Consider the following 115,343-nt stretch of genomic DNA (forward strand, 5'->3'; position numbering starts at 1 on the left):
CCAAATAAGGGCTGACTACCGTTTCCATCAGCCATGAGACCGCCTGGTCCGGGTGGCGCAATTCAGAAATGTCACGAAGCAAATCTCTATTTGGGAACAATTCGGACGGATACAGCCCTGAATGCAGAATGTCCTCTTGAATGCGGGAAAAAAGTTGAACCAGCGCAGGGTGGACGTGCATATCTTTGACCGCTTTTTCCGTCAGTTCATTAATAAATAAGCTGATCAGCGTTGCTGCCTCCTCTTTTCTCTCGAGCCGGATTGCCTGCAGAATCTGTTTTTCAAGCTCAAAAGGATAATACGGCGCCGGGTGTTGTGCCAGCTGATTCTCGTCATGTAAATCAATGATCTGATGTCGATTAGCGAAATGCCTGTGTGATTTGCCGATTTTCACATCCTTATACAAAGCGGGAATATCCTTCACATACCCTGCCTTCCTGGATATCGTCCCGGTTACCTTTAATCCTGCCGCCCTATTGATAGCTTTTGTCAGGTCGCCAGCAAACGGCCTGATATCATCCCGGACAGAAGACCCGTGTTCCCGCACGAGAAGAACGGTTAATGAAAGACGTCCGATATCAATTAATGAAAAATGGGGAAATCGTGAGGCTGCCAGCTCTTCCGTTATGTTGGCCAGCATAAAGGCGGCCAAATGTTCATCTTCAGCGGAAAATTCGCTTTCCTGACTCCCCAGCCCCGTCATCTGAATATCCAGCACGTGAAACAATTTATCTCTAATATCCCACCCGGCGTCTTCCATCCGTGACCTGAGGCTTTCTTCTGTGTGATAGTAAAAATCGCCTTGGATGAGCTGCTGTAAAAAGCTTTTTTTCATTTGAGGCGTTTGTAAAGAGATACGTTGCTGAAGCGTCCGGCTTTCAGAAGACAAATCATTCCACCTTTTTTCGAGCCATTTGAACTCATCCTGCTCAGCCGCTTTCCACGCTTTTTTCTCTTCTCCTGTAAATAGGCTGAGCAGATGCTGAACGGGGTGATAAATTTTTTTAGAGGCGTACCACGTCATAAACAGAGCCAAGCCAAGGCATATGACGATCATTGCGATAATCAATTTTGATAAAAAAACCATCGGAGCTGTAACAGAGGATAATGGAGCGGCTGATGCGTATGTCCACTCCTGATGCATTCGCTTTATGTGTCCATAGGAGACGGAGTAAACTGTGCCGCCCCATTTCATTTGAAAATTTCCGTCCGCCTTTTGCTGATTTTTCACCTCATGTATTAAAGCGTTTTTAAAATCAGCCGCTCCCTTTTTCCCTGCTTGGAATAAGACGTCATTTTTTTGATTCAAGAGGAGCGCCCGCCCGTCGGGATAAGGAGACAGACTTTGCAGCATAGCCTTCATCTCTTTTGGATTCACTGTCAGCATCACAGCGCCAAACGGCTTTTCGGCTGACCCCGGAATGAGCTGGACAAGCATCGCTTTTGAAGATGAACCAAAATTGCCGTCTGTGTCCTTCCAATAAATATTGCTGTCTGAGGCTAACACTGATCGATACTCACGAAGCGCCTCCGCTTCTGTGATCCGGCTGTATTCGGGGTTCAGCAAAAGGGGCCGGGGGCTGTTCAAAAAGACAGAAGCCTGTTCGATCAAGGGCTGCTGATCACGCAGGAGAAACAGTCTTTTCGTTAGTTGATAGGAGAGCTTGAAATCTTTCTCGACATCTTTTTCGGTTAATCCGTTCATAAGCGCTGAATCAAAAGCAAGCTGGGTGAGCGTCAGTTCCAGCCCCTCCAGCTTCTCGTCAATCCGGTTCACTTCACGCACCACCTGCGCTTCATGTGAACGCTGCAGCTCATCTTCCACCTTGGCGATAGATAAAAAGTAAATGGCCCCGCCTGTCAGCAATCCGGGAATACATGCAATCAGCAAAATTAAAACAAAGTTTCTCTTAAAATATGATCCCTTCCAGCGTGAAACCCGTTCTTTGTTTTGAGGCTGCTTTTTCATCTCTGTCCCCCCGCTGCCGTCTTTTACTGATAAGCGTGCTTTTTCGTTTTGAGAACATCAGCGAGAAACGTCAGCGCAAGGCCCTGCCCCCACCCTTGAATTCTCTTATATGGCACCTGTTTGTACCCGCCGGCATCCTTCATGACAGCCGTTCCGGCGGATACTCTGCCGACCCTGCCGTCCTCTTCCACTGCATCAAGAATGGCCGCAAGCGACTTTTGAATGTATTTCGTATATAACTTTCCGCTTGATAACAATGCGGAGGCAATACCTGCGGAAGCCGATACCTCCAAATAAGAATCCGGATCATTTACGATCGTATGCCATAATCCTGAATCATCCTGAAGCCTGACAAGCGCGCTCAGCTGGTCCCTCAGCGATCCGTCAATGATCATAAATGATGGATGTGTCACTTCGATAAGCGACAGCGCTTTTGCCATCGTCAGCGCAGCCCAGCCGTTCGCCCTGCCCCAAAAAATTCCGGACAGATGGTTTTTCGCCTTATTGTCCCAAGCATGATAGTAAAGATTTGTCAGCGGGTCCTGCAACACGTCTTCATGCCCGTGAAATTGGCGCAAGCCGTCTTCAAAATAATCCTCCCTCTCCATCACCCGGCCGATTCTCAGCATAAACAGCCCCGCCATCATCAGCGTATCCGCCCACGCCTGCTCAGGAAACACATAATCCGCCGAGTTGACCGTATGCTGAAGGATGCCTTCGCCAAAGCGCGGCGCTTTATGGAGAACATATTCAGCCATCTCACCCGCCGTTTCGAGATACACATTATCCCCTGTCACCTGATGCAGAAACAGCAGCGTGTGGCCGATGGACACCCCGTTGATCGAAAGCGGCGGCAGCCCATCCTCAAGCTGTTCATCCACCCACGTTTTTAAGAGATGAATATATTCCTCATTTTCAGTGGCTTCATAAGCTTCCGCCACTCCATAAAAAGCTACGCCTCCGGGCCAATCCCAGCCGAAATCCATCTGAAACGTCCGCTTGACAATCCGGTCGATGACAGATGTTACCCTTTCTTCATCAAACATAAGCTGTGCCATGAATTCCACTCCCTTTTATTTTAATCCGCTTGTGCTGATGCCTTGGACGATATATTTTTGAAACAAAAAGAATACGAGTATGACGGGCAATAACGAGACGGCGGACATCGCAAACATCGCCCCCCAGTTTGAAGCCGTTTCAGTATCTAAGAAGAGTTTCAAAGCGAGAGAAACGGGATACAGCTCCGGTTTATTCAAATAAAGCAGGGGCTGGATCAGTTCCTCCCATTTCCAATAGAAAGAAAAAATCGCTGACGTTGCAAGCGCCGGGGCAATGAGCGGCAGAATGATCCTCCAAAAACAAGCGAACCGCCCGCACCCGTCAATACGGGCGGCTTCATCAAGCTCCTTCGGAATCGTCCTGATAAATTGAATCATTAAAAAGATAAAAAACGCATGCCCGAAAAATTGGGGAACGACAATCGGTTTAAACGAATTCAGCCAATCAAGCTTCGCGAACATAATATATTGCGGAATCATCAGCACTTCATGGGGCAGCATTAACGTGCCCATCATGCACGCAAACCAAAAAGCTTTTCCTTTAAACGGAATCCGCGCAAATCCGTACGCAATGACAGCGGATGACAAGACGGCGCCGATCGTTGACAGCCCGACAAGAATGGCCGAGTTTTTAATAAAAGTCAGAAACGGCTGGCCGGCGATTCCCTTCCACCCCTCTGCATAATTTCTGAGAATAAAAGGATCGGGAATGAGAGAATGAGAAGTTGCAAAGATACTGGAGCTTTCCTTAAATGAGCTGACAAACAGCCAAATGACGGGATACAGCAATACAACCGCCAATGATGCGGTGAAAACATGGAACAGTATGCGTTTGGGCCTGATGCCACCGGATTTTTTTCTTTTATACAACGCCGGGGCTTTCTTGACAGGCTGGTTGACCGGCTCCATCCGTTATTCCTCCTTCGATTCGTAATGCACCCAATATGAAGAGGTCTTGAACAAAATGAGCGTAATCAGCCCGACAATGAGAAGCATGACCCATGCCATGGCAGAAGCGTAGCCCATTTGAAAATAGTTAAACGCCCGCTGGAACAAATACAGGGAATACAGCAGCGTCCCGTCAAGCGGCCCGCCCTCGCCCTTTGAAATAATATAGGCTGGCGTAAAGGTCATAAACGCAGAAATCGTCTGCATCACCAGGTTAAAGAAAATAATCGGCGTCAGCATGGGAAGCGTGATTTTCACAAAACGCTGCACCCGATTGGCCCCGTCGACACTCGCCGCCTCCAAGTAGGAAGGCGGAATGTTCTTCAGCCCGGCTAAGAAGATCAGCATGGAGGAACCGAACTGCCAGACGGACAGCAGAATCAACGTCCATAAGGCGCTCGCCGGATCTTGATACCAGAGAATTTTCTGATCAATGCCGACAAAAAACAGCAGCGCATTGATGACCCCGTCATTTCCGAAAATATTGCGCCACATAATTGCAACAGCAACACTTCCGCCGATGATCGAAGGCAGATAAAAGAGCGTCCTGTACACCGCCGTCCCTTTCGCTGCATTGTTTAAAATCACGGCGATAAAGAGGGCGAAGCCGAGGCGGAGCGGAACCCCGGCGAGTACGTACGTAAAGGTGACCTTCAGCGATTGCCAGTACTTTTCATCTCCTGTGAACATTTCTTTATAATTGGAAAGCCCAATCCACTTCGGCGTTGTAAACAAGTCATAGCTTGTAAACGACAGAAACAAAGACGCGCCCATCGGAATCACCGTAAAACATAAGAACCCAATAATAAACGGAGAAATAAACGCGTATCCCGCCAGATTGTCTTTTCTGATACTCCGGCTTTTCGTCATGGCCGTCATCCCCATTCCCCGTTAATTATTTCTCTTTAAAATGTCGTTTGCTTGCTTTCTGAATGTCTTCGCCGCTTTTTCAGGCGTCACTTTTTGGTAGAGAATCTGATCTGACGTATCCTTTAACAGCTTAATGACCTCAGCGCTTCCCACAGGCTCCGGCGGGTCCGCCTTGCTGATGTTTTTCGAAGCGGCTTCGACATACTCCACGATTTTTGTCTCCTCTTCATTCAGCTTCGGTTTAATCGCTTCTGCCACCTTGTCGGACACCGGAACGCCCCGCTCCCCTTTGATCAGAAGGTTTGCTTCTTCACTATTAATAAAGAAATCAATGAATTTCGCAGCCTCTTTTTTATGCTCTGAGCTTTTCGGTACTGAAAACAGCATACTCGGCTTCAGCGTCAGCGCCTTTTCCTTCATTTGCTCAGGCGGCAGATAGAGTGAAAGCGGGGCGTCGGTCAACTGGGCAAATGCCGCATATTGATTGGAATAATTCCATGTTGCCGCCGACTTGCTTTTCACAATAAAATCATCTTCCATCCCTTTAATCTGCGCGCTTTCATCCGGTGTCGGAGAGGTTTTCTGATTGACAAGCCTCACCTGCCGTTCAAAATAATCAACAAATAGCTGATCATCCTGATAGGCGAGGCCCGTGCCGTCCTCTTTATAAAAACGCTCGCCCTTTGTTCGTAAATAATAAGGGAAGAAAATATCCGGCGGATGCATGCCGTTTGACCCGTACACGCCTGTTTTTTCCTGCACCTGATAAGCCAGTTTTTCATAATCGCTCCATGTCCAGTTTTCACTGTCAATCGCAACGCCCGTTTTCTTCAAAAGTTCGTCATTGGCGATGACCGATAGGACGTTAACCCCAAGCGTAAACCCGTACAGCTTTCCGTCTAACATACCGCCCGACATCTTATTTTGTTTGATCGAACTGACATCAATTGTTCCGTCCTTCGTATATGGCGTCAAATCCTCAAGCTGCCCCTTTTTTCCGTACTGGGACAGATAAGCCGTATCCATTTGAATCACGTCAGGAAGCTGGCCGGCTGCGGACATTGGCGCAAGCTTTTTCCAATAATCATCCCAGTTGGCAAACTCCGCTTCAATATGGATATGCGGATTCTTTTTTTCATACAATTCAATGACCTTCGTTGTATAATCATGACGCGGCTGGCCGCCCCACCAAGCGATCCTGAGTGTAATGTCTTCTTTTTTTCCTGAAGCCTCTTCACCTGCTGAACTGCATCCGCTGAAAACAAAGGCGCACACAACTGTAAGAAAAACGATAGCAACCTTTTTCAAACCCCATCCCCCCTTTTATGTAAGTGCTTACATTTTATTTTAAAGCGTCTCGGTCAAGCGAAACACTCAAAAAACAGTGAGAAAAGTTAAAAAAACAGAGATGGCTATCTGACAGAAGCGCCTCTCTGTTTTTTACGATATTCTGACGGCGTCAAGCCGGTATATTTTTTAAACACAAGGCTGAAATACTTCGGATTATCCCCAAAGCCAATCTCTTCCGCTATATCAGAGACACTCACATCTTTGCGGCTTTTCATCCGCTTCATCGCATGTTCAACCCGGGTTCTGGTGACGTAAGCGGAAAATTTCTCGCCCGTTTCCTGCTTAAATAGTTTCCCGAGATAATCGGGATTCATATAAAGCATCTCCTTCGCCGCCCATTTGAGAGAAAGATGCGGATTGCCCAATTCACCGCGCACAAGCTTAACCATTTTAGATATCAAGGCAGAATGCTTCGACTCGCTGTAAGCGTCCGTTATTTCCTCAAACAGGTCCTTTGCATGACGGAGCTCACCCGCGCGGCTGATAGTCAGCTGACAGCCCTCAAAACACACCGCCAGCTTTTTTTCCAAAACCTCTTCGTTTCTTTGTGCCTCTACAGCCAAAATCGCATAATCCCCGAGATGGCAAAAAGCCGTCAGATCAGAACCGAACGCCTCTTTAGCCGTTTGATAACTTTGTGTGGCTGCGTCTGTTTTTACGAGAATCAGATTGATTGTCTTATCCTGCACCGCAAGCGGAGGCGCTTGATTCTTCACACCTGTTAAAAGGCCCTCCAAATACTGATTGGCTGCGTATGACCGAATATGTTCAAGCTCGTCCTTCAAACATTCGGCCGCCTTCTCCCGCCGCTCTTTCTGTTTGAATTCGGCAATGATCTCCTTCAGCGAACTGATAATTTGCTGTTCATTACAAGGCTTCACTAAATAGTGCTTGACGCCGTACTTCATGGCTTGCTTCGCATATTCAAATTCGCCGAAACCCGACAGCAATATAAATTGAACAGACGGACATTCGGATGAAACTTTTTCGATCAATTCAAGCCCGTTCATGCCGGGCATTTTAATATCACTGATGACGATATTAGGCTTATACTGCATAATAAATTCATAGGCGTCCAGACCGTTTTGCGCTTTGCCGATTAAAGAGGTTCCGATGGAATCCCATTCGATAATGCCGGCGATTCCGTCAAGAATGATTCTTTCATCATCTGCCAGCAGAACCTTATACATCACGCCATCCCCCTTTGACATGGTATTTTTATAAGGATTGTTGTGCCCTTTCCTTCCCCGCTTTGTATGGTCAGCCCATATTGGCCGCCAAATGTCAGCCTGATCCGGTCATGAATATTTTGAAGCCCGATTCCCCGTCCGCCCGTTTTTTCAAGAATGCGGTTATCCATTCCCGGGCCGTTGTCTTCTACAGTCAAAACCACATGCCCCGCCTCCAGTTTTGCACGAAGCCGGATGGCGCACGGACGGGTAAAGGGCTCAAGCGCATACTGAATCGCATTTTCCATAAGAGGCTGGAGGGAGAGTTTGGGGATCAAGCAATGCTTTACCTCCTCATCAATATCCAGTGTAAAGTTCAAACGCTCTTCAAACCGAAACCGCTGAATGGTCATATAATGCAGAACAATCTCTGCCTCCTCCTCAATCGTGACCGTATCTTTTTTCATATTAATGCTGTTCCTTAGCAAATAACCGAGCGATTCCACCATTTTTGATATTTGCTTCTGCTGGTTAGCCTTTGCCAGCCAGTTGATCGACTCAAGCGTGTTGTATAAAAAGTGGGGATTGATTTGAGCTTGAAGCGCTTTGCATTCCGTTTCTTTAATAATCAATTGTTTCTCGACATTTTCTTCGATTAACTCATTAATCCGCTTCATCATCATCGTAAAATGACGATTCAGCATGCCCGCCTCATCCTGGGTATCCTCAGGCAGCGCCAAAGATGCTCCCGCCTCAAGACCGCCGGATTGCACCGCCTTCATAGCCGAGACAAGCTGTTCAATCGGCCCTGTGATGCTGTTGGCGATTCTTCTGCCAAGAAGCAGTACTATACTGAAAAACAACAGAAAGAAAATCCCAAGCACCGTTTTCATAAAAGTGATTTTCGCGAACATATCGTCAAATGGGAGGACATTGTAATAGCTCCAGTTTTGGTAGGATGATGGAAGGGATGAGATAAAATAGCGCTTGCCATTCTCTTTCTTGATTTCATAACCCGGAAGCGCGGGAATATGGTTTTTGATATCTTTCATAAGGGCGGAGGAATTTTCTGAATAAACGATGCTTTGCTGATCCGCAATGGCGATATCTCCGACCGAGTCGCCCCAATCCTTCGGCAGGTCATGGATGATCTGTTTCAAATTCACCTGGATCACGATCATGCCTAAATTCTCCAAGCTTAACTGGTGATAAGATCTAATTTGCCTGGCTGATATCAAAAGAGGCTGTGAATCGCCAAGTGCCAGCCACAGATTAGCTCCTTTCTTCGCTTTTGCTTTTTCAAAGACGGCGTTTTTTTGCTTCTCCCCAAGATCGGCTGAACTGCTGCCGGCCGCATACTCAGTACCGTTCTTATCGTACAAATGGATCGACTCGATGTATGCTTCTTCTCCCGCGTATTCCCCAAGCTTATCCCACAAGTCTCTTTTCATTTTGTATTGAGTATAAGCACTATCATGATCCTGTACATGTTGAAGATGCGCCTGAATCTGTTCATCCGCCATGATCTCATACGACATTTCTTCAATCTTCTTCAACTCGTCTTCAATGCTTTTAGAAGACATCCGCAGCACATCAGAAGACTTGCGGTAAATCTGTTCATCATACACATGAAAGGCATACTGCACTCCGCTGTATACAAACAGAAATGACACCGCCATAATCAATAAAATAAAAACAAACAGCTTATCTTTGATTTTCAGCCGCCTGTAAAAACCAATGAGTTTTCCCATCACGCCGCCTTTTCTTTTGCATGGCGATCAACTGCTGAAAACGCCTTAAAAGCGAGCTTTGTTAAGATAAAGCTGAGCACGCTGCCGCTAAAAAACAGCAGAAACGTCATATGGAAAAACACAAGAAACAGCACACCGACAGCGCTTACCGCCATTCCAAGCGTTACCGCAGGCCTGCTGAAGGCAATCAGAAAACTGAAGCTCAGCACCTCTTTGATTTTCACATCATAGTGAACATACACCGGAAACACGTATAAAAGAATCAACGCGTATATCAAGCCGATGCTCATAAATACATTCACAAGGAGAGGCTGGTTCATCCCCGCCGCAATCTGTATATCCGCATAAAGAAACACACCCGTCAGGCCGAGTATCAGTCCAATCGCATTCGACCGCCCCCACTCTTTTTTATACGCACGCAGAAATACAGAAAACACGGACGCATCAGGATTGCCCTTCACCCACTCCCTCGTCACGGTAAACATCGCCGCCGTTGCAGGCATCAATCCGGCAACCCCAAGCCCCGCAAGTGTAAACAAAAGCCAAAGCAGATTCAGATAAGCCAGACGCATCACCCAAACACAAAAACCATGCAGACCATTCGTTAAGCTGTGTACCATGTCATCACCTTTCTTTATATAGAAAACGCTTACAATGTTGTGTTAGTATATTTCTGCTTCCGAAAAAAAAGTCCTGCTGTTCCCACCCAACAAATAAAAGGCTCGCTCATCTCAGGATGCGAACCTTTTCTCATCTGAAAGCCTATTTCCGGCAGCTTTTCATCAGCCGCAAGACCCGCTCAGCCGCGTATCCGGCAACCGTTCCAAAGAAAACAAAAATCGCGATAAGCCCGAGCCCCATGCCTTCCCAGCCGCCAACAACAAAAATACTGTACAAGACTGTAAGGAAGCTGAGCGCAAACAGGCAGATTAACATCCATTCCGGCCACATCTTCTGAGGATATTTTTTTCGAAACCATACTGATAAAAGAGCAACAATAAAAAAGGTAACGATCCCAATACAATAAAAAAATACCATGAATCTGAGAACCTCTCTTTCTTCTACCTTCATTTGTGAATATTATACAATTTCTATATATATGAACGAAAAACAAAAAAGCACCCACAGGATGCTTCAGCTTGTCGAGATCACTTTTTCATATGTACAAAAACCGCTTGAATGTCGTCTCTCTATCAATTGATACCCCATCCGGCGATAGAACGCATTGAGCGCACCATTCTCAGACACACAGTCGAGACGAATCCGGCTTTTCCCCGGGTAGAAAACGCCCGTCTCGGCCCATGATAAAATCGTTTCTCCCAGCTTCCGGCCGGAAAAATGACGGTCTACGGCCAAGCGGTGCAGATAGATGGATTCCTCATGCCCCTGATCACCCCAAAGCTCTCTGTCCCACTCACTGGGCTGCGGCAGCAGCATCACCACTCCGGCCAATGCCTCCGCCTCCTTAAAGAGAAAAACATGTCCGTCGGCAATGGAACCAAGCATATTATGAGTGTCCTTCCCCTCCAATAATCCGCTCCATTGGCTTGATCCCTGTTCACGAAGCCATTCAGCAGTGCGAACAAGCAGCGCCTCCACCTCTTTCGCATCCTCACGCTTCGCTTCACAAATATGGAATCTGTCTACATCCGTTTCAGTGATTTTAAAAGATGTCATAAAGGCCTCCTTCATCCTATATCCAAGCACGCCTTTATTATAAATGAAAGTACGGCAGGCATAAAAGACATAGAGAGCGCAAACCAGAGGCCGTCCCACTAAAAAAACGCACTGGTACCTAGCCCCAGCACTTAAAAAAGTTTCTGCCTGTCACGTTCTTCCTTGAGCATCTCAACTGCTTCTCTGAACCGCATAGAGTGTACGATTTCACGTTCACGCAAAAAACGGAGGGAATCGTTCAAGTCAGGATCATCAGAAATATCAATCAGCCATTGGTAGGTCGCCCGCGCTTTTTCCTCCGCTGCGATATCCTCGTATAAATCCGCGATCGGATCGCCTTTTGCCTGAATGTAACTGGCGGTAAACGGAACCCCGGCGGCATTGTGATAAAAAAGCGCGCTGTCATGATTGACGTAATGGTCGCCAAGCCCGGCCTCACGCAATTGCTCAGGGGTCGCATCCTTTGTCAGCTTATACACCATCGTCGCAATCATCTCCAAATGGGCGAACTCCTCGGTCCCTATATCAGTCAGCAGCCCGATCACTTTGTCAGGTATGGTGTAGCGCTGGTTTAAGTAACGAAGAGCCGCCGCCAATTCGCCGTCCGCGCCGCCATATTGCTCGATTAAGTATTTGGCCAGCGTCGGATTGCACGTGCTGACCTTTACAGGATATTGTAGCTTTTTTTCATACACCCACATTGATGATTCCTCCTTATACTTGCCACGGCCATGGCCCCTGATTCCAATCCCACTCGTCGCCGGCCGGGCTGTTTCCATACTGCAAGAGCGGTCCGTATAATGCTTCAAATTTTCTCTTTAAATGCCTTGAGTAACCGGAATATTGGTTGAATTGCTGCAAAGCCTGATGATCATCAGAATGTGTATCAAGATAAAGGCTCAGCTCAACAAGCACAAAATCCGCCGCCTGAATCTGTTCCAGCAACCGGTAGTACTCCTCGTCAATCTTTTTTGCCATGTTTGTCTCCCCCTCGATAAGGATTTTCATAATAATCATAGAGATCCTTCCAAAGGGTGCCTTTCCTTAATGCTTCCATCGGTGAAAACTGCTCCAAATGAACAGGCTGGTAATTCGTATAGAGATTAGGCGGTGTTCTGTAATATTTCTTCCCTATGGGCGGACAGGGATCAAAGCGGCTGTGAAAGGGTTTGTAGGATTTGATGGGTGTAAACGATTGATCGTCTTTCATACTGTCTCCTCCTTTCTCAAAAAACAATGACTTTAACATGTATGAGCCAAATGCCGGATTTATGACTTATTCAATTTAGCTGCTCTGCAAAAAAAAGACTAAACGGCCAAAAGATATTAGACCGTTTAGTCCGAAAAAGATAAAAAATTCATTGCAATGTTCGGGACTGCCCCCCAAAGATGAGACAAATAAAAAACACCTTCAAGTTTGAAAACAGATAGTTGTTATCTGAAATAAGACTTGGAGGTGTTTTTTTATAGGGACAAGAGTGAGTTATCCGGTTGAGGTCAAACAGAAGGCTGTAGAAATGAGATTGGCAGGGTGCCTGTAAAAGAGATCAGGCAGGAGTTGAATATCAAGAATAAGACTCTGTATATGCATCTTACGAGTATCAGAAAGCTGTTAAAACAAAAGGCATTACCATGAGTATGTCCCGCAAAGGGACGCCCGCTGATAATGCCTCCATCGAATCGTTTCATTCCTCACTAAAGTCTGAAACGTTCTATCTTAACAGCATTGATCGAATGACAACCGCCATCTCCGAACGCACTGTCAAAGAATACATCCATGATGATAACAAATTCGTATTCAAACGAAACTAAACAGCCAATCACCGATAAACGATCGGCAATTGGCTGTATAAAGGTGTGTTGATCCCTGTTTCAAAAATGGCGTCAGTCCCGATCAGGTCTGCCTTTCTTATTATTCACCAAGGTCTACGTTATGGTACACCTGCTGAACATCCTCTAAATCTTCTAACACATCAATTAATTTCTCGAATTGGGCTTGTGCGTCTTCCGGCAATGTAATGTCATTTTGTGCAAGCATGGTCAGCTCCGCCACGGTGAAGTCAGTAACGCCCGCATTCTTAAACGCTTCCTGCACAGCATGGAATTGGTCAGGCTCCGCATACACAATCACCGCTTCTTCTTCTTCCAAAATGTCACGGACATCAACATCCGCTTCCATCAGGATTTCAAGCGCTTCATCAGCCGTTTTGCCTTCCACGCCGATAACAGCCGTCGCATCAAACATATAAGCGACAGAACCGCTCACGCCCATGTTCCCGCCGTTTTTACCAAATGCCGCACGCACCTCAGGCGCCGTCCGGTTCACATTATTCGTCAGCGCGTCAACAATCACCATTGACCCGTTCGGCCCGAAGCCTTCATAACGAAGCTCGTCATAATTCTCCTCCGAACCGCCCTTCGCTTTTTCAATCGCACGGTCAATAATCGTTTTCGGCACACTGTATGTTTTCGCACGCTCAAGCACAACTTTTAACGCCTGGTTCGATTCCGGATCCGGCTCCCCCTGCTTGGCGGCTACATAAATCTCCCGACCAAACTTCGCATAAACCCGACTCGTATTCGCGTCCTTAGACGCCTTCTTTTCTTTAATATTGTTCCACTTACGGCCCATTATGTTCCACTCTCTTTCATATATATCAATCTGGATGATAGTTATTCACTTTATCCATTATACCTCAAACGGTTTGGTTGTTTCGAGTGTAAGAGGTTAGAAATAGAAGGAATCCGATTATCCGCACTGATTATTATTTCAAACATAATTCCTATCCGCCTATAGAATACAAACACACAGCAGAAAGGTAACAAAAAAATCCCCTTTTAAGGGGAAATTAAAATTGAATTCGTGTCTGAACGTAAACCGTTTTTCTTTATGTTTGATTTCGGTCCGAATCATTATGAATAGAGCTCTGTTCTGCCGTATTCATTGAACTAAAACCAATTCCCACACTCAACATAACAGCGGCAATAACAAGTGCAACACTCTTTTTAAATTTCATAAAGACATTCTCCCCTTTGAATTTGATTTTGAGTTTCTATCATTTTTTGATAATAAAAATGAGACTGTTCAAATTCGTTTGCCTTTGCAAAAACGGTCGCTGTATCTAGAGCAATATCCTCTACATAAGAATAATTTTTTCGCTTTTCAAGATATTGAATTGTGTTTTTAACGCCAGACTGATCAATCGCATCAATATAAAGCGCTTTTAAATACTGTTGTAATGATACAAACAGTCCGTCGCCTTGCTGCAAAGCAATTGCTAATCCTTTGTTACTTACCTCTGCTGCGCATTTGCTTTTTCCCTGTTTAAATAAATATTTGGCCAGTGTGAACATAGAATGCGGGAGATTATTTAATTTAGCTTGATCTGAAATTCGCACAGATTTTTCTATATATTTCTCTGCCTTCTCAAAGTTCTCCATCTCACCATAGCACTTTCCTATGTTATACAAAGCGGAACTAATCAATCTAGCATTTTGCAACTCATTAGAGAGCTCTAAAGCTTTTTCCAGATGGGGCAAGCATTTGTCATAACATTTAAAGTCCTCATAGTTTCCCGCTATAACAAATAAACACTGAACTTTGCGGACTTTGTAAAGCTCATATTGATTATAAATCTCTAAAGCCTTTGACACATGATGCATCGAGACATGGGACTGCTTCATCCCGTAATACGCTTCTGCCAATTTGAAATGAAATTCGGCTTGTTCAATATCATCGGTAATATGGAACAGCTGCTGTTCCGCTTCCCGATAGAATCCTATTGCTTTCAAATATTCTTTTTTACTGAATTCATACATGCCGCGAAAAAGGAAGGAATAATAGTGGAGCATCCCGGATAGTTTTTTCTGTGAGGTTTCGATTTTCTTTAACAGCTCTGTCGTTGTAGGCCGGTGTAAATACTTATCAACTGGTTCCAAATAGTCTAACATCATTTGATGCCGAAAACACATAAGAGAATAATAGATCAGCAAATCCTGGTCCTCTTCCATCTGCTGAATTTCCTGCTCGACTTCCGCTTTCAAAATCTCAGCATCCGGAATACTGAATTGACGAATCATCTTGTACCATTCATTAATCTTAACACCAACATGTGAAGATGGTATGGTTTGATTCACCCGCTTCCCTCCCTGCTTGTCTTTATATGTCATATTTTATCAATTCCAAATTTTGAAAACAAGGAGAAGGGAAGAAATTGTTTTTTCATCTTGTCAAAAGCTTCAAAAACAGATTTTCACAGCTTCTGAAAGCAAGCCATTAAAACAGCGTTTTATACTCTAACCATTCATCCAAATCCACACTGCCTTGAACAGATAATAGACGATATAAATAACGATACGGAAGCCGAACGAATGTTAAATCGGGAAGCGGCATAACTTTCTCATATCCTATTGAAAACTCAGCCGCTGACGCTTCATCAAGAATGTACTCCAGACCGATAAAATCAAATGCTCTAGGTGCTATTACATAAGCTTCGGTATCCACTAACCCTGTGATGGTACGGCCGTCAGAAAGAAATTGTGAAGGATCTATGTCGATTAATACAAAAGACGAAGAATCAGGAGCAGGCAGCTCTTTTAACCCGCCAATGATATCAGGCAGTATCGCTGCGATTTGATGATGATCAGCATAAAATGAGGACACGATTTGCTTCATACCGGTGATCACATGCTGATGGAAATCGGAAAGCTCCACTCGAAATGTTCCCGATGGATTGCCGGCATACCTTTTTTGGTTCACATGAATTCTTGCCAATCCCTCTCCAAGACTTTGCAGCACAGAAGGCGGCTGACCGATAAAGGATGAAACCGTCCGGCCTTCCAGCTTTTCCACAACCACAAATTGTCTCCTTAAAAAGAAATTTTTATTTACTCTCATAAAAAATGAAGCCCTTCTTTTATTTTTATAATATATCGCAGCAAACAATGGAGAACCTCTCCTCACAACATCAACCCGGGAATGTTCCAAAAGCATTTTCTTTCTTAACCAGCTCGACATTTAAGGCAGCTCTTACTAATAATTAACCTATCGCAACCGAAATGACCCCCAGCACCATAAAGGTTGCAGCTATCACTCTTAACTTCCCAAACCCCTCAGAAAGAAGGACAGATCCCATAATTGTTCCGATTAAAATACTTATTTCTCGAATTGGGGCCACATGACTGACGGGAGCAAAAACCATGACACTCAACGCTAAAATATATGCCAAGGAGTTAAATACCCCTACTCCCGCAGCTTCCCGGCGATGATGTTTCCATTCAAATGTAACCTCCCCCCAATTTTTAACAGCAAAAGGCGTTAATATGATTAAACGGCCAACTGTATTACAAAAATCTAATAATAAAGGCGGGATAAGAAAATTACTGACCGCTCCTTTATCCAAAAGGGTATAGCCTGCAATAATGACTCCGACAGCTAAGCTGTAAAGTATTGGTGCAAGAGAGTTCGTTTGCTTAAGCTTATCTATTCCTCCGGTGAAAAACAGAATACTGATCAAGATTAAAAATGTCCCTATAAAGGTAAATACCGTAGGCTTCTCGTTAAAAATAACAACAGCTAATATGCACGTAATGAGAGGCCCTGTACCTCTTGCAATAGGATAAACAAAGGAAAGGTCCCCTATCTTGTATCCTTTTTGAAGAACAAGGAAAAAACCTAAGTGAGCGATAATGCTCGCAATAATAAAAACAATTTGGATCAAGCCGATATGCGGCCTTTGATATAAAATAATTCCTATCGCTAAAGGTGTATAAAAAACAGTTGCAATCGCAGTAAACAGCCATATGAACGGAACTCCTCCATTAGCTTTTTTGGATAAATAGTTCCATGTCGCATGAATAAATGCAGATAATAACAAAATGCAAAGTCCCATGGTTGTCATGAACTTACCTCCCAACTAAAGGAAAACTTATAGAATATTATGTATAGCGCGTCCAAACCACTCTAAGCTATTAATCTCAAAACCAAAAAAGAAGCCCCTAAAGGACTTCCGCCACATTAACCTCCAACAGGCAGTTCTGCCGCTTTAAAATCTGCAGACACCATATTGTGGCTTTGAGAATAAGCAGCACCGCCTAAGACCATAGCTGTTAAAGATAAGCAAAGAATGACTTTTTTCATTACATCTCACTCCCCAATGATCTCATTTTGTTTTCGGCTATCATTGCCATTTTAGCAAACTCTAGCGCTTCCTTGTAGTCTCCCTTATACTCATAATGGCTGGATATCAGCAAAGAAAGGTCATGAACGCCGTCAAGGTCATTCAGTTTATTTAAAGAATGGATATCATTTTTGCATGCTGGAAAGCTTTCTGAGGTGTCACGACAGTATAGGTTATATATCATATTTATTTTCTTTTCATATATCTTATTACCGTTCTTATCCAGTTCTTCTTGTCCTTTTTTATAATAGAATAGGGCTTTATTTTTCTCCCCGATTTTGAAAAATTCTCTCGTCAGCATATAAAGAGAATTTATATAATAGCTTGACTCACACCATTCGTCATGACTCAATGCCTGCTGAACTGCTTGTATACAATCAATAGACCTGCCAGAGTTTGAATAAAGAATACTGATATTATGGTGAAGCATAGCCTCTAGAAATAAATCCTCAATCTCTTTTGAGATCTCAATTGACTGTGTGAAATACTCTTCTGCCTCTTGAAACCGGTTCATGTGCATATAATTTGTAGCCATCACAACGAGGGAAACCGCCAGCTTCTTTTTGTACCCTCATGCACCTTATAAATATTCATGGCATCTTTCGCATAATTGAGGGACACCACACTTTGCCGCAGAGACATATACAGCCAAGACACTTTGAAATAAAACTCTGCCGCTTCAATCTTGTCAGGAATCTTGACTATTTTTTTCTCTGCAACTTTATAAAGACTGATTGCCCGCTCAAAGTTTTTATTATAGGCTTCATGCATCGCCTCAAAAAAATAAAAATAGTAATCAATCATATCATCTGTTTGTTCAATACATTTGGATTGTGAATCATCAAAATAAGATCTGTCCGGCAGCCGCTTCCCCCTCGCATCAAAAAGCATCATCCGATACCTTTCCTCAAGCAATGAGAAGTAGATCAGCACATCCTGATTCTCTTCCATCTCATCGAAGGTAGCTTTCGCTTGCTCAAAGAGACTTTCCGCTTTTTCAATGTCATGCTTTTTTATGGCTAAATGAAGTTCATTTAAAACACCGCCGACAACCTCAGAAGCGACCTTGCTCATACCCAAGCCCTCTTTTCTTTTGAGAATTCTAAATAATCTGTATAATCATCATATCACAGTTTGTAAATTTATGTAATAACATGCAGTCAATAAGAAAGAAACTTCTCAATTGAAGTTCCTCATCTGATATATTTATTATTAAAAAATCCTTTTTCTAATCTAGCTTTTCCCCTTTTTAATTGATATATCAAAAAACATATTGAAAGGAATCCACACATAAAGTCACGGTTCTAAAGTCTTATTTTTCCGATAAAACCCTTTCTCACAGCGACTTCCCTCCCGACGCGTGGTAAAATTTAGATATTGAATGCAAAAAGAAGGGAAATGGTCATGAAAGTCTTAGATGCCAAAACACTCATGTCAGAAGCCGAAGACCGCGCAAAAGAATACAAACAATTAAGAACCCAAATGGTGAACTTGAGAAAAGCGTTAAAAGGCGTAGCCGATCTTGACGACAGCGCGTTCTCAGGAAAAGGCGCCACCAACATCAAAGCATTTTACCACGACCACGTTGGCGTCACCGACCAATGGATCGACTACATCGACATGAAAATCGCTTTTTTCAACAGCGCCGCCGGAAAAGCCGAAGATAAAGACCTGTCAGACGCTTACATAGAAGGATCCTTTTTAGAACACGAGCTGGCAAACGCCTATACAAAGTCAAGATCCATCATGTCCGAACAGAAAAAAGCCATGAAAGACATTCTGAATGATATCGACGACATCCTCCCGCTCGATCTGTTTTCAACAGAAACCTTCAAAGACGAGTTGGGCGATGCCAATGACAAACGCAAAAAAACACTCGAAAAGCTAGACGCTCTGGACGATGACCTGCTGACAGAATACGCCCTGTCAGAACCAAATGAGCAATTCATCAAAGCAGACTTTCAAAAGCTGCAGGAATCAACGGGCAAAGGCAAAAACGCCACACCGATTCATTACAATGCCAAGGCGTATCGCGAGAGTGACATACATAAGAAAAAAGGCGATATTGAAAAGCGGACCGAAGCTTACTTGAAGATTAAGAAAGAGGAAGCGAAGGAACGCGAGATTGAAAAACTGAAAAAAAGACTGAAAAACTACGATTATGCAGATGCCGATGAATTCTACTCGATGGCAAAAACAATCGGCTATGAAAACCTGACAGCAGAACAGCAAAGATACTTCACCCAAATTGAAAACACGCGTGAGCTTGAAGCAGGCTTCAAAGGGGTTGCCGTCGGTCTTTATGATTCAGGAAAAGACGCGGTTACAGGTCTGTGGGATATGGTCACAGATCCGGGAGGAACCGTTGAAGCCATTACAGGAGCTGTGGCTCACCCGATCAAAACGTATGAAGCCATTTCAGCGGCAATCGAAGAATCATACCAAAAAGACATGGTGAATGGTGACACCTACTCAAGAGCAAGATGGGTGTCATATGCGGTTGGCACTGTTGTCACATCAGTTGTCGGCACAAAAGGCGTAGGCGCCGTCTCAAAAACAGGCACAGCCGCCAAAGTAACGACCAAAGTCAAAACTGCAGCAAGCAAATCAGCAAAAGCTCAAAAAGCCATAACAGTCTCAAAACAAACCATTGATCATATCAAACAAAAAGCAAACACAGGCATCGAAGTATCAAAAAAACATGTCAAAACCAAGTTAAATCAAATCGGAGATCTCACACTTGCGGATATTCTCCCCTATCATCCCCGTCACGACTTAGTGCCGGCAGGCGTTCCTTACAACGCAGTCAACGGGGTCACGCTTAAAGAGGGACTGCAGAAATTCGCCAAGGTCATCCTTCCGAAACCGTACGGAACTTCTGCAAGCGGAAGACGAACACCAGCACCAGTTGTGCCGCCGGTTACTGTCAAATATGGCGAGCATTACGCGAAATGGAGCAGAAAGAAAGTATTGAAGCCGAATGTCGAATATAAAACAAAAGAGGGCTACACGTATACCACAGACAACTATGGTAGAATTACAAGTGTCAAAGCAGACTTGCAGTTAGGAGAAGCAAAACGTAACCAATATGCACAGTCTAAAGCAGGTAAACCAGACCGGCTGACAGATGACGACGGAGGCCATTTAATCGCCACTCAATTCAAAGGCTCAGGCCAGTTCGACAATATTGTGCCGATGAATTCTCAGATTAATAGGAGCGGCGGGAAATGGTATAAGTTAGAACAGGCATGGTCGCAGGCGCTTAAAGAAGAGCCTCCAAAAAAGGTTAGGGTCACAATTGAAAATGTTTATGAGAGCGATTCGTTAAGACCCACTTTATTTGATATAACATATAAAATTGGAGAAGAAAGAACAAAGAGTATAACAATTAGAAACCAAATTGGAGGCTGATGAAAGTGGAAACTACAAAAATGGAACAACTTTATCAAAAGATTGCTGAAAAAATAAATGATATGATTCCAACCGAATGGATGAGGGTTACTCTATATGCCGAAATTTTGGATGACTCAAGAGAAGTTTATTTTTTCTTCAATACACAAGAAGATGAAGAATATATTTATTCACACGATATTCCAGAACATTTTCAAGTAAGTAATCGAATTTACAAAAATATGCTACTAGACCTGCAAGATTTATTTGATGAATTAAGAGATGAATTTAAAAAGCAATCCTCAGATATTTGGACTAACCTCACACTAAATTTAGAAAGAAATGGGGAGTTCTCAATTGATTATGATTATGAAGATGTACTCGCTTCAAAATATACTGATACTGAGCGACAAGTAATTTGGGAATATAAGCACTTGGGAATTACGCCAATAAGCGAGAGCAGCAGAAAGTTCCTTGAACAATATCTAAATGAACAATCAGATAATTAAATGAAACAATGTAGTTTTTTACGTACAGATGTTAAAGATTATCTAAATATTAAATAATGCCATCATCGAATCGAAGTTAGGGGTTAATCTAATTGGAAACTCAGAAAATGGGGGAATTATATCAAAAGATTGCTGAAACTGTATCTATTGAAGCTAAAAGGTTAAGATTACATTATTTAAAACGAAAAAGATTCTAAAAAACATTTCGAGTTTTTTAGAATCTTTTTTACAAGTAATAATGGTTTCCCTGGAATAAATTATAAAAAACTTCCTATTTCTAAGCATGAACAATATTATATTCCAAAAGCATTCTCTTTAATAACCCGCTAGGCTTACTAACACTATCCGATAAACAATTGATATCTCCCATGATTATAAAGCTATCCTTTGCGCGCGATACAGCAACATTTAAAAGGCTTTTATTAGCATCTATAAAGAAACACCCATCATTTTTCCCATAAACTGTGGACATGATGATGATTTTTCTTTCTCCGCCTTGAAATGTATGAACTGTTCCTACATCAACATATTTTTTTACCGCAGGAGATAATGCTTGTTTAATAATCCCAACTTGCATTTTAAACGGGGTAATAATTCCAATTAGACTTTTCTGATTTTCTCCTTTATAGGCGTTACAGATATCATTAAAATTCCGGTTAATCCACCCTGCAATTGCCTCGGCCTCTACTTTATTATAACGGCTCCCTGCTTTCTTGCTAGAATGGTTAGAATCAACTTGTATGTGACCAAAAGGCGGGATTAATAAGCGATTAATTCGGTTTTTCTCATCATTACTTGCCTTACCTCTCATTGGTTCAAGGTTCCCTTTGTATACTAGCTTGTTGCAATAATCAATGATTTCGTCGTAACAGCGTCTATGTTCACTTAAAAACAGACCACGTTCTTTATATTTTTCATATTTACTGCTTTTACATGCTACTCTCATAACGCTTGATTCTGATGTATTTAGCCCAAGCTCGCGAAGCCTATCAAACTCCTCGATTGTTTCTATAACACAATTTGATAGAGCTAATGATACGTCTAACGACTGATTGATATTCCATACGGGTTCGATTTGATGAACATCACCAACGACGACCGCCCGTTTCGCAAGCGAAAAAGAGCATGCTGCAATCTCAGGAGTAACTTGTCCAGCTTCGTCAACGATTAATAAATCGATGTCATTATACATAAAGTGTTCTTTTCCATTATCATAGGCAAGAGAAAATTTAGGTAGCTGATAGAACGTCATGACAAAACAGGGCGCCAGCATCCTCATATTTAAATGGAACTGCTTCAGAACATTTTTGAAATTTTTCCCTTTCTGCTTCTCAGTCAGTCTTTTCTCCCTTAGCCACCTGCATTCAAAATAATGAATCGCCAGCCAAAATGAAGCATATTTAATGCTTATATCTAATCTTTCGTTCATATTATCTAAAGAGTGTACTGTTTTATGCTCATGTACAGAAATTTGCATTTTGTCTAGACTGTTTATCATGTTATTATATCTTTGATTTAATTTACTGATGGATTGATAAACGTTATCTATTTGTTGCATCTTTTCTCTTGTCTCTTGGGCTTTAAGGTTATAAATAGAGACAATATCGTCAACGCTCATTGATTCATTTAGAAAACTTTCATTTTGCCCTATAAAATAACGAACATGACTTTGGATTTTCCTTTTAATGAAAGGCAGAAAGGAAAAACATCGAACAACAAGAGGTATTTTAGAAAAATGAACAGTCCACTCTTCGATTCTAGCTTGTATTGTTTGAAATGATTCTTCAGCTTTTCTTTTTTCATCTAATAAATAATTATGGTATGTATCGATAGATCCTTTTTGAGGCGCAATACGTTCATATTCTTGGAATATTGATAATAACTTTTGTCTAACCTTTTCTATCGTTGATAATCGATTCCAAATTGATCGCTCGCACTGTCCTATGTTTGTATGATGTGTTCCAAAATAACGGTTACATTCATCTATCATCTTTTTTGTTGAACGCTCTACATTCTCTTCACTTTCTACCTCGTCAAAAAAGTTCTCTCCTTTTGAATTTGTATATTGAAACCCTTTTTCCTTTGCCTCTTTCTCTTTCGTTACTGATGGAAAATAAACGGCAAAACTGCTTACTCCTTCAATCCATCTGCATTCTAAATTAGTAGTTTGCCATATGGGTTTAATTTGACTAAATGATTCAATGATATTTGTCACAGCCTGATTATTTGTTGATGAGGCGACAATGAGAGGCGGTTCTGTCTTCTTTAACGCCTTTTGTACATATAAATTTGCTACTAATGATTGGAGTAATGTGGTTTTCCCTGTACCCGGAGGGCCATTAACAGCAAGAATATCCCCCTCTTCCATGTGATTAAAATGGTTTAGACATTCCCTTTGAGACGGAGATAAAGGGTACTCTCCACCCATCTGCCCAACGTGCATTTTCATTTCCGAAAGCCCATTTGGGATAAGAGGAGTTATAGTTTCAGCTTGTTGTTTGATAAAACGATTGTAAAGAGGAAGGTGATTCGTCTGGTTTGCTAAAAGATGATCATACAATTTTAAAATATGTCCCGTAGCATTTATCACATTATCCTTGATAACATAAACGTTTTGTTCCAGTTCAATACCTTTTACTGAGAGAGAGGTAAATTCAGTATCTGTTACAGTCTCATACATATCTTTTGCAAAACCAACATAATCATTCCAATTCAGATTTCTTTTCAATCTTTGAAAATGATTGCTCATAAATTCATCGAACTCATCTAAGTGACCAACAGCCAAGTCTTGATCAATAATAGGATAAAGATGTTCTCTCGGAATCCATGGATATTTATCTTCAGATGGATAAAGCACACCACTAGAAGATAAAATCGCTGGAATATATAGAATCCCGCTCATTTCCTCTTGATTCACATCAACCTTTTGCTGGCCATTAAAAATTGTTTTAATCGTCTTTGCAATAATGATAATATTTAATTTATCTCCCTGACGATTTGATAGGGTTTGAAAATCCTCTTTCTTAAGTTTGCCTTTATAAATACTATTTAAATCAGTTATCGTGAAAAGTATGTTTTTGAAGTTGATTTTCAGATCCGCAGCTACGCTATCTCTGAAGTACTTTGTTATATGATGGGCTGTCATTCTGTTCCTCCCGATGCATATGCATTCTTTGGTAATAATATATATTTAAAACAATTATATCCTATATATATATAGGAATAAAGAACTTGATTAAACTAAAAAGAGGTTCTAGTAAGGTAATGAAGGTTGAAAATAAGATATCATTTCTAAAGGCTAATAAAATGTTAATATAAATAACTGTAGAACTAATTTTATTTCACGACCAGCTAGAACTCTTTATCTGGTTAATCAAAACAGGAGCACCCTATCTTAAGGATGAGTTGCTAATCAAATCCAAATAACCATGAAATGATTAAAAAATAATTAACAGAATCATAGACCCTATTAAAAAGATACGAAGACGCGAAAGACTTTATCCAACATTCATCCGAGGCACAATTCGAAGAAGGCTTTTCTAAAATAAACAACAAATTAGAACTTTGACAAAAGCATCTCTAGAATCAGCTAACGACTACATGAAATCCTATGCTCATGGAAATGCATAAAACAGAAAAGCTGTTAAAATAGCATGATGAAACTGGTAAGTCGTAATAACCGCAATCCCAAATTCAAAAATTGAGATTGGCTAACCTCCACAAAAACAAATATAACGCGAAACACCCAAACTCCCTTTTGCGGACTGCACCGAAAAATTTTTTTGCGGTCTCTCAACCCCTTCCTATTAAATTTCAGTATTGATAAAATTTACATAATTAGTTGTTCTGTATTTGGGGATAATTTTTAATAGATGGAATCAGGACAATGAAGGTCAAGGGTTTAAATACCTTTTGTCCTCTTTTTTTGTGCCTAAAATGGTATTGAAAAATCGGCATAAAAGGGAATCGCTGCTTTTGCTATTTTAATTGAATGGTATAATGAGTAAAAAGGGGGCATAATATTTGGATATTTTACTTGCTATATTTCAATTAGCTTTGTTGTTCGCTGGCTGGTTTCTATATACATATGTGAAGAAGTTACCAGACCAAGTACATGCTAAGAATCTAAAGGCTTTTGAACTCGATCTAAATAAACAGTTAGAAGAGTTTAGGAATCAATTAACAACAGATTTAGAGTTAATGAAGATAAACGAATCTCAGCTACATATTCATAAAACACAAGAATTTTCTAAGTTAGTCGAAGTTCTGTTAATCAGCTTAACGGACAAGGACTATGTAAGAAAATTAGGTTCAGACAAGAGAATACAAAAAGAACATAACAAAAAAATGTTAGACTTAGGAACAAAATTATTCTTTTTCGCCTCAGACGAAACTGTAAAGAAATTCGTGGAATGGCGCAAGTATTCTTTAACCGTTGACACTCCTCAATATGAAGCAAAACAGGTAATAATTATTCTAGCTGAACTAATAGTTTTAATAAGAAAAGATTTAGGATATAGCCAAACTGAGTGTACTAAAGATGACTTTTTACACATTATGCTTACAGATTGGGATAGATATAAAACTCTAGAAGGATAACTAATTGTTGTCCTTTTTTTGTGTATGAAAAAGCTATAGAAAATTGCCGAAAAATTTTTGAAGCTACTTTACTTTATATAGATCACTATTTCCTTAACCACAACTTTCCATAAACTTCCATCAAATGTTTTCACAACGGTGTGTATATTATCCATATACCAGACGACCCCCGACAGACCCCCTGCCTCTCCCTATATACCCCCTTGTGCCCTTATAGATTGCCATTGATCTATAGTAACTGATCTTTCTATAGTGTGGTTAGTCCCTGTTCTTCTTTCGTTCTGTTGTCTTGTCCTTGCCTCGTGTCCTGTCCTTGTCCTTTCCTTGCCATGTGTGCTGTGGCTGTGCCTGTGTGCCTTCCTATGTGTCTCTATATGCCCCCCTTGCTGTTACCTACTATCTATAGTGGCTGTGTGTGCCTTATAGAGGTAGTGCTATATAGGTGCTGTGCTAATAGTGAGGTGTGTTTCTATTAGGCTGTTTTTAGGGACCCCTATAGGGTAATTTTTAGACCCCCTACCCCCCTTTTATTTTGAATGATTGAAAACCAGCCTTGTTATTCTGTATGAACCCCCCCTCAAACAAATGTGGTGAGTTTTGATTTTTGTAATAAAAAAACGACCCCAATATATGAGATCGATAATTTATAGTCACGAGAAATCTTGAACATCCTGTTCTAACAATTTTATTGGTTTATAAACCTTTGCATAATAGAATCGTTCTATTTGATCATCAGTTTTAAGAGATCTTTCTTTTACATTAAACGTATCTATCAATAAGAATCTTTTTTCATCAATTGAAAGGATATCAGGGCGATGGATATATTTAGTCCTTGATCTATTGTAAATGATTTCATAATAGGTCTTTACGAAATTTTTTATCTCTAACCCCTTAAAATTCTGTTTAAGTTTAAAGTCGTCGATCATTTTTTTCACAAACCAATCAAAGTGATAAAAAACATTTATATCGTCTATTTGGGAATAGAAGAAAACCCAACCATACTTTTTTTCTTTCTCGGAAGTTCCATTTACTTTATTACTAATTGAACCAGTTATCTTGTTGTTCAAATAAAAAATAAACTCTCTCGGTGAAATATTATTTGAATGACTGTATCGAGAAAACATGTCAACAATAGATTTTTCAAACTTTAATTTTGTAGACTTCTTTATAGTTAAACCAATATCTCCTGTTGACTTTAACTTTTCAATTCTATAACCTAAAAAATCATAGCCAACAAGGTCTAATCTTCCCTCACTACATTTCCCTTTATTCAATTTCAATTTATGTTCTTCTTCAATTTCCTTAAAGATATCATTTTTGATATTAGGTATATCTTTTACATTACATAAAATCAGGATATCATCAACATATCTGTAATATCGTAATCTTTTTTTCATTTTGTATTTTTTGTCCATATCTTGAAAATATACTTCTGCTAAAACATTTGAAATAGACAATCCTTGCGGGACACCTACACAGTTTGAATATAAGCTGTCCTCTTTTGAATGATTTTTGGATACTGTTGGCGTTCTAATTGCATTTAAAATTAAATTCTATACGAGAGGTGTTCTAATCTTTTTAGATAATTTCTTGTCTAAATTACTATGATTTATATTATCGTAAAAGTTCTTTATGTCGATTTTAATAAACGAGTCAAAGTTCTTTAACTCGTTTTTCATGTCTCCAATTACTGTTTGAACCAATGGTTGTTCAATTGAAAACGATTCTTGAATTATTTTGTGTAGTCCTTTAAGAACTATTTTATCTCTAATAGTCGGAATAGATATTACTCTAGGAAAGCTACTTTTAGATTTGATAAATAACTTTTCCCTATATGCTGTATATTTGTATGTACCATTAAAGACTTTTCTGTTAATTATACCTAAATGTAAATCCACTTTTTTGTCGAATACTCTCTTTACCATTCTATCTATTCCAGAGACAGTATTATAATGTATTGTTTTCTCATACAGGTCTTTTAAATTTTCTGTTTTATATAGTACTTTAAAATGTTTATAAGCTGGTAATGACATTTACATTTCACTTCCATACAAACAATATTATTAGTGCAACAATCGGAATAATGAATAATGAAAATTTTATAATACCTTTAACAAATTTATACTTATAATAGGCTATTTGATCATCAAGTGAGTTTAACTTTTTGTTGTTTCTTAAATAAACTAATCGGTCTGCAAAGCTATGATTATCAGTTTTTTCTAAGATATGATTGTACTCTTTTTTAATTTCGTTAAACTTAGTTAGTCTATTTTCATAACCTAAATCCTGGAGTATAAGATCCTGACATTGACTTTCAATTCTTGTTAAATCTAAGTAACATTGCTTATAGGAAATTGCCTTTTCTTTATAACCGTATAAGGAAACAAAAAGTGATATTCCAAATAAAGCTACTGAGGAAATCACTGTTAGAACTGATATCCTATCAATTATTCCTTGATCAGTAATTACAAGCCCTAAAATGGATAAGGACAATACAATTAAGGTATAAAAATTAACAACGAATAGTGAAAAAATGTTGTTATTATTCATGCGTGCCTCTGATTCCATCCTAGTTTTCTTTGTAACCCATACTCTATGATCTTTAAAATATGTTATTTCAGCTAAGAGACCTTTTTCCTTATCTGAACTTTCCTCAGTGGTTAATTCAATCAATAACTCTTTAATTTCATTTAAAACTTTGGAATCTTGATTTTCCGAATTACTTTTATTTTGAAATAACCTTCTGACCTCACTTAAAAGAACACTATCTATGCTTCCAGTGCTTTTTTCTTCTTCGGTATTCTTTTCAATATCAGGCTGGGTAGTTTCATCAAAAACCATTTTTGGTTCTTCACCTATTCCAGCATCACTTGTTTCACTGTTTTTTTCCCTTGTTTCAGTTGCTTGTACCAATGTATTCACCTCTTAAATAGAGTGAGTAAGGTCTCCGATGGTTTGGATGGAATATTCCCGTAGGAATCACTATAGATACATAGATATGTACCATTGATTAGAACACCTCATGAGGTCACTAGGTTGGAAACCTTACTCTCTTTAAATATCTCATACCCTGCACATTTTTACAATATTATCAAGATATTAGATGGGAACATTGCCGTAGTAATACAGAAAAGAGACATTCAAAGGGTATACCTCTAAATGCCTCTTATTAAGATATTTATTAAATTAAATCTGAAACCAACGTCCACCTGTCATAGAATTTAGAGACGTTATACTCTAGATCACGAACCTCTACATACCTGCCATTTCTATACTGAAAGTAAAAATGGTATAGGTCTGAGTTATCGCTGCGTTTGCCCCTGATAAAGTCTATTAACTCGTCTGATGTAAAAAAGAAGGTGTAAAACTCTAAAAGGGGCTCTGACGTTTTTTATATCGATGGACAAAGTTTATGATTATCACTGCCACTACGAATTAAACAGAATAAAAGATTTAAAAAACAAGATGGGTGGAAGCAATGTATAACCAATTAAGAGAAATTGTAAACCTCTTAGAAAAAATAAATAACAATGGTCAAACAAATATACTGCCTGTTGAAGAATTCAAAGAACAACAAGACAATCTAAATGATTTATCTGTATTATTAACCGATATGGACAAACTTCTAAAGAAGAGTAAACACATTGATCTTAACAATGTTCAAGATGTTGATAAACTTCTGTTCGAAATCCACAAAATGATGACCTCACTTGAATGGCATATATCAGAAATTAGTGATTTAAATATAAAATTGCTAAAGAAAAACATGGAAACTTAAGCCTTTTCTTTAACAATTAAAAAAAGCAACCCCCACAAAGAGGTTAGTTGCCTTTTCTAAGTTCCAGCACAGCCACACACTCCACATGATTCGTATGCGGAAACATATCCACAGGCTGCACTTCATGCGTCGCATACCCGCCATCCTCAAGCACCCGCAAATCCCTCGCCAGCGTGCCAGGATTACAGGACACATACACCACCCGCTTCGGTTTCATCTCCACAATCGTGCGCAGGAGGGCTTCGTCGCAGCCTTTTCTCGGCGGGTCGACGACTAGCGTATCGGCCGTAATTCCTTCTTCATACCACTTTGGAATCACAGTCTCCGCTTCTCCAACCGCGAACTCTGCGTTTGTGATGCCGTTCAGCTCAGCGTTTCTTTTCGCATCCTCAATTGCTTCCGGCACAATCTCTACGCCGTACACTTTTTTCGCCTGCTTCGCCAAAAACAATGAAATCGTGCCGATGCCGCAATAGGCGTCAATCACCGTTTCTTCGCCTTTCAGCTGAGCATACTCTAGCGCTTTGTCGTACAGCACTTTTGTCTGCTCCGGGTTGACCTGGTAGAACGATCTGGCGGAGATGGCGAATTTGATGTCTCCGATGAGGTCATAGATGTATTCTTCTCCCCAGATGACGTTTGTTTCGTTGCCGAAGATGACGTTTGTTTTGTTTGGATTGATGTTTTGCACGATTGATTTGACGTGCGGGAACGCTGCTGTGATGTCTTCGATGATTTTCGCTTTGTGCGGGAAGTCGTTTGTTCTTGTGATGAAGACGATCATCATTTCACCTGTAACGACACCGTATCTGACCATGATATGGCGTAGCCAGCCTTTGTGGCGTTCTTCGTTGTAGGATTTGACACCGTATGTTGCGCAAATGTTTTTGACGGCTTGGACGGCTTCGTCGTTTTTGGATTGCTGGATCAGGCAGGCGCTCATGTCGATGATATCATGGCTGCGCTGCTGATAGAATCCGGCGACGAGTCCGCCTTCCCGTTCTCCTACCGGCACCTGTGCTTTGTTTCTGTAGTTCCAAGGGTCTTCCATGCCGAGTGTCGGGTGCACGGTGACGTTGGACAGGTCCAGCTTGCCGATCCGTTCTAAGACGTCTTTGACTTGTTTCTGTTTAAACAAGAGCTGGCCTTCGTAGGTCATGTGCTGGAGCTGGCAGCCGCCGCATTGTTTGTAGATCAGGCATGGGGCGTCGGTTCTGTGCGGGCTTTCTTCCTTCAACTCGATCAGGCGGCCGAAGGCAAAGCCTTTTTTGACGCGCGTGACTTTGATTTGGGCTTTTTCCTCCGGCAGGGCGTTTGGCACGAAGATCGGGAAGCCCTGCACCTTTGCGACGCCCGCTCCTTCGTGGGTCAAATCCTCAAATGTCACGTCGTAGTATTCGTTTTTTTCTACTGGGGGTTTCATTTTCATATATGTTCACCTCTTCTAATAAGCAAGAAAAACTTGGCCGCCTAGAGACCAAGTTTTAATCATCCAGCTGTTCCGCTTTCTCTTTCGGCATGACCACGTGGATGTGGCGGTACAAATTCACGAATTCGCCCGGCAGCATCCCGCCGTATTCGCCGTCCAAATTGAGCTGCATCTTTTCAGATACATTGATTTTGACGCGGTTCGCTTTCGTATAAATAATATGCTGATCATTAATGTGCTCGCCGCGGAGCGCCAAACTTGCGACTCTGATAAATTCTGCGAGGTTGGCTTTCTTTAATATAATCAGGTCAAACATTCCGTCATTCAGGCTGGAATCTGGGGCAAGCTTTTCAAAGCCGCCGACTGAGTTTGTCAGCGTGACTAAGAACAGCATGATTTCGCCATGAAACAGCTTGCCGTCATATTCAATCTCGACTTCTGTCGGACGAAGCGAAGGCAGCATTTCCATCCCTTTTAAATAATAAGCAAGCTGGCCGAGCATTGTTTTCAGTTTGCTCGGAACATCATACGATAATTCGGTCAATCGCCCTCCGCCGGCAATATTAATGAAATACTGTCCGTTGACAAGTCCGATATCAATCGGGCGGGCCACGCCTTCAATGACGGTGTCCGCCGCTTTCAAAATATCTTCTCTCGGTATGCCGAGCGCTCTGGCAAAGTCGTTTGTTGTGCCGACTGGAATGATGCCGAGTGTCGGGCGGCGGTCTAATGGCGCCAGTCCGTTAACGACCTCGTTAATCGTTCCGTCCCCGCCTGCCGCGATAATCAGGTCAAATTCCCGCAGCGCCGCTTCTTTTGCGGCATGGGTCGCGTCTCCCGCGCATGTCGTGGCATGGGTGGAGGTTTCATAGCCGGCTTGTTCAAATTTTTGAAGGACCTGGGCAAGATTTTTCTTAAAAAGCTCCCGTCCCGAAGTCGGATTGTATATAATTCGCGCACGTTTCATTATCTCATCATCCTACTTAAGAGTATCCGATCCATTTTTACACTAACAACCTTTAATTATACTATGAGTTATAAAAATCGCAACAAAATGAACAGGATTTGGCAGAAGAAAATGGGCCGATACGTAAAAAAAGCCCCAGCCCCCCTATCAGGAGCTAAGACTTTTTTTATGATCTTACTCTTCTTCCATGCCCGGCTTTTTCCGTCGGAACTTCGCCAATACTTCATATACAATCGGCACGATCAGAAGTGTAAGAAGGGTCGAACTGATTAAACCGCCGATAACGGTAACGCCGAGGCCTTTTGAGATGACCTGGCTTCCGCCTTCGAATCCAAGCGCCAACGGAATCAAAGCCCCGATTGTCGCGATGGCTGTCATCAGGATCGGACGGAGTCGTGTAGAGCCCGCTTCCAAGAGCGCTTCTCTCGTAGATAATCCTTCCGCTTCCTTATGAATCACCCGGTCAATTAAGACAATTGCGTTTGTGACAACGATACCGATCAGCATCAGCATACCGATCATCGCGTTCAGACTGATTGTCTCTCCGGATACATACAGACCGACTAATGCGCCGATTACTGTAAACGGCAGTGAGAACAGAATCGCAAACGGCGCCAATGCTCCGCCGAACGTAATCACCAGTACAAGATACACGATCGCAATGGCAGCAAGCATCGCTAAACCAAGCTTCGTAAAGGAATCAGCAATATCTGCCGAAACCCCGCCTGTATCAACTGATACATTATCAGGCAGCTCAAGCTTATCAACTTTCTTTTGCACAGCCGCAGAAATGCTTGTGACATTATCTGATGTTACTTCTCCTGTCACATCCGCATATACCTTGCCGTCCCGTTTGGAGACTGTATCAGATGTTGTGCCTTCTTTTACTTTTGCCACATCGCCGATCTTCACTTCTTTGCCGGTGGCTGATGTTATCTTTTTATTTTCTAAATCTTTGACGCTCTTATACTCGTCTTTTTCTGTTTTAATGTTGACATCAAGCTCTTTACCGTCTTTTTTGACAGTTGTCAGCGGAGCCTGTGATGTTTCTGACATTAACGCTTGAGAAATTTGGGAAGCTGTTAATCCCAGTTTGCTTAACTTCTCTTGGTCGGCCACAAATGTGTACTCATCATATGTGCTGGAAAGGCCTGAATTTACGTTTTTAAGATCTTTTTGATCTTTCATGATCTTTTCAATGTCTTTTACAGTGCCTTTAATATCACTCTCTGAATCTCCGTACACATAATAGGTTAATTCATTGTTATTTCCGGATGAACTGAAATCCTGTGATTTCCATTCTCCCCGGTCGGATTGTTTCTTAATTTCTTTGAGCACGTTATCCTTCTCTTTATCAAAAGCAGGAGTATCATCTTCATACTTCACATAGAACAACGCACCATTTGAATTTCCGCCGGCCAGTGGATTTTCAGAGCCCAATGAATATTGAACCGTATCCACATGTTTGCGATCTAATAGGATTTTTTCAGCCTTTTCTGCTTCATCTTCTGCTTCACTTTTTGTTTCACCAGGCTCAGGGCTGTAAGTGATCTGCATTGTTTTTTCTGAGTCTGAAGGCAGGTAGCTGGCCCCGATTAACGGTACGAGGAACAAACTTCCGAGCAACATCAGAACAGCAATGATAGACGTAATCCATTTGTGGCTCAATGACCAGTTCAGGACTTTTTTATAGAAGTTTGCCAGTCTGCCCGGCTTATGTTCCTTCGCCTTCACCGGAGCTCCTGATAACGATTTTTTGAACAGGCTGTGTGCGAGCATCGGCACAAGCGTGATCGAAATCAACAGGGATGCGGCAAGCGCAAATACGATCGTCAATGCGAACGGCATAAACAGTTCACCGATTTGGCCGCCTACCAATGCGAGCGGCAGGAATACCGCAATTGTCACAATTGTTGATGACATAATCGGTTTAAACATTTCTTTTGTCGCTTCACGAACCAAGGCTTTTCCGCGTAACGGTTCGTCCTTGAGCCTCATGCGGCGGTAGATGTTCTCGATCACAACGATGGAATCATCGACAACCCGTCCGATCGCAACCGTCATCGCACCAAGGGTCATAATATTTAATGTAATATCAAGCTGATTCAGCGCAAGAAGCGCGATTAATAGTGATAATGGAATCGAAACGACAGAAATTAGCGTTGATTTAATATCTCTCAAGAATAAGAGGATAATCACAATCGCAAAAATCGCACCGAATACCGCTTTGCTTAACATTGTATCGACTGATTCTGTAATCGGTTCTGCCATATCAAGTGTTGAACTGTATTGGAAACCTTTATTGTCTTTTTTGTACTGCTTCAGTTCATCTTTGATCTGGTCGGCAACCTCTACAGTATTCGCATCATTAGCTTTGATGATGTTGATCCCGATACTGTCTTTTCCATTTGTGCGGGAAATAGATTCCGCTTTTCTTACATCTTTAATATCAGCAATGTCAGAGAGCTTAACCGTCGGCACATCTGTGCTTGCGCTTTGCTGTGCTTGGGAAGCCGCTTGTGCGCTCTGGGCTGCCGCTGCGGATGAGGCGCTGCTTGAACTTGCCGCTGCAGAAGATGCACTGCCAGAGCTTGCAGAAGCGGTCGGGATTCTCATATTCTTTAAATCTTTAATTGATTCAATATCGCCGCTTACGACAACTGATTTTTCTTGCTTTCCGAACGTGTACAGACCAAGCGGCGTCGTAACGTCAGAACCTTGGATCACTTGCTTGACTGTATCTTCATCAAGGCCGTAATCTTTCAGTTTGTCTTCTTTAAAAGAGAATTCAACTTCTTCAACCTGCTGTCCGGAAACTTGCACGGAAGCAACGCCTTCAGTGCCTTCAAGTTTAGGAACAAGGCCGTTTTCCACCTTTTTCGTCAGGTCTTCAAGTGAATCTTTGTCGCTTGATACACTGAGCGTAAGGATAGGAAATGAATTCATGCTGTAGCGTGAAATTTCCGGGTCCTTCGCATCATCAGGAAGGCTGGCGTTCTCTAACGCTTCAGCAGCCTCTGTTTTGGCTTTGTCCATATCCTTCTCATAGTCATATTCAATCATGACTGAGGATGCATTTTCATACGAAGTGGACGTGACAACGCTCACTCCGTCTACATTTTGCACCGCTTGCTCAATCGGCTTTGTCACCTCATCAGCCACTTGGCTTGGGGTGGCACCGGGATATGTAGTACTTATTGTAAGGTAAGGCATGTTAACGTCAGGAATGGATTCTTGTTTCATATTCAAACCCGCATAAAGGCCTGCCACAGTCACAATAATGGTCATCAGCCAAACTGCGAATTTGTTCTTAAGTATAAAGTTAATAATGTGGTTCATCGTATCCTCCATTACATTTTTATTGACTGACTGGTCATTCTATATAATACTAAACGGTATAGCGCAACATCGTCAACCAAAAAGACAGAAATTTTTCTAAATATTTCAAGGATTAAGGGGAAGCACGTCATGAATGAAAAAAAAGAGAAAATCATTAAAACCGGCATTCACCTGTTTGCAAAAAAAGGGTTTTCTTCAACAACGATACAGGAAATAGCCAGTGAATGCGGAATATCAAAAGGCGCGTTTTATTTACATTTTAAATCGAAAGAAGCGCTTCTTCTGTCTGCCTGTGAATATTACATCAGCATGTCCATGGACAATATGCAAAAGATAAAGGAAAAACATCACCATTTACCGCCTAAAGAAATCTTTAAAAAACAAATTACGCATCAATTACAAGAATTTCTTGAACATCGGGATTTCATTGTTTTACTGTTAAGCGAAAACGTCATTCCTGAAAATCAGAAACTGAAGCAATACTTCCATAACGCAAACATAGAGTTCAATAAACAATATCGCATGGCTCTCGTTTCCTCTTATGGAGATCGTATTGCACCGTTTTTATCGGATATATCCATAATGGCTCAAGGTATTGTGAACTCATATATTAATCTTTTGATTTTTAATGAACAAATCAAGCTTGATTTTGAACATCTTTCGCAGTTTATTATGGATAGGCTGGATGACCTCATTTATGGGCTTGTTCAATCAGGTAAGAAACCGATTCTTCCCGAAGAGATCTTTCGCGTCATACCAACGGACACGGAGCAAGTTCTGAAAGAAATACGGAAAGTAAAGGAAAACGGAGAATGGTCTGATGATCTAATGATTTCACTCGAGGTCTTAGAAGAGGAATTCTCTAAAGAAGAACCCCGCAAACCGATTATTAAAGGAATGCTTTCTAATTTAACGGCAAGCAATGACGAAGAAATTGCACAGCTTCACTCAATCATTTCCGGCTATATCTCTGAATGCTGGTCATAAATAAAAAAAGCCGCCCATCACAGGCGGCTTTTTTTTTATCGTTTTTTAATTTCGGCAAGCAAAATTTTGTTTACCATTGGCGGGTTCGCCTGGCCTTTTGACGCTTTCATGATTTGGCCGACGAGGAAACCGATCGCGCGGTCTTTCCCGTTTTTGAAATCCTCGATAGACTGAGGATTATTGTCTAACGCTTCAGTGACAAGCTTGAGAAGCGCGCCTTCGTCAGAAATTTGCACAAGGCCTTTTTCTTTGACGATCTTCTCTGCGTCGCCGCCTTTTTCAATCAATTCTTTAAACACTTTCTTCGCAATCTTGGAAGAAATCGTGCCTTTTTCAATTAATTGAATCATGCCCGCAAGCCCTTCAGGCGTAAGCGCGACATCGGCAAGCTCTTTTTGTTCCGCGTTCAGATAGGCTGACACTTCTCCCATCAGCCAGTTTGACGCTTGTTTTGCTTCCGCGCCTTTGGCAACCGTTTCTTCGAAGAAATCGGACATTTCCTTCGTCAGCGTAAGAACCTTGGCATCATACGCCGGAAGGCCGAGTTCGTCGATATAACGCTTGCGGCGTTCATCCGGGAGCTCAGGAATGCTTTCTTTTACACGCTGTTTCCAATCTTCATCAATATAAAGCTCGACAAGGTCAGGCTCAGGGAAGTAACGGTAATCATCTGAACCTTCTTTTACACGCATCAAGATGGTTTTCTTAGTCGATTCATCATAACGGCGTGTTTCCTGCTGAATCACACCGCCTGAAAGCAAGACTTGTTCTTGGCGGATTTCTTCGTGCTCAAGTCCTTTTTGGACAAACGCGAAGGAGTTCAGGTTTTTCAGCTCGGTTTTCGTTCCGAATTGCTCTTGGCCGATCGGACGAAGGGAAATGTTGGCGTCACAGCGCAGTGAGCCTTCTTCCATTTTACAGTCTGATACGCCGGTATATTGAATGATAGATTTTAGCTTTTCAAGATAAGCGTACGCTTCTTCCGGTGTGCGAATGTCCGGCTCAGAAACGATTTCGACAAGCGGTGTTCCCTGGCGGTTATAGTCTACAAGTGAATAGCCATCGCCTGTATGCGTCAGCTTCCCTGCATCTTCCTCCAGGTGAAGGCGGGTAATGCCGATTTTTTTCGTTTTGCCGCCGACTTCGATTTCAATCCAGCCGTTCTCGCCGATCGGCTTGTCAAATTGAGAAATTTGATAGGCCTTCGGGTTGTCAGGATAGAAATAGTTTTTCCGGTCAAACTTCGTATCTGTTGCAATTTCGCAGTTCAGCGCCATTGCCGCTTTCATCGCGAATTCAACCGCTTCTTTATTTAAAACAGGCAAAACGCCCGGATAGCCAAGGTCGATGACGCTTGTCTGCGTATTTGCCGCTGCGCCGAACGGCGTTGGAGAGCTTGAGAAAATTTTAGATTTCGTTTTTAACTCAACATGGACTTCAAGTCCGATTACCGTTTCAAAGTTCAATTCGTTTCACCCCTTACAGTTCAGGTTTTGCTTTATGATGGTCTGTTGCCTGCTCAAACGCATGGGCAACGCGGTATACAGTGCTTTCGTCAAAGTGTTTTCCGATAATTTGCAGGCCGAGCGGAAGTCCGTCCGCGAGTCCGCATGGCACGCTGATTCCCGGTACGCCCGCAAGGTTGACCGGAATTGTCAAAATATCGTTTGCGTACATTGTAAGCGGATCTTTCGTGTTTTCACCTAGTTTAAACGCAGGTGTCGGCGTAGTCGGTCCGACGATAACATCATATTTCTCAAATACGTCTTCGAAGTCTTTTTTAATGAGCGTCCGCACTTTTTGCGCTTTTTTGTAATAAGCGTCATAGTAGCCGGAACTTAGGGCAAACGTGCCAAGCATGATACGGCGTTTCACTTCATTGCCGAAGCCCTCTGAACGCGTTTGTTTATAAAGATCAAGAAGGTTGTCCGCATTGTCAGTGCGGTATCCGTAGCGGATGCCGTCAAAACGGGCAAGGTTCGCTGACGCTTCTGAAGAAGAAAGCAAGTAATACGTCGCAAGAGCGTATTTGCTGTGCGGAAGAGATACTTCTTCCCAAGTGGCGCCGAGTCCTTCAAGTACTTTCAAAGCAGCCAGAACAGATTCTTTCGCTTCTTTTCCGACGCCTTCTCCGAGATATTCTTTCGGAACGGCAATTTTTAAGCCTTTAATATCGCCAGTTAATGAAGAAAGAAAATCAGGAACATCCACATTTGCGCTTGTCGCATCCATTTTGTCTACGCCTGAAATGGCCTGCAGCAAGAACGCGTTATCTTCAACTGATCTTGTGATCGGCCCGATTTGATCTAATGAAGATGCAAATGCAACCAATCCGTAACGGGACACTCGTCCGTATGTAGGCTTCAGTCCGACAACTCCGCAGAAGGAAGCCGGCTGGCGGATGGAGCCGCCCGTGTCAGAACCAAGGGAAAACGGCACTTCGCCCGCAGCAACCGCCGCAGCAGAACCGCCGCTTGAGCCGCCCGGCACAGTATCCAGATTCCAAGGGTTTTTCGTCGGCTTAAACCCTGAGTTTTCAGTCGAAGAACCCATAGCGAATTCGTCCATGTTCAGCTTTCCGATCGTTACCGCTTCAGCATCCTGAAGGCGCTGAACGACAGTTGCGTCGTAAATCGGGTCGAAGTTTTCAAGAATTTTGCTTGAGCACGTTGTGCGAAGCCCTTTTGTTACGATATTATCTTTCACGCCGATCGGCATTCCGAATAGAAGGCCGTGCTCAGAACGGCTGTCAACCGCCTCGTCGAGTTCCTTCGCATACGCGCGCGCTTTTTCTTCATCAAGCTGCAAAAATGCCTGGACTTTTCCGTCCACTTCCTGAATCCGTTTATAAGATTGATCCACCAGATCAGAAATGCTGATCTCTTTTTTATGTATAAGCTGTTTTAATTCAGTTATTTTATGATCAAATAATGACATTCTGATATCCCTCCTCTAATCCAAGATTGATGGCACACGAATATAGCCGTCTTTATGGTCAGGAGCGTTTTTCATAACATCCTCAACCGGAAGACCTTTACCCGCTTCATCTTCTCTCATGACGTTTTTCATTTGCAGCACGTGAGTCGTAGGCTCCACATTGTCTGTGTCCACTTCGTTGAGCTCCTCGGCAAATGAAATAATGCTGTCAAGCTGTTCTGTGAACATTTCCGCTTCTTCATCTGTAATCGCAAGTCTCGCTAAGTGGGCGACGTGCTTTACTTCTTCTATTGAAATTCGTGACATATTATCCACCTCCACATATTTCCCCGATAAGTCATATAATACTGATCATATCAAAAACAAGCCCTTTAAAGCAACAAAACACGATATTTCCGCCTGATTGCAGCAGGCTGATTTCTATCTTATTCTATACTAAAAACAAACATAAGGAGCAATGAAATATTTTTCAGAATATTTTTACTTTAACCGATTTTAGTAAGCGTTTTCATCGTTATAACGGTGTATGTTGACTCAACATTCTCTTTTTATCCCTTGAAGTTTCATCGGTTGATTGATCGGGAATACTCTGATAGGTTAAGTTACCATAGCATACTGAATCCGTTCAGGTTTCCTTATGCTAGCGCCAGTAAAACTTAACTGGCACCATCAAAATCGAGAGGTGATGTCAAAATTAACAGGAAAGAAGAGAGGGTAAAACGTGAATATTGAACTTATCATATCTTTAGCAATTTACTTTGCAGCCATGCTTTTGATTGGATGGTATGCATTTAGAAAAACAACAAATATCAATGACTATATGCTCGGCGGAAGAGGACTCGGGCCATTTGTCACCGCACTGTCTGCCGGAGCCGCGGATATGAGCGCGTGGATGCTGATGGGGGTTCCCGGCGCCATGTTTGCAACCGGGCTTTCAACCTTATGGCTTGCACTCGGCTTAACGATTGGAGCTTATTCCAATTACTTGCTGCTTGCACCAAGGCTGCGTGCCTATACGGAAGTCGCTGATGATGCGATTACGATCCCTGATTTCTTTGATAAACGATTTCAGCATTCTTCATCTGTGTTGAAAATTGTTTCAGCCTTAATTATTATGGTCTTTTTCACACTGTATACATCTTCCGGGATGGTATCAGGAGGAAGACTGTTTGAATCTGCTTTTGGAGCGGATTATAAGTTAGGATTGTTTCTGACCACCGCTATTGTTGTATTATACACTCTGTTTGGCGGTTTCCTCGCTGTCAGTCTGACTGACTTTGTGCAAGGTGCGATTATGTTTACAGCACTAGTGCTTGTGCCGATCGTTGCTTTTACCCAGCTGGGGAGCGTTACAACAACTGTTGATCAAATTAACGCTGTGAACCCGATGCTTTTGGATGTTTTTAAAGGCGCGAGCGTCATTAGCATTATTTCTTATTTAGCGTGGGGCTTGGGATATTTCGGCCAGCCTCATATCATTGTCCGTTTTATGGCGATTAAAAATGTGAAAGATTTAAAGCCTGCGCGCAGAATCGGGATGAGCTGGATGGTCATTTCAGTTGTCGGCTCTTTACTTACAGGCTTAATCGGTGTCGCATATACGCATAAATTCGGAGTCGCTGTAAATGATCCGGAAACGATTTTCATTATTTTTTCTAAAATTTTGTTCCATCCATTTATCACGGGCTTTTTGCTATCAGCCATTTTAGCTGCGATTATGAGCTCTATTTCTTCCCAGCTTTTAGTGACAGCCAGTGCGATTACGGAAGATTTATACCGCTCGTTTTTCAGACGGGAAGCAACTGATAAAGAACTTGTAATGACAGGCCGTTTATCAGTATTGGTTGTGGCTGTGATTGCCATCCTGCTTTCCCTGAATCCGAACAGTACGATTCTTGACTTGGTCGGATACGCGTGGGCCGGATTTGGTTCAGCAATCGGACCGGCGATTCTTCTCAGTCTCTACTGGAAACGGATGAACGAAAGGGGCGCGCTTGCGGCTATGATCGTAGGGGCAGTCACCGTTCTCCTCTGGATTACAACGGGGCTTGCAAAATCAACAGGCGTGTTTGAGATCATTCCGGGGTTTTTCCTCAGTTTGATCGCCGGCGTTGTTGTCAGCCTTTTAACAAAAAAACCGGCGGATGCGTCATACAAGTTATTCAGCGATATGGAAAAGCTATTAAAACGCGGAAAATAACGAAGGAAGCCATCAGGTGTTGCACTTGATGGCTTTTGTACTCTTATGCACTTGTCCTGCTATAAATACTGTGAGAAAATCATATAAATTTAAGTACATCGAGAAGATAGGGGGATTTGCTGTTGGACTGGTATATAGAACCGGATATATTAGTGAAATTAGGCATCGCTACATTAATCGGCATGATCATCGGTCTTGAGCGGGAGTTGAAAAATAAACCCCTTGGGTTAAAGACCTGTATCGTGATCGCCGTTAGCTCATGTATGCTGACAATCGTCAGTATTAACGCCGCATACCATTTCCCCAAATTTTACCGCGTCATGATGGATCCTCTGCGTCTGCCCGCGCAAATCATCTCCGGGGTCGGCTTTATCGGTGCCGGTGTTATTCTAAGGAAAAGCAATGATGTCATTTCCGGTTTGACCACATCCGCCATGATTTGGGGAGCGGCCGGACTTGGTCTTGCCACCGGCGCAGGCTTCTATAAAGAAGCATTCGTCAGCCTCCTGTTCATTTTGATCAGCGTGGAGGTTTTGCCGTGGCTGATCAGAAAAATCGGACCGGACCGTTTGCAGGAAAAAGACATCCGCGTCCGCATGTCGCTTTCTGACAAAGAAAAGATGACAGAGATCCTCAAACAGATGAAGGGGAAAAACATTCGTATCCACTCCGTTCGGATTGATGATTTGCATGAAAAGGAGTTTCCGATTATGGAGGTCAAAATCCGGGTTCATAAAAACCGATATACGACAGACGTTTATTACGATATTAAAGCGATCGACGGCGTTGTCGGCGTGAAGTGCGATACTTTATAAAAGTCTTCAAGGTGCCTGATCTTGAAGGCTTTTTTATGCAAAAAAGAAACGCCGGCTCTTATATCAGCCGGCGCATTCCTTTTTAGTTCAGCTTAGAAAAATCAAATGGTGTGATCGGTGTTCTGTTTTCTATATCCTGTCTGAATCCGTTAAGCATTTCTTTTTCTTCTTGGCCTATCGTCTCAAGATCAAACGCCTGATGAAATAATCCGTAAATAATCATATGACGCAGACGGAGGAAATCAGGAATCTTTGTCAGCCACGCTGCATCAAGTTCATTTTTCTCGCGATACCCACTCAGAAAATGCCGCATAAATTCTTCTGTAAAAGCAGCTTTATCTTCGTATGGAATGACCGGATACCACAGAATGTTATAGAGGAGAATACTGATATCATTGACAAACCAATTGTAGCTGATATCGTCAAAGTCAAAGGTTGTGATTTTTCCGTTGTCCCAGTTGAAATTGCCATGGTGCAAATCAGCATGAACCAATCCATAATGGTCAGGGCCCTTCGGTAATTGGCGCAGCTTCTCCATTAAAGCGTCCGCCTGCTCGAATATCCTTTTTTGGTCTTGAGGAACATATTTTCTGAGTTTTAATTGCTCTTCTTCATCCCACTCTTGTCTCTTATATGCAGGATTACTTACTTGATAGCTTTTCGTCAGCCGATGCATTTCGCCTGTATATGTTCCAAGCTGATAAAATAATTTTCCATTCCAGTCCGCTTCCTCTACCTTATGGCCCGGCGCCTTTTCATAGACTCTTAGTAAAAATGCTCCGCCTGTTCCATCCGATACTTCTTCAACATCTTTTCCGTCTAATGACGGAATTGGCTTGGCAACGGAAAGCCCTCCTTTTGCAAGGTGATGAAGCCATTCCATTTCCCCAAAGATATATTGAGGAGATCTGCGGATCGTATGCGTGATTTTCAAAATAAAAGGTTCTTCATCCTTTATAAACTCGTACACGTAGTTTTCCGCGTCTCCGAGAAATTGGACTTGTGTTCGTTTAAACCCATATATGTTTGCGGCTTCTGCCAATACCTTATCTTCATTAAAAATCGCTTTTATATCTTTATGCATGCTGATTCTCCCTTTTCATCTATTTTCAAAGTTCCTTATGCGTGTTTTTTTCGAAAAAGTCAGAGCATCAACATACCACCTTTATTTTTTAATTCTTTAAACCACTTCAGAAAAAGGAGTTTTCCACATGTACATAAAGATATCGAATAAATGGATTCATTTTCTATTCCTCTTAAATCATAACATAATCACTTAATTCTTATATTGTAAATGTTTGAAAAATGAGTCATTTTAATAAAAAATAACCCTTAGCCACTGAAAACGTGATGTAAGGGTTATTTCGTTTATTCATATGTTTCGGTTAATCATAAATATGGACGGTTGGTTCGCTGTCTCCCGCATTGCGGAGGATAACGGCTTCCTGTCCGTCTGATGAGGTGATGTCAATTTCAACATCGAGCGAGTTCTTTGAGTAGTAGTCCATGACCTCTCCCGTTAAGTATTGCGTAAAGGCGACGACTTCGCTCTTTCCGTAAAACTGCATCGGGATTTCAATTTTCATTTTTTTCATGTCATCATTTTCATACATTGCCGTTCCGACAACGCCTGTGTAATTCGGGAAGTAGCTGTCAATTGCGTTTTTAAAGCGTGTAAACAGCTCCGCATCGTCCGGATACTTCTGCTTTGTCGAGTCATCTGCCGGGAAGAATACATATTTCTCTTTGACATCATCCCAGCTGCCGATATCGGTGGAGCCGGCTTTGACTTCGGTTTTGGCGATAAAGTTCCCCGGAACGATTGATGTTTTTGACGCCTGTTTATAAAGCGCGACCGTAATCGGAATGTTTTTCAGATTATCTTTTTTACGCAAACGGTTGATGACTTCCTGGGCGATTTTTTCGCCTTCCTTCCGAAGCGTTTTGTCATCAATTGTCACCTCTTGCTGAGGATCACCTGTTTTTTCCCTGTAGTAATAGACTGAGTTTAATGCGAGCCCGATCATTACGCCGCCAAGCTGAATGGAATTTTTATCTTTTCTGACTAAATAGTCATGTTCAAGCATTGTCGCCAAATAAACAGGACTGTTTTCATTCTTTTCTTTCGTTGAGCCGGAACTTGGCAGTACCGGATTAAGGCCCAGGTTTTCAAAGTCTTTATCTTCTTTTTCCGCTTTCTTCAGATCAGAGCCTTCTTTTTTGCGGGCCAGCCAGCTTAATACCGTATCTTCATCTAAGTATTGGCCCTCTTGGAACAAATAATCATCCGTCGAGAATGAATCTTGAGCGAGGCGCATAAGGCCCGTTTCAAATTCGTCAATATCCAGCCTTGTATTTAACCGCTCTGTTGTCAGGCCGCGTGCTTTTCCCGCTTTGAACGGAAGCACCATTTTATAATAGGAATCAGAGATATTGTATTTTGGTATAATCGCTTTTTCTGAGGATTTCTCAGTTTTTTGCGTAATCTCTTCCTCCTTATCCCCCCCAAAACTCGGCGAGCAGGAAGACAGCATTAACACTGCTGCCGAGGCTGCCGCCACTAGCAAAGACTTTTTCAATAGAAAACACTCCTCTTATTTCTTTAGCTCTCCCAATAACTGTTCTTCATTCCATACTTCAATGTTCAGCTCTTCCGCTTTTGTCAGCTTGCTTCCCGCCGCTTCTCCGGCGATGACCAAATCTGTGTTTTTGCTGACGCTGCCGGTAAGCTTTCCGCCGAGCGCCTCAATCTGCGCTTTGGCATCATTTCTTGACAGCTCTTCCAGCTTTCCGGTCAGGACAATTGTTTTGCCTGCGAAATAAGAATCACTGTCTTCCACTTTTACTTTTTTCGGGCCTTTGTAGAGTGTGTTTACACCAAGCTGTTCTAATTCATCCAGTAGCTCGAGCATTTCTTCTTTTTGGAAATATGTGATCACTGCATCAGCCATTTTTTCTCCGATTTCATCAATCGCAAGCAGCTCTTCTTTGTTCGCTTTTTTCAGATGATCCAAGCTTTCAAAGTGCATGGCAAGCGTTTTGGCGGCTTTTGAGCCGATAAAGCGGATGCCAAGGCCGAATAACAGACGCTCCAATGAGTTTTCCTTCGATTTTTGAATGGAGCTGATCAGGTTGTCGGTAGATTTTTCACCCATCCGTTCAAGCTGGATGACCCGTTCTTTCGTCAGCTTATACAAATCCGCCACATTGCGGACGAGTTTCTCTTGAAACAGCTGGGTGATCACACGCTCTCCCAGTCCGTCAATGTTCATGGCATTACGCGAGACAAAATGAATCAAGCCTTCCCTGATTTGCGCGGGACATTCAGGATTGATGCAGCGCAAGGCCACTTCTCCCTCGATGCGCACAAGCTCGCTTCCGCACTCCGGACAGGTTGTCGGCATGTTAAATTCTTTCTCTTGCCCTGTGCGCTGCTCAGTCAGTACATTCACGACTTCCGGGATAATGTCGCCCGCCTTTTTGATCACAACCTTATCAAGAATACGGATGTCTTTTTCCCTAATTAAATCTTCGTTATGAAGGGATGCTCTTTGGACGGTCGTACCCGCAACTTTTACAGGCTCAAGTACCGCAGTCGGCGTTATGACACCTGTTCTTCCGACGTTCAGTTCAATATCAAGCAGCGTTGTGACGACTTCTTCGGCAGGAAATTTATACGCAATGGCCCAGCGCGGGCTTTTCGCCGTAAAGCCTAACTCCTCCTGCTGATCAAGTGAGTCCACTTTTACTACGATGCCGTCGATTTCGTACGGCAGGTCTGCACGCTTGGCTTGCAGCTCTTCGATCATATCAATGACTTCATCTATGGTACCGCATTTTTTTCGTTCCTGGTTTGTCTTAAATCCGATCTCGTCGAGAAAATCAAGCCCCTGGCTTTGTGTATCCACACCCATTTCGTCAAGCTCCGCTATACTGTAGACGAAGATATCGAGATTTCGTTTCGCCGCAATTTTCGGATCGAGCTGTCTGAGTGATCCCGCGGCAGCGTTTCGCGGATTGGCGAATGGTTCTTCTTCTTTTTTCAGCCGTTCTTCATTCAGCGCTTCAAACGAACGCTTCGGCATGTAGGCTTCGCCGCGCACTTCTATGGAAAGATTACGTTTCATCTTCAGCGGGATATTGCGAATGGTCTTTAAATTCTCCGTAATATCCTCGCCCGTTGTTCCGTCTCCCCTTGTCGCGCCTCTGACAAAATAGCCGTCTTCATAACGGAGAGAAACAGCAAGACCGTCTATTTTCAGCTCCACATTGTACGCCACATCGTCTCCGACGGCCTGACGGACACGTCGGTCGAAATCACGCAGGTCCTCAGCATTAAAAGCGTTGCCGAGACTGAGCATCGGTGTGCCGTGACGCACTTTTTGAAAAGCGTCAATCACGGCGCCGCCAACACGCTGCGTGGGAGAATCCGGCGTTCTGAGATCCGGATGTTCTTCCTCTAAATCGAGAAGCTCCTGCATCAGTTTATCGTACTCAGAATCCGGAACGCTTGGCTCATCTAAGGTGTAATATTCATAGCTATACTGGTTGATTGTGCTGCGCAGGTCTTCTGCCCGGCGTTTCGCTGCTTCTTTGTCCATCAGATTCTTCCTTTCATCATTCAATTACTGCTTTTCAATCGGTGCAAATGCTGCGAGAAGACGCTTGACACCCACCGGGCTCGGGAATGCGATATCAAGCTCCGTGTTTTCGCCCTCGCCTTTCACGCTGACAACCGTTCCTGTGCCCCATTTTTTGTGTCCGGCTTTGTCGCCTACCGACCAGTTCAGCCCGTCGCCGCCTGTTTTGCTTGCATAAGAGACCGGACGTGAAACAGGACCGCGTCTTGGCTGCATTTTTCTCGCAGATGCCGCTCTTGTTTCTTTCTTCTCATTTAGGTTCTCCAATAACTCATCCGGTATTTCAGAAATAAATCTTGATTCCGGATTCATATTGGTTCTGCCGAATAATGTGCGCATTTTGGCATTGGACAGATAAAGCTCCTGTTCTGCCCTGGTGATGCCTACGTAAGCCAGCCGGCGTTCTTCTTCCATCTCCGCTTCTTCCATTAAAGATCGGCTGTGCGGGAATACGCCTTCTTCAAGTCCCATTAAGAAAACAACAGGGAATTCAAGGCCTTTGGCCGCGTGCAGCGTCATTAATGTTACGGCATCATTGGTTCCTGATTCTTCCTCTTGCTGATCAAGCTGATCGATATCAGCAATCAGCGCTAAATCAGTCAGGAATGCAACGAGGGTTTTGTCTTCGCTCTTTTGTTCGAAGTTTTTCGTTACTGACAAGAACTCATCAATGTTTTCTAAACGGCTTTGGGCTTCAATTGATTTTTCAGCCTTCAGCATTTCTCTGTATTCCGTTTTGTCCAGAATTTCTTCAGTCAGCTCTGTAATTGACAAATAATCCTGCATGTTTGTGAGATTCTCAATCATTTGTCTGAAGCTGTCAAGCGCATTGGCCGCCTTGGCACTTACACCGATAAAATCGACCTGGCCGAGGGCCTGAAACAGGGACATGCCGTTCATTGCGGCGTATTCGGCGATCTTATTCATTGATGTTGCACCGACACCGCGTTTCGGCACGTTGACAATTCGGTTAAAGCTGATGTCATCGTCTGGATTTGACACGAGTCGCAAATAAGCGAGAATGTCTTTAATCTCTTTTCTGTCATAGAATTTTGTGCCGCCGACGATGTTGTAGTTCAGCCCTGCTTTTAATAGGGTTTCCTCAATAACCCGCGACTGGGCATTCGTCCGGTACAAAATGGCGATATCGGAAAGGCGGCGCTTGCCGGAGCTGCTGAGCTGATGAATCTTTCCTGCGACAAACTGCCCTTCGCCAAATTCATTATCGCCGCGGTAATATGAAATCTTGATTCCATCATCGTTTTCTGTCCACAAATTTTTCGGCTTGCGGTTTGAATTGTTTTTAATCACTTCATTGGCCGCATGTAAAATCCGCTTGGTTGAGCGGTAGTTTTGCTCAAGCAAAATGACACTCGCATTCGGATAATCTTTTTCAAAGGAAAGAATATTGGCGATATCCGCTCCGCGCCATCTGTAAATCGACTGGTCAGAATCTCCTACTACGCAAATATTCTGGAAGCGTTTTGCCATCTGCTTCACAAGCAGATACTGCGCTCTGTTTGTATCCTGATATTCATCAACATGAATGTATTGAAACTTGCGCTGATAAAACTCAAGAACTTCCGGCACACGGTCAAACAGCTTGATCGTTGTCATAATTAAATCATCGAAATCAAGCGATTGGTTTTTCAGAAGTTTTTTCTGATAATCCGTATATACATCGCTGACGACCTGATCATAATAGCCGCCTGCTGATTTTGCGTATTCCTCCGGATCAATCAGCTCATTTTTCGCGCTGCTGATGGAGCCGAGCATACTTCTCGGGTCGAATTTTTTCGGGTCGATATTGCGTTCTTTTAAAATGCCTTTAATCACTGAGAGCTGGTCTGACGTGTCAAGGATGGAGAAATTCCGATTAATGCCGATTCGGTCGATATCTCTCCGCAAAATCCGCACACACATGCTGTGGAAAGTCGAAATCCAAATATCATCCGCCCCGGGTCCGAGAATGCTTTCCACACGTTCCTTCATTTCTCTCGCTGCTTTATTCGTAAATGTGATCGCCAAGATGTTCCAAGGGGCCACATGCTTTTCCGCCATGAGGTAAGCGATTCTGTGCGTCAGCACCCGCGTCTTCCCGCTTCCTGCGCCAGCCATTAACAGAAGCGGCCCGTCCGTTGTTTTGACCGCTTCCTGCTGAACTGGATTGAGTCCGCTTAATAATTGATTGCTTATATAATTCAAAATCCGTTCACCGCCTATTCAAACATATGTTCTATCATAAACCAAATCCGTCCGTTTCGCTACTCGCCTTTTACAGCCGCTACAGTCCCCAGCGCCTGTTTAAAATCATCATATACCGCATTTCCCACGACAATTACATCCGCGTGCTCAGCCATTTGTTTAGCCGTATCCGCGTCTTTAATGCCGCCGCCGTAGAACAGGGTAGTTCTTTCTAACACAGCCTTCGTTTCCTTCACGACTTCTATGTCTCCAAGCACCCCGCTGTACTCCAAATAAAAAATAGGGAGGTGAAGCAAATGTTCAGAGACCCTCGCATAGGCAGCCGCATCCTCCGCGTCCAGATCCGTATCCGCATCTGTCAAAGCAGCCGCTTTACAATCAGGGTTTAAAATACAATATCCTTCTGTCACAATGTCCTCCATCGACATCAAATCGCCGTATTCCTTCATTGCCTGCTTGTGAAGCCCGACTATCCAGTCCGGATTTCTGCTGTTGAGCACACTCGGAATAAAATACAGGTCAAATCCCGGCACGATGGCATCAGTAGTTGACACTTCAAGGACACACGGCACTAAGAAACGCCTCACCTTTGACATCAGCCGCAGTACGTCGTCTTCCGTCACATTGTCGCTTCCGCCGATGATAATTGCGTCAGTTCCGGATTCGCACAGCATATCAAGCTGCTCGTCAGATATCTCTTTATTCGGATCGAGTTTAAAGACATGCTTCCACTCGGTAACATCGTACATGTAATACGTCCTCCATTCGTTTCTTACCATTTAAATATTATAACAAATTCACATACTGCGGAAAAACGGAAAAAGCAGTCATTCTCGTTATTCACTGAAAAAGACTGTTTGATTCGCCTCCTTATATATTTATCCATTAAATCTGCACTCTTTTCCGTTACATTTCCTGTCATATTCCCACCTGTCAAAGTGTTATTGTTTGGAAATCGTCAAACAGTGGAAATGGTTACATAAAAAAGGAGTTTGAAAAGATGGAGAAAGTAATTATTGCCCTCATAGCATTATTAATCGGGATTCTTCTTATCCCAATAGCACTGTTGATCTGGATTTACATAAAGGATGAAAAACAGCAGGAACATTCCGTCCTCCGCAACTACCCCGTAGCAGGGAAAATCCGCTATATTTTTGAAAAAATCGGACCGGAGCTGCGACAGTATTTATTCAGCAATGATAATGAGGAACAGCCCTTTTCAAGGAGAGAATATGAACAAACCGTCATGTCGGGTAAATATAAAAGCAGAATGATGGGATTCGGGTCTGAAAGAGATTTTGATAAACCGGGCTATTATATCCGCAACTCTCTTTTTCCGAAACAAAGAGAGGAGCTTCGCGTCAGCCAAACACCCAAAATCCAAACCCAAGTATACAAAATTGACAAGGACAATCTGTTAAGACGCAGCGAACATACCGAGCGAACCGAAGCAGACCCGTATTTTCTTCACCCTGACGATGTGCAGGTCATCGGCGGGAATACATGTGAGAAGCCATTTTATGTGAAGGGTCTTGTCGGCCAATCCGCTATGAGCTATGGGTCACTTGGAGACCGCGCGATCACGGCATTGTCAAAAGGACTGCATCAGGCAGGCGGCACTTGGATGAATACTGGAGAAGGCGGATTGTCTGAGTACCACCTAAAAGGAGGCGCCGATATTATTTGTCAGATCGGGCCGGGTCTTTTCGGGGTCCGCTCAAAAAACGGAGAATTTTCTTTTGAAGAGTTTAAAAAGAAAAGCCGGCTTGACCAAATTAAAGCGTTTGAACTGAAGCTCGCTCAAGGAGCCAAAACACGGGGCGGCCATATTGACGGTGTAAAGGTGACGGAAGAAGTTGCTGATATTCGTAATGTGGAGCCCGGAAAGTCAATTGACAGCCCAAATCGTTTTCATGAATTTTCGAACGTTCCTGAGATGCTTGATTTTATAGAAAAGCTTCGGGAAGTGGGCAAAAAACCGGTCGGCATGAAGATTGTCGTAGGGAATCCTGACGAAATCGAAGAGCTTGTCTCTTATATGAAAAAAACCGGAAAGCATCCTGATTTTATCACGGTTGACGGGAGTGAAGGCGGCACCGGCGCTTCCTTTCACGAACTTGCTGACACAGTAGGACTTCCAATAATGACAGCGCTCCCGATCGTTGATACGCTGCTCAGAAAATACGGCATGCGGGATAAGCTGAAAATTTTCGCTTCCGGAAAACTGCTGACACCTGATAAGGTTGCAATCGCTTTGGCACTCGGGGCTGATTTCGTAAACATTGCGCGCGGCATGATGTTTTCAGTCGGCTGCATCCGCGCATTAGTATGCCATACAAACACATGCCCCGTCGGTGTAGCGACAACTGATCCAAAGCTGCAAAAAGCGCTCAGCATAGAGGAAAAACAGCATCGGGTCTGCAATTATGTGATTTCATTACGAGAAGGCCTGTTTAATCTGGCTGCCGCGGCTGGAATTGATTCTCCAATTCACTTTTCCAAACAGCATATTGCGTACCGAAAAACGGATGGCAGCACGTCCGAAACAGCCAGCCTCAAGCACTCCATTTCATAAAAAAACCGCCTTGCTGTGTAAGCAAGGCGGTACTCTTATGTTGAAGAAGACTCACTTTCCATCTCCTTCGCGCGGTCAAGCGCCATTTCATAAGCATCATTTCCATAATTCAAGCATCGCTTCACACGGGAAATGGTAGCTGTGGAAGCCCCCGTTTCTGTTTCAATCTTATGGTACGTATTTCCGTCGCGAAGCATTCTTGCAACTTCAAGACGCTGCGCCAAAGATTGAATTTCATTAATTGTGCAAAGATCATCGAAGAAGCGATAGCATTCTTCAAGGTCTTTGAGCGATAATATGGAATTAAATAGCTGGTCTAGCTCTTTGCCGCGTAATTTATCGATTTGCATCGTTACACACCTTCTCCTTTACTAATGGAAGCTGCATCGAGATCAGGCACGATATTGATCCATGTCTTTCCCGGCACAAACGGAAGCACCTTTCCGTCCTTTACAGGCAGAATACGGCCGCTTTCATTTTTCCAGTCTGTCTCAATGGCGTTCCCGTGCTGAATCAGAAGACCTTTCCCTCCTGATTCAATGTCGATGCCACGCCTTCCGTCTTGATCAATAATGTGATGGCTGGCTTCAACAATGAAAATGTTTTGCATTGCAACCGGCTTTCCGGTCTCCCGGTCTGTCGTTGTTACACCATCAGAGCTTCTCGTATAAGCGTCAGCTTTTTTATCATAATCATATTCGACAAGATTTGTAACGTTCTTTGTTCCATAATCTACCCGAACATTGTAAGATTCATTAGAAGGTTTTGCTTCTGATGTTTGAAAAGGAAGGGCGTTTGTTTCACCGTTCAGCTCATATCCTTTTTGCTCCGCAGCCTTTTTTATGTACTTATAAGACGTATAGGAATTGTGAGGCGGTTTGCTAAAATCGGCTCTCCAAAACAAGCTTCCGTCAAAATCCAATCCGTTTATATTGTCGGCAGCTCCGGACTCCAGCTGCTCTTTTGCGCCGGGGCTCCAGCCATGGTGGACAAAAATACTGTCAAAGCCGTTACTGAGAGTGACGAAATATTCCCTCGCACTCCGCACAGGTCCGACAGTCTCCGGCATTTGGCTTTGAAAAACGGCCAAAAACCGCGTGATCTGCCCTTCAGCAAGCGCCTCTATGACAACATCAGCCTTATCCAGCCCTGATTGCGGCCTCGCCTTAGGATGGTTGTTCATGACAACAGCCACAGGCCGCCGTTCAGCCACTTTCTGCTCAGTCTTCAATCCCGTCAACGGAGCTTTTGGCTTCGTTGTTTTTCCTGGGAGAGAGTCCTTTTGCTGACAAGAAACAAGCAAGAAAAACGCGAAACATAGCATACAAACTGCCATCCATTTTTTCATGTGTTGGCTCCCTGCTCTTTTATATTTTAACGCATTATCGACGGAAAGAGTACAGTTTTTTTCATCACGTCGAAGATTCCCCTCGGCGTAATGCGTATATAAGGAAGATGAGTGCTCTGCAAAAAGAGCAGCGTATAGATAGGATCAGAAAATTGATAGCCTCTTTCAGCCAAAAGGGTTTTCAGCTTTAATTCCTTTTCGAGCACAGTCTCGTACTTTTCGGAAGAGGCGCATCCGCATAAATGCAGCGGGATCTCGTGCAGAATTTCCCCGTTTTCCGCGAGGACAATCCCCCCTCCGATTTCTTTCATACGTGCAAAAGCAAGCAGCATATCAGCTTTATTTTTTCCAATCGCGATAATATCGCCGGTCGTCGTAAAGGAACTGACAAATCCCTGCACACTGGAGGCAAATCCTTTGACCATCGTGTTCACACGCCATTTCCCCTGCTTATCAAGCATTGTTAAGTAACATTCATCATGGTCAAAAGAAAGCTGGTCAACTGAATTGTCGATCGCAATCATATACGGCTCCATTATAACAGCATTTCGCATCTTCACACCCATCGGCATCGAAAACTGTAAATCATCCATCGTCATATCATATGACAGCTCTAACGGGACAAGACCGCCTTTGTTCCAATCCATTTCTGTAAACGCATTCATATTTCGGCCGTCTTCACGCAGGATCACTCCTTTTGAAAGGACGGTAACCGGATCAGGATTTGCAGGGTCATCAAGAATATTTAACGAGGCTAATCTCCCCGGCCCGACTACACCCAGGTAATCATCAATCTGGTAATACTTCGCTATATTAAAGGATGCCATATTATAGGCGTCAATAGCCGGCACACCTTCGTCCAGCGCAATCCGGATCATTTCATTTATCATGCCGCCCTTATAAAAGTTAGGCGTCGCGCCGTCAGTCGTATAAAAAAAGTGATCGTACTGGCGGAAATTTCTTTCATGAAGATCTTGTAATATGTTTTTTAAATCAGGGCGAATCGAAGAGTTTCTGAGCGAGACATAATATCCAAGCTCTAATCTTCTCAGCACTTCATCCCCTGTCATCGCTTCGTGATCAGAATCGGCTCCGAACAGCTTCATTTTTGTAAGCGTTTTTTCTGAAGCTCCGGGAAAGTGCCCTTCAATACGCTTTCGATGCTTTTTAGTGGTTTGCATGCAGTGCAAAATTAAATCATCGCCGTCCATCAAACGAGGCCATCCTGTCATTTCGCCGCCTTGAAGAACATCCGGATGTTCCATCCACTGCTTTCGTACATCAAACGGCAGGATATGATCCTCATTGAGCACCTCTGTCTGAAGGTCATACCGAGACCACCAAAAATATTGAACAGGCTGCTTTTTCAGTTCGTTCAAAACAGTAAGCGCTTTCTTTTTTCCGCTTTGTAAAAGCAAAAATAAATTATCATTCACAAATGTTGTTGTTCCAAATTGAGACACATATTCCGCCAGCGTATGGGGATTATATATTTGAAAAGGATGAGCGTGCGGTTCGATATAACCAGGCACAATGTACTTTCCTTCACAATCAATCGTATGAATGTGACCTGTTTTATTTGGGAGGTCATCCCCGACATAGACAATACGGTCTTGGTAAATCCAAATATTTTTTTTCAGCCATTGTTTTAAAAATGGATTTAAGACGAGAGCATTCCGTAAAAGGAGTGTCGGAAGAAGCTTTGAGTCTACAACATCGACCTGTGACCTGATGTCTTTATTTTTCCAGTTAAAGGTACGTTCGGACATTCACATACTCTCCTTTACATGTATTAGATTTATCGTATCACATCCTTACATATCACGCACGGCTAAAACGTTACAAATTTTTGAAGATTAGATTAAAAAACTTTTTTAAGTGAAAAGGAGCTTGAAATCCATGAAACAAAACATCAGTTTACTTAATGCCGTTTTCCGAATCGCCTGCGGGTTAACCCTTATGTCCGCAGCAGCAGCAAAGTACACCAGAAAGCCTTGGTGCAAAATGACTCTCTTCTGTATCTTTATGGGCGGCATGAAAGCAGCCTCCGGAATTTTACGTTTTTGCCCTGTCACTTATATGTGCCAAAACGCCGCAAACACAAATCATAATGAGCAACGAGAAAAATAACAAGCCGACATTTGGCTTGTTATTTATTTTCTCGCCCATATTTCTTATACATCATCCCCGCTATCCCAAGCACAACCGGATAAAAGAAGGCCCAGCCGCAAAAACAGTAAATCCCCAAACATAAAACAAATGCAGTTAAAGCCAGCCACCAGCCGATATCCCTCCAGTGCAATATCTTCAGCGCCGCCGCCAATGTAAACAAATAGGATGCGATAAACGCGGCACTTGGCCCTTTCAGCAAAAACGCCGGATCAATCTGAAGCGCTCCGTTCACCGCAAGAACCAAGCCAAACACGATTCCGAGCCCTATCAGCACCCGCACCGGCGTATGGCTTTTTGAGCTGACCTTTTCAAAATAACGCGGAAAATGTCCCTCTCTCGCCAATGCGTAAACCATTCTTGAAAATCCGGCAATGTTCGCGTGAATTGTACTGAAGGTGATAAAAAGTGCCAGCCATGCGGTCACATAGACACCGCTTTTGCCAATTCCCTTTGACATTAACATATTGAGTGAGGCAATGTTTCCGTTTCCGCCATAAGCATGCGTTCCGATGGTCACGAAGGAAATCATAATATACAATAGCGCTACACAGACGGCGGCTAAAAACAAGCTGACCGGAATGTCTCTTTCCGGACGCTTAAATTCTTCTGCCAGCGGCGTGATCATCTCCCAGCCGACAAACGAAAAAAAGATCACAACAGATGCCGAACCGGCAGCAAACCAGCCATGAGGAAGAAACGGCTGAAACGCAGTTGCTTTCACATGAGGAAGCGAGACCGCGGCGGCTAAAATCAGTAAAAGCACTATCATAACGATGACCAGAGTGCTGATTTTCGCGGACAGCCGCAGTCCCTTTATATTGAGAATAATAGATAATCCAAGCATACCGGCTGCTATAAGAGTTATCTGGCCATTCCCCGCTCCCGTGACAGAGCCGACATAATGCGCGCCGGCCAGCGCTATGATCGGCACTCCGATCGGTACTGAGCCCATCATAATCCACCCTAAGACAGCAGCGGCTTTACTGTGAAAAGCAAGCTGAACATATGCAGTAATGCCTCCCGCACTCGGTGCTATTTTCACAAGCCGTGCCAGCGTGCCGACAAGCGGAAAGGACAATAAAGACATCAGCACCCATGCCAATAAAGAAGCAGGCCCCGCCGTATTAGCCGTGACGGAAGGGAGAATCAATATCCCGCATCCTAACACTGCCCCTATCGTCAGCGCAGTCCCCTGCACCCAAGTAAGCGAACGCCGTAAAGTTTCCATCATTATTTCCTCCTTTTTTGCTCTGGCTTTATTATAGAAAAAGAAAACAGACAGCCATATGCTACAATTAAGAAAAATGAACCCGATGGATTTAATAATGAAGGAATCTATATGTTTCTGCTTAAAATAAAAAGGAGCCAACAAAATGGATCACACAGACTTACAAATCCTTTCGCATTTACAGAAAAACGCAAGACTTACCATGGTTGAGTTGGGGAAACTCGTCGGACTCAGCTCTCCCAGCGCAGCTGAACGGGTCAAAAAGCTTGAAGAAAAAGGAATCATCACTGGTTACAGCGCCAATATTTGTTTTGAAAAGCTAAACAAACAGGTTACAGCCTTTATCCTCATGGAACCGAAAAGCTGCAAACATTACGCCGCCTTCGCCCAAAGCCACCCTGACGTAGCAGAAAATCATCGCATTACAGGCATGTACAGCTATGTAACAAAGGTCGTCACCGAATCGGTGCATACCCTTGAGGATTTTATCGATGCCTGCATGGACCACGGAAAACCAACGACATTAGTGGTTCTTTCCTCTTCAGCCTTTCTGCATGCCTTTGTCTGACATCAAAAAACCCGCAGCACAAACTGCGGGGTTTTTTCATCTTATTTCTGAGAAACCTTCAGTGCGCGGGCTCCGATGTCTTTTCTAAAAAACAATCCGGGCTTGATGATTTCGTCAACGGCTTGATACACTCTGTCTCTCGCTGCTTCAAAGGTATCATCAAATGCCGTCACATTTGCCACACGGCCGCCGTTTGTGACAAATGTTTCGCCGTCTGCTTTTGTTCCGGCGTGGAAGACAACTACTTGATCCTTGCTTGATGTGAGGCTTCCGATCGGCGTGCCTTTGGCATAGCTTTCCGGGTAGCCTTCAGATGCGAGCACAACACTCACGGCGGATGTATTCTTCCATTTCAATTCAACCTGCTTCTCATCCAGCAGATCAAGAAGAACTTGCACAAGGTCGGATTCCATTCGCGGCAGGACAACCTGTGTTTCCGGATCGCCAAAACGGGCGTTAAATTCAATCACCTTCGAGCCGTCTTGTGTCAGCATAAGGCCCGCATATAAGACACCCGTAAAGGAACGTCCTTCTTGGACCATTGCTTTTGCCGCCGGTTTGACAATCGTCTCTACAGCGTGCTGAACGATTTCTTCTGAAATTTGCGGAACCGGAGAATAAGCACCCATTCCGCCTGTGTTCGGCCCTTTATCTCCATCAAAGGCACGCTTATGATCCTGGGCGATCACCATCGGATAGACGGTTTCTCCCTTCACAAACGCCATAAGAGAAAATTCTTCTCCGGAGAGAAATTCTTCGATGACAACAGACGCGCTGGCATCTCCGAACTTTTCATCTTCCAGAAAATCATGAAGGCACGCGATTGCTTCTTCTTCCGACATCGCTACAGTAACGCCTTTGCCAGCCGCAAGTCCGTCCGCTTTAATGACAATCGGAGCGCCTTTTTCCTGTACATAGGCTTTAGCCTCGTCAAACGAAGTAAATGTTTCGTATTCAGCGGTCGGAATTTGGTATTTTCTCATCAAATCCTTCGCAAATTGCTTACTGCCTTCTATGATTGCTGCCGCTTTTGACGGACCGAAAACACGCAGGCCCGCTTTTTCAAATTCATCAACAAGACCTTCGATTAAAGGAACCTCTGGCCCGACGATTGTTAAACCGACGTTGTTTTCTTTTGCAAACGCAACAAGTCCGGCGTGGTCATTTTCCTCGATGCTGACAAGTGTAGCTGAAGATGTCATGCCGTCATTTCCCGGAGCTGCAAATACAGTATCAATAAGGCTGCTTTCTGCCGCTTTCCATGCCAGCGTGTGCTCTCTTCCGCCTTTACCGATGATTAATACATTCACGTCGTTTTCATCCCCTTAATGTTTGAAATGTCTGATTCCGGTGAACACCATGGCAATGCCGTACTCATCCGCTTTTTTGATAGAATCTTCATCACGGACAGAACCGCCAGGCTGAATGATAGCTGTGACACCAGCTTTTGCCGCTTCTTCAACAGTATCAGGCATCGGGAAGAAAGCGTCAGATCCAAGCGCGCTGCCTTTCGCTTTTTCTCCGGCCTGTTCAATCGCGATTTTCGCCGAGCCGACGCGGTTCATTTGTCCTGCGCCTACCCCGACTGTCATGTTGTCTTTTGCAAGTACGATCGCGTTTGATTTCACATGCTTCACGACTTTCCAAGCAAGCTTAAGGTCTTCCCATTCTTGTTCGTTCGGTTCCCTTTTTGTCGGGATGCTGATTTTTGCGTCATCAAAGCCGTGCATGTCTAAATCTTGAAACAATAGTCCGCCTTGAACGGAAGTAAGCTGTTTCTCTTTTTTAATAGAAGCTGACACATCTAATGTTAAGAGGCGCAGGTTTTTCTTGGACGTTAACACCTCAAGTGCTTCTTCACTGAATGAAGGCGCAATAATGATTTCTAAAAAGATCTTATGCAGCACTTCCGCCGTTGCCTTGTCCACTTCACGGTTAAGCGCGATAATGCCGCCGAAAATAGACGTTTCATCTGCCGCAAACGCTCTGTTAAACGCTTCTGCAATCGTTTTGCCTGTTCCGACGCCGCATGGGTTCATATGCTTGACCGCAACTGCCGCCGGCTCTGTAAACTCACGTATAATTTGGACCGCCGCATCGGCGTCTTTAATGTTGTTATAAGAAAGCTCTTTGCCGTGCAGCTGTTCAGCTGATGCGATTGAACCGCTTGCCGGCAGTGCGCTTTGATAAAACGTCGCTTCTTGATGCGGATTTTCTCCGTAGCGAAGAGATTGTTTTTTCTCAAAAGTCACTGTGTATTGCTCTGGATCCTTTTCGCCGACAAAGTTTGTTAAGTATTCGGCGATAAGCGCATCATATGCAGCCGTATGGCGGAAAACCTTCGCCGCCAGTTCACGTTTTTTCTGAAGAGAAACGCCGCCTTCTTCTTTGATTTGATTCAGGACCGGACTGTAATCAGCAGGGTCAACGATGACCGTAACATCCTGATGATTTTTGGATGCGGCGCGCAGCATGCCGGGTCCTCCGATATCAATGTTTTCAATCGCATCTTCATAAGCGACATCCTCTTTAGAAACCGTTTCTTTAAAAGGATAGAGGTTGACTACAACTAAGTCGATCGGAGAAATGCCGTGCTCATTGATTTGGGACATGTGCTCTTCATTGTCACGCACAGCAAGAAGTCCTCCGTGAATATTCGGATGAAGCGTTTTTAAGCGTCCGTCCATTATTTCCGGAAAGCCTGTTACTTCAGAAATTCCGATGACGTTCACGCCGTTTTCCTGAAGAAGTTTTTTCGTGCCGCCGGTTGAAATGACTTCAACGCCAAGCTCTGTTAGTTCTTTCACAAAAGGGACAAGATTCGTTTTATCTGAAACACTGATTAGTGCGCGTTTAATTGTCATTGCTTTTCACCTCTGCTGTTTAGTCCTAATAGCTCTTTGATTACGCTAGGATAATGCTTATGCTCTAGTTCGTGTATGTGTTGTTCAATTGTTTCCAATGTGTCGCCTTCCCCGATTTCGACCGCCTTCTGGGCGATGATCGGCCCTGTATCCATACCTTCATCGACATAGTGAACCGTAATACCGGCCACCTTCACGCCTGCCCGGTACGCCTGGCCGACAGCGTCAATTCCAGGAAACGCAGGCAGAAGAGACGGATGGATGTTTATGATTTTCCCGCCGTATGCCTTGAGCAGAGTGTCACCGATCAATCTCATATATCCGGCAAGCACAATTAGTTCAACCTCATGGAGGCGGAGCTGTTCTATGATCGAGCGCTCAAACGCGGGCTTGTTCTCATATGATTTCGGCTGGAATGCAAACGACGGGATGCTGAATGCCTCCGCACGTTCAAGCACCTTTGCCTCAAGGTTGTCGCACACTAACAGTGAAACCTCCGCATTCCAATTCTCTTCTTTTAACCGAGTGACGATCGCTTCAAAGTTCGATCCGTTTCCGGATGCAAATACCGCAAATTTTTTCATGAAAGAGACGCACCGCCGAAAGTGACGCCTTCACCCTGTTTGACACGGCCGATTAAGTAAGCTTTTTCGCCATGGCCTTCAAGTGTTTGAATCACATCCGTCAGATGCTCTTCTTTTACGGCAAGGACAAAGCCGATGCCCATATTAAAGACGTTGAACATGTCTTCCTCTTTCAGCTTGCCGCGCTCCTGTAAAAATGTGAAGATCGCCGGAATCGGCCAAGAGCCGTGGTCAATTTCCGCGCTTAAGCCTTCAGGCAGCATACGGGGCAGGTTTTCGATAAAGCCTCCGCCAGTCACATGCGCCATGCCGTCGATCTTGCCGCTATTGACGGCTTCAAGCACAGGCTTGACATAAATTCTCGTCGGCTCTAACAGCTCTTCGCCAAGAGAGCGCTCGAAAGCTTCATATGTTTCATCCAAGTTAAGCCCTGCGTCTTCAAGAAGAACCTTCCGCACAAGCGAAAACCCATTGCTGTGCAAGCCGCTTGAGCTGAGGCCGATCAGAAGATGTCCTTCTTTGATGTTTTCGCCCGTAACGATTTCATCCTTTTCGACAACACCGACTGAGAAACCGGCGATGTCGTATTCTTCAGGTGTGTACAAACCAGGCATTTCGGCCGTTTCTCCGCCGACAAGCGCAGAACCCGACTGTTCACAGCCATCGGCAACGCCTTTTACGATTTGTTCAATTTTTACGGGATCTGCTTTCCCGACAGCAAGATAGTCGAGGAAAAACAGCGGCTCCGCTCCTTGGGCAAGCACATCGTTTACACACATTGCCACAGCGTCTACGCCGATCGTATCATGCTTGTCCATTGAAAAAGCGAGTTTCAGCTTTGTCCCCACTCCGTCTGTTCCTGAAATAAGAACCGGCTTTTTATAAGGCAGCTCTGATAAATCAAACATGCCGCCGAATCCGCCCAGACTGCCCATGACGCCTAGTCTTTTTGTGCGCTCCACATGTTTTTTCATCCGTTTTACAGCTTCGTACCCGGCTTCGATGTCAACTCCTGCGTTTTTGTATGCTTCAGACATCACAATCACTCCTTTTTGCGCGCTTCGTAATTCCCGCTTACCGTTCTTTGTTGCAGAAAGATAAAGGCAGCCGAACCTCCGCTGCCTTTATCCCATTTTCAACATTTATTTTGTTAATACCGCTTCTTTTACGTGCGGGAGAACGGTATCCTGATAAATTTCTGTCGGATATTTCCCTGTAAAGCAAGCGAGGCACTGGCCGCATTGCTCGCCTTCATACTGTCTGCCGACACCTTTTAGTAATCCGTCTATGCTCAAGAATGACAGCGTATCCGCTCCGATTTCTTGGCGAATTTCCTCCACCGAGTGGGAGGAGGCGATCAGTTCTTCATGAGTGGACGTGTCGATTCCGTAGAAGCACGGATGAGCGATCGGCGGCGAGCTGATTTTCACATGCACCTCTGTCGCGCCCGCTTCCCTCAGCATCGTTACAATCCGGCGGCTTGTCGTTCCGCGCACGATCGAGTCATCAACCATGACAACACGTTTGCCTTTTACTACACCGCGCACTGCGGAAAGCTTCATTCTGACGCCCTGCTCGCGAAGAGCCTGTGACGGCTGGATAAACGTTCGGCCGACATAACGGTTTTTGATCAGTCCAAGCTCGTACGGGATGCCGGTTGCTTCCGCATATCCGATGGCTGCGGAGATACTTGAATCCGGCACTCCCGTTACGACATCAGCCTCTACCGCTGATTCCTGAGCGAGCATTTTTCCAAGGTTTTTACGGGCGCTGTGCACGTTGATACCGTCAATGTTGCTGTCAGGTCTTGAGAAATAAATGTACTCCATGCTGCAGATTGAACGGTTGATGTTCATGGAGAAACGCTCTGTTTTCATGCCTTCGTCATTGATGATCAGCATTTCCCCCGGTTCAACATCACGCAGATAAGTCGCGCCGACCACATCAAACGCACACGTTTCTGAGGCTACGACATACGCGTCTCCGAGCATCGCAATGGATAGCGGTCTGAGTCCGTTTGGATCAAGCGCCACAATCATTTCTGTTTCAGTCATAATGAGAAACGCATACGCGCCTTTCAGCATGGACAAAGCATTTTTAATTTGATCCTTCAATGCGAAATGGCCGCTTCTTTTAATGAGATGAGCCAACACCTCTGTATCGGAAGAAGTTTGAAAAATACTCCCTTGATTTTCAAGCTGCTGCTTCAGCTGAGTCGCGTTCACCAGGTTTCCATTATGTGCAAGCGCGAGACTGCCGTTATTTTGAGAATTGAAGAGGAGCGGCTGAACATTTTCGTATCCGCCGCCGCCCGCCGTCGCATAACGAACATGACCGATGGCGCCTCTTCCCTTCACTTTGCTGAGTTCACCATTTTGAAAGACTTCCGTAATCAGCCCTTGGCCTTTGTGCGCCGACAGCTTTTCTCCATCAGTCGCCACAATCCCCGCGCCCTCTTGTCCTCTGTGCTGGAGACTGTGAAGCCCGTAATACGTGATTTGCGGGGCTTCTTCATGTCCCCAAATCCCAAAAACGCCGCACTCTTCGTTTAAGCCTTTGATTTCAGCAAGCATGGGATAGCTCCTTTCCACGCGCGTTCCAGCTCTTCAGTCTGCGCATGAATCCATAGATTTCCTTCTTGACTTTGGACTGTGAGAATTGCGTCTGATGTTACTTCACCGACATGAATCGCGTCTTTGACAAGCTTTTCAAATGATTGCTGATGTTCTTTTTTCACAGAGATCACGAATCTTGATTGTGATTCACTGAATAACAAAGCAGCTTCGCCCTCTAATGTGACGTTTGCGCCAAGTCCTTCTGTTGACATCACACTTTCAGCAAGCGCAACACCCAGTCCGCCTTCTGACACGTCATGGGCTGACTGAACCAAACCAGAACGGATTGCTTCGAGAAGGGCTTTTTGACGAGCCTGCTCAAGGCTGAGATCAAGCTCCGGCGCTTTGCCGAAGATTTTTCCTTCTGTCAGCTTTTGAAGCTCGCTTCCTGCAAACTCCGGCTTTGTTTCGCCGATCACATAAACCAAATCGCCGGATTCTTTAAAGCTTTGCGTTGTGATATGGGCTGTATCTTCAATTAAACCGACCATGCCGATAACAGGCGTCGGATAGATGGCTGTTCCGTTTGATTCGTTATAAAGAGAAACGTTTCCGCCGATAACCGGTGTGCTGAGCACGTTGCACGCTTCACTGATTCCGTCGGCCGCTTTTTCAATCTGCCAGAAAATCTCCGGTTTTTCCGGGTTTCCGAAATTGAGGTTATCCGTAACTGCAAGCGGTTCTGCACCAGAGCAAACGATGTTGCGCGCCGCCTCTGCCACAGCGATTTTTCCGCCGACTTCCGGATCCAGGTATAAATAACGGGCATTACAGTCGGTTGTCATCGCAAGGGCTTTTTTCGTTCCGCGGATTCTGAGCACTCCCGCATCAGAGCCAGGCGCGACTACTGTATTTGTCCGAACCATGTAATCATACTGATCATACACCCACTCTTTGCTTGCGATGGTCGGCTGCTGCAAGAGGGCAAGAAGTGTTTCTTTCGCATCTTCCACTTTAGGTGCAGGGACAGTTGTTTCTAAAAATTCACGGTAGTAAGCAGGCTCTTTTGAAGGCTTGTGGTAAACAGGCGCTTCTTCCGCCAATGCATCAACCGGAAGCTCACAAACCGTCTCTCCGTTATGGAGAAGGCGAAGCATTTTATCATCCGTTACGTGGCCGACAGAAACGGCTTCAAGGTCGTATTTTTCAAAAATATCAACGATTTCTTGTTCACGTCCGCGCTCGATGACTAATAGCATCCGCTCCTGTGATTCAGAAAGCATCATTTCGTACGCCGTCATGCCTGTTTCACGCTGGGGAATCAAATCCAGATTCATTTCTATTCCTGAACCCGCCTTACTTGCCATTTCAGCGCTTGAGCTTGTCAGTCCCGCCGCTCCCATATCTTGAATGCCGACAAGGGCGTCAGATTTGATGACCTCTAAACATGCTTCAAGCAGAAGTTTTTCCATGAAAGGATCTCCGACTTGGACGGCAGAACGTTTTTCCTCAGAAGAATCAGACATTTCCTCAGAAGCGAAAGTTGCCCCGTGGATTCCGTCGCGTCCCGTTTTCGCGCCGACATACATCACGGTGTTGCCGACCCCTTTAGCCTGGCCTTTTTTAATGTCTTCGTGATTGATCAATCCGACGCACATGGCATTAACAAGCGGGTTGCCTTCATAGCAGCTGTCGAATTGCACTTCTCCGCCGACTGTCGGAATACCGATGCAGTTACCGTATCCCGCAATTCCTGCGACTACTTCTTCAAACAAGTACTTCACGCGCGGTGAAGTCAGTTCGCCAAATCGAAGAGAGTTTAAGACTGCGATTGGACGCGCGCCCATGGAGAATACATCACGAATGATTCCGCCTACGCCTGTGGCAGCTCCTTGGTAAGGCTCGATCGCTGACGGGTGGTTATGAGATTCAATTTTGAACACAACCGCCTGATTGTCACCGATGTCAACGATTCCGGCGCCTTCTCCAGGCCCTTGCAGCACGCGTTCGCCGCTTGTAGGGAATTTCCGCAAGATCGGCTTTGAGTTTTTGTAGCTGCAATGCTCAGACCACATTACCGAGAAAATGCCGATCTCTGTATAGTTCGGAAGTCTTCCGATAATGGATTCTATCAATGCAAACTCATCATCACTGACACCCATTTGCTGATAGATTTTCTCTTCTTTAATTTGTTCTTTACTTGGTTCAAGCAGTAGTGACATGAGTTTCCCTCCAATTTTTCACGATAGATTGAAACAATTTAAGTCCGTCGGCGCTTCCGAGCAGAGAATCGACCGCGCGCTCAGGGTGAGGCATCATGCCCAGTACATTTCCTTTTTCATTGACGACACCCGCGATGTCGTTCACACTTCCGTTAATATTGGAACCGTATGTGAAAGCAATTTGATTGTTTTTTTGTAAAGCCGCAAGCGTTTCTTCATCACAGTAAAAATTCCCTTCGCCATGGGCAACCGGAATCGTAATGGATTCTTCTTTTTCATAAGAAGATGTAAACACTGTTTCATCGTTTTGGACAATCAGGTCAACCGGACGGCAGATGAATTTCAAATCTTTATTTCGTCTCATCGCACCCGGCAGAAGGCCAAGCTCCTGCAGAATCTGGAATCCGTTACAAACGCCGAGCACAGGCTTTCCTTCTTCAGCCGCTTTTTTCACTGCCGGCATAATGTTGGAGAATCTGGCGATGGCGCCGCATCTTAAATAGTCTCCATAAGAGAATCCGCCCGGAATTAATACGCCGTCAAAACCGTCAAGGCTTGTTTCGTCATGCCAGACGTATTCCACGTCTTCACCGAGTTCATCCTTTACGGCGTGAAACATATCAATATCACAGTTGGAGCCTGGTAAGACAATCACCGCAAATTTCACTGTGCGACAACCTCCTCAACTTCGTATCTGTAGTCTTCAATGACTGTATTCGCAAGAAGTTTTTCACACATTTCTTTCACAAGCACATCGAGATTACGGTCAGACTTTTCAATCGTAAGCTCCATATATTTTCCGATGCGAACGTCGGCGACTTCTTGGTAAGACATACTGTGTAAGGCATGCTGAACCGCGCTCCCCTGCGGATCTAATACACTCTCTTTTAAGCTGACATAAACTTTTACTTTGTACATATTAAATGCCTCCCAGTCTTTTGAAAATTTCTTCGTATGCATCGGTTAAGCCGCCTAAATTGCGTCTGAATACGTCTTTGTCGAGCTTTTCGTTCGTGTCTTTATCCCACAGGCGGCACGTGTCAGGAGAAATCTCATCCGCAAGCAGCACTTGCCCTTCTGTGTCCAGGCCGAATTCAAGTTTGAAATCTATTAATCTGACATTACAATCGTTGAAAATGACTTGAAGTTCTTTGTTTACCGTTTTTGTAATAGACTTGATCTTTTCCACCTGTTCAGGAGTCGCGGCTTTTAACAGCCAAATATGATCTTCTGTAATGAGCGGATCACCCAGCGCGTCATCCTTGTAGTAAAACTCGATAATCGGCTGTTCTAGCTCCGTGCCTTCTGGAATGCCAAGACGTTTGGACATGCTTCCTGCCACTACATTTCTTACCACAACTTCAAGCGGCACAATGGTCACCTTTTGAATGAGCTGTTCGGTTTCGGAAATGCGCTCCACAAAATGATTATTGATGCCCTTGTCGTGGAGATATTTGAAAATCAGGCTGGAAATCTCATTATTCAAACGGCCTTTCCCGCTGATTTCAGCCTTTTTTTCACCGTTAAATGCAGTAGCGGAGTCTTTATAAACCACGTATAGCGTGTTTTCATCATCCGTTTTGTAAATTCTTTTCGCTTTTCCTTCGTATAAAAGTTCTTTTTTCACAATATTCACGGAAGGCCTCCTAACCCGAATGTTGGGAATTTTCAATCTAAGGCGGCAGAGAAGAAGCCGCCCACGGCTTCTTTTATGCTAAACCTAAACGGTCAAAGATCAGGTCTACATTTTTCAGGTGGTAATTGTAATCAAAGCAATCTTCAATTTTTTCCGGAGAAAGACGGGATGTGATTTTCTCTTCCGCTTCTACAAGCTGGCGGAATGGAACTTGTTTCTCCCACGCTTCCATCGCTTTCGGCTGAACAGTGTCATACGCTTCTTCACGGGTAAGACCTGTGTCGATCAAAGCAAGCAGTACACGCTGAGAATAGATCAGGCCAAGCGTACGGTCCATGTTGCGCTTCATATTCTCAGGGAATACCGTCAAGTTCTTCACGATATTGGCGAAACGGTTAAGCATGTAGTTCAAAGCAATCGTCGCATCAGGAAGAATGATTCGTTCAGCTGATGAATGAGAAATGTCACGCTCATGCCATAACGGAACGTTTTCATAAGCCGTCAGCATGTAGCCGCGGATCACACGCGCCATTCCCGTCATGTTTTCTGATCCGATTGGATTCCGTTTATGCGGCATCGCTGAGGAACCTTTTTGCCCTTTTGCGAAAAATTCTTCTACTTCGCGTGTTTCACTTTTTTGCAAGCCGCGGATTTCAACAGCGAATTTCTCAATGCTTGTCGCAACAAGTGCAAGTGCAGCCATATAATCGGCATGGCGGTCGCGCTGAAGCGTCTGAGTTGAAATAGGGGCTGCTTTTAACCCAAGTTTTTCACAAACATATTGTTCAACAAACGGGTCAATGTTCGCATATGTGCCGACAGCGCCGGAAATCTTCCCAACCTCGATGCCTTCTTTGGCATGCTTGAATCGCTCTAAGTTGCGTTTCATTTCTTCATACCAAAGCGCAAGCTTCAGGCCGAATGTTGTAGGCTCAGCGTGTACGCCGTGTGTGCGCCCCATCATAACCGTATATTTATGTTCTTTCGCTTTTTCTTTTATAATGTCAACAAATCTCTCAATGTCCTTGAGCAAAATGTCGTTAGCCTGTTTTAATACGTAAGAAAGAGCCGTATCCACTACGTCAGTTGATGTTAATCCGTAATGCACCCATTTTCTTTCTTCGCCAAGCGATTCAGAAACCGCGCGTGTGAAAGCAACGACGTCATGGCGTGTATCCTGTTCGATTTCAAAGATGCGGTTGATGTCAAAAGATGCGTTTTCGCGCATGACTTTTACATCCTCTTTCGGTATCACGCCAAGCTCTGCCCACGCTTCACAGGCGAGAATTTCAACCTCCAGCCAAGCTTGGAATCTGTTTTCGTCCGTCCAAATCGCGGACATTTCAGGTCTTGAATAACGTTCGATCATTCTGTTCGTCCTCCGTCTCTATTCATCCACTTATTTGTGATATGCTGTATCCATTTATCTTCAGGCTGCTTCAAAAAGGTGATATGACCCATTTTGCGGCCTTGTTTGATTTCGTGTTTACCGTATATATAAAGTTTAGCTTCCTTTAAAAGCGCGGGATCTTCCTCCACCAGCTTCACTTCATCACCGAGAAGGTTCACCATCATTCCTGGCTTCAAAAGCTCCGTTTTTCCAAGAGGCAAGCCGCACAACGCTCTGATATGCTGTTCAAACTGGCTGGTTTCACAAAGATCAAGCGTGTAATGGCCTGAGTTATGTGGCCGCGGAGCCAGTTCATTGATCAACAGCTCTCCGTCTTCCGCCACAAACATTTCCACAGCCAGCGGTCCGACAAGTCCGAGCTTATCCGCCAGCTGAACGGCAAGCTTTTCAGCCTGAGTCAGGATATCCGTTTCCACTCTTGCCGGAACAATGCTTTGAAACAGAATGTTGTGTTTATGAATGTTTTCCGCAGCGGGAAATGTCGTGATTTCGCCATTTACTGATCTTGTCACAATCACGGACAGCTCCATTTTAAAAGGAACCCAGCTTTCGAGAATACAAGTTCCGTTTTGCAATAGCGCGGACGCATCTTCAATTTGTGTTTTATCTTTAATGACATATTGCCCTTTGCCGTCATATCCGCCTCGGCATGTTTTCAGCACCGCAGGCAGCCCGAGCAACTGAACCGCTTCTTTCAGGTTATCCTGTGTATGGATGATGCGATACGGGGCAACTTGACAGCCGGCTGATTGAATCGCCTTTTTCTCTGTCTCCCGGTTTTGGGTAATGAGCAAAAGCTCGCTTCCCTGCGGAAGATACGCATTCTCTTCAAGCCAGTGCAGTGCCTCGTAATCAATATTTTCAAATTCGTATGTGATCATGTCGCTGATCCCGGCCAATTTCCGAATCGCTTCTCTGTCATTGTACGGGGCGGTAATTTCTATATCAGCCACTTGGCCGCATGGCGAGTCTTTTACAGGATCAACGACCGCAACTTTGTATCCCATTTGCTTTGCTGCGACAGCCATCATTTTTCCAAGCTGGCCGCCGCCGATGATGCCGATCATGGCTCCCGGATAGATGATTTTTTTAGACAAGCTGATCACTGCTTTCCAACACTGTCTGTTTTGTGTTCTCTCTTCTTTCATCCAGCTTTCGGGCGATTGTTTCGTCAAAAGCTGACAAAATTTGCGCCGCTAACAGTCCGGCGTTGACCGCGCCCGCTTTTCCAATGGCTGTTGTCGCCACCGGCACTCCGCCCGGCATTTGAACAATAGACAGGAGTGAATCAAGCCCGTTCAGCGCTTTCGACTGAACCGGAATTCCGATAACCGGCAATGTCGTTTTTGCCGCTGTCATCCCCGGCAGGTGTGCCGCTCCGCCGGCTCCGGCAATAATCACCTTCAAGCCTCTTTCTCTTGCTCCCTCTGCGTATTCAAACATCAAGTCAGGCGTCCGGTGAGCGGAAACGACCTTTTTTTCGTATGGCACATCAAGTTCTTCAAGTATGTCGCATGCGTTTTTCATTGTCTCCCAATCGGAAGTGCTTCCCATGATGACTCCTACTAGCGGCTGCATTCTGTTCCCACCTTCTAATGCTTTTGTTTTCAGAAGAAAAAACCCGGCTTGCATTGCACTTTTGAGGAAGCAACACAAACCGGGCATGGTGCGTGTATCGTCAGTCGTTCGCTTCTGCGATAGCCATGTCAGTTATTTGTTCACTTTCCTGCATAGTCCGGCAATTTACGGTCGCCGGGTAGAAACTTATGGGCCATATTCCCAAGATTATATGAGGTCGTGTTTTGATTTCATGTTTATCTTAACAACGGACTTGGATAATGTCAACGACATTATCGAACGATACTAATTTTCATTCTATTAATGTTCGGTTTTAGATCAATTTCCCTTCAAATACGATTTTTTTCCCGCACGGAATGATCTGAATTGATCCATTTTCCTTCTTTTCTGTAAAGATCGGCTCCTCCATGCGTCTGACGGGCATATATCCCTCTTCTTTCATTTGATTTAGTACGTTGTCAATCGTTTGCTGCTCGGTTACTTCAAACCGTTTCTTTTTCGGTTTTGCCATTATTCTTTGATTCTCCTCTTTTTCACTGCTTTCACCCAGAAACCTCCGTGAATTGATTTCGGTTCGTACGCGATAATAAAAGCTTTTGAATCCAGTGTTTTAATCGTATCATAAAGCTGCAGCTCATATTTTCTCGGTGTCAGGATTTGAAGCGCCGTACGGTCGCCCTCAAGCCCTCCGGCCACCCAATTTGTCACGCCGTACCCTTTCTCCCGCAGCTGTCTGGGGAGATCAAGATCAAGCTCTTTTGTAATAACATTTACCATGATATAGCCTAGAGCGAGTTTTTCTTCTATTTTCATACCGACGATAACACCGAGACCATAGCCGAGCGCATATGCAATGACATTTTGAATTTGGTCTAAATTGTCCAGCACAAGACTGAGGCCTGTCACATAAACTAAAATTTCAATCGTACTGATCGAAGCCGCTAGATACCGCTGGCCTTTCAGCGTTAAAATCATTCTGATCGTAAAAAAAGATACATATACAATATTAATGATAAGAATAATGATAACCATGGCTATACTGTTAGACAAGATGGTTTGCATCAATTATCATCCCCCCTAAACCATTCAATTTACGCTAAAGCAATCATATTCTACTAGAGAAATAAGCCCTTTACAATGCACAGTAAAAACTCAGGGCCACTAAATTTTTCGACATAAATATCCCTCAGCATTAGTTTACCCTCTTTATCCTCTTTTCAAAAATAAAAAAAGCCTGCTTTGCGGCAGGCTTTACTTACCCGTCATTGAAGCGGCTCTTTTTCAATGTTTTCAACGACGCATATTCTTTTTCAAGTTCACTCAGCGTATAGTCTCTCAGCCGCTTATCATCTTCCTGATAAAAACCGGATAACATCAGCTTCGATATTAAAAACTGCTTCTTTTGGTGAATCGCTTCACGAAGTAAACGTGACATAACCATCATCCTCTCCGAAAAAATAAAAGCGCTGTCATTTATATGTCAATCCATAATAAACCGATTAATCTTATAAATCAACTATGTTTTTTAGTTTTTTTTGTAAAAAGTGTGGCGGCGAGTATACAAAAAAGCCGGCCTCATATGAAGCCGGCTTTTCCGATTAAAGCGGAATAAGTGAAGATGTAAGGTAACCTGAGATAAACGGCCAACTTGCCGCGATAAAGATCAGCCCGACCGCCAAAGCGGCTAGTACACAATAAATAAGGTCTAATGAAACTCGGTCGGCTTTTTGATGAATGCTTTGAATTAGCAGAGACACGCTGAAAAGCAAGCCAAAAAACATGAGAATCGTAAATGCTGCGGTTAAAGGAGTGATATTTACTATTGCGAAAATCATCCATAGCACCGACAGCGCCATCACAGGCACAAGCAATGATCCAAAATCTGCCGCGATCTTCTTAAACGGCAATTTCTGTTTCATCATGTAGCGTGACACAATCCAAATGGAAAAAACCATCACCGCAAGGAAAATCAGCGCATACACAAGCACCACAAAAAATCCGTCGTAAAAAGGGTGGTGAACGCCATATCCAAGCTGCCTTCCTTTGCTGGCTTTCAGCTGAAACCAGTTGCCGATTGAGAAAATGACACTAAACAGCACCATTGAGATAACGGCATATTTAAAATGGGAAAAACCGTCCGCCACTACAGTTTTTACCGGCGATTTTAAAATAGCAGACGCAAAGCTGCCATACCGTTTGACAGCGGAACCGATCGAGCCGAGCGTCTTTTTAACAGACGACGCCGGCCGCTCCTGCTTTTGTTTTTGCTTCTGCTGGCGGCTCGCTTTTCTGGATACCCTTGACAAAACCGGCTCTTCATCTATTCCTTGATTATGATTCACTTCATCAATTGTTTCTTTTCTATCTTCCGTCATGTTAGCAACTCCTATCAGAAAAATACGGCGGAATATCATTCAGCAAGAAAATAAAACACTTATATAAGGTACCGAAGCCTTCCTGAACAGTCAAGTCATTTCCCGCTTTTAACAGCCCGATTGCCTGACACCTATATGACGGTATATTGTATGTAATGGTTTTACCTTTTACGATCAAAAACCTAAATCAAAAACCGGCCGCTTGCCGCAGCCGGTTTCCGCTCTTTTATTTTAAGAAGACAAAGTACAGAACAAACACCACAAACAGCCCGTACATCACCGGATGAACGTCTTTTCCCTTTCCTTTGCATATCATTGTAATAGGATAGAAAATAAATCCGATCGCGATCCCGGTCGCAATGCTGTATGTTAATGGCATCATAATCATTGTTAAGAAAGCAGGCACAGCCACTTCGAATTTATCCCACGCGATTTTGCCGAGCGGCGCAACCATCAAGGCACCGACAATAATTAGCGCCGGTGCTGTTACATTTGACGTAACGACTGATAGAAGCGGCGAGAAAAACATAGCGAGTAAAAAGAGAAAACCAGTTACAATTGCCGCAAACCCGGAACGAGCACCCGCAGCAACACCCGAGCTTGATTCCACATAAGATGTTGTCGTTGACGTCCCGAGCACGGAGCCGATAACGATTGAAGTTGAGTCAGCTAAAAGCGCACGGCCCGCACGCGGCAATTTGTTTTCCTTCATTAAACCAGCCTGTGTCGCCACAGCAACCAGTGTACCAGCCGTATCAAAAAATCCGACAAACAAGAATGTTAAAATGACGACCAGCATTTGCACAGAGAAAATATCCGGCAAGTGAATCCAAGCTTGTCCAAACGTCGGTTCAAGGCTCGGCACACTTCCGACGATTTGAGACGGAACCGGAACCAAACCGAAAATCATCCCGGCAATCGCCGTTAACAGCATCCCGATAAACACGCCAGCGTTCACGCGAAGCACCATCAAAATAACCGTTACGATGACACCGAAAATCGTTAACAGCACTGGTCCGCTGTGAATGTTTCCGATTGTGACAAGGGTTGAAGGATTCGATGCAATAATTCCTGAGCCCTGCAAGCCGACAAATGTAATAAATAGGCCAATCCCCGCTCCGACTGCCAATTTCAGCTCAGGCGGAATGGCGTTAATGATTTTTTCACGAAAACCTGTTAAAGAAAGAGCAACAAAGATAAGTCCTGAAATGAAAACACCAGACAAAGCGGCCTGCCAGGAAATCCCCATACCGAGAACAACAGAAAACGCAAAAAACGCGTTCAGCCCCATACCGGGCGCAATGGCAATCGGATATCTCGCAATCAATCCCATTAAGATACAGCCTGCTGCAGACGCCAAAGCTGTCGCCGTAAAGACCGCGCCTTGATCTATTCTCAATGCTTCCGGAAAATCTTTTACACTTTCCAAAGCAAGCGTAATCGGATTGACGAACAGGATATACGCCATGGATAAAAAGGTCGTTAATCCGCCGATGATTTCGTTGCGATAGCTGGTGCCCAGCTCATCAAACTGAAAAAACTTTTTCAAGCTATGTGACTCCCTTCACTCTTTGCTATTTATCCTGCCCTGAAATCGCCAAATAAAAAACGCCCCAATACATTTTGGGACGCTTGACTACAGACGGATTCCAGTTTGAATAAATAAACCTGTTTTATTTATATCAAACGAAAGAAATGTTTACGTAGTCAAGCCATTTACGGTAGCTTGGTAGAGACTTGCGAGCCATATTCCCGCGATTATACGAATTCATCTTATTTGATTTCTGTGTCTATTGTACCAACTTGATTTTGAAAAAACAATACAAAAAACGAACATTACTTAAACAAAAATTGGATTTGTTCGTATTAAAAGAAAAAACCATCTGCTCTCAGAGCAGATGGTTTTCCATATTCTATACTATTCCCACTCAATCGTAGCAGGCGGCTTACTTGTAATATCATACACGACACGGTTAATGTGTTTCACTTCATTAACGATGCGGGTCGAAATCGCTTCAAGCACGTCCCAAGGGATACGAGCCCAGTCAGAAGTCATTCCGTCAATTGAAGTAACCGCACGAATGCCGATTGTGTAATCATATGTTCTGGCATCGCCCATAACCCCTACGCTGCGGATGTCGGGAAGAACAGTGAAATACTGCCAAATATCGCGCTCCAAACCATGTTTTGCGACTTCTTCACGCAAAATCGCGTCAGATTCACGAACAATTTCAAGTTTTTCCTCAGAAATTTCACCAAGGACACGGATACCGAGACCAGGACCAGGGAAAGGCTGGCGCCAAACGATTTCGTCAGGAATGCCAAGCTCTGAACCAAGCGCACGTACTTCATCCTTAAACAAAGTATTTAACGGCTCGATCAGTTCAAATTGCATATCCTCAGGAAGCCCGCCGACATTATGGTGGGATTTAATCGTTTGTGCAGTCGCTGTTCCGCTCTCAATGATATCTGTGTAAAGCGTTCCTTGAGCGAGATAATCAATTCCTTTGAGCTTGTCCGCTTCATCATCGAATACATAAATGAATTCATTTCCGATAATTTTACGTTTTTGTTCAGGATCTGAAACGCCTTTTAGCTTATTCAGGAACCGATCTTTCGCGTCCACTTTAATCACGTTCATGTTAAAGCCTTCACTGAACGTTTTCATAACGCCTTCCGCTTCGCCTTTACGAAGGAGACCGTGGTCAACAAAGATACAAGTCAGCTGGTCGCCGATTGCTTTATGAATCAGAACCGCTACAACTGAAGAGTCAACACCGCCGCTTAGCGCGCACAGTACATTTTTATCTCCGACAGTTTCGCGAATTTTTTGCATTTCGATGTCGATAAAGTTTTCCATTGACCATTTACCTTCACAATCACATACACCGAAAACAAAGTTCTTCAACAGGTCATTGCCGTATTCTGAATGGCGCACTTCCGGGTGGAATTGAACGCCGTACCATTTTTTATCCTTTTTGCTCATTGCTGAGTTTGGACAATGATGGCTTGTGGCATCAACCGTAAAGCCTTCAGGAACTTCAACAACCAAATCTCCGTGGCTCATCCATACAACTTGCTCATTCGGAAGGTCTTTAAACAAATCAGGCGTTCCTTCGATATGAATGTTCGCTTTTCCGTACTCACGCTGGCTTGCTGCCTCTACCTTGCCTCCAAGGTAATGAGTCATCAGCTGCATACCGTAGCAAATTCCCAAAACGGGAATATCAAGTTCGAAGATTTTTTCATCACAGCGGAAAGAACCTTCATCATACACACTGTTTGGACCGCCGGATAGAATAATACCTTTAGGATTCATTTCTTTAATTTCTTCAGCCGTCAATGTATGGGGATGCAGCTCGCTGTATACACCAAATTCACGGATACGGCGTGTAATCAGCTGGTTATACTGACTGCCGAAATCAAGGACAAGAATCATTTCATTCACTAACTTCGTCATGGTTGTCACCTAATCTCCTCTAAGTTTTTTGACACAGAAAAAAACGGAGGACAGATGTGGAACACGGTTTCTGCCCTCTGCTGGTAAGACCGTTTTCAGCATCCGGACAATCGCTCCCGGACTCTGATTTAATATTCACTTATTCTAACAACAGGAGGGTAAGCGGTCAAGACTATCTCCTTTTAATTAAATTTTCCCATAACTCTTTGGAATCATTCCAAAGAGCTGCCGAATCATCGTTTCTGTACAAAGCTCGCTCATAGCGGTGAGTCAGCTTTGACATCTCCTCAGACTCGTATGCCGCGTCGATTTTCGCTGCATAGTCACGCAGCGTCTCGCCTTTTTGTATGCCTTTTCCTTTTCTTTTCAGCTGGCGAAGCAGTGCATCATATGCTTCAAAGAAGACTTCTTTATCGGTACGGCGCTTTAATTTTACGGCGACAAGCATCGGAATCCATTTGGAACGCGCGGCATATAAACCAAGTGCCGCTAAAAGGGCTGCTGCGGCAGCTGCGTACCATGCGGGACTGATACTCTCTTTTGCAGCGGACGGTTTTTCGTCCACAGATGGCTGCTGTTTCTTCTGCTGTTCTTTTTGCTGCTGCGGCTTGCTCTTTTCGCCGCGATCTTCAGAGGTATTCCGGGATGAATCACCGTCTTTCCCTTCTTTATTCGACTGGCTCGAACTTGATGTGAACTCAGCAGGATTAGTGAACCCTTTTGTCGGCTCAAATGTCACCCAGCCTTGCCCCGGGAAATAAACCTCCACCCAAGAATGGGCATTGTTATTCGTCACCTCATAAATTCGGCCGTTGTTATTGCCGGCCTCTTTATACTCACCAGATGTATACCCTTTTACCCAGCGGGATGGAATGCCTGCCGATCTGAGTAATACAACCATAGCCGAAGAAAAGTTATCACAATAGCCGAGTTTTGTTTCAAATAAAAATTGATCGACGTAATCTTGGCCGTTTTTTGGTATGCTGACATTTTCCGTCTCATAAGCAAACTCATTCGAGCCCAGATAATCCTCGATCGCCTTTGCTTTGTCATACATATTGTCTTTATTCTGCGTCAGCTCCCGGGCTAGGTTTCTGACCCGCACCGGCAATGTATCGGGAAGCTGCATATATCGCTCGTCAAATTTGTTTTCTTCTCTGCTCTTTTTAACTTTAACCTCTCTCAGCTCATTCAGCTTGTAGACCGGCGACTTGTACGCCACTGTATAGTTTCCCATATTGCGCACTTTGCCGGATTGTTCACTGACAGGTGAAATTTGTTCCGTATTGCCATTCATCTCAAGCAAAACGGATTGTTTAGGCTTAATTTTTGCCGCGCCGATCGGATACATTACGTGATTATATCCATACAGCTTATTTACCTTCACACGCGCAGTTTCATTTTCTGTGGAAACCCGCTGATCAAACCACAGATTTTCCACAAGGCCGCCCGTGAGCTGATAAGACGTCCCCACATCAGTTTCAACCCACCCTTTGCCTGTATAGGTATCCTTCGTTTCTACCCTGAAATAGGAACGTTTTTTGCCTTGCCATGTAAAAACCGGCGTATCATCTTCCTGAAACGGACCGCCAAGGGATTCATCATGATTCCCATACCCGATTTTGCTTTCTTGAGCTGACACTTGATCATGATTAGTGACCTTTTTGAGAAAAGGAACGGGATCAGGCCAATTAGGGTCAGACTTCGGAGCGGCAAGACCGAATGCCGCGGAGCCAATAACAAAAACGGTCAAAGGAAGAAACCATTTTAAGATATGAGCTTTCTTAAAAGACAGCCTTTCCATAATCTTAATGCGGTCCATATACAAAAGCCCCAGCATAAAAAAGCCGATCAGCACAATCCGGATGACGGCGTAGGTGGCGTCGTACGGTGTGAACGTATCAAGAATGGTGATGTAAGCAACTGTCATGATAAAGAAAAATAAAATCTTCCGCTGGTAAATCACCCAATAATGCAGCAAGTAAACGAGAAGCCACAGCAGCACAAAAAACAAGAGCGTGCGGAAAGAAGGAATCATCTCATTCCAGTTTCCTGATTTGATAAAGCCGATATTCATGAATACATCCTGTAAAAAGGAGCTGATCCAGCTTACGTTAAAAATCGAGCCGTCATAAAACAGGATATGAATAGAAATCAACGTAAACAAGATGCAAAATGGAACTGTGACATACCACTTCACCCTGAAAAACGTCAGCAAAAACGTCAAGCCGATAAACAGGATAAAAAAAACCGTATGCTTTGTATCGCTAAAATTGTGTAACGGTCTGAGCCATTCCCACAATAATAAAAAGGCTAAGAAGTAAAATAACAGCAAGCTCATGCGGCTTCCCTGATTTTCATCAAGCGGCATGTGGTTCTTCACCTCTCTTTCCTAAAAAACTTGAGAAAATCCGCCGTCTTTTATGATCCGGAGGACCCCTGTTCCCCGCTTTAGTAAGCGCTCGATCATAATCGTTTCTGCTTGGGACAGAGCGGCTTCTTTCTCTTTAGCCAAAATAATCGTAACCGGCATGGAACCGGAACTGATTTCGATTGCTCTTACCAAGTCTTCGGTCACCTGCCCGGTGACAACTACTTTATCAGCATGCCGCACGGCTTGCTGTGCAAGTTCTTCTTCCATAAAGCGGCTGAGAGGAGCTGCCGCGTCACAAGCCACGACGGCCAAATGATGCATCAGCCGCTGAAAATGCTGCTCTCCCTGCTGAATCGGGAAAACGGATCTTTCTTTTCCGGCGGAAGCAAGGCCTGCCCCCGTTCCGCTTTTTAAAACAGAATGAAGAATGGACGCAGCCGCTGAAACAACCTCTTCAAAAGACGCCGAAGGAGAACGGTCCATTAAGAGAAACAGGTTTTTGTTTTTGGACGGTTCAAATTCCTTTGTCATTAGCTGGCTGCGCCTGGCCGAGGTCTTCCAATCCAATGCTGCAATCCGGTCTCCCGGCTGATATTCCCTCACACTTGCCGCAGCCATGGAATGATTCATCTGGAAAGGTGCAGAGCTGCTAATTCCTTCTTCAAGATGCCGTTCATTCGGCTGAAAATGGAGAAATTGATAAGACGGAAACACCAAAAAAGAGTGCTTCACTTCATAATAAGCCTCCTTTTCCACAAGGCCCAGCACATCACCCGTTCGAACTCTGACGGTATGCAAATGATGCTCGCCTCTCGGAACTGGGGATAAACGGTATGACATCGTGACTTTCCTTTTAAACCACGGGAACACAAGCCGCTTCGCCGCCGCTTGATCTCCGTACAGCTTTTCAAGCGTTTCCGGCAGACAATCCTCAATCACCATATACATGAGCGGAAACGGAACCCTCCGCGTAAGGGTTACCTTTATATTAAGCGTACCGCCAGCATTGACCTGAGCACGGTCCGTCTCCCGCACCGCTTGCATTGCACTGATCGGATACAAAGAAAACAAACCCGCATACAAGACGAAAGGAAGAAACGCATAAAATAAAAACCAGCTTACAAAACCGCCTTGAAACATTGCATAGGAAAATACTGCAGCCGTCAAAACGAGCAGCACCAGCAGCTTCCATCCATAAACCAACCAATGCAGTTTTTTCTTCATTATCGGCTCAGCGACCTTTGAACCGGGACCTTCGCGTTTGAAATGATCTCCCGGATGACCGCCTCAGACTGCATTCCTTCAAACTTTGCCTCAGAATGCAAAATCATTCGGTGCGGCAAGGAATAAGGCGCAAGATATTGAATATCGTCCGGAATGACATAATCGCGATTGTGCATCAGCGCATATGCCTGAGCGGCTTTCATCAGGGCAATAGATCCACGGGGACTAACGCCTAAATAAACGGAAGGGTGCTGTCTCGTTTTGTGCGTCAAGTCAACAATATAAGCCTTAATACTTGCGTCCACTTGGACATGCTGCACTTCTTGCTGCAAGCGGACAAATTGTTCTTTTGTGATAACAGGCTCCATTGTCTCAATCGGATGGCTTTTCTCTTGGAGCGCCAATACCTCTAATTCCTCTTCAACAGACGGATAACCCATACGGAGCTTGAATAAAAAGCGGTCGAGCTGCGCCTCGGGCAGCGGGTACGTCCCCTCATACTCCACCGGGTTTTGGGTTGCCATCACCAAGAAAGGCTCGGCAAGCGGCATCGTCTTTCCGTCTACTGTCACACTCCCCTCTTCCATCGCTTCAAGCAATGCAGATTGGGTTTTTGGCGATGTTCTGTTGATCTCATCCGCCAGCACAATATGACCCATAATCGGACCCGGCCGGTATTCAAATTCCATCGTTTTCGAATTATAAATGGATACGCCCGTCACATCTGACGGCAGCAAATCCGGGGTGAATTGGATTCTTTTAAAATCAGCGCCGATTGATTTTGCCAACGAGCGTACCATCATCGTTTTTCCCACCCCTGGAACATCCTCTAATAACACATGCCCTTTGGCAAGAATGGCCGCTAAGCTGAGTATCGCTATATCTCTTTTCCCAATCATCACTTTATCAATATGTTCAACAGCTTTACCCAGCAAAGGATGCAGCTCTTCATGGTATGCCATTCTCTTCCTCCTACTCATCTATCTAGTTTCTTATAGTAACCTAACTTTACCACAAAAAATGCCCGGTATAAAAAAACGAATCTAGCAAACTGTTTCCAATTGAACACTTTTTACACTTGCTGATTTCAACATTTTTAATAGAAATATCAATGAACAAATACAACAGCAAACCGCAAAAAAAGCCTCCCATAACGGGAAGCTTCAGCAGGTTTTACTTGTTTTGTAAAGGCTCCATATGGACATGCGAGTGATCAATCGCATGCTCCTCCTTCATCCTCCGCTCAACCTCGTTTGCGATATCATGGCTTTCTTTAATATTCAGATCAGACTCTACTTCAATCACAACATCCACGTGAACAGAGCTGCCTAAATATCTGGCTTTGATATCCTTTAAGTGGCTGACTCCGGAGATCTGTTCGATCGTCCGTTTATAATCAGATATATCCTTCACATCAAAGCCGTCCGTCAAAGAATGAGACGCTTCCTTAAAGATATCCCAAGCCGTCTTGCAAATTAAAAGGCCGATCAAAAACGCTGTCAGCGTATCAATCCAAGCAAGATGGAACTGCGCCGCGAAAATACCGACAAACGTTCCGACACTGACGATCGCATCGGACTTATTATCAGCAGCAGATGCATGCAGCGCATGGCTGTTGACCTTTTTCGCAAGCCTTTTATTGTATTGATACACAAGCAGCATAACCACCGCACCCGCCGCAGCCGTCCACGCCGCAATCATATCCGGTGACTCTTCTTTAGAAGAAAAAATAGATTCTCCCGCACTGAGCAGCACTTGAAGCCCGACAACCATCATGATAAAAGAAGCGATAAGTGATGCGACCGTTTCAGCACGGAAATGGCCATAAGGATGATCTTCATCAGGAGGCTTTTGAGAGATGCGAAGACCGATGAACACCGCAACTGAAGCGATAATATCTGTCGTATTGTTTAATCCGTCCGCCGTAAGCGCTTCTGAATGAAACACATAGCCGATCACCAGCTTAACAGCAGACAGAACAAGATACGCGGCGATGCTGATGAGCGCCCCGGTTTCGCCTTTTTTCAGTTCATCATATCTCTCCATCAAAATCCTCCTTCCGTCCATGTTTTAAGCTATATTTATCATACAAAGCAACACCGCAGTGGGTCTACAGAAACATGATTCACTTACCTCAGAAAAATAGTGATTATAGAACATTTTTCACCTGAACCAAATTAATTTCATACAGAAAAAAACGCCTGAACCCAGGCGTATCAAGACTTCTTCCATCTATACGTTTTTTCAAAAATATAACAAATCACAAAAAGGAGCTAATGACAGAAAATTTTTTCTTTTCATCCGCCTCAATACGACCTGTATTCTCTATATTTTCCCGGGAACAATCCTCGGACGCCATACACTCTCCGCTTAGCCAAAGGCTTCCCGAACAAAACCGGATAGCGTTTGAAAAAGAAAATAAAAGGCACCAGTGCGGCAAAGGTCGCTGCTGTATAGAGAATTCCCCAGCCCGCTTGATATGTCGAAGATACGGGGATGTTCAGCACATAATATACGACAGCTTCCATCGTCCTAAGAATAGGATAGTGCAAAACGAGAATGATTAACGAATTCCTGCCGAGAAACTGTAAGAAAGCGAGCTTACGAAGCTTAAAACTCGCAAAAACGACTCCCCCCGTGCCAAGCGCAGCCGTCAAGTAGAAAATCAGCATATTGCCGTATTCATTCGCCCTCATATCAACTCTTGTATTCTCCATCTGCAAAAGAGCGGTCAATGAAAAACATACAACCACAGCGAAAATAGTTCTTCTGTAAGAAAGCTCCTTCAGTTTGTTTCTCACCACAAAACCAATTGTATAAAAACCCAAAGCAGCTGCGGCTACCTCGGCATTCCAAAGCAGGCTGATATGAAGTACATAAACATTCACAACGCTGACCAGGCAGCTTCCTGCAATGAGAATCAGCCATTTTCCGCGGCATGCTTTTTTCAATAAGAAAAATACGATGTCTACGAGAAATAAACAGGTTAAAAACCACAGTGCCGGATTGTGTGTAAGCATATAATGATCGGGTATTGAATAAACAATACCTTTCAAAGGCACAGCCGGATCAACATCCGCACTCCCGAGAAACTGAAAATGCCGTTCCACCAGCAGCCAAAACAAATACGTGATCACCGAGAAGACAGCATAAGGAACCAGCAGCCCTCTGGCTTTCTTCAGCGCAAACTGAAAGAAACCAAGCCCTGTATCCCGGTAAACGGCGCCCGATAAGAAAAAAAACATCGGCATATGAAATGAAAAAATAAAGCTTTTCAATGCATCATCTGTCGGCGCGTGGCCTAAGACAACTAGAATAATGCCTATACCCTTTGATATATCTATCCACTCTACTCTTCCCTTCATATTATACAGCTCCCTGTCTGCTCGTCTCATACCGAGCGTAACATGGAAAAAAGCCAGGTTTCTACAGAAAAAGGAATTCGATATAAGGATGTAACCTGTATGATATAGCGCGTAATTTCTTTAATATGTTATATACAATTTGAAATAAAATGTCATATTTTCTAACATAATCTTTAGATTTCTTGCCAATATATGATACAATTTAATTTGTCAGAATATTCGATACTTAAATAGTCCTATTAGGAGGTATACTATGAACCAATCTGAATCAGGATTAAAAAGGGGACTGAAAACCCGTCATATGACGATGATATCCATCGCAGGCGTTATCGGCGCCGGACTATTTGTAGGCAGCGGATCAGTCATTCATTCTACAGGTCCCGGTGCGATTGTCTCCTATGCTTTAGCAGGCCTCTTGGTCATCTTTATTATGAGAATGCTTGGTGAAATGTCGTCAGTCAACCCCACAAGCGGATCGTTTTCCCAATATGCGCACGATGCCATAGGTCCTTGGGCCGGCTTTACAATCGGCTGGCTTTATTGGTTTTTTTGGGTTATTGTCATTGCGATTGAAGCTATCGCCGGAGCCGGAATTATCCAATATTGGTTTCATGATATCCCATTGTGGCTGACAAGCCTGTTACTGACCATTTTATTGACTCTCACAAACGTCTATTCTGTCAAATCGTTTGGAGAGTTTGAATATTGGCTCTCACTTATTAAGGTCGTAACCATTGTCGCTTTCTTACTCATCGGCTTTGCATTCATTTTTGGCATTGCTCCCGGCAGCGAGCCGGTCGGATTGTCAAACTTGACGGGTGAGGGCGGATTCTTTCCAAAGGGAATAAGCTCTGTTTTATTAGGCATCGTTGTCGTGATCTTTTCTTTTATGGGAACTGAAATCGTCGCCATCGCCGCCGGAGAAACATCAAACCCCGTTCAATCCGTTACAAAAGCAACCAGATCAGTCGTTTGGCGGATCATCGTTTTCTACGTCGGCTCGATAGCTATCGTCGTCGCGCTGCTTCCATGGAACTCCGCCAACATTCTGGAGAGCCCGTTCGTAGCGGTGCTTGGACATATCGGCGTGCCGGCTGCGGCGCAAATCATGAACTTCATCGTTCTCACAGCCGTATTGTCCTGTCTGAATTCAGGCCTCTACACCACATCAAGAATGCTCTATTCACTGGCAGAAAGAAAAGAAGCACCGCGCCGCTTTATGAAGCTGAGCAAAAAAGGAGTACCCGTACAAGCGATTGTTGCCGGAACCTTTTTCTCTTATATAGCGGTGGTAATGAACTACTTTTCACCTGAAACGGTATTCTTATTTCTAGTCAATTCATCAGGCGCCATTGCCCTCCTTGTCTATCTGGCTATCGCTGTTTCTCACCTTCGAATGCGGAAAAATCTTGAAAAAACGAAGCCCGAATCGTTGAAAATAAAAATGTGGTTTTTCCCTTATTTAACCTACTTGACCATTATCGCCATTTGCGGCATTTTGGTTTCGATGGCATTTATCTCTTCCATGCGAGATGAACTGCTGCTGACAGGATTCATAACAGCCATCGTTCTCGGATCTTACTTTATTTTCAAAAGCCGCAAAGAAAAAGCAAACACCTCTGGAAACCATGCAGCGCAACAGCCTGATCCCGAAATCCTGCCTTAATGGGCGGGATTTTTTATGTCACCTTTCTGTCCTTGCCATCATTTACTGTGTATTACTAGGTTTTTACTAAATATAAGGACAGATGAATATGAATCTTGAAAAATTTGCGGATATGCTTCCTATTCCAGAAGTGCTGAAGCCGCACCAGCAGACAAAAGAAAGCACCTACTACGAAGTCACCATGAAGGAATTCTATCAAAAGCTTCATCGTGACCTCCCGCCAACCCGCCTTTGGGGTTACAACGGCTTGTTTCCCGGACCTACGATTGAAGTCAACAGAAATGAAAACGTTCAAATTAAGTGGATGAATGATCTTCCGGATCAGCATTTTCTTCCGATTGACCATACTATCCATCATTCGGAAGGCCATCACCAAGAGCCCGAGGTCAAAACCGTTGTTCATTTACATGGCGGCGCCACGCCTTATGACAGTGACGGTTATCCGGAAGCCTGGTTCTCAAAGGGCTTTCAAGAAACAGGGCCTTATTTCTCCAGAGAAATCTATCATTATCCTAATCAGCAGCGCGGAGCTATCCTGTGGTACCATGACCACGCGATGGCGCTGACCAGATTAAATGTATACGCCGGACTCGCCGGAGTATATATCATTCACGACCCGAAAGAAAAACGGCTGAAGCTGCCCGCAGGCGAATATGATGTGCCGCTCATGATCATGGACCGGACGATTAACGAGGACGGCTCACTGTTTTATCCGAGCGGACCGGAGAATCCCTCACCAACCTTGCCCACCCCATCCATCGTTCCGGCTTTTTGCGGTGATACCATTCTCGTAAATGGGAAGGCATGGCCGTATATGGAAGTAGAACCTCGGGCGTACCGTTTTCGGATCGTAAACGCTTCAAATACAAGAACCTATAACTTATCGCTCGATAATGGCGGCGAATTTCTCCAAGTGGGCTCTGACGGCGGCCTCCTGCCCCGCTCTGTTAAACTCAGCTCCATCAGTCTCGCTCCGGCAGAACGATTTGATATCATCATTGATTTTGCAGCATTCGAAGGACAATCCATCGTTTTGGCAAACAGCGAAGGCTGCGGCGGACCCGCCAATCCCGAATCCGACGCCAATGTCATGCAGTTTCGCGTCATAAAGCCATTAAAAGAAAAAGATGAAAGCAGAAAACCTAGATTTCTCACAAACCTGCCTCCTGTCACTGATGAAAAAATACAAAATCTCAGAACACTGAAACTCACTGGCACTCAAGATGAATATGGAAGGCCTGTCCTGCTGTTGAATAACAAACGATGGAGCGATCCTGTAACAGAAGCTCCAAAGCTCGGCACATCTGAGATTTGGTCTATCATTAATCCGACGCGCGGCACCCATCCAATCCATCTGCATTTGATTTCTTTCCGTGTACTGGACCGCCGCCCCTTTGACACGGCCAAATACGCGGAAACCGGCAACGTCGTCTTTACAGGTCCGGCCGTCCCGCCGCCTCCAAGCGAAAAAGGCTGGAAAGACACCGTACAGTCCCATGCGGGGGAAGTCATCAGAATTATGGCAAAATTCGGCCCATACAGCGGACGGTATGTCTGGCATTGCCATATTTTAGAGCATGAGGACTACGATATGATGAGACCTATGGATGTTGTGGATCCAAATCAATAAAACTTGCCGGCTTCCGGCAAGTTTTTTTATTGTCTTCCCAAAAATGAAACTTTCAAAAGCTGTTCCCCGTAATACGTAATAGGACATATAGAAAGGAGCCGCCCCTATGCTTACATCAGAACTGCAAAACAACGTAAACAACTACATCTCCATTTATACCGAACTGAAAAAACATTTAAAATGGAAAATCGCACATGAAGGACTATTAATGCTCACCGCATCTGCATATATTGTGAATAAAAGAGAATTTGATTTTCGGCGTTTTTAAGACCTTAGCAATTATATCAAGGCAAATGTCGGCATGTTTTCCACATTGAATTCGCATCACCGTTTTACCATCGCCTCCATCCTTGACATTCATTTTCAAGATAAAGCAAAGGAACAATTTCAGGCATTTAGTGATCTTTACGAAGACATGCTGAAACAGGGCTTCAAAAGAGATATTTTCACCTATCTGTCTGCCTTAATTGTGCTGACCGGAAAGTCTGAACAAAAAACAGCCAAAGAAATCATGTCAGGCGTTTCATCCATTTATCAGCTGATGAAGCAGCAGCATTATTTCCTGACATCAACTCAAAATTACCCATTCGCCGTAATGCTCGCTGGAATCGACAAAGAAAAAACCGCATTGATGGAACAAGCGGAATCTTCTTATCAAAAGCTCTCCGCCGCAGGTTTTAAAAAAGGCCAGAATCTTCAATTTCTAAGCCAGATCCTTGCCTTGCACCAAGAAAAAGATACAGATGAACTTGTCAGACGCTGCCACGAGATGTTCCGGTCTATCAATGAATTATACAAAAAACCTAAAGATATTCACTATCCCGACATCGGTTTACTCACATTTCTTGAAGAACCTGAAAAAGACATCAGCACAGTCATAGAAACGGTTCAGCTTCTTAATAAAGAAAAGGCCCTTAAATGGCATAAAGATATAAATTTCAAAATAGCCGTCAGTCTTTTCATGGGCGATACCATAGAAAAAAATCTGATCGCGGAGTCAGGTTTATACGCGGTGATTGAAACCGTTCTCCAAGCCCAGCAAGCCGCTTCAACCGCTGCGATCATCAGCACAGCCGCTGCCGCTCACTCAGCCCATCATTCTTCTGGTACAAATTAAAGGAGGAACGCTCGATATGCCTTATATCACTCTTAAGGATCACACACAGCTTTATTACGAAATGTATGGGGAAGGCACTCCCATACTCTTTATCCACGGAGTATTAATGAGCGGGGAGTTTTTTCACAAACAATTCTCCGCCTTATCAAATAATTACCAATGCATACGCCTCGACTTAAGAGGACACGGCGAGTCGGAAAAAACTCTTCATGGACACACGATTTCTGAATATGCTAAAGATGTGAGGCAATTTATAGAGGCACTCCAGCTCGAAAACACGGTGCTTGTCGGGTGGTCAATGGGCGCTTTTGTCGTATGGGATTATATCAATCAATTTGGGCATGATAAGATACAAGCCGTCACCATCGTTGATCAGTCGGCTTCCGATTACAATTGGGAAGGCTGGGAGCACGGAGCATTTGACTTTGCGGGATTAACAGCAGCCATGGAATCCATTCAAACAGATCCGCTGCCATTTTACAAAAATTTCATCGCTAATATGTTCGCAGAACCGCCTGCCGCAAAAGAAGAAGAGTGGATGCTTAGGGAAATCAGGAAACAGCCCGCCGCCATTGCCAGCACGATTTTATTTAACCAAACAGCAGCGGATTATCGTGACACCGTGCAAAACGTTCAAGTGCCTGCACTGATTTGCTTTGGCGAGGATCACAAGTTTTTCTCAACAAAAGCGGGTGAATATCTACATAACAAAATACCGCAATCTAAACTCGTGACTTTTTCTAAAAGCAGCCATTGCCCATTTTTAGAGGAGCCTGACGCGTTTAACGGCGAATTGCTTTCATTTTTAGAAGAACTCGCTGGAAAGCAATAAAGAAAAAGGAATTAGGAGAATAGAGGAAAGTATGAGACAATAAAGATGTGCAGTAAAATTCATTAGGGAAGAAGTGACTTTATGTCTTACTATAACAAACGTAATCAAGAACCTCTGCCTCAAGAAGAAGTAACCACATGGGAGTGTACGAAAGAAGACTGTAATGGCTGGACCAGAAAAAACTTTGCCAGCAGTGATACACCGGAATGCCCATTGTGCGGCAGTAAAATGATCGACGGCGTCCGTACATTAGTGAATCTGCAAAACAACAGCCAGACGAAAACAAGTTAGCACTTCCCTTTTAGAAAAGCATCCGCGATTCAAGATGGAATGCTGCATATAAACGCATCACCGGAACCGCCTCAATCGCCTCATGAATTCTCTCGAAGCGTGAATAGACGAACAGCAAAGACCTCCATTTTCATATGCGGGGTCTTTTATCTTTCTCCTGCAAATATCTGCACCGCCAATTACCTAATTATGATGAAATGTTGGTGAATAAAGGAGTGATTGCCTTGAAAATAAACCGCCAAAAAGAGGATCTGAAAAAGTTCAACCTTGCAGCAGACGCATACGCGGAACTTCTCACCTGGGCTGTGCCGATCCTCCGCTTCATTAGATACCTCGGGTCTTTTGCTCAAAACTCATTCCTTAAACAAAAATCACTCAGCATCGCACTGAGTGATTTTTCTTATTACTTGACCACAGAATAACTGTTAATAATTCCGTTCGGGTTTTCCCATACTTTTTGGCACTTTTTCGTTTCTGTGTTATAGGAATAGACCGTTCTGACCTTTGCTTCGCGTCCGGTTTCATCCTTCAGCAGTTTTGCCCCCTTAGCTTCCGCAAGAAAATAAATCGTCTTGCCGTCTTTGGAAAATTGAGGCTGTGCGTCGATTAACAGTGTAAAGTCTTTTTGGTCAGAAATGATCGGTTCATATTTTTTTGTTTTCACATTCATAAGATTGATTTTCGCTGTTTGTTCTGCGCCTTTTTCTACATATGATGTAAACAAGATGCTTTTTCCATCCGCAGAAACGGCAATATCACTAATAAATTGGTCAAGGCTCGTCAGTTCATCAATTTCGTTTTGATTCCCGGCAGCAAAATGAATCTTTGTCGGTTCAGGGTCAGTGCCCTTCTCATTCGCTTCATCTGTTTTTTTATAATCTTCTTCAACAGAATAATGGAGCAGCGCCAATGAATCTTTATCGCTGTTATAAAAGAAACTGCTGACACTGTCATCCTGATCATCCGCTGCCGGAAACACATTCTCATACCGCTTCGTCTTCAAATCAAATGAAGCGAGACGGAAGTTGCTTTCATCAGGGCTTCCGAGACGGAAATAAATCTTCGTTTGATCTTTTGACAAAAACAAGCTGTCCGCGCTCTCCACACCTTTATAAAGCGTACTCTTTTTATTAGACTTCAAATCAAGTTTGAACAGCCGCATCTCATTTTGATCATTATTGCCCGTATAGTACAGCACATCATGCTGCTGATCCAGTGCAAAAGCCGGATAACTCGTCAGTTTATCCTCATGCAGCACTTTATCATTCAAATAATATTTTGTTAACAAATCGGTATCTGTAATGGAAACAAGCAGATTTCCGCCGCCCGCCGCACTGACCGATACATCTGCCTTCTCTTCACCTTTATTCATAAACCAATACACAGAGAAAATCACCGCTGCCGCCAGCACAATACCAACTGAGAAAAACGCCATTGTCTTTTTCATCTTTTATCTCCACCATTAGAAAAAAGCAAGAAACGGTTATTCTTGCTTTTCAGATTATCTATTAATAGCTGTAATGACCTGACACTTTGCCTTTGCTTAAAGGATAACCTAACGCTTTAAACGCTTTCGGACTTACATCCAATACTGCATTTGGCATTCTGCCTACATCATTTTTATATACTGTAATTACTTTTTTAGGTTTCGCTTTAGCGTACGCCTTAATTTTCGTACCGTTTCTCGGAACATCAAAACCAATTTTTGTAGCACAATCCCAATGTCCTAACTTTTTGCCCGAAGAACCTTTTTTTCCAACTCCATTATACCAAGTAATATTTCCATTCACATGTTTCGCACTGGCTTCAGTTGAAAAACCGACTGCGCCAAGTGTACTACCTACTAAAATAAAAGCCGCTAAAAATAACTTCTTCAAGCTTTTGTCCCCCCGACATGTTTTCTTCTAGGGAAAATTATACACTATGAACCGCTGATATTTTATTTCAATCACCTTACAGAAATATTACAAGAAAAGGAGAAACTTTTACCATTATATCAATCAAATATCTCTAAATATTACAAATGTAACACAAGGTATTCCTATATATAGCATTCAAGCTGAAACATATCTGAGCAATCAGAAAAGAACATACAATTTCCTCGAATAGGAAAATTGCATGGAAGATTATACTATTATAAAAGTAAAATTAGAGTTATAATATTTATATAGAGTAGTCATCGCATTCAATATGGACTGACATTAAACACATTTATTCAAAACAAATTCACAGCTATAAACCAAGTGAAATACTCTGTTTTAAAGAAAAAAGAGTGTGCTAGACTCTTTTTTCCAAAGTATCTTTATTAAAAATAACGTACCCTTCATTATATAAGAGGTTTCTCCCTGTTTTTGTTTTTAAAAATGTCGAATTTGTGAAAAGTATCAAGTTCATATTGATACAATGCGTAAATACTCGTCTTAAAAAACGGAGGAGTGATAATCCATGAAAGCTGCAAGATGGCATAATCAAAAAGACATCCGTATTGAAAACATTGAAGAACCGAAAACAGAACCCGGCAAAGTAAAAATCAAAGTGAAATGGTGCGGGATTTGCGGCAGTGACTTGCATGAATATTTAGGCGGCCCAATCTTTATCCCGGTCGAAAAACCACATCCGCTTACTAAGGAAGTCGCGCCTGTCACGATGGGCCATGAGTTTTCCGGTGAAGTTGTTGAAATTGGTGAAGGCGTAGAAAACTATAAAATCGGTGATCGCGTCGTCGTCGAACCGATTTTCGCTACCCACGGGCACCAAGGCGCCTACAATCTGGACGAGCAAATGGGCTTTCTTGGCTTAGCAGGAGGCGGAGGCGGTTTTTCCGAATATGTTGCCGTTGATGAAGAACTGTTATTTAAACTTCCTGAAGAGCTGTCCTATGAGCAAGGGGCGCTTGTTGAACCATCCGCAGTCGCTCTTTACGCTGTCCGTTCCAGCAAGATTAAAGCCGGTGACAAAGCAGCTGTCTTTGGGTGCGGACCGATCGGCCTTTTAGTGATTGAAGCGCTTAAAGCAGCCGGTGCAACTGAAATATATGCTGTTGAGCTGTCCCCTGAACGTCAGCAAAAAGCGGAAGAACTTGGAGCTATCATCATTGATCCGGCCAAAGTCGGCGATGCCGTTGAAGAAATCATCAGCCGCACGGGCGGCGGTGTAGACGTTTCATTTGAAGTAACAGGAGTTCCGGTTGTATTGCGGCAAGCGATCCAATCAACAACCATTGCCGGTGAAACGGTGATCGTCAGCATTTGGGAAAAAGGCGCTGAGATCCTTCCGAATGATATCGTTATTAAAGAACGTACAGTCAAAGGGATTATCGGCTACCGCGATATCTTCCCTTCCGTACTATCCTTAATGAAAAAAGGATATTTCTCAGCCGACAAACTGGTAACCAAAAAAATCGTTTTAGATGACTTAATTGATGAAGGCTTTGGAGCCCTTATTAAAGAGAAAGACCAGGTGAAAATCCTGGTAAAACCAAATTAAGCAATCATCTAAACAAAACCCGCGCTTCTCTGCTGAGAAAGCGCGGGTTTTCTATTTTCTACAGATTACTCTGCGTTTATAACGCTTATCATTATGACACCTTAACCGATAATATTCGCTTCATTGCCGTTCTTTTCACTTTGGCTGTCATACGTACGGAAATTATGTTCCAGCTGTTCAAGTGTAAGCCCTCTGGTTTCCGGCAGGAATTTCTTCACAAATGTGATGGAAATGATTCCGAAAGCTACGAAAATGTAGAATGTGTTGGACAAGCCGATTTTATCGAGTAATACAGGAAACAGCAATCCAATAAAAAAGTTTACGATCCAGAGACAAAACACCGTGAAACCCATACCAAGCCCCCGCAGCCGCAGCGGGAATATTTCTGAAAGCATTAACCAGGTTACCGGTGAAATGGCTCCCTGTTGGAAAGCAAGGAAGGTAACTGTGAGTGAAAGCACGACATACGGAAGCGCAGTCGATCCCTCAAGTACAGTTGAGAATATACCAATGAGCAGAAGTGCCGTTGTCGTTCCTATCAGACCGGTCAGCAGCATCGGCCGGCGGCCCACCTTGCCAAGCAGCCAGATGCCGACAAACGTCGCTAAAACCGAGATAAGTCCATTGGCTATGTTGCCGATAAGCGCAGCCTTGGTTTCAAAGCCCGCATTTTTAAGAATTTCCGTACCATAATACATAATGGAGTTGACACCCGTAATTTGCTGCACGATCGCAATTCCAATTCCAATAAACACAATGCGGCGGACCCACGGCACAGCCAAATCCTTGTAAGTTGCTTTTTTAACCTCTGATTCTTCCGTTATAGCTGCCTCAATTTCAAGAAGTTCCGCTTTTGCCTGTTTCTCTTCACGTATCCGCCGGAGGACACGCAGGGCATCTCCATTTTTCCCTTTTGATACAAGCCAGCGCGGGCTCTCAGGCATCTTAATCATTCCAAAAAATAAGAAGACAGCCGGAAGTGCTGCAATAGCGAGCATAAATCGCCAAACATGTGAGCTGTCACCCATGGCAGTACCAAGAATAGCGTTAAAAGTGAAAGCTAATAGCTGTCCGCTCACAATCATCAGCTCGTTCTGTGTAACCATTCGTCCTCGGCTGTCCGCAGGCGACATTTCCGCTAAATAGGTCGGAACCGTTACTGACGCGCCCCCTACAGCAAGGCCAAGCAAGAAACGGGAGATAACCATAATCGTAACGTTTGGAGCAAGGGTACAACCAAGTGTTGCAATAAAAAACAAAATGGCAAGAAAGATAATGTTTTTGCGGCGCCCGTTATAATCCGACAGCCTCCCGCCGAACACTGCACCGAGCGCTGCCCCTAACAGAAGCGAACTTGCGACGAGACCTTCAGTGAAAGCGTTGAGGTTAAGCTGCCCCGGTTCAGCCATATACGGCAAAGCACCGTTAATAACACCGGTATCGTATCCAAAGAGAAGCCCTCCGAATGTTGAGATTAAGATAACAGTATGTAAAAACGACTTTTGATTACCCTGTTGATTCATATCTATCTCCCCTGTTTTTGTATTTAGAATGGATAATTGAATTTTTTGAAATTTCCAGACATTAAAGCCTGATCAATCTTGATCCATAATCATTGAAATAACCCTGTCCGCAAATAATGCAGACAGACCCGATCCAAACCTTAATTTCTGCAAGTTTTACATAATGTAACGGGCTGTTCACAAAGACCTTTCGTGAAAGCGATTTCAAACATGACCAAATTATTGTGCTGTAATTAGTATTTTATAGTTAATTAGTTGTTATATTATAGTTAATTTTTTGTTATATATGATATCATCATACTTATAAAAGCGCTTTCAGTCAATATAAAATTCAGAAAATTTTTTATTGATGTAATATGTACTCATAAAATAAGAATTTTCCACGATAAAATGGCTATACCGCTTCAATAACACCTATAAATGATTATGTTTTCATAAATGTTGATCATCTCTTGATCACCTCACGTTAACATAAGTAACTTTCCCCATAAGCTTTTACTTTAAGTTCTATAGATCTTTTGCCAATGAACCTGCACTTCGTTCGCATTGCTCTTCATATAAAAAAGAAAAAAGGTCTGGATGAAGGCAAAGCAGCTTGAACAAAATAAAAATCAAAAGGTAAAACGTAACACTTGAACAAATAGATAAACGGGTGTATATTAGTTGATGAGTCAATCATTGATATATCAATTAATTGATCTGACAAGAAAGAGGGGATGGGTTTTGACATCATTTTGTTCGGAAGAAGCGGAGATTTTATATCAGATGCAATGCGTAAACAGAGTGATCGGTGTGAAGTTCGAAGCATGCACGGGCATCAGCCAATCTCGTCTGGAATTACTCACATTGCTTTATCATGCCAATGAAATCAGTCAAAGCGACCTTCAAAAAAAGGTCAATATTGATAGCGCAGCCGTCACAAGACATGTAAAACAGCTTGAAGCCAAAGGCATGGTATCAAGAAGAAGAAAGCCGGAGGACAACCGTATCACACTCGTTCGCTTAACGGAGCAAGGGAGAGAACGAATTGAGTCTTCCAAGAAAGAAAAAGAGCGTTTTATGAAAGAAATGCTCGCAAATGTCAGCGCAGAAGAACGCCGCATACTCATTGATGTGCTGGCCCGAATGCAGAAAAACATAAACAACATCAAAGCATAAGAGGAGTGTTTCAACATGGGAAATACATTACAAACAAATGATTTTATGGAGATTATGAAAGGACGCCGCTCCATTCGCAGCTATGATCCGGCAGTCAAAATAAGCAAAGAAGAGATGACTGAAATCTTAGAGGAAGCTACTACAGCGCCATCTTCCGTCAATGCACAGCCATGGCGTTTTCTCGTCATCGACAGCCCGGAAGGAAAAGAAAAGCTCGCACCGCTTGCCAGTTTTAACCAAACACAAGTTACCACATCATCTGCCGTCATCGCTGTATTTGCAGACATGAACAACGCAGACTATTTAGAAGAGATTTATTCAAAAGCCGTAGAGCTCGGCTACATGCCGCAAGAGGTAAAAGATAGACAAATCGCGGCTCTGACTGCTCATTTCGAAAAACTGCCGGCGCAAGTGAACCGGGAAACCATCCTGATTGACGGAGGTCTCGTTTCCATGCAGCTGATGCTGACAGCCCGCGCACACGGCTACGACACAAACCCGATCGGCGGCTACGACAAAGAAAATATCGCAGAAGCCTTTGGATTAGAAAAAGAGCGCTATGTACCGGTCATGCTCCTCTCCATCGGAAAAGCGGCCGATAAAGGATACGCCTCATACCGTCTGCCGATAGATACAATTGCAGAATGGAAATAAATATCTGAAAAGCTGAAAGCCCCTTAATAGGGCTTTCTTTTTTTGACTTTTTGCTGGCCGTAATTCAATTTAATATCCCCTATTCGGCTTTTTCCACTCTTAGCTTTCATTTCCCCTATCGTGCCCTAATAAAGACAGCCTTTTTTTATTTATGATTGTAAATGTCCAAACAACGTAATCAAAGTTTCATATATTAAAATTGACTAACCTGAAAGGAGGGGTTCCTATGGGTTATTACAAAAAATATAAAGAAGAGTACTATAGCTGCAAAAAAACTTATTACAAAAAGTATTATGACCATGACAAGAAGTACTACGACCATGATAAAAAGGATTATAAGAAATATTATGATCATGACAAAGATTATGATTACGTTAAATCCTATGACTATCATAAGAAACACTACTAGAACACCTCTAAATCTCCTCTATACAAACAAATGATTTACCCGGTCGGTGACCGGGGTTTTTTTTGTCTCTTTTTTCTTCACAAGCCACGATCTACATATCATAATAAAAAGCCATCCTTTCTTTTACAGCACCGGGCCAAATCATCACAGCTCGACTAGTTCTTTAAAATAGCGCTAAGCAAATATGTCCATACTAAAATCAGCATAAACAGTATTAGTCTTATCTCTGACAAAAATTTGGCGCTGCACTCCGCAAACTATTTTTAATCTTTTCCCGTCTATCTTTCGTAACAGCCCGATGATACGTATATTTTAATAAAAGGAGCTCTTTAACGTAATGAAGGATCAGAATAATAAAACATTGCTTGTCACATGCATTACTGACCATAAAGCAAGTTTTTACCGGTTAGCATATAGCTATGTAAAAAATCAAGAAGACGCATTGGATGTTTTGCAGGACTCCATCCAAAAAGCGCTTGCTTCTGTCGACAATCTCAGAAACCCTAATACCGTAAAAAGCTGGTTTTATAAAATCCTAGTCCGTACCGCTATTGATTTCTTGCGCAGGCAAAAAAAAATAAAGGTTATGGATGATCAAACGCTAGAATTTTTAAGCCACGGAAAGGAAGATACCTACAAAGATATTGACCTCCATGAAGCCTTAGATGAATTACCTGTCCAATATAAAACGATCATTATCCTGCGATTTTTTGAAGACTTAAAAATAGAAGAAATTGCTGAAATTACAGACGAAAACATTAATACAGTCAAAACACGCCTATACAGAGGATTAAAGTTATTGCGCATCAATTTGACTAAGGAGGACCTTTCTTAATGGACAAGAGATTAGAAAAATTAAGAGAAGAGTATGAAAATGTGCCCATCCCAAAAGAATTGGACAGCATTATAGAAAGAGCATTTCAACAAAAACCAAAAAGGAAAAAGATATTTCTATGGCCAACATCCGCAGTAGTTGCCGCAGCTATCCTATTTATAACAACAGTGAATATGAATCCTGATGCTGCTCATGCCATGTCTAAAATCCCTGTAATCGGGAAAATTGTAAAAGTCGTCACATTCAATGAATTCAAAGAAGAACGGAACCAATTAAGCATTGACGTTAAAACCCCTGCTCTGTCAGGCCTTACAAACAAATCACTCGAAGAGAACATCAACAAAAAATATATAAAAGAAAGTAAAGAGCTTTATCAGGAATTTGCCAAGTCAGCATCAAAAAATAAACAGGGGCATCTTGATATTTACAGCAACTATGAAACGGTGACCGACACCCCCGATCTCTTGTCTGTTCGGCGGGATATACAAAAAACCGAGGCTTCCGGATACACACAAAGCCGTTATATTAACATTGACAAAAAGAATGAAATTTTGATCACACTTAATAGTTTATTTAAAGATGACCGCTATATCAAAGTGATCAGCCAAAATATTAAAGAACAAATGCAAAAGCAAATGAAGGCTGATTCAAATAAAATCTATTGGATTACAGACGAGGATATGGATCCCTTCAAGAGCATAGATCCGGATCAAACGTTTTATATTACGAAAGATCATAAACTGGTCATCTCGTTTGATGAATATGAAGTCGCCCCGGGGTATATGGGAGTGACCGAGTTTAAAATCCCCACCAAAGTCATATCGAAGCTTCTCGTCGGAGACCGATATATTCAATAAAATAACGAAAGAAAAACCCATGATTGCCCGAAATCATGGGTTTTCGTATTTGATATGAACATTTTGCTGCTAATGCAGCTCCCTCCTTCTCTCGTCGATTTGTAACAACAGCATAGATACGTATTGCCAGCCCTTTCTACAAATAGACGTGAGGCGAGCCCGAAAAAGTTTAGTTTTTCTCCAATCTGATGTAAACATGTCTTCTCAAAGCCATAGCAGACACACGAATACCGAGGCAATGGGAAAACAAAGTGAACATCATGATCCGCTGATAAATATCCGAAACTTCACCTTGGGTGATTACCATCCTGAAGCAATTCTCCACCCCATATTGTCTTTCCATTTAGTGCCCCAAGCTGCTAAAGTAAATCATAAAAAAAGACCACCCTTATGGATGATCTGTTACTGGCGGGAGCTCTACAGCTCCCGGCCTTTTAATAGTAGTTACTTACCGCTAAATCAGCTTATGGCCGCAATTAGGACAGAAATTCGCTTCTCCTGTTTTCGTTCCGCAATTCGGGCAGAAATTCGGCTTGTCCTCGCCTCCAGGAGCATTGTTTGATGAAGCTGATGTCTGTGCCGGCTGATTTTGATTCATTTGATTCATCATTTGGTTGGCCATATTCATTCCCATCATCATTCCTGCCATATCGGATGCCGCTCCGCCGCCGCTCATCTTGCCGGAAGCCATCCCGTCCGTCATGGAAATTTGCTGGTATTTATTCACATCACCAACCATACCGTAGGAGGCATTTTTCGTTATCATATCTTGAACCTCTTGCGGATAATTGAAACTCATAATTTGAAAACCGGTGATCGCCATTCCGTCACCGATCAGCTCCATATCTAAATCTTCTTTAATGCCCTTCGCAATATCAAAAGCATTGGATTGGAGATTAAACATATCTTTTCCTTCTCTAGTAATCCATTTCATAAGAAGCTGATCAAGAATAGAAGTGATCCGAGTTTTAATATCCTCTACTACGTACTGATCTTTGACCCCGGCAATTTTATCAATTAAACCGATATAATCCTGCACCTTAAAGTTAAATGTACCATTTGCGCGAATCGGCATACCGCCCGGCATTCCTGCCGCCGGAATGTTAATTGCATGTTTCGTGCCCCATCTGACGGTAAATTCCTTCGTATTTACAAATAACACCTCGGCGCGCATTCCGCTATTAAAGCCGAATTTAAAGCCTTTTAATGTCGATAAAAAAGGAATAATTTCTGATTCGATATCATAATCGCCGTCATCTTGAAAAATCCCTTCAATTCTTCCATTGTTCAAAAAGATTGCATCCTGGCCGGGACGAATGATCAAGCGGCTTCCCTTTTTAATCTCACGGTTGTTCCACTTATAGAAAATCATATCATCTCTAAATTCTTCCCATTCTACTACATTCGCTAACTGATTTCTGAAAAACCCCATTTATCATCCTTACCTTTCTATCATCTATTCTTCTTTCTCTAAAAGCTTCCCCGGCTGCCGCTGTATGAGCTTCCGCCTCTTGTCACTCCGCCGCCGTCACCGCTGTCTTTATCTGACGATTTTTTCTCTCTCGTAACGGTTGTTCTGATGTATGTGTCATATTGATCGATGACATCAGACGTACGATTATCAATATAAGTCTGTCCGTTAACCGTTACCCTCCCGCCGGAATTAAAAAGCATAACCGCTACTGCTATACCAGCCACTGCAACTGCTGCTATCAGCTGAAACCACCACTTAAACAAAATCAGATCAGGATTGACTCCCGGTTTTATGCCCATATCTTTAGAAGAAAGAGTAATATATGTTTTAAACGCTTTAAAGTAGTGTTCGCTGGATATATCCGATGAAATTGTATTGCGAATACTGTTAAGCCTGCTGCTGTCGAGATACCGCTCAGCCTTTTTAAAACCCGCGATAAATACTTCTCTTTTTTTCATATCAATGGTTAAAATAGCTGTACTGCCATTTCCATATTGATCATAAAAATCTCCGGTATACTGAGCAATGTCTTCACCGTTCGTGCCATTTGTCGTGATAATAAAAAAGTCAGTTTTCCTTTTGGCGCCTAACTTATCAGCTAGCGCCTCAAGCTTCCCAATCTCTTCTTTTGTTAATAGGTTGGCATGATCATATACATACTGCTTTTGATCAGACGCAGACACCGTCCCGATTATCAGTAAAGGCATCAGCAAAAGAACAGCAAAACAAGCGATAATGACTTTCTTACAAAAACTGCTCATCAAAATCCGCCTCCCATCATGAGTGAGACGAGTTTCAAGGCGATAAACGTCCCGCCGGCAATCCCGCTAAACCACGCTGCCACTTTGCCTGAACTGATCGGAGGTTTGCCGACAACTTTCCCTGTCTGTCCATTCATCGCAAATATATGTTCAGACCGCTCATAATCGTAACTGACCATCCAGACCGGAAGTAAAACGTAAAAGCTGTTTACTTTTTTAGTATTGATATATTTGTCCCTTACATTCACTGTCGTATATCCGGAAAAAGAAGAGCTTATATAAGAATCGATATAACTGCTGATTTTATCTTCCGCCCTCGGGAAAAGTTCATCATCAGTATAATTGTATTTTTCTGCAGTGAAGCCTGCCAAATAGGCCGTTTGAAAATCCTTCAATTCATCGTATGAATAAGGTTCCAGCTTGTCCATTAATTCATCATTCATTTTTTCTGAAGCATCCACAGGGATTTTGAGATAGTCCAGATTAATATCACGAAATGCCTCATAATACTCTGTCTCCGTGCAATTATAATCTCCCTCAGTATAACGGTGAACCCTTGTACAATGCGCATTCACTTGAACTTTGCTATGTAAGTCAAACATCCAAAACGGGACATACATTCCGGTTATGCTTTTAATTCGGTCAGCTGACATAAAGCCTTTCGGCGTCAAAAGCCCTTTCTTGCACCATTTTCGAAATGCCTGCACCGCTTCCTCCTTACTGATCGTAAACGGAATCACCTTGGCGGGCGCAAGATTCCCTGATAATCGATCAGCCAGGACAGCCGCTCCCCCGCAAAAACCGCATGTAGTCGCTGTCGTTTCAGCCTCTGTGATTAAAACCGCCCCGCAGTTTTCACATTGATATTCTTTTGCTTCATCTTCAGAAAACCTCGTTGTGATATTTTCTTCAGGCAGGTTTTCAATATTATCCTGTCTTCCGCAGCTGTGGCAAGACAGCATACCTGATCCGCTGTCAAAGACCATATCACTACCGCAGTTCGGACATTTATAAGAAATTACCATTTCTGCTACCTCTCACTATAAAATAAAGTACTTTTATCTATCGGCAAAACTTCAGCTTCTTATGTATGATTAATTCAACATCATTTTTGCCTTTAATGCAGCCAGCTCATCATCCACATCGCTCGTACTGCCAGTATCATATTTAGCCGTTAAATCCTCAATGCCATCGCTTGGGGCGGAGTTAAGCTCTGCCATTGCGTTTGCTTGGTCAAGCGCGCGATTCACTTTATCTTCCATTCTGCCAAAAACGGACATAGATTGATTTGCGCCTGAAACAGAAGTGCCTAGCTTATTCATTCTTTCTTGCGTTTTCGCGACTGACCATTTGGCTTTCATCATGTTTTTACGCGCTTCAAGTTCACCAATATCAGAAACAAGCTTATCGTGCATTTTTCTCATTTGAGAGGTATTGGATGAGGCCGCCTGATACGTCATTTGCAGTTCAGACAGCTTCGATTCCAAGAACGTCTTTCTTTCCAGGAATTTTCTCGCGTCCCCTTCATTACCTGCCTGCAGCGCCTTCATTCCGCAGCTCTCCATCTTTTCCATAACTCACTTAATGCCCTTTTCGCTCTTTGCTCCTCAGCCATAACAGAGGCCATTTCTGCCTTACCTTGCCCAAGTCACTATTCATATTTTATAAATATTGATCAACCATTTTCTCCGGATTTTCCGCTTTGTCTAATAAAGCGTTAACGTTACTGGACATAATGTCTTTAAATCTTCCTATTATACTCATGCTGTGATTTCCTCCTGCTTTCATTGATGGATAAATATTCTTATTTAAATATACTAGTTTTTCGGCAAAAAGTTTCGATTTTTTATAAAATATTTTTATAAATAGTATATTTTTTTATAAAATATACTACTATTGGACCTGTCTTTATTCACTTATAAACTAAAAAAACACTCTCATTTTTAGGGAGTGTCATAGTCAAAGGCTTCCAAGGCCTCTGTTATATTTTATGATCGGGCTGCAGCTTACAAGAAAATGTTCCCTTTTCAATTTGAATCGTAGGATGTTCAATACCAAATTGCTCATGCAGTTTCTTTGCGACTTCATGAGTACTGTAGATGTGAATGATAATACTTTAATCATTTAATAAAAAAAGAGGCCCTATAAAGAGCCTCCTTCTTCTATCAGCAGCCAGACGCTGACCTTACATCATACCGACATTACCTTAAAGGGGCTTCAATCTCTTCAAGACTTGGCAATGCATCAATTGCCCCTATTTTTGTACAAACAACAGCTCCCACCTTATTCGCAAAAGATACGATATCATGCAGCTGCTCAAAATCAGTATAGATAGATGTAATATGATCGGTTTTGGCTAATCTGTATAAGGTTGCACCGACAAAAGCATCCCCCGCACCTGTAGAGTCAATGGATGTAACAGGAATACTTTGAATGATTTCTTTTTCCGCTCCATTTGACAGCAGTGTTCCTCTTTTACCAAGTGTCACGGCAACGATTTTGGCTCCGATTTCATGAAGGATATTGACGCCCTTTTCATGATCCTCAGTACCGCTGATAATTTCCAGCTCCTCATCACTCACCTTGACAAAATCACTTAAATCAATGGCTCTTTTTGCGATTGAGACAAACTCATGGACTCTTCCCTTCCATAAATCTTCCCGATAGTTAGGATCAAAAGAAACAAATTGTCCCTTATCTTTAGCAATGGACATAAGCCGCAGATAGGCTGTACAAAATGGATCAGATAACAATGCCGTCGCCGAGCCAAAATGGAGGATTTTCGCTTGATTCAATTTATCTTCATCGATATCATCCATTGTAAACAGAGCATCCGCGCCTCTATTGAAAACAAAATCGCGCTCTCCATTATTTTTTAATGAAACAAAAGCAAGCGTTGTAGGTGCTTTCTCATCCATAACCAGCATGGAAGTATCAACGTTAACAGTGTCTAGTGTTTCCTTGAGAAAATACCCAAAGGGGTCCTTTCCTACTTTTCCGCTAAAGGCAGCGTCTCCGCCAAGCTTTGCAATGGCGGCTGACACATTCGCAGGTGCCCCGCCGGCACTTTTTAAAAAATTGTGTCCTTCCATTAAATCAACGTCTACATCGGTACAAAAGAAATCGATCAATAGTTCTCCAATACAAACAACAGAATTACTTCGCATTTTTATCACACTCATTTACAAATTCTAGATTATTATCTCACTTCAGACTTCATTATGAGTATATTACTTTCAGTCATAAATACAACTCTTTACATCGAATATTAAAAATTTTAAATCAATTTTACTTACCGTTCGACCTTTCTTCCAGCTCTGATACGATGTTTCTATATCTTTTTTCAGTTAATGGGTAAAAGGATATTAAAATGATAGAGAGTAAAATAAAAAGCCCCGGTATCAATGCATTCATATTTTTTATTGCATTTAGCGATGCGGCCGTCTGATCTGTATTAGCCACATACCCTGCTATTCCTAAGTAAATGGCGGAAAACGATCCAGCAAGCGCAACGCCTAACTTATTAATAAAACTCATACTGGAAATTACCACTCCATCGGCCCGAACTCCGGTTTTCCATTCCGCATAATCAACACAATCTGCAACCATGCCCCAAGCAAGCGTGTTTAAAGGGGTTGTAAAGAACCCTGAAGCAAATAGCCAGATGAAAATGAGCGTCACCGATGAATACGCTGTAAAATGCAGACCCGCATACGAAATCAGTGATAGAGCAGCCGATATGATCATCACATTTTTTCTGCCGCACTTTTCAGAAAAGTAAGGGATAAACAAGTTGCTGATTAACGCTGCACCAAAGAATAAAACAGTTCCAAAAAACACCCATTCCTTGTGGTTCACGTTATACGTAAAGTAGTACACCATTGTGCTGATTTTAATATTAAACCCGATCGCAAATGCTAAAAATGAAGATGTCAAAACCAACAAAGGTTTGTTTTTAAATAATACAGATAACGTCTTTTTGATTCCCTGTTTTTCTCTCTTTTTAGGCGCAATCCGCTCTCTTACTGTAAAGAAACTAAAGAGATTCAAAGCGATACTGACAATGGCATAGACTAAAGCCGTCATCTGAAATCCGAAAGCCTGGTTATCCCCTCCAAATGCTGCCACAAGCGGCGTTGCACAAGAGATGGAGAGAAGGATTCCGATATAAACCAATATCATACGGATCGTTGTTAATACTGTTCTTTCCTTCACAGAATTCGTAATCCGTCCCGTTAAGCTATTTACTGGAATCGTTTGCATACTAAAGGTCATGCCAAGTAAGATATAGGTAATGTACGCATATACAATGTTTCCCGTTGCTCCAAAGTGAGGCGTCGTGAAACACAAGAAAGTGAATAATGCAAAAGGAAGTGCGACCCATAATAGATAAGGTCGTGCCTTTCCCCACCTTGTATTGGTTTTATCTAAAATAACCCCCATAATCGGGTCAAAAATAGCATCCAGCACCCGCACAACAAGAAATAATGTGGCGATGACCGCAGGCTGTATGCCGCCGATGTCCGTATAAAAGAATAAAAGGTATGCGTTTACAAATTGAAACACAATATTGTACGACATATCACCGAAGCCGTATCCGATTCGTTCAAGCCAGGACAATCTGGCACTGGAAGCTGATTTATGTTTTGCCTTCAAGACGGTTATTTTTTCTGTTTCAATCATCATTCACACCCCAAGAATCCGTTTTCAATTAAATGAATACAAGCCATACGCAGTCTTTCACATGACATGAAAGGGGGAAAACAACTACCCCCCTGTTCTTAACTCAGCTCATTCGGGTAAACCATTACTTTTAAACACTCGTTCTTAAACTGAAGGGCCCGTTCCATCGCTTCTTGCGTTTGCGTCAACGAATATCGATCCGTCACAAGATGCTCAGTGTCTACAATACCGGAAGCGAGGAATTCAATTCCCTTTGGGTACGTATTGGCATAACGGAAGATGCCGTATATATCAATCTCATTGTCTGCGATAAACGGCACATTAAGCGGTATTTCATTTTGTGCAGGCAGACCGACAATCGCAAGTTTTCCGCCGCGGCGCACAGAAGCCAGTGCAGATTGCAGTGCTGCAGGATTCCCTGCTGTCTCCCAAGCAACGTCAACGCCTCTATCATCCGTAATGTTTTTAATTTCTTCAAGAGCGTCCTGTTCACGGATATTGATGGCGTGAGTCGCTCCCAGTTTTTTTGCGGCATTTAATCGCAGCGGCTCTAAGTCGGTTACGATGATAGTGCCCGCTCCAAACGCTTTAGCTGCTGCGACAGCCATTAACCCCACAGGGCCCATTCCCATAATCGCAATTGTTGATCCAGGCTGAAGCTTCGTTCTCATCGCTGCATGAATACCGACAGAAAACGGTTCGATCAAGGCAGCATCCTCGTAGGAAAGTGAATCTGGAATTGCAAAAACAAAGTCCTGCCGTATTTTTATATATTGCACAAACGCGCCGTCTACTGGCGGCGTTGCTAAAAATTGCACATCCGGACAAAGGTTATAACGGCCTTCTTTGCACGCGTCACAGCGTCCGCACGTGACACCTGGTTCAACAGCAACGCGGTCGCCGACTTTAAATTGATCAACAGACGAGCCGACAGCCGCGATTTCTCCTGCACATTCATGGCCGAGGATAAATGGCTTTTCCACCACATAGTTGCCTATTCTTCCATTTGTATAGTAATGCAGATCCGATCCGCAAATACCGACAGCCATGACCTTAATCAACACTTCATCATGACTGATTTCAGGTACAGGCAGTGTTTCTATTTTGATTTCTCTTGTGTTGTGCATAACAGCTGCTTTCATGGTTTTAGGTACTGTTTGAGTCATTTCGGCAAATTCCTTTCTTTATGAACACTTCTAACGGCATATGGCCGCTTCATCAAGAAATGTAAGTGCATACATTTTTGCATTGTCTGTTACTGCCCCCATTTTATCTGCTTTTCAAAACATTCAACAGCTTTTCATGCTGTATAAAAGGACAGCCGCACTGTACTTTTTGATTTTTCATATACAAAACAAGCAGGATTGATAAAATAGTACTAATAGGAGGTGCAGGTTTTATGGCTGAACTTGAAGATCAAAAACAATTTGCGGAACTGCTGGCACCGGGCGTCAAGTCATTAAAACTTCATCCTGATTATAAGATCAGAAGGAAAAAGAATGAAAAAACAGGACAGTCTTATTTAGATAACATTTCACACCAGTTGGGAGTCTCTCCTAACACGATTAAAAGCTGGATCGGACAGATGGGTGTGAATTATATTCCCGGAAGAATTGACGATGGAAAACTGTTCGGGATGATCTGGATCATTCTTGAAAAAACCGACATGAATATAGAGTGGTTTACTGGCCTGCTTGAAACCACAACCATACCTGTCATTAAACCTGCATTGCCTGTTTGGGCGGCATCTTGCCTTAAAAAAGCAAAAACGTTAAGAAAAGACGGATCATTCGGTTCACCGCTTGATGAAGATATTGAAAAAGTAGTGAAACGTTTATTTCCTGATGTTCCCGACCATAAAACGAATGCGCTTACAGAACAGATGACTTTGACACACAACTTACCGTCACGCTGGTCGGGTCACTTTATAGGACGGAGTTTTGACATCGAGGCGATACGGCAATGGATGATTTCCGCATCACCTGTCTGTTTAATTACCGGATGGGCAGGCATGGGAAAAACGACTACTGCTCTTGAAGCAGCCTATTCCTGTATCGGCGATTCCTCAGATTGGCCGGCATTCAACAGCATCATCTGGCTCAGTGCTGATTGGAAAGGATTAAGCTTTAGTGATTTTTTAAATACGATTGCCTATCAGCTCGGACGGACAGAACAAATTGATAAGTCAATCAATGAAAAACGGTTTGTCGTCCGCAATGCATTAGCCAATTACACCAGGGAAGAACCAGTATTACTTATCGTTGACAGCGCTGATACCGCAGAAAGCGACATTCTCGAATTCATCACCAGCCTGCCCCAAGGTGTGAAAATCCTCCTTACAGCTCGGGAGAACTTGAAGCAAACATTCAGAGAAGGCTTTGGAGAAATGGTGACCATTCAACTGAGCGGACTTGAAGTAACGGATGCCCTGGAGTATTTTCATCAAGAAGTGCACCGCTGCTTGCAAATATGCAACGATCAAACTAAACAAGCAAAGTTAGCGCAGCTGCTGGAACTATCTCCAGAACTGAAGAGCGAGTTCATTTCAGCGACTGCCGGAAACCCGAAAGCCATGGCACTCAGCATCGCCTATATGTCAGACGATGACATTCCCGCTCAGCAGCTGATTCATGAGCTCGGAAAAGCAGGCTACTCACTATTAGATCTGTTTGATTTTCTATTTGGGCGCACATGGCACAGATGCAATGAAGACACCCGGAAACTATGGCAGGTGCTATGCTTTTTCAGCAAGCCGCCAGATGAAAAAAGTCTGGCGGCAGCAGCTGGATTAGACGCTCGCCGTTTTCATTACGCTGTTGAACAAATGCGGTCATACGCTTTGATTCAGCCGGAACGAAGCAAAGGAAGAACACAGTACTTAGTGCATCAAACCGTTGTCGCATACGGAGAACAGCACTTGTCCGAAAAACAGGACTTTGAAAATGAGGCGCGCAGGCGGTGGGCCCAATATTATATTCGTTACCTAGAGACCCATTTAAAAAGAGAACAGCCAATTTCAATCTATTGGAGTTATCTCCTGGGACGTGATTTGGATCAAATAAAGAAAGAATGGCCGAACATCCTCAAGGTGATCAAGTGGTCAAGCGAAACCGGGCAAAAGGAAATATTAATTGAGCAGATCACCCGCATCAGTCACTTTCTCAGCAGAATCAACCTGCCGCTCCGTATCGAATACGGATGTAAAGCAGCTGAGTACGCCAATCAATTGGGCAAATACACACTTGAAGCTTTCTTTCGAATGGACACAGCAGGCTGGGCACTCATGGAAGTCAATGATTTAGACGGGGCTCTTCAGCAAATAGAAGCCGGTCTAAAGATTCTGGAACAATCAGACTCGGCAGATCACGACGTTCACGATCTAAAGGTTTGGGGACTCGCACTGCAATCTAGGCTGTTTTTAAAAGCTGGACATCATGAAAAAGCAGAAGCCATTTTAAACGAAATCAAAGATCAACCGATTTCCCCTGCGATTCAACACAGAGTTCTATTGGTTCGCGGAGATCTGAGCTTTGTGAAAGGTCATAATGAAGAAGCCATTCAATTATACGAAGCGGCAAATGAGATCAGCTCCATGTATGGGGGCGAAAAAACGATAGAAGCCTATTTCAATTTGGGTATAGCTTACGTGAAGTGTGATCTGTTTGAGAAAGCGGAAGAAGCTTTTGAGCAGATGCTTTATGACAAACATAACGCGAATCAGGTTGAGTTGATTTATTATTATTACGGGATGGCACAGCTGTTGTACTGTAAAGGAGAGAAGACGAAAGCGATGGAAGCTAATCAGAAGGCGATTCGTTTGATTGATTCGTGGGAGCCTGCGATTGGGATTCGAGGAGAGGTGGAACAATTGGGTAAGACGCTTGAAGGAAATGGACGGGCTTGAGGCTTTACTTGAGATGAAACAACGATGGCCTGATATGAACATTATGCTCATGACAACGTTTGAGGATACCTTGCAGGCGGCAACTGCATTGGAGCACGGGGCGGAAGGCTACATGCTGAAGTCGATTCATCCGCGGGAGATGAAGGAAGCCTTGAAACTTATTTATAACGGTGGAACCTGGATCGACCAATCGGTCGCTACGCGAGTTTTCGAAGAGATAAAGCGTCAACGCGAGCAGTTGGAGAAGATCGGCTCAAGTAAGGAAAGCTACCCGTACGGGCTTACGAAACGAGAAATGGAGATTCTGGAGCATCTGTCAAACGGCCTGCGCTACAAGTCAATCGCCGCAAAGCTATTTTTATCGGAGGGAACGGTCCGCAATTACTACTCGAAGCTCTACTCGAAGCTCGACGTCAACAACCGTGAAGAAGCAATAAAAATGGCGCGAACGGAGAATATTGTGTAGGAGCAGGAGAACTTTTTCGATATTTCTCTTGTTTTTTTCAAATGCTTCTTCCCCGTAATAATCAAATCGTTTATCAATCTTAACAAGTTAAAGTCACATAATAGTAGTTTGAACCATTATAGAAATTTAAACTGTTTTTCAACAAAAAAAGCGCATTAATCCTTCTTGGATCAACACACTAGTTAAATTTATAAGCTCCTTATATGTTTTTTTATTTTTAACACGTTTCTTATTAAACCCTTTTTATATGTATCTAAGTCAGAATGTTTAATAGATTAACTACAGGAATACCAAAATCAAGTATTGATATCGCATCTTTTTTATAAACATCGTGACTTTATTTCAAAGCTACAAAAAGCCCTCCAGTTAATTTGGAGGGATTAGCATGCGTTTTTTCCATAATCATATACTAAGTCTTTCTGAATTGATTAAAAATAGAAGAAACTCATTCAAAATGGAGGAATGGAGAAATAACAGCTGTTATGTTTATGGAAATGTTAGAAGAAAAGTAGCATCTCTCCTATAGGAAATGCTACTTTTCCTCCTATTGTAAGAATGATGGTACTCCCCTTAAATATTTGCTATGATTCATGTTTGGATGAATCCTTACTTCTGCTTAATAGGCAAAGCATGATAACCAAAAGCCAAATCGAGTAAGGCACTCGCTTCTTGACGTAGTAACAGATCCTTCGGACGGAAGGTAAAGGATCCGTCGGCGTGGATGGTAGTATCAGGGTCTACGATTCCTTGTGAGGCAAGTGCTTGAATGGCTTGGACCGCCCAGTCATCCGCAGCATCAAGCAATTTTACTTGATTGGCTTGTTCAGGCTGAATCTGCTTTAAGTTTTGAATCATGGTTGCTGCGACTTGTCTGGTAATCGGAGTCGCACGGTCATATCCTGGTATACCAGTTATAAATTGCTTCTTGGCCTCTTTGGAGTCATCTGGGAAATTGCTCCATCCATGTGCAAGCAACAAGGCATCAGCAAATTCTCCTTGTGTCATGGTGCCCATCGGATCGAATAGATTGCCTGCTTTAGCATCCATGATGTTTAAAGCATGAAGATTGTCGATGTGGCTTCTATAATTACTCTTTTGCGGGATATCAGCAAAGGGCGGTTTGATGTTGATCTTCTGGGAGTGAGCGGTAAAGCCTACCCCTTTAGGGTTGGTGTAATAAAAATATGCGATTTCTCCAGCCGTATTTTTTTTGAAAGCAACCTTATTTCCTTCCGAATCCTCAAACAACAACGGATGAATCATTTTGAGGAAATGTTTTCCGGTTTTTTCATCCTCCATGACCAGCGCCCCTTTTTCATAGGTAAAGTGGGTACGAATGGCAAATAACCGTGTGTTTTGGTACAAGCCCAAGTATTTTTGAGCTTCTTTTCCCTCTAAAGGGAGATTAATTGGTTTCTCCACCTTGTGAGCAGGAAAGTAGTGATCCATAAACTCTTCATACACGTCTTTACTCATCATAGTGGCATCATTATTGTAAGACATGAAAAATGCGGTTTTCTGTTCAGGAACCAAAACCATCAAAGAAGAATGTCCCGGCATATTCCCTCCCTTTAATGCCACGTGTTGACCATTAGCAAGATCATTGAAATACGTTTCAAATCCAACTGTCGCAATAGGAATCGTCTTATCTGCGAAAACTTGGTAGTCATGCATCATATCCATGCTTCTTTTACTTACGATTTCTTTACCTCCAAACTTTCCATTCTGTAGCTGCATAATCATGTACTTTGACATGTCTTCTCCAGTGGACAAAATGCTTCCTTGTGGTGCATCTGTTAGACCATGCCCACTTGTTGGAATAGAATCGCCAGTGGGACCGTAATGTGTAGCCATTCTCTTGAGAAGATCAGGCGTAAAACGTACACTTGTAGACTTCATGCCTAATGGTTTGAAAATACTCTTTTCCATATATCGTGAGAAAGATGAGCCCGTAACATTCTCCACTGCATATCCTGCGAGTGCAAATGCGAAGTTGTCATACGTATAAGCTTCACCGGGCGGCCGTACCACCGTCGGCATATGTTTAGAGAAAAACTCCTTCATCGGGATATCTTGATTAACGTATTCTGGTCCGGTTATTGTAGTGATATCGGGAAAATCCACGCCGCTGGTATAGGTCAGCATATCAAACAGGGTGAGGGGTTTTCCTGTTTTATTGGGTATTTTCAATCCACCGAGATATTGTTGTACATCTTGATCTAGTTTAAGCTTTCCTTTATCGACTTGTTGCATCACGGCCAAGGCAGTAAAAGTTTTCGAGACTGAAGCAATTTGGAAGACCGTTTCCTTATTCACGGGAATCTTCTTTTCTTTATCTGCATAACCGTACCCTTTATTGATGACGACCTTTCCATCATGGACGACGACAAAACTTGAACCGTTTACATTGTACTCCTTCATTTTTTCCTCAAATAACGGATCAGCAAAAGATTCTATTTCTTTTGCATTATTGGGAGCTTTCGTCATTTGGACATCGGGCGTGGATGTCGATGGTTTTGATTCTCCAACTTCTAATGATTGTGGGGAACACGCAGAAATCATGCTAGTAGAAGTGAGAAGGATTGCGAGACTGAGTGTATTGATTGCTTTTTTCATTTTCGGACTCTCCTTTGTTTGACTTAAAATTTCTTGTCAGCACAACGAGTAGTCAGCTCGTCAGTGTATAAACCGAGTGTAGCAATCGGAAAGTCATAGTAGCTAGTGACCTTTCGTCATTTTCATGCATGACATAAAAAATAGAGCGTAGTACGGATAGTTTTATAGTCATGACCTATAAATCATGACACTTTGACACTACCGTATGTGACAGGCGAAAAGTTAGAATCGAAGAGCGGCTCATAACGTATTAGTAAAGAAAAGAAAAAGGAGGAGAAACTCTAATGACGAAAGAAGCAGTTCAAAAAAGTTTGCAAGATTTCTACTTTTTGTTGTTTACCTTCGGATCTGGATTGTTTTACTTTTGCTTCTATTTGGCCAGCATTACATTTGCACTCGTGATGACAGTTATCTTCGTAGGTATTCCCTTGTTAGCGAGTGTGTTGCGGACAACTCACACGTTTGTCCAGTATGAACGTATTCAGACGAAGGTTTATACGGATATATCGATAGAGCCAATCCTACCAAGGACAAAAAGTGGAGGGGATAAATGGATTGAAGCGAAAGAAGCAATTCTTAATAGTAACAATTGGAGGGCTATTTTTTGGCTCATGCAGAAGTTTCTTATTGGGGTAATTAGCCTCATATGTGCCGTTATATTGTATGTAGCTCCGCTTGTATTTATCGTTACACCGTTACTTTTTCAATATCTTGAGATATATTTATTAGGAATAACTGTGGATTCATGGAAGGAATCTATATGTGTCATGATCGCTGGGGGTATTCTCTCTTGGATACGTACTTGTATTGGAAACAGTTTAGTTCAAATGATTGGAAAGTACACGATTTCCATGTTCAAAGCTATTAAGGGGTGATAATTTGTTTGGGATTTTGAAACAATGGTTTTGGTATGACTGGGTATTACTTTGTATACGTTTTGTCATCTGGCTCTCAATGATGTTAACTACTATCCAACACCAAGACCATTTGACTGTGCCACTTTGGATCATCATTCTTTGGGAAGTAGCCTCATTTTCAGTACCTTGGATTTGTTTAATGTTCAGTTATCGCTATTATCTGTTTACTGAGATAGTTTTGTTTGGTGGAGTTTGCTTCTACTTAATCTTCTTATTTCCAACGGCTTATCTTGCTTTTTTAATGCCGACTTTCATGATCGCGGCAAATAGTGCCCATAAATCATACCGTTGGTCGGGTTCTATCACAATTGTTTTGTTTCCGTTTCTCATTGCAATATTTTCCCGTGAAATAGATGTATGGGTGATTATCCTACAAATGGGTCTGGCTTTTGCAATGGGATTTTCCTTTCGTTTACTCGTTATTAATTACCGTAACAATGAAATTATTCGTAACCAGAAGCAAGTATTGGAACAGTATTTATCCCAGATTGAACGAATTACTTTGCTAGAGGAGCGTGATAGACTCTCAAAAGATTTACACGATACGATGGGACATTCCTATACCTCAATCATTATGGGGATGGAAACATTACGTACGGAATTAAAGACAAAAGATGGGGAACAAAAGCTTGACTCATTATTGAAATTGGCCCGTAACAGTATGACAGAAGTGAGAACGTATTTACATCAAATGGATTCACAACAAGAATCACTTCCGCTAATTGTTACCTTGAAACAATTAGCGGAAGAGTTCCAGAAACATGCAAAAGTAAATGTACGCACTCGAATAATAGGGGAAGAGTACACGGTCCCCAAACAAGTGAAAATGACACTGTATCGGAGCTTGCAGGAAGCACTGACTAATGCTGTGCGACACGGACAATCCACCGAAATCATTGTGTCACTGCATTTTGAGCCGCAACAGACGAGATTGGATGTGCAAGATAATGGCTGCGGAGTGGAGGAATGGAAAGATGGCTTCGGGTTAACTGCGATGAAAGAACGTACGGCACAATTACAAGGTAGAGTCACTATATACTCCGAAAAAGACGAGGGGACGCTCATCTCATGTGTGTTACCTAAACTGGAACAATCATCCAATGAACGAATCCGCTTGTGTATCGTGGATGATCATTCGTTTATTCGAGAAAGTCTCTATACAATCTTGGATGAACAGAAAGACTTGCAGGTAGTGGGCATGGCTGAAGATGGAGAGCAAGCTGTAGAATTGTGTGGAAGGCTGAATCCAGATTTGGTATTAATGGATTTGGAGATGCCCAATCAGGATGGGATTCGTGCCACCAAAATAATCAAGGGCAAATGGCCTGACATTCGTGTCCTCATCCTGTCAACGTTTCAGGATATAGAAAGGGCGAAGGAAATCATACGAAGCGGCGCTGACGGCTATCTGCTAAAATCCATAGAGTCACGTGAACTAGCTGAATCGATTCGCCTCGTCTATCGGGGAGCCACTATGATTGACCAAGGTTTGTTCCATAGAATGTGGGATGGAACTGATGAGGCTGAGCCATCCGGATTGAAGTTAGATGGAAAAGAGTATGGCTTAACGAAACGCGAACTTGAGGTTTTGAATCTTTTGTCTCAAGGAATTCGTTATAAAACAATTGCTTCGGAACTTTACTTATCAAACGGCACTGTAAGAAATTACGCTTCCACTCTCTATGATAAATTAGGAGTCAAAAATCGAGAAGAAGCCGTGCAAAAGGCAAGAGATACAGGATTACTTTCATAAGAGGGATTACTTTCATCTGCTAGGGGTGTGTGAACGTTCAAGGTTTCAGGGGACCACATGTCAAAAATAAGTGTTATAGGCGATTTTATAGCTTCTATAAATAATGTTTTGTTTTTGTTATAAGTTTTTAAGTAATTCATGTTTAATTTTCAATGAATCATATAAAGACAAGCATATTACAACCCCATAGCTTTAGACATACTCATACATCCCCTTCTCATTGAAGCTGGGGCAGGCGTAAAGGAGATTCAAGAAAGATTAGGGCATTCAGACATCAACACGACGATGAATATTTACGCTCATATGACAAAAAATATCGAAGAAAAGACCTCCCATAAGTTCAGTGAACTTACGAAAGGTCTTCTCTAATTGGTGAAGTAAATTTGTTTCAAAAACTGAAAGTTAGCAAAAAGTTAGCATTTCACTAATCTCCACCTTCCAAACCCCTATATATCAAGGGTTCTAGGCGATGATTACATCATGCCGCCCATGCATTGCCCCTTTTTATGCCGTTTTTCCACCTGATATACCAGCTTTTTTGATTTCATTTCACCAAGATTGGTTTACGAACATACGTACTATGTTGTATCATTTTATATGGGTTTCGGCATCAAAAACGGCATCAATTTTGGGAGATGACCAAATGACTGATTTTGAACGGAAAGTATATCAGATCATAGTGAACATGCATCTGTATGGGAAGAATCCAACTATGAACGATTTGAAAAGGAAGACCGGAAAGAGCGAAGAGGATATTCGTGCAGCTGTTAAAAGCCTTATGATGAAAGCTGAATTAAAGTGGGATAAAAAAACGAAAAAATGGAGAATATAAAAAAGCTCACCTATTGGCGGGCTTCAAACTTCTCCGTCTTGTATATAAATGTCTGCGGGCAAACCTATTCTGAAGAAATTACGTGCATACGCTTGAGAAAGGTGTTCCCTATAAGGCGGCAATAATCTGAATCTCTTATTTTTATTCTCTCTCACTTGAGATTCTAGAGCTTCTTTTGGCAAAGTAAAACTATTTCTCAATAGAACTACATTATAATCTAACTCTTTTTCTCCACCAGGTGAAACGTACTTATTGAGCAAATGAAAATCCAAATAACTTCCGGATCTTAATTTTTTTATTTCATTTGCTTTATTCTTTTTCATACTACTACTTAAATCTTTTTTTAATAGTCTTTCACGGTTCTCCCCATTTGGATAATACTTCGCCAATAAAAGCTCAGTAAGAAATCCACTGAGAGAACGTAGTGGACATAATGTTACATCATTCACTTTAGAATTTTCTAAATCACAAGCTTGAGTTATGACTATTACATCATGGACTTCACCTTCGACTTTAAAAAAAGGACTTTCTTCTTTATACACAATTTTTGGCAACATACATTTTAAAATTATGTCACCTTGTGAAATTGTCTGATTTTCAGGCAAAGATGCATACCAGTTGTATTCCAAAAGTACCCCCCCAAATAATTACACATCAAAAATTTCATACGGTTTTGCTTTAATTAAGTCAGAAACCTCTACTTCTTCTACTTTGGAGAAATCTAATGAAGGACTTGACCCCGTTGTAAAGGAAATGTCGTCGATTAAATCGAACGTTTCATAAGGTTTTGCCTTAATATCTGGACCTACAATCACCTCTTCAATATTTTCAAAATCATATTTCTGTGCCATTATTTCCCCCTCCAATATGGATTTGTTCGACGAAATACTTGACACCGTTTTAATTTCTGGATTTAATGATATCCCTGAGTTGTAATTTATGGAGAAGTTTTCATTGTAATTACCTGAGTCCGTCGATTTGCCTTTAACATTTGTATCTACAATTGACTCTTGAACAATGGTTTTATTCACATTTATTTGGGGCACGGTTGCACTTCCACCGAAAACCGAAGCAATTGCAAAAGAAAAAATTCCAGTAGCCTGTAACATTTTATGCGGTTTTAAAGAAACAGGTTCAACCATTGAATCACTTGTTCTTAATTCAATTGTATTCA

Annotated in this window: 96 protein-coding genes, 9 pseudogenes and 2 riboswitches (3 of these 107 running past the window's edge); of the genes and pseudogenes, 30 read left to right on the top strand and 75 right to left on the bottom strand. The window is 43.1% G+C overall.

The genetic code is table 11. The features are described from left to right. From AXI57_RS19640 to cotJA, 13 genes and pseudogenes are all read right to left on the bottom strand, one after another. On the bottom strand, window positions 1-1,969 hold the 5' portion of the coding sequence (locus tag AXI57_RS19640) for a helix-turn-helix domain-containing protein (protein ID WP_061671049.1). Its footprint begins 356 nt before the window's first position; the window shows 1,969 of its 2,325 coding nt (coding positions 1-1,969); the start codon lies at window positions 1,967-1,969; the stop codon falls past the left edge of the window. A 23-nt stretch (window positions 1,970-1,992) separates the two neighbouring features. Further along, complete coding sequence (locus tag AXI57_RS19645; RefSeq protein WP_061671050.1) at window positions 1,993-3,027, bottom strand: glycoside hydrolase family 88/105 protein; 1,035 nt, start codon at window positions 3,025-3,027, stop codon at window positions 1,993-1,995. Between the two features lie 15 nt (window positions 3,028-3,042). Then, window positions 3,043-3,936, bottom strand: coding sequence for a carbohydrate ABC transporter permease (locus AXI57_RS19650; RefSeq protein ID WP_003328394.1), 894 nt, complete (start codon window positions 3,934-3,936; stop codon window positions 3,043-3,045). Window positions 3,937-3,939: 3 nt separating this feature from the next. Further along, window positions 3,940-4,870, bottom strand: a pseudogene (locus AXI57_RS19655) (carbohydrate ABC transporter permease); the annotation flags it as partial. Further along, the gene (locus AXI57_RS19660; RefSeq protein ID WP_061671051.1) at window positions 4,867-6,153 is read right to left on the bottom strand and encodes an ABC transporter substrate-binding protein; all 1,287 of its coding nucleotides are present in this window, start codon (window positions 6,151-6,153) and stop codon (window positions 4,867-4,869) included. The pseudogene AXI57_RS19655 and the gene AXI57_RS19660, both read right to left, overlap by 4 nt. Window positions 6,154-6,257: 104 nt before the next feature. Then, window positions 6,258-7,385, bottom strand: a complete 1,128-nt coding sequence (locus AXI57_RS19665; RefSeq protein ID WP_061671052.1) for a response regulator transcription factor — start codon at window positions 7,383-7,385, stop codon at window positions 6,258-6,260. Beyond that, on the bottom strand, window positions 7,385-9,115 hold the full coding sequence (locus tag AXI57_RS19670; protein ID WP_003328399.1) for a cache domain-containing sensor histidine kinase: 1,731 nt from the start codon (window positions 9,113-9,115) through the stop codon (window positions 7,385-7,387). Before AXI57_RS19670 ends, AXI57_RS19665 begins: the two co-directional genes overlap by 1 nt. Next, complete coding sequence (locus AXI57_RS19675) at window positions 9,115-9,735, bottom strand: YesL family protein (protein ID WP_061671053.1); 621 nt, start codon at window positions 9,733-9,735, stop codon at window positions 9,115-9,117. The genes AXI57_RS19670 and AXI57_RS19675 overlap by 1 nt, the downstream gene beginning before the upstream one ends. A gap of 142 nt (window positions 9,736-9,877) precedes the next feature. Next, window positions 9,878-10,153: a YesK-like family protein gene (locus AXI57_RS19680; RefSeq protein WP_003328401.1), complete on the bottom strand. Its 276-nt coding sequence runs from the start codon at window positions 10,151-10,153 to the stop codon at window positions 9,878-9,880. A gap of 96 nt (window positions 10,154-10,249) precedes the next feature. Continuing rightward, the gene (locus tag AXI57_RS19685; RefSeq protein ID WP_061671054.1) at window positions 10,250-10,792 is read right to left on the bottom strand and encodes a GNAT family N-acetyltransferase; all 543 of its coding nucleotides are present in this window, start codon (window positions 10,790-10,792) and stop codon (window positions 10,250-10,252) included. Between the two features lie 131 nt (window positions 10,793-10,923). Next, the gene (gene cotJC, locus AXI57_RS19690; RefSeq protein WP_003328404.1) at window positions 10,924-11,493 is read right to left on the bottom strand and encodes a spore coat protein CotJC; all 570 of its coding nucleotides are present in this window, start codon (window positions 11,491-11,493) and stop codon (window positions 10,924-10,926) included. Window positions 11,494-11,506: 13 nt separating this feature from the next. Further along, window positions 11,507-11,770: a spore coat protein CotJB gene (gene cotJB, locus AXI57_RS19695; protein WP_003328405.1), complete on the bottom strand. Its 264-nt coding sequence runs from the start codon at window positions 11,768-11,770 to the stop codon at window positions 11,507-11,509. Beyond that, window positions 11,754-12,002 carry a spore coat-associated protein CotJA gene (cotJA, locus tag AXI57_RS19700; protein ID WP_061671055.1) on the bottom strand — a complete coding sequence of 83 codons (249 nt, stop codon included), beginning with the start codon at window positions 12,000-12,002 and terminating at the stop codon, window positions 11,754-11,756. The genes cotJB and cotJA overlap by 17 nt, the downstream gene beginning before the upstream one ends. Window positions 12,003-12,370: 368 nt before the next feature. Here cotJA and AXI57_RS21155 point away from each other — a divergent pair. Continuing rightward, window positions 12,371-12,645: pseudogene (locus tag AXI57_RS21155) on the top strand (integrase core domain-containing protein); the annotation flags it as partial. A 59-nt stretch (window positions 12,646-12,704) separates the two neighbouring features. Here the strand turns inward: AXI57_RS21155 and AXI57_RS19705 are convergent. From AXI57_RS19705 to AXI57_RS22580, 7 genes and pseudogenes are all read right to left on the bottom strand, one after another. Then, entirely contained in the window at window positions 12,705-13,424 is a 720-nt protein-coding gene (locus AXI57_RS19705) for a YebC/PmpR family DNA-binding transcriptional regulator (protein WP_061671056.1), read from the bottom strand. Window positions 13,425-13,680: 256 nt separating this feature from the next. Beyond that, window positions 13,681-13,809, bottom strand: a complete 129-nt coding sequence (locus AXI57_RS22335) for a hypothetical protein (protein ID WP_003328410.1) — start codon at window positions 13,807-13,809, stop codon at window positions 13,681-13,683. Then, complete coding sequence (locus AXI57_RS19710; protein WP_003328411.1) at window positions 13,799-14,929, bottom strand: response regulator aspartate phosphatase; 1,131 nt, start codon at window positions 14,927-14,929, stop codon at window positions 13,799-13,801. The genes AXI57_RS22335 and AXI57_RS19710 overlap by 11 nt, the downstream gene beginning before the upstream one ends. Window positions 14,930-15,068: 139 nt before the next feature. After that, window positions 15,069-15,650 carry a nitrate reductase gene (locus AXI57_RS19715; protein ID WP_238380213.1) on the bottom strand — a complete coding sequence of 194 codons (582 nt, stop codon included), beginning with the start codon at window positions 15,648-15,650 and terminating at the stop codon, window positions 15,069-15,071. A 181-nt stretch (window positions 15,651-15,831) separates the two neighbouring features. Continuing rightward, entirely contained in the window at window positions 15,832-16,692 is an 861-nt protein-coding gene (locus AXI57_RS19720; protein ID WP_003328417.1) for a DMT family transporter, read from the bottom strand. A 116-nt stretch (window positions 16,693-16,808) separates the two neighbouring features. Next, the gene (locus tag AXI57_RS19725; RefSeq protein WP_003328418.1) at window positions 16,809-16,931 is read right to left on the bottom strand and encodes a PhrK family phosphatase-inhibitory pheromone; all 123 of its coding nucleotides are present in this window, start codon (window positions 16,929-16,931) and stop codon (window positions 16,809-16,811) included. Beyond that, window positions 16,931-18,045: pseudogene (locus AXI57_RS22580) on the bottom strand (response regulator aspartate phosphatase). Before AXI57_RS22580 ends, AXI57_RS19725 begins: the two are co-directional and overlap by 1 nt. 330 nt (window positions 18,046-18,375) lie before the next feature. On the opposite strand from AXI57_RS22580, the gene AXI57_RS19735 reads away from it, so the two are divergent. Both AXI57_RS19735 and AXI57_RS19740 read left to right on the top strand, forming a co-directional pair. Further along, a complete protein-coding gene (locus tag AXI57_RS19735) occupies window positions 18,376-20,382 on the top strand; it encodes a T7SS effector LXG polymorphic toxin (protein ID WP_061671057.1) in 2,007 nt (668 codons plus the stop codon). A gap of 5 nt (window positions 20,383-20,387) precedes the next feature. Next, on the top strand, window positions 20,388-20,870 hold the full coding sequence (locus AXI57_RS19740) for an antitoxin YezG family protein (RefSeq protein ID WP_061671165.1): 483 nt from the start codon (window positions 20,388-20,390) through the stop codon (window positions 20,868-20,870). Between the two features lie 277 nt (window positions 20,871-21,147). On the opposite strand, the gene AXI57_RS19745 is transcribed toward AXI57_RS19740, so the two are convergent. Continuing rightward, window positions 21,148-24,015: an AAA domain-containing protein gene (locus tag AXI57_RS19745; protein ID WP_061671058.1), complete on the bottom strand. Its 2,868-nt coding sequence runs from the start codon at window positions 24,013-24,015 to the stop codon at window positions 21,148-21,150. Window positions 24,016-24,893: 878 nt separating this feature from the next. Here AXI57_RS19745 and AXI57_RS19750 point away from each other — a divergent pair. After that, window positions 24,894-25,469, top strand: coding sequence for a hypothetical protein (locus AXI57_RS19750; RefSeq protein ID WP_061671059.1), 576 nt, complete (start codon window positions 24,894-24,896; stop codon window positions 25,467-25,469). A 650-nt stretch (window positions 25,470-26,119) separates the two neighbouring features. On the opposite strand, the pseudogene AXI57_RS22245 reads toward AXI57_RS19750, so the two are convergent. Beyond that, window positions 26,120-27,502: pseudogene (locus AXI57_RS22245) on the bottom strand (reverse transcriptase domain-containing protein). A 7-nt stretch (window positions 27,503-27,509) separates the two neighbouring features. Continuing rightward, entirely contained in the window at window positions 27,510-28,382 is an 873-nt protein-coding gene (locus AXI57_RS19765) for an SLATT domain-containing protein (RefSeq protein ID WP_061671062.1), read from the bottom strand. A 565-nt stretch (window positions 28,383-28,947) separates the two neighbouring features. Between AXI57_RS19765 and AXI57_RS19770 the strand changes: the two genes are divergently transcribed. Further along, window positions 28,948-29,247, top strand: a complete 300-nt coding sequence (locus AXI57_RS19770) for a hypothetical protein (protein ID WP_061671063.1) — start codon at window positions 28,948-28,950, stop codon at window positions 29,245-29,247. A 43-nt stretch (window positions 29,248-29,290) separates the two neighbouring features. On the opposite strand, the gene rlmD is transcribed toward AXI57_RS19770, so the two are convergent. The 3 genes from rlmD to AXI57_RS19785 all read right to left on the bottom strand — a co-directional run bounded on the left by rlmD (window position 29,291) and on the right by AXI57_RS19785 (window position 34,982). After that, the gene (rlmD, locus tag AXI57_RS19775) at window positions 29,291-30,676 is read right to left on the bottom strand and encodes a 23S rRNA (uracil(1939)-C(5))-methyltransferase RlmD (protein ID WP_061671064.1); all 1,386 of its coding nucleotides are present in this window, start codon (window positions 30,674-30,676) and stop codon (window positions 29,291-29,293) included. Window positions 30,677-30,731: 55 nt separating this feature from the next. After that, window positions 30,732-31,643, bottom strand: coding sequence for a diacylglycerol kinase (locus AXI57_RS19780; protein WP_003328434.1), 912 nt, complete (start codon window positions 31,641-31,643; stop codon window positions 30,732-30,734). Window positions 31,644-31,817: 174 nt separating this feature from the next. Beyond that, complete coding sequence (locus tag AXI57_RS19785; RefSeq protein ID WP_061671065.1) at window positions 31,818-34,982, bottom strand: efflux RND transporter permease subunit; 3,165 nt, start codon at window positions 34,980-34,982, stop codon at window positions 31,818-31,820. A gap of 129 nt (window positions 34,983-35,111) precedes the next feature. On the opposite strand from AXI57_RS19785, the gene AXI57_RS19790 reads away from it, so the two are divergent. Further along, window positions 35,112-35,969: a TetR/AcrR family transcriptional regulator gene (locus AXI57_RS19790; protein WP_061671066.1), complete on the top strand. Its 858-nt coding sequence runs from the start codon at window positions 35,112-35,114 to the stop codon at window positions 35,967-35,969. A 35-nt stretch (window positions 35,970-36,004) separates the two neighbouring features. On the opposite strand, the gene gatB is transcribed toward AXI57_RS19790, so the two are convergent. From gatB to gatC, 3 genes are read right to left on the bottom strand one after another with little or no spacing between them, the layout of a single operon-like run. Further along, a complete protein-coding gene (gene gatB / locus AXI57_RS19795) occupies window positions 36,005-37,435 on the bottom strand; it encodes an Asp-tRNA(Asn)/Glu-tRNA(Gln) amidotransferase subunit GatB (RefSeq protein ID WP_003328438.1) in 1,431 nt (476 codons plus the stop codon). 13 nt (window positions 37,436-37,448) lie between these two features. Then, entirely contained in the window at window positions 37,449-38,906 is a 1,458-nt protein-coding gene (gene gatA, locus AXI57_RS19800) for an Asp-tRNA(Asn)/Glu-tRNA(Gln) amidotransferase subunit GatA (RefSeq protein ID WP_010787848.1), read from the bottom strand. A gap of 15 nt (window positions 38,907-38,921) precedes the next feature. Beyond that, a complete protein-coding gene (gene gatC, locus AXI57_RS19805) occupies window positions 38,922-39,212 on the bottom strand; it encodes an Asp-tRNA(Asn)/Glu-tRNA(Gln) amidotransferase subunit GatC (RefSeq protein ID WP_003328442.1) in 291 nt (96 codons plus the stop codon). Window positions 39,213-39,627: 415 nt separating this feature from the next. Here gatC and putP point away from each other — a divergent pair, with 415 nt between their 5' ends. Together putP and AXI57_RS19815 are read left to right on the top strand one after the other, a co-directional pair. Next, window positions 39,628-41,106 carry a sodium/proline symporter PutP gene (putP, locus tag AXI57_RS19810; protein ID WP_003328443.1) on the top strand — a complete coding sequence of 493 codons (1,479 nt, stop codon included), beginning with the start codon at window positions 39,628-39,630 and terminating at the stop codon, window positions 41,104-41,106. A gap of 116 nt (window positions 41,107-41,222) precedes the next feature. Then, the gene (locus AXI57_RS19815) at window positions 41,223-41,921 is read left to right on the top strand and encodes an MgtC/SapB family protein (protein ID WP_087941823.1); all 699 of its coding nucleotides are present in this window, start codon (window positions 41,223-41,225) and stop codon (window positions 41,919-41,921) included. 82 nt (window positions 41,922-42,003) lie between these two features. On the opposite strand, the gene AXI57_RS19820 is transcribed toward AXI57_RS19815, so the two are convergent. The 5 genes from AXI57_RS19820 to pcrB form a co-directional block, all read right to left on the bottom strand. Next, window positions 42,004-43,005, bottom strand: a complete 1,002-nt coding sequence (locus AXI57_RS19820; protein WP_061671067.1) for a phosphotransferase enzyme family protein — start codon at window positions 43,003-43,005, stop codon at window positions 42,004-42,006. Window positions 43,006-43,306: 301 nt separating this feature from the next. Further along, complete coding sequence (locus tag AXI57_RS19825) at window positions 43,307-44,455, bottom strand: CamS family sex pheromone protein (protein ID WP_087941827.1); 1,149 nt, start codon at window positions 44,453-44,455, stop codon at window positions 43,307-43,309. 60 nt (window positions 44,456-44,515) lie between these two features. Next, complete coding sequence (ligA, locus tag AXI57_RS19830; protein ID WP_061671068.1) at window positions 44,516-46,522, bottom strand: NAD-dependent DNA ligase LigA; 2,007 nt, start codon at window positions 46,520-46,522, stop codon at window positions 44,516-44,518. A gap of 24 nt (window positions 46,523-46,546) precedes the next feature. Further along, on the bottom strand, window positions 46,547-48,766 hold the full coding sequence (gene pcrA / locus AXI57_RS19835) for a DNA helicase PcrA (RefSeq protein WP_003328452.1): 2,220 nt from the start codon (window positions 48,764-48,766) through the stop codon (window positions 46,547-46,549). A gap of 59 nt (window positions 48,767-48,825) precedes the next feature. Continuing rightward, window positions 48,826-49,515, bottom strand: coding sequence for a heptaprenylglyceryl phosphate synthase (gene pcrB / locus AXI57_RS19840; protein WP_061671069.1), 690 nt, complete (start codon window positions 49,513-49,515; stop codon window positions 48,826-48,828). A gap of 251 nt (window positions 49,516-49,766) precedes the next feature. On the opposite strand from pcrB, the gene AXI57_RS19845 reads away from it, so the two are divergent. Continuing rightward, entirely contained in the window at window positions 49,767-51,341 is a 1,575-nt protein-coding gene (locus tag AXI57_RS19845) for an FMN-binding glutamate synthase family protein (protein ID WP_061671070.1), read from the top strand. 35 nt (window positions 51,342-51,376) lie between these two features. On the opposite strand, the gene AXI57_RS19850 is transcribed toward AXI57_RS19845, so the two are convergent. From AXI57_RS19850 to AXI57_RS19860, 3 genes are read right to left on the bottom strand one after another with little or no spacing between them, the layout of a single operon-like run. Then, window positions 51,377-51,691, bottom strand: a complete 315-nt coding sequence (locus tag AXI57_RS19850) for a YerC/YecD family TrpR-related protein (RefSeq protein WP_003328456.1) — start codon at window positions 51,689-51,691, stop codon at window positions 51,377-51,379. A 2-nt stretch (window positions 51,692-51,693) separates the two neighbouring features. Next, window positions 51,694-52,689 (bottom strand): DUF3048 domain-containing protein, encoded by a 996-nt coding sequence (locus tag AXI57_RS19855; protein ID WP_003328457.1) that lies wholly within the window; start codon window positions 52,687-52,689, stop codon window positions 51,694-51,696. A gap of 26 nt (window positions 52,690-52,715) precedes the next feature. After that, window positions 52,716-54,458: an adenine deaminase gene (locus AXI57_RS19860; RefSeq protein ID WP_010787841.1), complete on the bottom strand. Its 1,743-nt coding sequence runs from the start codon at window positions 54,456-54,458 to the stop codon at window positions 52,716-52,718. A 130-nt stretch (window positions 54,459-54,588) separates the two neighbouring features. On the opposite strand from AXI57_RS19860, the gene AXI57_RS21165 reads away from it, so the two are divergent. Next, window positions 54,589-54,819 (top strand): YgaP family membrane protein, encoded by a 231-nt coding sequence (locus AXI57_RS21165; RefSeq protein ID WP_081112804.1) that lies wholly within the window; start codon window positions 54,589-54,591, stop codon window positions 54,817-54,819. Window positions 54,820-54,838: 19 nt separating this feature from the next. On the opposite strand, the gene AXI57_RS19865 is transcribed toward AXI57_RS21165, so the two are convergent. Then, on the bottom strand, window positions 54,839-56,089 hold the full coding sequence (locus tag AXI57_RS19865) for an APC family permease (protein WP_035175015.1): 1,251 nt from the start codon (window positions 56,087-56,089) through the stop codon (window positions 54,839-54,841). Window positions 56,090-56,234: 145 nt separating this feature from the next. On the opposite strand from AXI57_RS19865, the gene AXI57_RS19870 reads away from it, so the two are divergent. Beyond that, window positions 56,235-56,657: an Lrp/AsnC family transcriptional regulator gene (locus tag AXI57_RS19870; RefSeq protein ID WP_003328462.1), complete on the top strand. Its 423-nt coding sequence runs from the start codon at window positions 56,235-56,237 to the stop codon at window positions 56,655-56,657. A gap of 41 nt (window positions 56,658-56,698) precedes the next feature. Here the strand turns inward: AXI57_RS19870 and purD are convergent, their stop codons facing one another. The 23 genes from purD to AXI57_RS19985 all read right to left on the bottom strand — a co-directional run bounded on the left by purD (window position 56,699) and on the right by AXI57_RS19985 (window position 82,305). Further along, window positions 56,699-57,967 (bottom strand): phosphoribosylamine--glycine ligase, encoded by a 1,269-nt coding sequence (gene purD, locus AXI57_RS19875; RefSeq protein ID WP_061671071.1) that lies wholly within the window; start codon window positions 57,965-57,967, stop codon window positions 56,699-56,701. A 15-nt stretch (window positions 57,968-57,982) separates the two neighbouring features. Further along, complete coding sequence (purH, locus tag AXI57_RS19880) at window positions 57,983-59,521, bottom strand: bifunctional phosphoribosylaminoimidazolecarboxamide formyltransferase/IMP cyclohydrolase (RefSeq protein ID WP_061671072.1); 1,539 nt, start codon at window positions 59,519-59,521, stop codon at window positions 57,983-57,985. Further along, window positions 59,518-60,105, bottom strand: a complete 588-nt coding sequence (gene purN, locus AXI57_RS19885; protein ID WP_061671073.1) for a phosphoribosylglycinamide formyltransferase — start codon at window positions 60,103-60,105, stop codon at window positions 59,518-59,520. Before purN ends, purH begins: the two co-directional genes overlap by 4 nt. Then, window positions 60,102-61,142, bottom strand: coding sequence for a phosphoribosylformylglycinamidine cyclo-ligase (purM, locus tag AXI57_RS19890; RefSeq protein ID WP_061671074.1), 1,041 nt, complete (start codon window positions 61,140-61,142; stop codon window positions 60,102-60,104). The genes purN and purM overlap by 4 nt, the downstream gene beginning before the upstream one ends. A 105-nt stretch (window positions 61,143-61,247) precedes the next feature. After that, a complete protein-coding gene (gene purF, locus AXI57_RS19895; protein WP_061671075.1) occupies window positions 61,248-62,678 on the bottom strand; it encodes an amidophosphoribosyltransferase in 1,431 nt (476 codons plus the stop codon). Next, entirely contained in the window at window positions 62,654-64,882 is a 2,229-nt protein-coding gene (purL, locus tag AXI57_RS19900; RefSeq protein ID WP_061671076.1) for a phosphoribosylformylglycinamidine synthase subunit PurL, read from the bottom strand. The genes purF and purL overlap by 25 nt, the downstream gene beginning before the upstream one ends. After that, complete coding sequence (purQ, locus tag AXI57_RS19905) at window positions 64,866-65,549, bottom strand: phosphoribosylformylglycinamidine synthase subunit PurQ (RefSeq protein WP_061573245.1); 684 nt, start codon at window positions 65,547-65,549, stop codon at window positions 64,866-64,868. Before purQ ends, purL begins: the two co-directional genes overlap by 17 nt. Then, complete coding sequence (purS, locus tag AXI57_RS19910) at window positions 65,546-65,800, bottom strand: phosphoribosylformylglycinamidine synthase subunit PurS (protein ID WP_003328471.1); 255 nt, start codon at window positions 65,798-65,800, stop codon at window positions 65,546-65,548. Before purS ends, purQ begins: the two co-directional genes overlap by 4 nt. Before the next feature lies 1 nt (window position 65,801). Beyond that, window positions 65,802-66,518, bottom strand: a complete 717-nt coding sequence (purC, locus tag AXI57_RS19915; protein WP_003328472.1) for a phosphoribosylaminoimidazolesuccinocarboxamide synthase — start codon at window positions 66,516-66,518, stop codon at window positions 65,802-65,804. Between the two features lie 73 nt (window positions 66,519-66,591). Next, window positions 66,592-67,887 carry an adenylosuccinate lyase gene (gene purB, locus AXI57_RS19920; protein WP_061671077.1) on the bottom strand — a complete coding sequence of 432 codons (1,296 nt, stop codon included), beginning with the start codon at window positions 67,885-67,887 and terminating at the stop codon, window positions 66,592-66,594. Further along, the gene (purK, locus tag AXI57_RS19925) at window positions 67,884-69,026 is read right to left on the bottom strand and encodes a 5-(carboxyamino)imidazole ribonucleotide synthase (RefSeq protein WP_061671078.1); all 1,143 of its coding nucleotides are present in this window, start codon (window positions 69,024-69,026) and stop codon (window positions 67,884-67,886) included. The genes purB and purK overlap by 4 nt, the downstream gene beginning before the upstream one ends. Beyond that, a complete protein-coding gene (gene purE, locus AXI57_RS19930) occupies window positions 69,019-69,507 on the bottom strand; it encodes a 5-(carboxyamino)imidazole ribonucleotide mutase (protein WP_003328475.1) in 489 nt (162 codons plus the stop codon). Before purE ends, purK begins: the two co-directional genes overlap by 8 nt. 133 nt (window positions 69,508-69,640) lie before the next feature. Then, a riboswitch (purine riboswitch) is annotated at window positions 69,641-69,742 on the bottom strand. 78 nt (window positions 69,743-69,820) lie between these two features. Continuing rightward, window positions 69,821-70,018, bottom strand: a complete 198-nt coding sequence (locus AXI57_RS19935) for an NETI motif-containing protein (protein ID WP_061671079.1) — start codon at window positions 70,016-70,018, stop codon at window positions 69,821-69,823. Further along, on the bottom strand, window positions 70,018-70,572 hold the full coding sequence (locus AXI57_RS19940; protein WP_035175013.1) for a DUF2179 domain-containing protein: 555 nt from the start codon (window positions 70,570-70,572) through the stop codon (window positions 70,018-70,020). The genes AXI57_RS19935 and AXI57_RS19940 overlap by 1 nt, the downstream gene beginning before the upstream one ends. Before the next feature lie 190 nt (window positions 70,573-70,762). Next, window positions 70,763-70,942 carry a Fur-regulated basic protein FbpA gene (locus AXI57_RS19945; RefSeq protein ID WP_061671080.1) on the bottom strand — a complete coding sequence of 60 codons (180 nt, stop codon included), beginning with the start codon at window positions 70,940-70,942 and terminating at the stop codon, window positions 70,763-70,765. 163 nt (window positions 70,943-71,105) lie between these two features. Then, window positions 71,106-71,882 carry a hypothetical protein gene (locus AXI57_RS19950; RefSeq protein ID WP_061671081.1) on the bottom strand — a complete coding sequence of 259 codons (777 nt, stop codon included), beginning with the start codon at window positions 71,880-71,882 and terminating at the stop codon, window positions 71,106-71,108. A 226-nt stretch (window positions 71,883-72,108) separates the two neighbouring features. Further along, window positions 72,109-73,431, bottom strand: coding sequence for a hypoxanthine/guanine permease PbuG (pbuG, locus tag AXI57_RS19955; RefSeq protein ID WP_003328481.1), 1,323 nt, complete (start codon window positions 73,429-73,431; stop codon window positions 72,109-72,111). Window positions 73,432-73,566: 135 nt separating this feature from the next. Then, a riboswitch (purine riboswitch) is annotated at window positions 73,567-73,668 on the bottom strand. Window positions 73,669-73,800: 132 nt separating this feature from the next. After that, window positions 73,801-75,342, bottom strand: a complete 1,542-nt coding sequence (guaA, locus tag AXI57_RS19960; protein ID WP_003328484.1) for a glutamine-hydrolyzing GMP synthase — start codon at window positions 75,340-75,342, stop codon at window positions 73,801-73,803. 172 nt (window positions 75,343-75,514) lie between these two features. Next, window positions 75,515-77,713, bottom strand: coding sequence for a DUF4129 domain-containing transglutaminase family protein (locus tag AXI57_RS19965; protein ID WP_061671082.1), 2,199 nt, complete (start codon window positions 77,711-77,713; stop codon window positions 75,515-75,517). A gap of 21 nt (window positions 77,714-77,734) precedes the next feature. Then, window positions 77,735-78,940 carry a DUF58 domain-containing protein gene (locus AXI57_RS19970; RefSeq protein WP_061671083.1) on the bottom strand — a complete coding sequence of 402 codons (1,206 nt, stop codon included), beginning with the start codon at window positions 78,938-78,940 and terminating at the stop codon, window positions 77,735-77,737. After that, entirely contained in the window at window positions 78,940-79,902 is a 963-nt protein-coding gene (locus AXI57_RS19975; protein ID WP_003328487.1) for an AAA family ATPase, read from the bottom strand. Before AXI57_RS19975 ends, AXI57_RS19970 begins: the two co-directional genes overlap by 1 nt. A 211-nt stretch (window positions 79,903-80,113) precedes the next feature. After that, on the bottom strand, window positions 80,114-80,986 hold the full coding sequence (locus tag AXI57_RS19980; protein WP_061671084.1) for a cation diffusion facilitator family transporter: 873 nt from the start codon (window positions 80,984-80,986) through the stop codon (window positions 80,114-80,116). Window positions 80,987-81,246: 260 nt separating this feature from the next. Continuing rightward, window positions 81,247-82,305, bottom strand: a complete 1,059-nt coding sequence (locus AXI57_RS19985) for an acyltransferase family protein (protein WP_061671085.1) — start codon at window positions 82,303-82,305, stop codon at window positions 81,247-81,249. A 253-nt stretch (window positions 82,306-82,558) separates the two neighbouring features. On the opposite strand from AXI57_RS19985, the gene gabP reads away from it, so the two are divergent. The 6 genes and pseudogenes from gabP (at window position 82,559) to AXI57_RS20015 (ending at window position 88,263) form a co-directional block, all read left to right on the top strand. After that, a complete protein-coding gene (gabP, locus tag AXI57_RS19990) occupies window positions 82,559-83,971 on the top strand; it encodes a GABA permease (RefSeq protein ID WP_003328492.1) in 1,413 nt (470 codons plus the stop codon). Window positions 83,972-84,059: 88 nt separating this feature from the next. Then, window positions 84,060-85,601 carry an outer spore coat copper-dependent laccase CotA gene (gene cotA / locus AXI57_RS19995; protein WP_003328493.1) on the top strand — a complete coding sequence of 514 codons (1,542 nt, stop codon included), beginning with the start codon at window positions 84,060-84,062 and terminating at the stop codon, window positions 85,599-85,601. Between the two features lie 106 nt (window positions 85,602-85,707). Further along, window positions 85,708-86,718, top strand: a pseudogene (locus tag AXI57_RS20000) (DUF4003 family protein). 16 nt (window positions 86,719-86,734) lie between these two features. After that, complete coding sequence (locus AXI57_RS20005) at window positions 86,735-87,550, top strand: alpha/beta fold hydrolase (protein WP_061671086.1); 816 nt, start codon at window positions 86,735-86,737, stop codon at window positions 87,548-87,550. An 81-nt stretch (window positions 87,551-87,631) separates the two neighbouring features. After that, window positions 87,632-87,841, top strand: a complete 210-nt coding sequence (locus AXI57_RS20010) for a cold-shock protein (RefSeq protein WP_003328497.1) — start codon at window positions 87,632-87,634, stop codon at window positions 87,839-87,841. A gap of 224 nt (window positions 87,842-88,065) precedes the next feature. Next, window positions 88,066-88,263, top strand: a complete 198-nt coding sequence (locus tag AXI57_RS20015) for a hypothetical protein (protein WP_061671087.1) — start codon at window positions 88,066-88,068, stop codon at window positions 88,261-88,263. On the opposite strand, the gene AXI57_RS20020 is transcribed toward AXI57_RS20015, so the two are convergent. Then, window positions 88,245-89,288: a PD40 domain-containing protein gene (locus AXI57_RS20020; protein WP_061671088.1), complete on the bottom strand. Its 1,044-nt coding sequence runs from the start codon at window positions 89,286-89,288 to the stop codon at window positions 88,245-88,247. The two genes, AXI57_RS20015 and AXI57_RS20020, sit on opposite strands and share 19 nt — an antisense overlap. Before the next feature lie 61 nt (window positions 89,289-89,349). Then, the gene (locus tag AXI57_RS20025) at window positions 89,350-89,718 is read right to left on the bottom strand and encodes an RlpA-like double-psi beta-barrel domain-containing protein (RefSeq protein ID WP_003328500.1); all 369 of its coding nucleotides are present in this window, start codon (window positions 89,716-89,718) and stop codon (window positions 89,350-89,352) included. 568 nt (window positions 89,719-90,286) lie between these two features. On the opposite strand from AXI57_RS20025, the gene AXI57_RS20030 reads away from it, so the two are divergent. After that, window positions 90,287-91,327, top strand: a complete 1,041-nt coding sequence (locus AXI57_RS20030) for a 2,3-butanediol dehydrogenase (protein WP_003328501.1) — start codon at window positions 90,287-90,289, stop codon at window positions 91,325-91,327. 101 nt (window positions 91,328-91,428) lie between these two features. On the opposite strand, the gene AXI57_RS20035 is transcribed toward AXI57_RS20030, so the two are convergent. After that, window positions 91,429-92,850: a sugar porter family MFS transporter gene (locus AXI57_RS20035; RefSeq protein WP_061671089.1), complete on the bottom strand. Its 1,422-nt coding sequence runs from the start codon at window positions 92,848-92,850 to the stop codon at window positions 91,429-91,431. A 663-nt stretch (window positions 92,851-93,513) separates the two neighbouring features. Here AXI57_RS20035 and AXI57_RS20040 point away from each other — a divergent pair. The 5 genes from AXI57_RS20040 (at window position 93,514) to rsiV (ending at window position 96,763) form a co-directional block, all read left to right on the top strand. Beyond that, window positions 93,514-94,008 carry a MarR family transcriptional regulator gene (locus AXI57_RS20040; protein WP_087941822.1) on the top strand — a complete coding sequence of 165 codons (495 nt, stop codon included), beginning with the start codon at window positions 93,514-93,516 and terminating at the stop codon, window positions 94,006-94,008. Window positions 94,009-94,023: 15 nt separating this feature from the next. After that, on the top strand, window positions 94,024-94,662 hold the full coding sequence (locus tag AXI57_RS20045) for a nitroreductase family protein (protein WP_003328504.1): 639 nt from the start codon (window positions 94,024-94,026) through the stop codon (window positions 94,660-94,662). A gap of 226 nt (window positions 94,663-94,888) precedes the next feature. Next, on the top strand, window positions 94,889-95,071 hold the full coding sequence (locus tag AXI57_RS20050) for a hypothetical protein (RefSeq protein WP_003328505.1): 183 nt from the start codon (window positions 94,889-94,891) through the stop codon (window positions 95,069-95,071). 337 nt (window positions 95,072-95,408) lie between these two features. Beyond that, the gene (locus AXI57_RS20055) at window positions 95,409-95,906 is read left to right on the top strand and encodes an RNA polymerase sigma factor (protein WP_003328506.1); all 498 of its coding nucleotides are present in this window, start codon (window positions 95,409-95,411) and stop codon (window positions 95,904-95,906) included. Beyond that, window positions 95,906-96,763 carry an anti-sigma-V factor RsiV gene (gene rsiV / locus AXI57_RS20060; protein ID WP_013390411.1) on the top strand — a complete coding sequence of 286 codons (858 nt, stop codon included), beginning with the start codon at window positions 95,906-95,908 and terminating at the stop codon, window positions 96,761-96,763. The genes AXI57_RS20055 and rsiV overlap by 1 nt, the downstream gene beginning before the upstream one ends. A 454-nt stretch (window positions 96,764-97,217) precedes the next feature. On the opposite strand, the gene AXI57_RS20065 is transcribed toward rsiV, so the two are convergent. From AXI57_RS20065 to gutB, 7 genes and pseudogenes are all read right to left on the bottom strand, one after another. Beyond that, complete coding sequence (locus AXI57_RS20065; protein WP_061671090.1) at window positions 97,218-98,195, bottom strand: SPFH domain-containing protein; 978 nt, start codon at window positions 98,193-98,195, stop codon at window positions 97,218-97,220. A gap of 38 nt (window positions 98,196-98,233) precedes the next feature. After that, window positions 98,234-98,998: a TPM domain-containing protein gene (locus tag AXI57_RS20070; protein WP_061671091.1), complete on the bottom strand. Its 765-nt coding sequence runs from the start codon at window positions 98,996-98,998 to the stop codon at window positions 98,234-98,236. Continuing rightward, entirely contained in the window at window positions 98,998-100,023 is a 1,026-nt protein-coding gene (locus AXI57_RS20075) for a TFIIB-type zinc ribbon-containing protein (protein WP_061671092.1), read from the bottom strand. Before AXI57_RS20075 ends, AXI57_RS20070 begins: the two co-directional genes overlap by 1 nt. Before the next feature lie 69 nt (window positions 100,024-100,092). After that, window positions 100,093-100,762: pseudogene (locus tag AXI57_RS20080) on the bottom strand (PspA/IM30 family protein). Between the two features lie 437 nt (window positions 100,763-101,199). Then, on the bottom strand, window positions 101,200-102,165 hold the full coding sequence (locus AXI57_RS20085; protein WP_061671093.1) for a carbohydrate kinase family protein: 966 nt from the start codon (window positions 102,163-102,165) through the stop codon (window positions 101,200-101,202). A 121-nt stretch (window positions 102,166-102,286) separates the two neighbouring features. Then, window positions 102,287-103,681: an MFS transporter gene (locus tag AXI57_RS20090; RefSeq protein WP_061671094.1), complete on the bottom strand. Its 1,395-nt coding sequence runs from the start codon at window positions 103,679-103,681 to the stop codon at window positions 102,287-102,289. Between the two features lie 98 nt (window positions 103,682-103,779). Beyond that, window positions 103,780-104,847, bottom strand: coding sequence for a sorbitol dehydrogenase (gene gutB, locus AXI57_RS20095; RefSeq protein ID WP_061671095.1), 1,068 nt, complete (start codon window positions 104,845-104,847; stop codon window positions 103,780-103,782). A gap of 233 nt (window positions 104,848-105,080) precedes the next feature. On the opposite strand from gutB, the gene AXI57_RS20100 reads away from it, so the two are divergent. The 3 genes and pseudogenes from AXI57_RS20100 to AXI57_RS22415 all read left to right on the top strand — a co-directional run. After that, the gene (locus AXI57_RS20100; protein WP_061671096.1) at window positions 105,081-107,585 is read left to right on the top strand and encodes an NB-ARC domain-containing protein; all 2,505 of its coding nucleotides are present in this window, start codon (window positions 105,081-105,083) and stop codon (window positions 107,583-107,585) included. Beyond that, a pseudogene (locus tag AXI57_RS20105) lies at window positions 107,560-108,051 on the top strand (LuxR C-terminal-related transcriptional regulator); the annotation flags it as partial. The gene AXI57_RS20100 and the pseudogene AXI57_RS20105, both read left to right, overlap by 26 nt. A 434-nt stretch (window positions 108,052-108,485) precedes the next feature. After that, window positions 108,486-108,563 (top strand): annotated as a pseudogene (locus tag AXI57_RS22415) (recombinase family protein); the annotation flags it as partial. Between the two features lie 94 nt (window positions 108,564-108,657). On the opposite strand, the gene AXI57_RS20110 reads toward AXI57_RS22415, so the two are convergent. Beyond that, window positions 108,658-110,667 carry a serine hydrolase domain-containing protein gene (locus AXI57_RS20110; RefSeq protein WP_061671098.1) on the bottom strand — a complete coding sequence of 670 codons (2,010 nt, stop codon included), beginning with the start codon at window positions 110,665-110,667 and terminating at the stop codon, window positions 108,658-108,660. 284 nt (window positions 110,668-110,951) lie between these two features. Between AXI57_RS20110 and AXI57_RS20115 the strand changes: the two genes are divergently transcribed. The 4 genes and pseudogenes from AXI57_RS20115 (at window position 110,952) to AXI57_RS20125 (ending at window position 114,169) form a co-directional block, all read left to right on the top strand. Beyond that, complete coding sequence (locus tag AXI57_RS20115) at window positions 110,952-111,542, top strand: sensor domain-containing protein (RefSeq protein ID WP_003328523.1); 591 nt, start codon at window positions 110,952-110,954, stop codon at window positions 111,540-111,542. Window positions 111,543-111,546: 4 nt separating this feature from the next. After that, on the top strand, window positions 111,547-113,337 hold the full coding sequence (locus tag AXI57_RS20120) for a helix-turn-helix transcriptional regulator (protein WP_061671099.1): 1,791 nt from the start codon (window positions 111,547-111,549) through the stop codon (window positions 113,335-113,337). A 176-nt stretch (window positions 113,338-113,513) separates the two neighbouring features. Beyond that, window positions 113,514-113,706: pseudogene (locus tag AXI57_RS21175) on the top strand (tyrosine-type recombinase/integrase); the annotation flags it as partial. Window positions 113,707-113,980: 274 nt separating this feature from the next. Then, entirely contained in the window at window positions 113,981-114,169 is a 189-nt protein-coding gene (locus AXI57_RS20125; RefSeq protein ID WP_061671100.1) for a hypothetical protein, read from the top strand. A gap of 23 nt (window positions 114,170-114,192) precedes the next feature. On the opposite strand, the gene AXI57_RS20130 is transcribed toward AXI57_RS20125, so the two are convergent. Continuing rightward, entirely contained in the window at window positions 114,193-114,798 is a 606-nt protein-coding gene (locus AXI57_RS20130) for a hypothetical protein (protein WP_061671101.1), read from the bottom strand. An 18-nt stretch (window positions 114,799-114,816) separates the two neighbouring features. Next, a protein-coding gene (locus AXI57_RS20135; RefSeq protein ID WP_061671102.1) for a hypothetical protein crosses the window boundary here: on the bottom strand, window positions 114,817-115,343 show its 3' portion. Its footprint extends 1 nt past the window's final position; the window shows 527 of its 528 coding nt (coding positions 2-528); only part of the start codon is in view: it crosses the right edge, with 2 bases visible at window positions 115,342-115,343; its stop codon occupies window positions 114,817-114,819. Continuing rightward, a protein-coding gene (locus AXI57_RS20140) for a DUF6941 family protein (RefSeq protein WP_061671103.1) crosses the window boundary here: on the bottom strand, window positions 115,341-115,343 show its 3' portion. It continues 414 nt past the right edge of the window; 3 of the gene's 417 nt are visible here — the last part of the coding sequence; the start codon falls outside the window, past its right edge — the gene reads right to left on this strand; the stop codon is at window positions 115,341-115,343. Before AXI57_RS20140 ends, AXI57_RS20135 begins: the two co-directional genes overlap by 4 nt.

Origin of the sequence: Bacillus atrophaeus (assembly GCF_001584335.1) — a bacterium.
In the GTDB taxonomy this organism is placed as follows: Bacteria; Bacillota; Bacilli; order Bacillales; family Bacillaceae; genus Bacillus; species Bacillus atrophaeus.

Excerpts from the sequence above, each read along its gene's own strand:
- AXI57_RS19790 (WP_061671066.1), top strand. The coding sequence starts at position 35,112 with ATGAATGAAAAAAAAGAGAAAATCATTAAAACCGGCATTCACCTGTTT.
- rsiV (WP_013390411.1), top strand. The coding sequence starts at position 95,906 with ATGGACAAGAGATTAGAAAAATTAAGAGAAGAGTATGAAAATGTGCCC.
- purB (WP_061671077.1), bottom strand. The coding sequence starts at position 67,887 with ATGATCGAACGTTATTCAAGACCTGAAATGTCCGCGATTTGGACGGAC.
- AXI57_RS19825 (WP_087941827.1), bottom strand. The coding sequence starts at position 44,455 with ATGCTGTCTTCCTGCTCGCCGAGTTTTGGGGGGGATAAGGAGGAAGAG.
- AXI57_RS20090 (WP_061671094.1), bottom strand. The coding sequence starts at position 103,681 with ATGATTGAAACAGAAAAAATAACCGTCTTGAAGGCAAAACATAAATCA.
- AXI57_RS19675 (WP_061671053.1), bottom strand. The coding sequence starts at position 9,735 with ATGGTACACAGCTTAACGAATGGTCTGCATGGTTTTTGTGTTTGGGTG.
- AXI57_RS20035 (WP_061671089.1), bottom strand. The coding sequence starts at position 92,850 with ATGAATCAACAGGGTAATCAAAAGTCGTTTTTACATACTGTTATCTTA.
- AXI57_RS19745 (WP_061671058.1), bottom strand. The coding sequence starts at position 24,015 with ATGACAGCCCATCATATAACAAAGTACTTCAGAGATAGCGTAGCTGCG.
- ligA (WP_061671068.1), bottom strand. The coding sequence starts at position 46,522 with ATGGACAAAGAAGCAGCGAAACGCCGGGCAGAAGACCTGCGCAGCACA.
- AXI57_RS19965 (WP_061671082.1), bottom strand. The coding sequence starts at position 77,713 with ATGCCGCTTGATGAAAATCAGGGAAGCCGCATGAGCTTGCTGTTATTT.
- AXI57_RS19865 (WP_035175015.1), bottom strand. The coding sequence starts at position 56,089 with ATGGAAACTTTACGGCGTTCGCTTACTTGGGTGCAGGGGACTGCGCTG.
- AXI57_RS19665 (WP_061671052.1), bottom strand. The coding sequence starts at position 7,385 with ATGTATAAGGTTCTGCTGGCAGATGATGAAAGAATCATTCTTGACGGA.
- AXI57_RS20065 (WP_061671090.1), bottom strand. The coding sequence starts at position 98,195 with ATGGGGTTTTTCAGAAATCAGTTAGCGAATGTAGTAGAATGGGAAGAA.
- AXI57_RS19770 (WP_061671063.1), top strand. The coding sequence starts at position 28,948 with ATGTATAACCAATTAAGAGAAATTGTAAACCTCTTAGAAAAAATAAAT.
- purM (WP_061671074.1), bottom strand. The coding sequence starts at position 61,142 with ATGTCTGAAGCATACAAAAACGCAGGAGTTGACATCGAAGCCGGGTAC.
- AXI57_RS19935 (WP_061671079.1), bottom strand. The coding sequence starts at position 70,018 with ATGGCAAAACCGAAAAAGAAACGGTTTGAAGTAACCGAGCAGCAAACG.
- gatC (WP_003328442.1), bottom strand. The coding sequence starts at position 39,212 with ATGTCACGAATTTCAATAGAAGAAGTAAAGCACGTCGCCCACTTAGCG.
- AXI57_RS20125 (WP_061671100.1), top strand. The coding sequence starts at position 113,981 with ATGACTGATTTTGAACGGAAAGTATATCAGATCATAGTGAACATGCAT.
- AXI57_RS19780 (WP_003328434.1), bottom strand. The coding sequence starts at position 31,643 with ATGAAACGTGCGCGAATTATATACAATCCGACTTCGGGACGGGAGCTT.
- guaA (WP_003328484.1), bottom strand. The coding sequence starts at position 75,342 with ATGACGAAGTTAGTGAATGAAATGATTCTTGTCCTTGATTTCGGCAGT.
- AXI57_RS19970 (WP_061671083.1), bottom strand. The coding sequence starts at position 78,940 with ATGAAGAAAAAACTGCATTGGTTGGTTTATGGATGGAAGCTGCTGGTG.
- AXI57_RS20085 (WP_061671093.1), bottom strand. The coding sequence starts at position 102,165 with ATGCGAAGTAATTCTGTTGTTTGTATTGGAGAACTATTGATCGATTTC.
- AXI57_RS19945 (WP_061671080.1), bottom strand. The coding sequence starts at position 70,942 with ATGTCACGTTTACTTCGTGAAGCGATTCACCAAAAGAAGCAGTTTTTA.
- AXI57_RS20055 (WP_003328506.1), top strand. The coding sequence starts at position 95,409 with ATGAAGGATCAGAATAATAAAACATTGCTTGTCACATGCATTACTGAC.
- AXI57_RS20100 (WP_061671096.1), top strand. The coding sequence starts at position 105,081 with ATGGCTGAACTTGAAGATCAAAAACAATTTGCGGAACTGCTGGCACCG.
- AXI57_RS20020 (WP_061671088.1), bottom strand. The coding sequence starts at position 89,288 with ATGAAAAAGACAATGGCGTTTTTCTCAGTTGGTATTGTGCTGGCGGCA.
- AXI57_RS19845 (WP_061671070.1), top strand. The coding sequence starts at position 49,767 with ATGGAGAAAGTAATTATTGCCCTCATAGCATTATTAATCGGGATTCTT.
- AXI57_RS21165 (WP_081112804.1), top strand. The coding sequence starts at position 54,589 with ATGAAACAAAACATCAGTTTACTTAATGCCGTTTTCCGAATCGCCTGC.
- rlmD (WP_061671064.1), bottom strand. The coding sequence starts at position 30,676 with ATGAAAATGAAACCCCCAGTAGAAAAAAACGAATACTACGACGTGACA.
- AXI57_RS19980 (WP_061671084.1), bottom strand. The coding sequence starts at position 80,986 with ATGGAGAGATATGATGAACTGAAAAAAGGCGAAACCGGGGCGCTCATC.
- AXI57_RS19820 (WP_061671067.1), bottom strand. The coding sequence starts at position 43,005 with ATGCATAAAGATATAAAAGCGATTTTTAATGAAGATAAGGTATTGGCA.
- AXI57_RS20110 (WP_061671098.1), bottom strand. The coding sequence starts at position 110,667 with ATGAAAAAAGCAATCAATACACTCAGTCTCGCAATCCTTCTCACTTCT.
- pcrB (WP_061671069.1), bottom strand. The coding sequence starts at position 49,515 with ATGTACGATGTTACCGAGTGGAAGCATGTCTTTAAACTCGATCCGAAT.
- AXI57_RS20005 (WP_061671086.1), top strand. The coding sequence starts at position 86,735 with ATGCCTTATATCACTCTTAAGGATCACACACAGCTTTATTACGAAATG.
- AXI57_RS19975 (WP_003328487.1), bottom strand. The coding sequence starts at position 79,902 with ATGGCATACCATGAAGAGCTGCATCCTTTGCTGGGTAAAGCTGTTGAA.
- AXI57_RS19855 (WP_003328457.1), bottom strand. The coding sequence starts at position 52,689 with ATGAAAAAATGGATGGCAGTTTGTATGCTATGTTTCGCGTTTTTCTTG.
- AXI57_RS22335 (WP_003328410.1), bottom strand. The coding sequence starts at position 13,809 with ATGAAATTTAAAAAGAGTGTTGCACTTGTTATTGCCGCTGTTATGTTG.
- purL (WP_061671076.1), bottom strand. The coding sequence starts at position 64,882 with ATGTCACTACTGCTTGAACCAAGTAAAGAACAAATTAAAGAAGAGAAA.
- cotJC (WP_003328404.1), bottom strand. The coding sequence starts at position 11,493 with ATGTGGGTGTATGAAAAAAAGCTACAATATCCTGTAAAGGTCAGCACG.
- purF (WP_061671075.1), bottom strand. The coding sequence starts at position 62,678 with ATGCTTGCTGAAATCAAAGGCTTAAACGAAGAGTGCGGCGTTTTTGGG.
- AXI57_RS20045 (WP_003328504.1), top strand. The coding sequence starts at position 94,024 with ATGGGAAATACATTACAAACAAATGATTTTATGGAGATTATGAAAGGA.
- AXI57_RS20070 (WP_061671091.1), bottom strand. The coding sequence starts at position 98,998 with ATGAGCAGTTTTTGTAAGAAAGTCATTATCGCTTGTTTTGCTGTTCTT.
- AXI57_RS20030 (WP_003328501.1), top strand. The coding sequence starts at position 90,287 with ATGAAAGCTGCAAGATGGCATAATCAAAAAGACATCCGTATTGAAAAC.
- cotJA (WP_061671055.1), bottom strand. The coding sequence starts at position 12,002 with ATGAAAGACGATCAATCGTTTACACCCATCAAATCCTACAAACCCTTT.
- AXI57_RS19680 (WP_003328401.1), bottom strand. The coding sequence starts at position 10,153 with ATGGTATTTTTTTATTGTATTGGGATCGTTACCTTTTTTATTGTTGCT.
- AXI57_RS19950 (WP_061671081.1), bottom strand. The coding sequence starts at position 71,882 with ATGACGGAAGATAGAAAAGAAACAATTGATGAAGTGAATCATAATCAA.
- AXI57_RS19785 (WP_061671065.1), bottom strand. The coding sequence starts at position 34,982 with ATGAACCACATTATTAACTTTATACTTAAGAACAAATTCGCAGTTTGG.
- AXI57_RS19870 (WP_003328462.1), top strand. The coding sequence starts at position 56,235 with ATGGATCACACAGACTTACAAATCCTTTCGCATTTACAGAAAAACGCA.
- AXI57_RS19860 (WP_010787841.1), bottom strand. The coding sequence starts at position 54,458 with ATGTCCGAACGTACCTTTAACTGGAAAAATAAAGACATCAGGTCACAG.
- AXI57_RS19705 (WP_061671056.1), bottom strand. The coding sequence starts at position 13,424 with ATGGGCCGTAAGTGGAACAATATTAAAGAAAAGAAGGCGTCTAAGGAC.
- AXI57_RS20075 (WP_061671092.1), bottom strand. The coding sequence starts at position 100,023 with ATGGTAATTTCTTATAAATGTCCGAACTGCGGTAGTGATATGGTCTTT.
- AXI57_RS19650 (WP_003328394.1), bottom strand. The coding sequence starts at position 3,936 with ATGGAGCCGGTCAACCAGCCTGTCAAGAAAGCCCCGGCGTTGTATAAA.
- gutB (WP_061671095.1), bottom strand. The coding sequence starts at position 104,847 with ATGACTCAAACAGTACCTAAAACCATGAAAGCAGCTGTTATGCACAAC.
- AXI57_RS19725 (WP_003328418.1), bottom strand. The coding sequence starts at position 16,931 with ATGAAAAAAGTCATTCTTTGCTTATCTTTAACAGCTATGGTCTTAGGC.
- purH (WP_061671072.1), bottom strand. The coding sequence starts at position 59,521 with ATGACAATTAAACGCGCACTAATCAGTGTTTCAGATAAAACGAATCTT.
- cotJB (WP_003328405.1), bottom strand. The coding sequence starts at position 11,770 with ATGGCAAAAAAGATTGACGAGGAGTACTACCGGTTGCTGGAACAGATT.
- AXI57_RS19735 (WP_061671057.1), top strand. The coding sequence starts at position 18,376 with ATGAAAGTCTTAGATGCCAAAACACTCATGTCAGAAGCCGAAGACCGC.
- purE (WP_003328475.1), bottom strand. The coding sequence starts at position 69,507 with ATGCAGCCGCTAGTAGGAGTCATCATGGGAAGCACTTCCGATTGGGAG.
- AXI57_RS19685 (WP_061671054.1), bottom strand. The coding sequence starts at position 10,792 with ATGACATCTTTTAAAATCACTGAAACGGATGTAGACAGATTCCATATT.
- gatA (WP_010787848.1), bottom strand. The coding sequence starts at position 38,906 with ATGTCATTATTTGATCATAAAATAACTGAATTAAAACAGCTTATACAT.
- AXI57_RS19645 (WP_061671050.1), bottom strand. The coding sequence starts at position 3,027 with ATGGCACAGCTTATGTTTGATGAAGAAAGGGTAACATCTGTCATCGAC.
- cotA (WP_003328493.1), top strand. The coding sequence starts at position 84,060 with ATGAATCTTGAAAAATTTGCGGATATGCTTCCTATTCCAGAAGTGCTG.
- AXI57_RS19850 (WP_003328456.1), bottom strand. The coding sequence starts at position 51,691 with ATGCAAATCGATAAATTACGCGGCAAAGAGCTAGACCAGCTATTTAAT.
- gabP (WP_003328492.1), top strand. The coding sequence starts at position 82,559 with ATGAACCAATCTGAATCAGGATTAAAAAGGGGACTGAAAACCCGTCAT.
- AXI57_RS19985 (WP_061671085.1), bottom strand. The coding sequence starts at position 82,305 with ATGAAGGGAAGAGTAGAGTGGATAGATATATCAAAGGGTATAGGCATT.
- purS (WP_003328471.1), bottom strand. The coding sequence starts at position 65,800 with ATGTACAAAGTAAAAGTTTATGTCAGCTTAAAAGAGAGTGTATTAGAT.
- AXI57_RS20115 (WP_003328523.1), top strand. The coding sequence starts at position 110,952 with ATGACGAAAGAAGCAGTTCAAAAAAGTTTGCAAGATTTCTACTTTTTG.
- AXI57_RS19720 (WP_003328417.1), bottom strand. The coding sequence starts at position 16,692 with ATGACAACCATGGGACTTTGCATTTTGTTATTATCTGCATTTATTCAT.
- AXI57_RS19670 (WP_003328399.1), bottom strand. The coding sequence starts at position 9,115 with ATGGGAAAACTCATTGGTTTTTACAGGCGGCTGAAAATCAAAGATAAG.
- purN (WP_061671073.1), bottom strand. The coding sequence starts at position 60,105 with ATGAAAAAATTTGCGGTATTTGCATCCGGAAACGGATCGAACTTTGAA.
- AXI57_RS20010 (WP_003328497.1), top strand. The coding sequence starts at position 87,632 with ATGTCTTACTATAACAAACGTAATCAAGAACCTCTGCCTCAAGAAGAA.
- AXI57_RS20050 (WP_003328505.1), top strand. The coding sequence starts at position 94,889 with ATGGGTTATTACAAAAAATATAAAGAAGAGTACTATAGCTGCAAAAAA.